Origin of the sequence: Thiothrix unzii (genome assembly GCF_017901175.1) — a bacterium.
GTDB lineage: Bacteria > Pseudomonadota > Gammaproteobacteria > Thiotrichales > Thiotrichaceae > Thiothrix > Thiothrix unzii.
In genome coordinates this window covers 971256-1085789 of the sequence record NZ_CP072793.1, presented here as the reverse complement: position 1 = coordinate 1085789, position 114534 = coordinate 971256, and the positions used below count along the sequence as shown (strand labels likewise).

Here is a 114534-nt window from a genome sequence, read left to right as displayed (position 1 = left end):
ATGACATCATTTACTTTGATTTTTTGTTAAGTTTAGATGTAAATGGGAGACGGCCTTTTTTCCAAAGAAGAATGTTTATTAACAAAAAAAGCGCAAGTGATTCTTTTGAAGTAAAACTTGAAGTTGGAATCACTCAACTCCAAGAAAAAACCGTTGCTAAACTAATTAAAGTCGTATTTGGTCATGATTCCTTTGTGTTCTCTTTTGAAAATAATGGTAAATTTTCACTTATCATTAATGACAACGAGAAGGTTCCAACAGATGAGTTAGTTTATCAATCTGGGGATGGGTTTTTACCTATATTTAATCGAGCCCCCAATAAAAAAGATGAAGATGTATTTTACGGGGCTAGCTCATTTGGCGTATATTGGGAGAATTTTTTAATTGACCGTTATTTCGAAAAAGTGAGAAAATATTTCTGGCATACCACATCAATTTACACCATAAAGGCAGGATTAAGAAAAATAGGCTATTGTAACAGAAGAAATATTTTTAACTTGCTAAAATCAATTTTTAGTGAAAATATAGTTTTTTCTCGGTTATTGAATCAAAATAGAAAAGAAGTATGCGATCTATTCTATGAATTCTCCATAAGAAATAATATTTTTGATATTTTATCCTTAGCTAACCATGAGCTTGAAAGTGTTTTTAGGGGGGTGCGTTATATTAAACCATTAAGGGCGACTGCCGAGAGATAAGTAACTAGCTAGAAGTTTCCACGTATAAGATCCTGCTGGTGTAAACTGGTAGTTTGTCACTTAAGAATGTCCGCACCGATGAAATTTGCCCAGCCGATCCCTGAAGAAATCCGCGTGACCTTGCAGGAAATGTATATGAACCACCCTACATTCCGCTGTCGTCAACGTGCGCAAGCAATTTTGTTGAGTACACGCGGCTTTACCCTTGCGGAACTGTGGTCAATCTTGGATGTACGGCGCGATGCCATCAGTGAGTGGCTCGACCGCTGGGAACATGAAGGGCTGCTGGGACTTTACGACCGTCCCCGCTCTGGTTGCCCCCGGATATACACAGAAGCTGAAGTAGCGTTGTTGAAAACCCTAGTGGACGAAGAGCCACGCCAAATCAAGACGGCTCAAACCAAACTGGCTGATCTAACCCAGAAAGTAGCCAGTACCAGCACCTTGAAACGCCTGTTAAAAAAAAGTTCCACTACCTCTGGAAGCGGATGCGTAACTCATTGAAAGATAAACGTGACCCCGTGGCTTTCAAGCGTGAGCAGGAAATTCAAGCATTACTCCACCAGCAAGCGGCGGCTGGCAAGTTGCTTATTTACTACTTCGATGGTTCAGGTTTTACCACAACTCCTTGCGTCCCTTACGGGTGGCAGAAACGGGGGAAACACGCAGGCTACTCACAGCTCAGAGCAAACGCTTGAATGTCTTGGGTTTTATGAGCCTAGACAACGATAGTTTTTTCCACACGGTGGAAGGGCGCGTTGACTCACAAGCTGCCATCGCCGCCTTTAATGCCTTTGCTGACCGTTATGCCGAAGAATTTGCACAAACAAAAATACCTTGCTTGGTTATTCTGGATAACGCCCCGATACAAACCAGCAAAGCCTTTCTTGGTAAACGTGAAGATTGGATGTTGGCGGGAATTTGCTTACATTTTTTGCCAACCTACAGCCCTGAACTCAATCCTATCGAAATACTCTGGCGAAAAATCAAATATGAATGGTTGCCGCTGGATGCCTATAAAAGCTACAAGGACATGAAGGAACTGGTGTTAGCTATACTGGCTGGCTTTGGCGAAAAATACACGATAACTTTTGGATAATTACTTATTATCGACACCAAGACTTGCAAATTGATGAAATTGATCCATCAGGTTCTAATCTCGCTGTTCTTCTTAAGTCACTCACTGAATATGAAAAAAAGAGCTTTTCTAGATGGACAAAAGAAAACTTTGGTTTTTTTGTTTGGGTGGAAAGCGTTGGCTTGCATTATTCAATTAAAATAGAATCCGAAACAGACAACCAAGAATATAATATTAATGATATGGGCTTTGGATATTCTCAGGTTCTTCCCATAATTGCTTCACTATGGTTGGAAATATTCAAAAGAAATAAAAAAGGCAAATATATAATATTTGTTATTGAGCAGCCAGAACTGCATTTGCATCCTGAATATCAGGCGAAATTATCAATATTATTTTCGAGAATAGTAACTATTGCCAAAGATAAAGGGTTAGGTCTTAGAATAATTTTTGAAACACACAGTAAAACTATGGTGGATACTTTAGGTGACTGTATAGAAGATAAAATTATTGAAAAAGATGATGTTAATATCGTACTTTTCCAGAAAGAAAGTAACCAAGGAACAGTTATAAGCTTTTCTGATTTTGATGAGCAAGGATATTTGAATCACTGGCCTGTTGGTTTTTTTTCTGGGAGACTCTGATGATTTTTTCAGTGAAAAATTGCAGCCCTAGTCAATACGGTGATGAGAGCAATGAATTTCGTGCTTTGTCAAATTTATTGAGGTCGCATGGCGATAGAAATAATTTGGTATTTTTTGATAAGAATACTATAAGAGACATAATTAATAGTCCGATGTTTTGTAAAATTGATCGGTGTATTGCTGTTGATATATTTGATACTATGTCTGAATATCAACAGCTTTTGAATTTATTTGACATTATTGTGGAGATCGATTTTTGTTACTCAGGGTGTAACATCATCAGCCAGGGAGATAAGAGTGTAATTAAATTGGATACCTCGTATTTCAATTTATTCACCAGTGTTAATCCGGTTGTATTTCTGGCTGAAAACTCTTTGGATATAGATGTTTACTTAAAGATGGGAGGATTCTATGTAAAAGAATATGGTATTAATACAAGGATAACTTTTGATGGTCGCAGTGGCGGAGGAAGCCAAGTTAAAAGAATATATGACTCATTGAAAAATAGTGATTTATTTTGTCTTTGTATAGTTGATAACGACAAGAAACATCCATCAGGCTCCGAAGGAAGTACTTCGGCACAATTTTCAATTCATGATCGGGGTTTGAATGGAAAAACATTTGTTAAAATACTAGATGTGCATGAAATCGAATGTCTGTTGCCATTAAATATTATAGAAACTGTTCTGCGAGAAGAAAATTATTCATCTGAGTATATTGATAACTATGACTTGCTTGCTCGCATTGCTCGCAACAATCCTGAACTAAGATTGTTTCTCGACCATAAAAATGGGATTTCCTTAAAGAAAGCAATTGAATTGGATTCAGTGTATGGTCCTTTTTATTTAGATGCATTCAATCACTATAATGGATTTAAAAACAAAGACTGTATATCTGAAAAAGAGTGTTCAGACTGTGGAAATTGTTTAGAAGTCAAAGGATTTGGTGAAAATTTATTAAAAAACTTCGTTAAGCATATTAATGAGGTTAATATTAAAGCATTGAATGTTGATAAGGGGGGTTATCCATATTGGATAGAAATAGGAAAGTTAGTTGCTAATTGGGGGTGTGCGTTTCCAAGTAGAAAAGCACGTTCCTAGTTACATTGCCATTCCCTTTGATCTGAGACTGTAAACTGAACTGTGTAACTGCTATATAACGTGAATCCCAAGAAGGAGCAGTAACATGGAACGCCTCGACCCGAAACTCATGGATGACTTACTCAGCGATTGCAAAACGCCTGCTGATGTCAAAAACCTTTACAGCCAGCTCTTGCAGCGGATGATCAACCGCAGCTTGGAAGCCGAATTGGATGTGCACCTAAACTACGACAAGGGTGAGCGTAGCGAAGCCGGGCAACGGCGCAGCAATACCCGTAACGGCAAAGGCAACAAGACCATCAAAGGCGAATTTGGTGAGTTGCAGGTAGAGACACCGCGTGACCGTGATGGCAGCTTTGAGCCGAAGTTGATACAAAAACGCCAAATACGGTTAGCAGGGATGGAAGAACACATCCTGACGCTGTACGCCAAAGGCATGACCACCCGCGACATCGAAGACACGATCAAACGCCTGTACGGGGTGGACATCTCGCATACGCTGATCGCGGAAGTAACCGAAGCCGTTCAGGGCGAAGCTAAAGCGTGGCAGACGCGAGCACTGGATAATATCTACCCGATTGTCTGGCTCGATGGGATTGTCGTTAAAGTTCAACAAGATAAGCAGGTCATCAATAAATCAGCCCATGTGGTATTGGCGGTCAACTTACGCGGTGAAAAGGACGTGTTGGGCATCTGGTTGGCAGAAAATGAAGGTGCCAAGTTCTGGTTATCGGTCTTGACGGAACTACGCCACCGGGGCGTACAAGACATCTACGTGGCGTGCATGGATGGCTTAAACGGCTTGCCTGAAGCCGTCAACGCGGTCTTCCCCAAAACGCTGACCCAGTTGTGCATGGTACACATGGTTCGCGCCAGCTTGCGCTACGTCACCGCCAAGGATACCAAAGGTGTGGTCGCTGCCCTCAAGCGCATTTACCAGTCCAGCACTGCTGAAGAAGCCGAACACGAACTGGAAGCCCTCGACACCGAATGGGGTAACAAATACAAAGCAGTCGTGCGTCTATGGCGCGGTAACTGGGCGAATGTCATCCCGTTTTTCCAGTTCCAGCCGGAGATCCGCAAAGTGATTTACACCACCAATGCGATTGAATCCCTGAACATGAGTTTGCGCAAGTTTACCCGCAACCGGCGCATCTTTCCCAATGACAGTTCAGCCCTCAAAAGCCTGTATTTGGCGGTACGCGAAGCCTCGCAAAAGTGGTCGGTCATTCACCACTGGAAACCCGCTTTGCAGACTTTTTTACTTATGTTCGGTGAAGAGCGGGTTCCGCTCTCCGCCCTATGAAAAACGTGTTACACAGTTTATTTGACAGACTCTTTGATCTGGATGTCAAGATCCGCGTAGTCGTGGTGGTTCATGTCTACCGCGACGTTATCCACATTATTTCTGCTCGCAAGGCAGACCCCAAAGAACGCACGCAATTTTCAGGTGGCACATGAAAGAACAGTACGATGTTAGCGGCGGCAAACGCGGCGCAGTCATCAAGACCAACAAAGAAAAAATCACCATCCGGCTTGATCCTGACGTGGTTGACTGGTTTCGGAAACAGGTGGAAGGCGGTAGCAATTACCAAAGCTTGATCAACGAAGCATTGAAGGCACAAAAGCGTAGCAGTAAAACCCGAATTCCTAAAGCAGCTATAATAGGTGTGTTACCTGTTTACTAGGAGACAAACATGCCCAAGGTGATCTCATCAGAAGCACAAAATCAGTTCGACACGTTGCTGAAAGATACACAAGGTTTACAAGATCAAAATGCCGCCGCTTGGTATGAAAACTACTGCAAGCGTCATGCAAGCAACCCGCGTACTGCCGATTTGACCGACGAAGATGTGAACAGATTGGTGCATGAGCTGCGTTTAATCCCTTGACCCGTCTACCACTTCACCCTTTAGCCTACCCCTGTTCCAATCAACAACAGGAATGCATTATGCCAAACACCAACATGACCAAAACCCAGTGGGTCGAGCTGTTCCGTGAAACCGGCTTGGACGAGGCGACGATCCGCCAGCATTCCCGCCGCTAAAACGCTTCCGTCCAAAGAACGGGCGAGGATACTGCACCCCGGACTATACTCAAGGTGTACAAACACGATAAAGATAAGAGGTGACATTATGAGCAACGAACTGGTGCAGGTGAAAACCTATCATGTCGAAGGTGACGGCATCACCCTGTATTTCCTTGGGGATGACCCCGCCGCGCCGGAGCTGACGTACAACGATGCGCAAGGCGAACGTAAGTTTTCCGGGAAGGACATTTCCCTGCAAGAAACGCCCACCGGGTTGATGGTTTCTGTGATGATGGAGACGATCCCCGATTTGCGCACTGTAGTCTTGTCACTGGCACTCCCCGCCGCTAACAGGCCAGCCGATATGCGTTCGGTCATGCTGAAAACCTTCGCGGTGCGCACCACCAACCACACTACCATTGCCGGGCCGGACATCATCGAAGGCGCGACCCAAACCTACGAGGTTTTTGTGTTGGACGGGAATGCTTGGTAAGGGTCATGTTGCCTTTACCGTCGCGGGTGACGTTTCAGCCATTGCAGAATAAAAGCCGCAATAGTGTCGGGTTGGTTGAGGTCGAGTTTAGCGAGGTGCGGTGGCAGATCAAGCGTCAGGTCATCGGTTGCCACTGCCAGCACGCTGCTATCGTCAGGGTACAGCAACGGTTTGCCGACACTGGGGCGATGCACTTCAATCTTGGGAATCGTGGTGTGTTTAAAGCCTTCCACCAGCACCAAATCGGCGCAATCGCAGTTGATGAAACGCAGCACATCCGCTAATTCGGGTTCGCGTTGGGTTTTGCATTCCTGCATGATCGCGATGCGTTTGCGCGATGCCAGCAACACCTGATCCGCCCCCGCTTCACGAAAACGGTAGGTATCTTTACCCGGCGTATCCAGCTCAATTTGGTGATGCCCGTGCTTAATCACGGTTATCTGCAAACCCGCCGCTTTCAGGTGTTTGATTAAATGCGTCATTAAGGTAGTTTTACCCGCCCCACTCCATGCGCATAACCCCAAAATCGCCAAATCCGCCGTGCGTTGATCAGTGACTGGCGCATTGACTGGCGTTTGTTCCATCGCCGTTTGCTGCGCCGGAGTATTGATATTGCGGAACATGGTGCGGTAATCGCTGAAATCCACCATCGCCACCCGATGTTGGGCATACCACAAGTCGATTTTACGGTCGCCATTAGCCAGAAACGCCTGCAAACTCGGCAATAAACTTACCGGAATCAGTGCGTGTACCGGCTGTAAACGTTCGCCATCATGCGCCACCGCCAATTCCGCTGACTCACGCTGCAAAGCTTGCCATAAACGCGCGGCGGTATCCGGCGCAATCACTGGCGCATCACACGGCACAATCAGTACATAAGGCGTGGTAGCGTGTTGCATCGCAGCGGCAAAACCTGCCAACGGGCCTTGATAACCACTCAATTCATCGCTGATAACCGGGTGCTGGTATTGCTGGTAACGGGCTTGATTGCGGTTGGCACTGATTAAGATCGCATCAACTTGCGGTCGCAACGCATCCAACAAGTGCTCCACCAACGGACGACCTTGCAATACCAACAAGCCTTTATCCAGCCCGCCCATCCGACTGCCTTGACCACCCGCCAAAATCACACCCGTAATAAGCTTGCCCGTATTCGTCATCATGGTGAATCCGTTCCTAAAAGGGGGTAGTTTCCTTTCCAAGGCGGGCTGTGTAAAGTGGTCATTTGGGATGCGGTGCAGGTGGGGAATGCCAATGCTATAATCAACCTTCAGTTCACAGGCAACCGGGATCAGTATGGAACAAGCCGCACCCGCTCCGCGCATGATCAGGAAGGTGGTATGCATCACCACCAATAAAGACCAACCGTCTGACTACCAGTATTGGGTTACGCGCCCGGTTGCAGAACGCATTGATGCCATTGAAATGCTCCGCCAATCTTATTTGAGTTTCCGTAAAGATGTTCCACCGCGACTTCAAAGAGTTTATCGAGTTACTGAACAATCACGGGGTTGAATACCTGTTGGTTGGCGGCTATGCGCTCGGTATTCACGGCTATCCGCGCTATACCGGCGACATGGATATTTGGGTCAAGCCTGAGCAGGTCAATGCCGAAAAGGTCATGGCGGTGTTGGAGGCGTTTGGCTTCGGCGAACTTGATTTGAGTACCGACGATTTCACCAAGCTGGGTAATGTCATCCAGCTTGGCTACCCGCCCTTGCGCATTGATCTGCTCACCCAACCGGATGGAGTGGATTTCTCCAGCAGTTATTCCCAACGTTTGGATGTGGAATATGGTGGTCTGACTGTTCACGTCATCAGTCTTGAGGATTTCAAGAAAAACAAGGCGGCGAGTGGTAGGCCGAAAGATCTTGAGGATTTGCGTAATCTGACATAATAGACAGCGTGTGTAAGTTGCTGAATACTTTTCCTATCCGTGCCAAAATGCCCGCATCTTTCCTAACCACAAAGCCGGGCTTGTATGGCAGATTTCCCATCCAAAGCAGACATTGAAAAGCTCTATCACGAGAAGGGGCATGATGCGCTGGTGTGGTATGCGTGGCGCAATGCATTGCGGACTGTACCTTTTTTGGGAGGGATGCCAATTGAAAAAGTATGGGGGACGCAAGCAGTAAGGCATGTGTATGCCGTGTGCCGATCGTGTTTGGCCTTGGCGCAATGGGTAGATGCCCCCAATTTGGTGGCTGTTGCTGCTGCTGCCGATATAGTTGCTACCACTACCGCCTATGACAGAGCCAAAACCAAAGGCTCCGTCACCGCTATTACTGCTACAGCCGCCGCGTCCGCAGCCGCTGCTACGGCGGCTACAGCCACTACAGCCATTGCCTATGTCGTCACTGACACTGGAGCCTATGCCAGAGCAGCCTCTGCCACTACCTCCGACCTCTACACATACGCCTATGCCGATACCGATGCCTACACCAGAGCCAGAGTTACCGCTGCCTCAGCTACTTCAGCCATAGCCACCGCTGCCGTTACCGATGCTGCCGACGCCGATTATAAACTACTTTTGCAGCAAAACGGCTTGACCGCTAGCTGGTGGTGCAGCCAGCCGCTTTGGCCTAGAAAATGGTTGGGTATGGGAGGTGGAGAGCCAGCCGAAGTTATGCGATGGCGGCAAACGTTGGATGCTGAATTAAGGCAACTTGACTTAGATTTTCTGGCGGATGACCTAAATGCTTTGTGGGAAAGCAGGCCGCTAGAGCCTCATGCTATGAACTACCTCAAAGAATATTCAGACGCGGAACTCAATGACCCGGCAGCTTTACGCCGCCTGATTCTAGGTGGCGACAAGGAAGCAGAACACATCCACGCAGTCAGGGTATTACTGCTTGGACCGGGCGGTGCAGGTAAAAGTTCTCTGGCAGACCGCTTGCAGGGCAAGCCAGTGGAGCAGGGCAAGAAGCCGACGGTTGGGGTGGATTACCTGAATCACCAACCACTGAATTTATACGGTACTTTTGATTATTTACAGCAGGGCGAAAAGCCACTGGATTTGTACTTGTGGGACTTCGGAGGGCAAACGATATTTCACGGTTTACACAGTGCCTTTTTACATGAAAACTGCGTGTATGTGCTGGTAGTGGATAGCCGCCACGAGCAAGCCCCAGACGAATGGTTACACCAAATCAGGCATTTGGCGGGCAAACAAGCTAAAGTATTGCTGGTCACTAACTGGTATGAAACCTGCGAAACCCATCAGAACGAAGCACGTTTATTACGCGAGTTTCCCGACCTGTTGGACAAGGGCTTTTTCTATTTCTCTTGTCATGATCCAAAAGCATCTGGTTTACAGGATTTTGTCCAAATACTTGAACAGGTGTGCCTTGATAGCCAGCGTATGGTGTTGAAAGAAACGCTAGATGTCAACGAAGCCTTGCAACAACAGTATCAGGATGATGTGTTTCTGGAATCGGTTGATCTGGATGAGATTATCGAACAGGTGACAGGCAGGCCAGATGCGGCGGAAATCCTGACCAATAAATTGGATCAACTTGGCTTTCTGGTGCGTGTTGACAGTGACGATCAGCATTACTGCCTGAAACCCGCTTGGGCAGTCGATCATGCCTATGCAGTGTTGTATTCGCCTTTATTGCGCGAAGCCAAAGGTGTATTGAAGCTGAAAGACTTGCAGCGTGAGTTCAAGGATAAAATCAAAGCGCAACATATCACCTATTTGGTCAAGTTTTTGCAAAAGCGTTCCTTGTGCCGTAAGCTGGAAACGGGAGATGGTTATTTCTTCCCAGATGCTGCTCGTGCTAATGAGCAACCTGAAGCCAGTAAATTGCTGACGGATGATCAAGGTTTGGTGATTCGTTTCGACCTGCCCTACCTGCCGCTTGGTTTCCACGCACGGCTGGTACACAAGCTATTCAATCCACACACTGAAGTCGGTATCCGCCAAACCGATGACATCTGGCGACAAGGTTTTATTTTGCGTACCCGCAATGCCCAAGCCGTGGTGCAATACCTGCTGCGTAAAGGCAGCATCGAAATGGTGTTGGTTGGCGAGTTACGGAATTTCGCAGACTTGCTGGGCGCGTTTATTAGGAGCTTGAAGGATGTGGTAGTCAGCCCCAACGGCATCCGCTTGGAACACATCCAGCCCTTTGTTTCAGGCGAAACGCAACAACTGTTATCGGTGCATTCCGGTGAGGAATTGGTGAAGGTACTGGGGCAAATCAACAGTTACGACCAACTTTTCCAAAAGGTAAGAGAAATGGCAGGCAAAGAAGTACATCACCATCACGGCGATACATTCAACATGGACGGAGGCGATGGATCTAATTTTGCGCCGAAGAGCCAAAACTTCGCTCAAACGACCAATGTCAATAAACCAACTTTCACGGTGACAGCCGACCAACGCCAAATCATCAGTTCCGTGCTGGATGAAATGCTACGCCATAAAGCCAACCTCTCCGACGATGTGCTGGAAGCCGTTTACGATGTGCGCAAAGCGGTCAAAGCCGACGAAAAGCAACCAACAGAGAAAAGCCAATCGGTGTTGGGCAAACTCTGGAGCGGCATCCATGAACTCACCAACGTTGCCAAAGACATGACCGATGTTGGCGGATTCGTTGTTGAACATCAGGCAGCGATAGGGACAGCAGTGACGGCGGCAGCGGCTTTGCTTTCCTAAACTAACGGTGTTGTTGGTAAATATGCTAAAAGTGCAACGTATGCAAAACCCTTCCTACCAGCTCCAAACCCCAACCCAGTTGACCAGCAAACTGGCAACCATTGATGCCGCACAAGCCGACATCCAGCGTTTGCGTGCGCAACAGCCTGACCACTGGCAACCCATCCAGCAAAAGCTCCGCGCCGAATGGACGTATGACAGCAACGCCATCGAAGGCAGCACCCTGACGCTAAGCGAAACCATCTTCTTTTTGCAGGAAGGGCTAACGGTAGAAGGCAAGCCGTTCAAGGACTTTCTCGATGCCCGCAACCATGCCGAAGCCATCGACCTGCTATTTGATGTGGTAGCACAAAAACGCGCCATCAGCGAAGGGCTGATCAAGGAACTCAATGCGCTGTTGCTGGCTGGCGTGCAATCTACCCCTGCACTGAATTCCCAAGGGCAACGGGTACAAAAGCCCGCCACACCGGGGCAGTACAAATCGCAGCCGAATCATGTGTTACAACAGGACGGTTCAATCCATCATTACATCGAGCCGTTACAAGTTCCGCTGGAAATGCAGCAATTATGCGATTGGGTAAACTCAAATCTGAACCAGCTTCATGCGGTCACAGTCGCAGGGATTGCCCATTACAATATGGTGCGGATTCACCCCTTCGACGATGGCAATGGGCGTGGAGCGCGGATATTGATGAACCTGATCCTGCTGATACAAGGCTATACCCCCGTGATTGTGCGCACCACCAAACGGCGGCTTTACCTGCAAGCTCTCGCAGCAGCAGATAGGGGTGACATCGAACCCTTTTTGGATTTCATTGCCGATTCCATGTTGGATACGCAGCGGGTGATTCTGGAAGAGTTGCGTTAGCTTGATCACTATTCCTGTTTCCAACAAGAGACTAATTTCCTTTCCAAGGCGGGCTGTGTAAAGTGGTCATTTGGGATGCGGTGCAGGAGATAAAGTGGTAATGGATACGAGTGCTAACCCCACAACGTTGGTTGACCGTTTCGGGCGGCAAGTGACTTACGTGCGCTTATCGGTAACAGACCGTTGTGATTTGCGCTGCGTGTATTGCATGTCGGAAGACATGACGTTTGTGCCGCGTGAACAATTGCTAACGCTGGAAGAAATGGCACGACTAGGCAAAGCCTTTGTGGAACTTGGCGTTCACAAAATCCGTATTACCGGAGGTGAGCCGCTGGTGCGCCGCAATATTCTCAAGCTGTTCAATGATTTAGGGAAACTTGAAGGCTTGCACGATCTGACTTTAACCACCAACGGCACGCAATTAGCGCGATATGCCAACGATTTAAAAGCGGCGGGTGTGACCCGCATCAATATCAGCCTTGATACACTTGATTCGCAACGTTTCAATACCCTGACACGTTTGGGCGACATTAACAAAGTCTTCGCCGGGATTGATGCGGCGTTAGCGGCGGGCTTTCAGCGGGTGAAACTCAATGCAGTGATTTTAAAGCACCGTAATCACGACGAAGTGTTGGATTTGGTCACGTTTGCCCATCAACGCGGCATGGACATTACCTTTATCGAAGAAATGCCGATGGGAATTATCGGCGATCATGACCGCGCGGAAGCGTATTATTCCAGCGATGAAATCTTGCGTGATTTACGCCAGCAATTCCCTTTGCACGAAATAGCCGATAATACCGGCGGGCCTGCACGCTATTTCCGGCGTGAGGACAATGCGCAGTGCGTGGGGTTTATTTCCCCACACAGCCACAATTTCTGCGACACCTGCAACCGGGTGCGCATCACGGCGGAAGGACGCTTACTGTTGTGTTTAGGACAGGAACACTCAATGGACTTACGCCGTGTGTTGCGAGAAAACCCAAGTGATGACTCAGCAGTACGGGCAGCCTTGCTGGAATCAATGGCTCTCAAACCGCAAGGCCACGAATTTAACTTGCAAGGCCAGCCCGTCATTTTCCGTCATATGAGTGCTACCGGCGGCTAAACCGCTAACCGCCCCTCCATTTGGTGCAGGCTATCCACCACGTTTTCCGCTAGATACCCTTCCAGCATTAAGCGCACAAAAGTTAAATGCTCCGACACGTAACGGCTCTTGCGCGGAGCCGCACCACGGGCAATCGCTTCGGCGTAAAAGCTACCGATGCGTTCAAGTTGCACCGTTTCTTCGAGCCGCGCACTCAACAAATATTGCAGTAAAGCGCATTCTGCCACCGCAATTCCGGTGAGGAAATTCGGGGAACGCCGTTCCGCTTTATCCGCTTGTTCCTGTGCTTTATCGAGCCATTCCTTCATTTCAATGCGGTCTAGCTGTTTAATATTTTCACGCCGCCAGCGTACCATGCGTGCGGTTAACCAGTTGATTAACGGGTAAACTGCCACCTGCCCGGTTTTTTCCAGCGCGAATTCGTGCGCACGTTTATAGGCAGCTTCCATTTCCCGCAAAGCTTGGGTGCGCTTATCGTCGGTCACAATCATCGCTAAACGCTTGTAGTATTTGCCCTCCTCTTCCATGCGTTCAAGGCTTGAACCGAGTTTTTCCAAATGCGCTAACGACAATTTACTGTCTTGCAGCAAGTGCGTAATCAGTTGCTCGCAGGTGGGCGCGTCTTCCAACCAAGCGGGCGGCAATACGGTTTGCGGATGCAACGCACACGCCAGCGCGAACGAAGTTTGCAGATTTACTTTGTCTTCCAACAAGCGCAGCGGGTAATCAGAATCTGGGGATTCAATCGCAACGCGGTAAGCCTCTAATGCCTCCATGTACTTATCCAGCTTGCCGTAAGCCCGACCCAGCGCGTACAACACCAGCGAATGCGTCAGCCAATCAGCAGGAATCGCTTTGTGCAACAACGCCAAACGCTCCTGTAACAACGGGTATTCGTCCGGGTTAGAGGTATCCGCCGCATTGCTCAAATTCTGCAATTCCGCAATTGCCTCGACTTCTGCCACAAATTGCCACTGATCGGTTTGCTGGGCACTGTGTCCGTCACGGTTATTCAACGGGCGCAAACGGTATTCGGGGTCGCCGTAACACTGGTACGCCCCCCACGTATTGGTGTTGGAGTGCAACCGCCATGCTTCACGCCGCGCTTCCACAATCGCCGAGCCAAAAGTTTCCCCGCGTAACAATACGTTGTAACAGGTTTCGGAAAACACTTGCGCAGCAGCATCGTCAATCGCCCAACCTGCCGCCACTACTGCTTTCACCCCCAGTTCAATCAATTGCTTAGCGAAACTCGCCGCTAATTTGCTGCGATTTTGCGTTACCGCATCGTGTATTGCGGGCGGGCTGAAATCCATCTTCGCCAAATGACAGCAATTGATAAACACAAAATCCGGCACGCAGCCCATTTGCGTAATTTCTGCCGCTGTCAAAAACGCGCCATCACCCAACACCATACCGGTGACGAGTTTCCCCGGCGCACCCGGCGGCTCGTATTGATACACCCCATGACCGGCTAAATGCACAATGCGGTAATCTTCTGCCAGCAATGCGGTGACAATTTCAATCGAGGGTTTGCGGATTTTACTGACAACCTGAAAATCCCATTTACCCAGCAAATTGGTAATAGTGTTTGCTTCTTGATACGCCGCATCCAATTGCACAAACCCTGCATCCACGGGCGGATCACCAATGACCAAAGCCATGTCTTTACTGGTACTGCGCACCCGGCGCGGCTGTTCCACCACCAATTGACGCAACATCCCCGAACGCACCGACATGGGCTGCGATTCCGGGCTGCGGCGGTCGTGCAATAACTCCCACGGGTAGGCGGACGTTTCTTCATCCAGCACCAACACCAGATTTTCACCTTGCGGGGCTTGTTCTTTGATTTCGGTGGGCAATAGCAATTCAAACAAGGTTTTGCTCAATTCAGGATCAGCTTTGCTAGTCGCAACGGCTTTATTGATGAACTGATCCACGAACTTACGCTGGGTAGCCTGCAAGCGCATTTCCGCACGCGCCCGGTCGGTTAACGCAGTGTATTTCAAACCCTCGTCATAGGTTTCAATCTGTAACCGTCGCCACCAACTGCCACCGTCACGGTACATCACACGCCGACGATTCCCCGGCAACACCCCCATTAAAGTACTGGCTTTAAAGTCACGACGAAATTCCGGGTAAGTGGTCATGCAGCGTACCAAACGCGCGGCTTCCACCGCCCGGTCTTCGTACAACTCCAGAAAATCCAGACTGCCCAAGCGCACTCTGGCGTTTTGCTCGGTTTTTTCGAGAACCAGATTGGCGCGTCCGAAGGCACGTAAAATCGACGCAATCGAATCCGCCAAACTCACCCCACCCGCCACCGTACCAATCAATAAGCTGGTAACGTGTACCGGGGTAACTTCAGTAACACTTTTAGTTGCCGCATTCCCTAAATGGCTGCGCACCGTCAGCGCGTAATACACCAAAGCATCGGCAACGCTGGCAATCAAATAACTGGGGGTCAATTTACCCACTTCGCCCAAACCCACTACCACCGCGCCACCGGGACGTTTGCCGGGGTTAAGCACCACTTCGGAGGTTTTGAGCTGTCCGGGATACTGCCCCAAACGCATCAGCTCACTGAGTCGCCCACCCAAACATTTATCGAGAACCCGCTCGGTGCTGACAATGCCATCGCCGTCGTAATGCCCGACCACAATCGGGTGCGCTACGTATTCCAAATCGCCGTGCATGACCCGCACTTCAATCTGCGGGCGCACTTCTTCTTGGGTCATTACCGTGTGATAACCCAAGGCAGCCGCTTGTAACTCCGCCTCATCCGGGAATAATTCCGCTTCAATCGTCGGCAACCATTGCTCACCTGCGGCGGTCGTTTGTGGCGGAACCTGATCCAACTGATGACTTTTGCCTTCCGTCAATAAGCTCAATAGTGCCGGGAAATGTTCCGGTTGGGTTGCCAAGCACCCGTGTTCCACCGGCATAAACCATTGCTGCCCGCGCCAATTGACACTGGAATACAGCGTTACCCCGTCGCCCTCCCCCGCCGCTTTAAAGCGAGGTGCTACGTCATCCATCACCACAGCGGAAGGAGTCAACGGAGCTTTGCCATGCACGTACAACACCCGTTGCGTATCCAGCGTTACCGCCCGTAATTGCGCCCGGACTTGTTGTGCTTGCGGTAATAAACGCCGCGCTGCCCAGTTTTCAAAATCGTCGCCTAACAACGTTTGCCAACGCGCTTCCTGCAAATAGCTTTCCGGTAACTGCTCCAGCAAACCTGGCCATGCCGCAAACTGTGCTGCGAAAGCTTTTTCTTCGAGTGCTTTACCGTCGAGCAAATCCAGTAAACGGATTAAACGGTGTTTGCCCATGACCATTTGCACCGCCGCAACACTTCCCTGCAACGGCGTACCCAGCAATACACAACGGCAATCAGCTTCTTCCTGCAAGCGTTTCCACAAACTCGGCAATTCGCTCATGAGCGCGACTAGCACCATGCCGCCAGTGGAATGTGCCAGCAACCGCACGGTCAATTTACGTTGGGCTTGTTGCGCCTCGTCCAGTGCCTGCTTAAGCTTTTCCCCAAAATCACGCGCCGCATCCAGCACCGAACGCCGCCAATCGTAAGTAAAGGTTTCCACCCGATGCGTGCCTGCTAAAGCGTTCAATAACGGGCGGTAAACGTTTAAAACCTCGCCTGCTTGCACGCCCGCCTGGGTAATTTTCAAACTGGTGAACTCGCCCCAGCTCAACTCACCCATGTCCAACCACACTGGACGTTCATTAACCAACAAGCTTGATCCCATGAAACCGGGGACAAAATACACCACATTGGTATTATCAACGGCAGACTGTGCGGAACGCTCAATCGCGGGAGCCCGCACTTGCACGGGTAAATATTGCAATAGCGCGTCCTGCTCCGGGTGAGTCAGGCCATGCAGCACCCGCTCCAACACCTGCGCATCCCGAAAATATCCGAAATGGCTGCTGCTATCGCGCTGATCAGGGTAAAAATATTTGCCGGAAGTGCGTTCCAAACCGCCGTACATACTGAGGGTATTCACCACGAAGTCATTGGGTTCACCCGCAAAACACTCGGCTACCCACGGTTTCAATTGCCCCAACACGCTGGAAACCTTGGCATTGCCCGCAATCACTACCAACGCAGAATCGCGCACCCGCACACCTGGGCGATTCAATAACCGAATCAATGGCGCGGTCGGCATCATTGCGGCTAAACCGGGAACGGCTTGCACACTCTGACGACTCTGCAATACACCCAGCAACGCCAAACGCACGTATTGTGCCGCATCCTGCAAACGTCCGATGCGCGTCACATCCAAGGCATTAAACAGCACCGACAGGGTATTTTCTAATGCCTCGGTAATTAATGCCGTACCACGCGCCGGACAAGCCACCCGCACAAACCGTTCGACCCGAATATTCTTTTCACTCAGCAGTCGCGCACATTCACGCAAATCTTCGGCATCGCTGCGCTGGGTTTCATCCTCAAACCCGCGTAATTCCTTATCACTGAAAATCGTCTGGGTATCGGTATATGCTGCATCAGCCGTTGCTGCACGGCGTTGCAACGTGCCTTGACACAACAATTCCCCAAGCAAACCACCGCGCCCATGCGTTATCAGATGCAAGCGGGCATTCGCAGGTAACTGACGCAATAACTGCACCGCATTACGCACCGGACTCACGCTTAAAGTGGGGTGTTCAAAGGCAAAGACTTGCCCCGCATACGGGGTAAACAGACGTTTTAACCACACGCTGGCATTGTAACCTTCACGGGATTCCCACAACGCACCGAAGCTGCCACGGGTATTAGCGAATGCACCGTGAAGCAATACTAAGGTTGGTTTACTGTTATCGAGTACCGCTTCGCCCTGCACCGCTTGCAGGGTTAACGCGCTGGTATCCGCGCACTGACACAAACCCGGCGCAGACACTTGCCGCTGTTCCAGGGTTTGTAACAGCGTTTCCGTCGTCATACCCTCAGGCAAGCTGATGGTTAGTACCCGCAGGAATTTCGCCGTTTTGAGGGTTTGCCGGGTTAACGCCTGCGCCCGTATCCAACGCTTATAGCCACCCTCAAATTCCAGCTCCAGCAAGGTATCGGGCGTTACCTCGGTAAGCTCGACCTCACTGGCTTTGCTGAAACTGCGTTCTTGGGTATCCAGCATCACCTCTTGGTGATAGCTGATATTGACGATACCCGCGAACTCCCCCGCTAATGGTTGTGGCATGTTTTTCCCTGTCAATTTGCCACTTACTTTAATGATTTCCATGCATTCCTCGGAATTTTTAGGATGATTGAGCGTATGGATTAATTACTGAGCCAGTTTAATCATCTGTTCAACAATAGCTGCTAACGGCGATAAATCAGCGGAAGCCTTTACTGCTGCGGCACGCCAACTGGTAGGAACTGCCTGCCCTGCTTGCCAAGTGCCGGTAGCCAACGCTTCGTAACGGCTTACTGCACGCCCATCCACAGGCGGTGTCCACAAAAAGTCGGGATGTTGATTGGTATACCATTCGCCACCGATGATTTTACCACCCGTATCCATTTCTAAATCGTAGTAGTAATCCACGTCGATCCGCGCATCCGCTTCCGGGGTATCGAGTTCGGTATGATCATTGCCGGTTTCACCCATATAGGTAACGCGCATCACAATCCCCACCACTGTCGCCGCTTTGGGACTGCGATATTTGCGGAAAATATCGTTAGTAAAAGCCGCGCGTGACACCGTAGCTTCAGCTAATACATCAGTTTGATGCAAAGTTTGCGGGTTAAAATAGGTATAACGGTAGCCTAACAACGGTTGGTTCCACACCTGAAAATCGAAACTGGCATCCATCACCATACTGCGTTTGGAAACTCCAATTTGATTCACGATCGCCAAATGCCAAGCTCCGGGGTTGGAATCCACGCATTCTGCGGCGGTAGGTCGCCCGCCTTCACGTCCGGCAACCTCACCCGTTTCTTCATTCCAACTTTCACTGGATAGTGACACCTCAACAGTACCGGGTGCAGGCGTTTCGGGATCTGGGGTATACCATTCGCTAGAGGTAATTTCTTCCGCCAAAAACGGGTTATGCAAGGTTGCTACCCGCCCAATGGTTTCATCAAAAACGGGCTTTTCGGTATTACAACGCCCCCCAATAAAACGGGTACGCGGTGCGGATTTTGCCCACAATAAAGAAGCCAATGCTTTGATTTCACAAGGGTAAAACGTCAAAGTGATATTATCAGGGGTCAACAATTTAATGCTTTTCAAGGGACGCGGCAACATGAACGAAGCAGGAGCCCAGCCGTGGCAAATCCCAAACCAACCGGGTACTTCACCGTGCTTATCAAAATACGGCTTGCCATCCAACCAAGAACGCCGTGTCAAAGTTTCGTTCGCATCACCGACCAAGGCATCGTATTTTTCGGCTGGGGAAAGCTCGTTTACCCAAACTTCGCTGCCACTTTTCAGGATTACTTTAGACGGGTGGTTACGAATGTAATCAAAACCTTCCTGCCAGCCACCGGGCATACAGCCTGCATAACGATTACTCAAACCACCACTAGCGGTTGCCCAGTAATCACCACTCCAGGGTTGCTGTTCCAAACGTGCCGCCTTTAAGCCAGCCGCATCAATGGCTGCTAAGGTTTCGTGGGTAAACTTATCCACTAGGTTACGCGGATTATCGTTAGCGGCATAAGCCGAGCGCGTCGTTTCAGTTTCCCCCATGACCTCAGCGCGTAAATTATCGCGGCCTTGATTCCATGCGGTGCTGCTGGCTTCGGTGGTAGTAGCGGGGCTATTGACCAGCAACGGTTCGCCTTGCTGATCGTATTTGGGGGGGATTTGTTGCATTACTTCAGCAGGATTGCTGTGTAACGCTTGGAGAAATGCATTGATCTTTTGGTTATTAAAGGTATTCATGCTCACATCCTCGCTGCGGTATAGACACCCACTAAATGTAGTCTGAAGATCAAGGCTTTACCAGCTTTCTCGCCATCAAAAAACCGGCTCCGCCTTGATAATTGGTCTATCGCAATCAAAGATGCAGCAATGCGGCACTAAACCTGCAAACTATTTCGCCGCGCTTGAAATTGCCGCCCGCACCCGCAACAATAGCAACCGCGCCGCTTCACGCCGCAAATCCTGCTTAATCGTTGTTTCTTCTTCGGATGAGCCAAGTACGCTCGTACCATCGTAGATCTGGGTGCGTTCCACATGCACTGAACGCGCTTCTGTCGGGTCGGTTACACCTTCACCACTAACCCGAATACTCACATCCAACGCATGATTAAATTCACGCACCTGCCGGGTTGAGGAATACCCCGATACCGTGCGCTTTTCATCGTAACTATTAACGGTAACAGTCAGTTGCGCCGCTTTAGGGTCTTGTTTAATACTGGCTCCGGCACGTTCCAAACCTTGGCGCAAGGCTTGATCGAACTCAGCCGGGGTATTCATTCCCTGCAAATAAACGCCTTGCTGTAAGCTTGGCATCGACGTGTTGCCGCGCAGATGAAACGGTTCCCCGCAACCTGCTAACAACACCAGTATTCCGCAAAACGAAGCGATTTGTTTCATTAGTTTGCCACTATATTAACCAGACGACCTTTGACCACAATGACTTTTTGCACCGTCACGCCGGACAGGAATTTGCACACATTCTCGTTGCTCAACGCCGCTGCTTTGATGTCATCTTCGCTAGTCGCGGCACTGACTTGGATTTTGCCACGAACCTTGCCATTGACCTGCACAATCAATTCCAGCGTATTTTGCACCAATGCCGCGCTGTCGACTTCCGGCCAAGATGCATCGACCACTGCTGCGTTATCACCCAAGGCATTCCACAACGTATGGCAAATGTGCGGAATAATCGGTGCTAACATCAGTACCGCTTTTTCCAACGCCTCATGACGTACCGCCCGGCCTTGCTCGCTTTCATCGGTAAACCGTGCAATGTCGTTCGACAATTCCATATTAGCGGCGATGGCAGTATTAAACGTGTGACGACGCGCCATGTCGTCGGTGACTTTTTGCACGGTTTGATGCACTTTGCGGCGTAACGCTTGTTGCGCATCGTCCAAACTGCCCACGTTTAACGCAACTGTCGCGCCCAAAGCTAGGTGGTCAAACACTTGTTTCCACAAACGACGCAAGAAGCGTTGCGCTCCTTCCACCCCAGAATCCGACCACTCCATGCTTTGATCCGGCGGTGCGGCAAACATTGAGAACAGGCGTAAGGTATCCGCCCCAAACTTCTCAATCATTTCCTGTGGGTCAACCCCGTTATTCTTGGACTTGGACATTTTGGTGACACCACCCGCCTGCACCGACTGTCCGTCTGCCAGCAAGGTAGCACCTACCACACGCCCTTTGTCATCACGCTCAACGCTTACCGCATTCGGCGCGAACCAATCCTGACCGCCGGTTTCTTTGTCGCGGAAAAAGGTTTCAGCCAATACCATGCCCTGGGTCAGCAAGTTATTAAATGGCTCGTCAGATTCCACCATGCCTGCATCACGCATTAATTTGTGGAAAAAGCGCGAATACAACAAGTGCAAAATAGCGTGCTCAATACCACCGATATACTGGTCAACGGGCAACCAATAATTAGCGCGTGAATCCAGCATCGCCTCGTTGCTATCAGGGCAGGTATAACGTGCGTAATACCAGGATGACTCAAAGAACGTGTCAAACGTATCGGTTTCGCGAGTTGCAGGCTTACCGCAGCACGGGCAGGTCGTTTGGTAAAACTCCGGCATCCGCTTAATTGGTGAACCGCCCGTTTCATCAAACGTCACGTCTTCCGGCAATACCACCGGCAAATCTTTTTCAGGGACAGGTACTGCACCACAATCATCGCAGTAAATAATCGGAATCGGGCAACCCCAATAACGTTGGCGGGAAACGCCCCAATCGCGTAACCGGAAGTTAACCCGCCGCCGTCCTTTAGCATTTGCAGTCAAGTGGTTAGCAATGGCTTCAAAAGCTTCGGCTGAAGTAAGGCCGCTAAACTCACCCGAATCAATCAGCACCCCTTTTTCTGTAAAAGCCGCGGCACTTAAATCGACCTCACGCCCGTCAAGCGACGCAATCACCTGCTTCACTGCTAAACCGTAAGCCTGTGCAAACTCCCAGTCGCGCTGATCGTGCGCCGGAACTGCCATCACCGCGCCCGAACCGTAAGACATCAGCACAAAATTCGCCACCATCACCGGCACAGCTTCACCCGTGAGCGGATGAATCGCCATCGCGCCGGTTGCCATGCCTTTCTTTTCCATCGTTGCCATATCAGCTTCGGCAACTTTAACCTGCTTGCAATCGTCAATAAACGCCGCCAAGTCGGGATTGCTCACCGCCGATTGCAACGCCAAAGGGTGCTGTGCCGCCACCGCGACATAAGTAACCCCCATTAAGGTATCAGGGCGGGTCGTAAACACACTCAGTTTACTGTCAGAACCTTGCAAACCGAATTCCAGCTCAACCCCTTCAGAACGCCCAATCCAGTTTTCCTGCATGGTACGCACTTGCTGAGGCCAACCCGGCATATTATTAATTTCTTCTAATAATTCATCGGCATAGGCGGTAATCTTCAGAAACCACTGATCAATTTCGCGCTGCTCAATCAATGCCCCGGAACGCCAGCCGCGCCCGTCAATCACCTGTTCATTCGCCAACACAGTTTGATCCACCGGATCCCAGTTCACCGTGGATTTTTTGCGGTAAACCAAGCCTTTTTCATACAACTGGGTAAAAAACCACTGTTCCCAACGGTAATATTCCGGGGTACAGGTCGCAATTTCACGTGACCAATCAATCCCTAAGCCCATTGATTTAAGCTGGGTGCGCATGTAGTCGATATTTTTATACGTCCAAGCCGCTGGTGCTGTATTGTTTTTAATCGCCGCATTTTCCGCAGGTAAACCAAACGCATCCCAACCCATCGGTTGCAGCACGTTTTTACCGCGCATCCGCTGAAAGCGTGCAATCACATCGCCAATGGTGTAGTTACGCACATGCCCCATGTGCAACACCCCGCTCGGATACGGGAACATCGAAAGGCAGTAATACTTTTCTCTATCAGGGTCTTCCTTGACTTCAAAAGCACGGTTAGCATCCCAAAATTGCTGAACTTGGGGTTCTAACGTTTGCGGGCTGTACTGTTCCTGCATGGCACTACTCATGGACGGGCTACTTCAACTGTCAGGTTATAGAAGCCGCCGATTATAGCCGACAATACCTCGCAATTCTTCTCAATATTCTTGCTTTGAAAATAAGCGTTCTAAGCGGCCTTGCCAACGTTGTAACCGTACCCCACGTTGCTCTGGGCGAATCGCCGCGTAACCGTAAGGTTTATGAGTATGCAACCGTAATAAAACAGGCAATACGTGCGCCCGACGTGCAGTGGGCAATAAAGGGGAGATCATCAGTATTTTCCTCAACATTTCACGAATGCCACAAGCATAACGCTGAGATTTGCAGAAAATGTGTAGAGCCGATGGAAGGTGTGTGGAAAGCAAGGGCGCAATACACGCGCCCTTGTCAATGCGGTTAACGCCCGTGAGGACGAATTTCAGCCGCTACTTTGTCCAATACGCCGTTAATAAATTTGTGTGCTTGTTCCGCACCAAATTTTTTCGCCATATTGATGTACTCGTTAACCACCACTTTGTACGGTGTTTCAGGGTGATACAGCAACTCGCAAGTCGCTACCCGTAACAAAGCGTGTTCAATGGGGTCAACTTGTGCCAATTTACGATCAAGGTGAGGGGAAATCCGGTTTTCCAGTTCCTCACCGCCCTCAATGCTGGCTTTCAACAGCTTGTGGAAAAACGCCGAATCTGACTTGCGGAAATCCGCCGCCAGTTCTGTTTCTTCCTGAAAATACAGGTAAATATCGCGAAAACTATTGCCTGTAATCAGCCATTGATAAACACCCTGCATCGCTAACCGCCGCGCCACACGACGACCGGCGATCAGTTGCTGAGATTCGGTAAGGGGTTTGCGTCCAGCCATTCGTGGTTATTTCCTGATCTTACGCAGCAATGAAACCATTTCAATCGCTGACAAGGCGGCTTCCGCACCTTTATTGCCTGCTTTTGTACCAGCGCGTTCCACTGCCTGCTCAATGGTGTCTGTGGTCAGCACACCGAAAATTACCGGCAATTCATGGCTCATGCCCACGCTTGCCAGCCCTTTGGAAGCTTCACCCGCGACAAAATCAAAATGCGGGGTGCTGCCACGAATCACTGCACCCAAGGCAATAATGGCATCGTAATCGCCATTGGCTGCCATTGCTTGTGCGACTAAAGGTAACTCGTAAGCACCCGGCACACGCACCACATCAATCATTTCCTCTTTCACGCCACCGTGACGCTTTAACGCATCAATCGCGCCCGACAACAGACTCTCGACGATAAAGCTGTTAAAACGCGCAACGACGATGCCGTATTTTGCTTCCTGCGGTGCGAAATCACCTTCGATAATATTGCAGCCCATAGCTATTCCCAATCAATCATGAACATATTCAACAATTTCCAGACCGAAACCCGCGATTCCGTGGAAACGCTTCGGTGCACTCATTACCCGCATCCGGCGCACGCCAATATCGGATAAGATTTGCGCACCAATACCGTAAGTTTTCAGTTCGGCTGGCGAAGAGTGGCTATTGTCTTGTACAACGGGTCGGGATTCAAACCCTTTCAGCTGTTCAAGCACATTTTCTGTCTGCCCCACATTACGCAAAATCACAATGACCCCGCCACCGGCAGCATCAATGTGTTGCATCGCACTGCGCAAAGGCCAGCCACAACCCGGCTCATTCAAGGACAATAAATCACACAATTCATTTTCCAGATGCACCCGTACCAAAACTGCCGCATCCGCTGTAATCTCGCCTTTAATGAGGGCTAAATGCACATCACGCTTGGCACACTCTTGGAATGCCACCAAATGAAACTGCCCGTAATCGGTTTGCACATCGCGCTCGAACACACGCTCGACGGTTTTTTCGTTCTGCACCCGGTAACGGATTAAATCTTCAATCGACCCCATTTTCAGGCCGTGCTTTTCCGCAAACAGCTCCAGATCAGGGCGACGCGCCATCGTGCCATCTTCATTGAGGATTTCCACAATGGTAGCAGCAGGTTCAAAACCGGCTAAACGCGCCAGATCACAACCCGCTTCGGTATGTCCGGCACGGGTCAACACCCCGCCAGGTTGCGCCATCAATGGAAAAATGTGTCCGGGTTGCTCAATATCTTGCGGTTGTGCATTGGGTGCAACCGCAGTACGCACGGTATGCGCCCGGTCATACGCTGAAATACCGGTCGTTACACCTTCCGCCGCTTCAATGGAAATGGTGAAATTGGTGCGGTGTTCTTCATCGGTCGCAGAAATCATCAACGGTAAATTCAACTGCTTACAACGTTCGCGCGTTAAGGTTAAGCACACCAGACCGCGCCCTTCCTTAACCATGAAGTTAATGTCTTCCGGGCGCGTAAGCGATGCCACCATCAACAAATCGCCTTCGTTTTCGCGGTCTTCATCGTCAACAATAACGACCATTTTGCCAGCGGCGAGGTCTTCGAGGATTTCTTCTGTGGTGTTGAATTGCATAGGGTTCCTGACTGTGGTCGCGGGTGAAAAGCGCGTGATTGTACGTGAAAACACAAATCCTGACTAACACTACCTACAACTGCACCCCAATTGTCACCCCAGTACGCGGAAATCCGGGAAAAGGCAAGCCACCGAAACTGTCGGAGCTATTCCGCGCATTGTTACGTTGCACTTGGCGCGATTGACAGATGCGAAAGCCATCTTCCCAACCCAGTTTGTAATCGGCTTGATTCGCTTGGTTCAAGTCTTTGACATACACAAAGCGGCTATCGCCCCCTGCGGATAAACCACTTTGGCAGCCATCCGCGTAACCTTGAGCAAATGTGGGTGAGGAATTATCCACGCCTGCCATTTCACGCTGTAATTGCTCAGCAGGCGGCACACTTGCGCACCCGATTAAACCACTGCTTAATGCCAGTGTGACCACAATATAGCGACATAATTTCATGGTAAATGCTCCTTGGCAATAACACCGTTACACAAATTTACCACGAAACCGCAGCAGCGGTAGCAAGAACAACAGCAACATCACGCTGATGATCAACCAGTTACCCACTTTGACATACGGGGTAGCACCGCTCAACGGCATAGCGTAACCCGATAACACCCCAACTTGGTATTGCGGTAGAGAATTCAACACCCGGCCTTTTTCATTAATAATGGCAGTCACACCATTATTGGTAGCACGTAATAAAAAGCGTCCGGTCTCTAAAGCACGCATCCGCGCGATTTCGGCGTGCTGTTGCGGCTCAATCGACCCGGTAAACCAACCGTCATTACTCACATTCACCAGCATGGTAGCTTCGGGCAAGCCTTCGATCATTTCTTCGGCATAAGCATCTTCGTAACACACCGACATACGCATCGGTTGTCCGGCAACTGTCAAGGTATGCCCGCCCTTCCAAGGCGTTACATTGTCGTAAGGTAACTTAACGATATTTTCCAAAAAGCGCAGATAATCCAGCAGCGGAATGTATTCACTAAAAGGCACTAAATGCCGTTTTGCATAAACACCATCAGCGGTTTTCAGTGAGGTTTCCACGTCGTTTTTACCACCTACCGCCATGATTGCGTTGTAGACCGACTCTTTTTCCGCATCGTGGAAAAAACCACCAACCAGCAATTCTGCTTCCGCTTCTTTAGCCCAAGCTTGCAGCGGCAACATCACATCATCTTTGGAAAAGTGGAAAAAATCAGCCAGCGCAGTTTCAGGCCAAATCACCAAATGCGATTGCACCACATCGGGGTATTTATCCTGATCCATCAAATTCAAATACGCCTGGACATTTTCATTGCGAAACGCCGGATCCCACTTGGTCAATTGATCAACATTGCCTTGCAACATACTCACATACAGCGGCTCACCAGCAGATTGCGTCCAATTCACGAAGCCTAAGCCATAACCACCCGCCGTTGTTACCACCGCCAATACTGCCGCCAGCACCCGTTCGCGCAAGGTTCCCAGAGCCAACACCAAGACAATGCCTGCACCCAGTGCGACTAACCAGCTTAACCCCAGCACCCCGGTAATCGGCGCGTAATGTGCCAACCACGTATCAATTTGCGTCGTACCCAGTTGTAACCAAGGGAAACCCGTCAATACCCAACCGCGAAACCATTCGGTTAACACCCAAGCCGCCGGGAAAACCCCTAATAAACGCCAAACCACCGGCAAATGATGGGAATACGAAGTCAGCCACCCGAATAACAACAGTGGCAAGCTCACAAACAACACAAATAGCAGCACCATCAAAGCCGCAATAACGCTATTTGCACCACCAAAGAAATGGATACTCACGTAAATCCAGTGTGCGCCACCGGCAAACAAACCAATGCCAAACACCCAGGCCAAGCGCAAACGTTGCCCGCGTGGTATGTTTTTGAGGTTGAGCCAAAACAGCACCGCAGGGGCAAACCACGCAAAAGCACGCAGTTCAAACGGCGCAAACGCCAATACCATTGACGCACCTGCCAGCAAAGCCAGCAGGTAATCTACTTTTTTCAGGGAATCACGGAATGACAGCATTGAAATACATCCAGCCAACAAAACTGCCGCGCATTATAACGCAGGCGTTGCCGCCAATGATGAACTTTCGGTGTGAGGTAACACTTCCAGCGATAAAATACGCCGGTTATCGCTGCGTAAAACGCGGAATAACCAACCTTCGAGCACTAATTCATCGCCTTGACGCGGAATTTTACCCAATTTATTGATAACGATACCGGCAATGGTATCAAACTCATCGGTATCAAAATTCGTGCCTACGATGTCGTTAAACTCATCAATCGGCGTGGTAGCTTCCACAATGAAACGCCCATCGTCTTGAGCAACGACTTGAGTGGTTTCGTCTTCTTCATCGTCGTGCTCATCGTCGATTTCGCCGACAATTTGCTCAAGCACATCTTCAAACGTCACCAGCCCTGAAATCCCCGAATATTCATCAATCACCACCGCCATGTGATTGCGGCTATTGCGGAATTCAGTCAATAAGCGGCTTAAACGCTGGCTTTCAGGAATAATTAATGCGGGACGAATAATATCATCAATCTTAAACTCAGCTTCTCGCCCAATGTATTTGAGTAAATCTTTTGCGAGCAAAATGCCGACCAAATCATCACGATCCTCATCCACCACCGGGTAACGGGAATGCTCCGTCGCCGCAATGCGTTGCAGGATTTTGCTGAAATCGTCTTCGTGGTAAATAAAATTGATTTGAGAGCGCGGAACCATAATGTCGCGCACTTGCAACGCACCAAATTCCAACACGCCCTGTAACATCCCGACCGTTTCCCCCGGAAGGAGATTTTTCTCATTAGCCCGTTGCAGGTCTTCCATCAGGTCTTCCCGGCTTTGGGAAGTGAGGTCGAGAGTCTGGATTAACCATTGTTTCCATCGCGGTCGAGGTCGCGAGTCACCTATGTCACTTTTCATTGTTCCTCTAAAATCAATTGGTAAGGATCAGGAAAACCCAGCGTCGCGAGAATGCGTGTTTCCAACGCTTCCATCGTTTCGGCTTCGTCGTCCGTTATATGGTCATAACCTTGCAAATGCAACAAGCCATGCACCAGTAAATGCGCCCAGTGCTGGGTAGCGGTTTTGCGTTGTTCCGCCGCTTCGCGCTCCACCACCGGCAAACAAATCGCCAAATCACCTAAGTATTCGGTTTCATCGTCTTCCAGCGGGATTGGCGGCGCGTCGTAAGGAAACGACAATACATTGGTCGGGTAATCTTTGCCGCGAAAATCACGGTTTAATTGCTGGCTTTCCGCCTCCGCAACAATCCGCAACACCACACCCGCCTCACCGTCTTCCTGCCATGCCGCTTGCGCCCATTGCAATAAATCCGCCTCCGCAGGCAGGGTCAAATAATCTTCAGGATTCTGAATATCGAGTTGCAGCCCCATGACTCTCGTATGCCTCCACAATTTTTTGCACCAGCTTGTGGCGCACCACATCGCGTCCGGTGAAATAGTTGAAACTGATACCGTCAACGGCTTCCAAAATCTCAATGGCGTGTTTCAGCCCCGATTTTTGATGGTGCGGTAAATCAATCTGGGTAATGTCGCCGGTAATCACTGCTGAAGAACCAAACCCCAAGCGCGTCAGGAACATTTTCATTTGTTCAGCGGTGGTGTTTTGCGCTTCATCCAGCAAAATAAACGCATCATTGAGAGTGCGCCCGCGCATATAAGCCAACGGCGCGACTTCAATCACGCTGCGCTCAATCAGCTTATTGACCTTTTCAAGACCCAGCATTTCGTACAAAGCGTCATACATGGGGCGCAAATACGGGTCAATTTTCTGGCTCAAATCACCGGGCAAAAACCCCAGCCGTTCCCCCGCTTCCACCGCAGGACGCACCAACACCAAACGCCGCACTTCATCGCGTTCTAAGGCTTCCACTGCACACGCCACCGCCAGCCAGGTTTTCCCCGTACCCGCAGGGCCAATGCCAAAGGTGACATCGTGACGACGAATATTCTGGATGTACTGACTTTGCGCCAAACCTTTGGGCTTGATGTAACCGCGTTTGGTACGGATGCGCACATCATCACTGCTATTCGCCGCGACTTTATCGAGGTTGGCTTCTTGCAAAAACAAATGCAGGCTTTCCGGGCTAAGCACCGTATGCGCGGTTTCGCGGTAAAGATCGTGCAGGAGATTGATGCTCAACTGAGCCGACACGGGAGTGCCAGTGACTTGAAACAGGTTGCCCCGATTATTGATTTCCACACCTAAACGATTTTCTAGCTGACGCAAATGCTGATCAAACTGACCGCACAGGTTCATTAAACGTTCGGTATCCGCAGGTTCGAGTTCAAACTGGACGGTGTGCCTGTCACTTTCCGGCGCAGCTCTATTGTTAGTATTCAAGGAAACGGAAGATTCCGTAAATTAGTCAGGCTTTTGAGTATAGACGGGGCGTGGAGTGGGTTCAACGTAATTGTCATGGATTTCGCAGCGCGTTAATGCTGGAGTTCAAAAGCATTCCTTTACTTCAAAATTTGGACTATTATCTTTTGTACCTGCATAACGTAGCACTAAAGGTAATGCCATGCACTCCATCGCCATTCGGGAGCTGCGGAATAATCCCGCCAGCCTGACCCATTCGCTCGAACAAAATGAGTACGTCTTCATCACCAAACACGGCAAACCCATTGGTGTCGCTGTCCCACTGACTGATGAAAACCTTTGCATTGGCCTGACCAAAGCCACCGCCTTACAAGCATGGCGCAACGGCGACATCTCGCTGGGTAAAATGGCTGAGTTACTAAAAATGGATAAACGGGATTTACGCCACCTGTTATCCATCATGAACCTGCCCATGATTGACTATCCCGCTGACGAAGTATCGGCGGAAATTGACTTTTTGCTGCAAGATGCCACTGCATGAAAGGGCTGATTGTCGCTGACAGTTCCCCCTTGATCACATTGCTGAATATTGGGCGATTCACCTTGTTGGAAAAACTGTTTACCCACATTATCGTCCCCAATAAAGTTGCGGAAGAAGTGGGACGCGGTGAAGCCAATGATTCCATTTGGTTTGCCCTGCAAGCATCCGGTTTTATCCGCCCCGCTCCGTTGCAAACTGACCCACGTTTGGCCGTCCTGCTGTTGCAGATTGATCCCGGTGAATCGGAAGCGATCCTGCTCGCCGACCAACTCAAGTTACCCCTGCTGATTGATGAAAAGGCAGGACGCAAGATGGCAACATTAATGGGGTTAAAAATTACTGGATTGGTGGGAATTTTGGGTGCGCTTCAACAGAAAGGGGAAATCTCAACCACGCAACTGCCAGACATTCTGCAAGATTTAGAGCGGGTGGAATTTCGCCTGAGTACTGATTTGAAACGCCGATTGTTGGAACAGACAACGCATGGTGAATAGGCGTTATACCCGCATCACCGGCTTACCCGCCAACAGCAACGCCATTGCCAGCATTTCATCCCACAACCGCTGCGGATGGCGCGACACATCTTGCCCGACACCTTTGCTGTGCTGATCCAATAACGCCGCGTGATGAAATAGTAACTGCCAATCCGCCCGCGCCATGCGCCGCAAAGCGTTTTGAAATAAACCTTGGCGGGTTTTCGGCATTCGCATCAACAAGCCCTGAATCGACTGGTTATTGCTCACCAACTGGCAACCGTCGTAAAGCTGACGCAACAAATCTGCCAATGCCCACACCAGTAACGGCGTTGCGGTTTCTTCTTCCTGCAACACCTGCATGATGTGGCACAAGCGGCGGGCATCCTGCGCTAAAATCGCTTCCGCCAGATCAAACACGCTGAAACGTGAGTTATCCGCCACCACGCTCATAATATTTTGCGCCGTCACCGGGCGATTGCCGAACAGCAGCGATAATTTACCAATCTCTTGTACCGCTGCGAGTAAATTACCCTCAACCCGCTCGGTCAGGTAACGCACCGCGTCGTTATCCGGCTGTAAACCGACTTCGCGCATCCGTCGTGCCACCCACGCCAAGGTTTGCGCTGGGGATAAATCCCACACTTGCACCAATACCCCGACTTGTTCGAGCTTTTTGACCCAAGCAGCATTCTTGCAGGTTTTATCCAAACGCCCGGACTGGATCAGTAAGATTTTATCGCTGGGAATATAATCAAGGTAATGCTGCAACGCCTTCGTGCCGGACTGCCCCGCCTTGCAGGTTGGCATTCGGACATCGAGCATTTTTTTATCAGAAAACAGCGATAACGACCCGGCTGCGTCGTACAACACGCCCCAGTCAAATTGCGCATCAACGCTAAAAACATCGCGCTCGCTAAAACCGCGTTCGCTGGCAGCTTTACGCACTGCCGCCGCCGCTTCCATGACTTGTAACGGCTCGTCACCAGCAATCAGATAAACGGAAGCGAGTGTATGACGAAGGTGTTCTTCAATTTGTTCTACGCGGACTTGCATACCAAGAATCAATCAAAAGAAAGCGAAAATGTAACATAATCGGGTTTTTTAAGCTGTTTTTGTTTAGAATCGGCGGCAATTTTCCTGACAATGTGCGCTCCATGAAAACAGCAATGATTTTAACCACGCTACTGACGAGCGGACTCACCGCCAGTAACACTCTGATGGCAAACCCGGCGACGACTGCAACAGCGGATAGCACTTGTTACGCGCAAGTATTGGTTCCGGGGGTATTTCAGACGGCTGAAGAAAAAGTCGTGACTTTTGAGGGCAGCCCACTTTATCAAACCACACCCGTACAACTGGGTTACGGCGAACGTAAAATCAAAGTCGCGGACGCTTACGTGGAATACGAAATCATTCCGGCGGTGTTCGATGAAGTCACCGAAACCGTCGAAATCGAACGTGAACGCACCGAAGTCGAAACGTTTCCCGCGACTTACCGCACCGAAACCAAGCGCATTAAAACCAAGGAAGCCAGCGTGCAGTGGAACCCTGCCTGCGCCCCCGTCGTTAGCGACGATGCCAGCAACATTCCGCCCGCGTGTTTGCTCGAAACTCCGGCCGAATACCAAGAAGTCACCCGTGAACTGATTGCCACCCCAGCGCGTACCGTTAAGCGCGTGATTCCGGGTAAAACCCAAACCGTAACCCGCAAAGTGTTGGTCGAACCTGCCAAAGTCGTGCGCAAAGAAATACCCGCTGTTTACGCAAGCATCCCGTTAGGCCGGGTGGAACAAGCCGCAAAACTCGTTACCACGCCGCAACCCGAACAAAGCCAGCAAGTCCCGGTATTGCGCAAAGTGCAAGCCGAACGCTTCATCAAAATGCCGGTATTGTGCGAAACCGAAGCTGACTCCGTATTGATCAGCCGTTTACAGCAACGCCTGCAACAACTGGGTTACGACACCGGCAAAGCCAGTGGCGCAATCGACACGGCTACCCGCACCGCGCTTACCCATTTCCAACAAGACAATCGCTTGGCATCGGGTGCTATCACCCTCGAAACCTTGCGAAAATTAGGGCTGCCCTAGAGACCCTAGGACATTTCCTGCTAGACTGTGACCCATACAAAAACGATGCAGAAACAAAGGAGTAATCATGTCAGAACAAACCGGAATCCTGATCGGTAAAGGTGAAACACTGGTTCATCTCAGCCCGCGCTTTGCCAACCGCCACGGTCTGATTGCCGGTGCGACGGGGACAGGTAAAACCATTTCGCTGCAAGTGCTGGCGGAAGGTTTTTCACGCATGGGCGTGCCCGTATTCATGGCGGACATCAAAGGCGATTTAACCGGCATTAGCAAACCCGGTGCGGCACATCCCAAAGTGGATGAGCGCGTGGAAAAAATTGGCATTACGGATTTCCGTTTTGAAGGCTGCCCCACCGTTATTTGGGATTTGGCAGGTGAACGCGGGCATCCAATTCGTGCCACGGTTTCCGACATGGGGCCGCTGTTACTGGCTCGTTTGCTCGATTTGAACGACACCCAAGAAGGCGTGTTAAACATTGCATTCAAATTTGCCGACGACCAAGGCATGTTGCTGCTGGATATGAAGGATTTACGCGCCATCCTCCAGTACATGAGTACCAACAGCAAAGAGTTTCAAGGGGCTTACGGCAATGTCAGTTCCGCCTCGATTGGAGCGATTCAGCGACAATTGCTGGTATTAGAACAGCAAGGCGCGGAAAACTTCTTCGGCGAACCAGCACTCGATTTGTGGGACTTTATGCGCACGGGCGCGGGCGGTTACGGTAACGTCAATATCCTCGCTGCTGATAAACTCATCAATACCCCGCGTTTATACGCCACGTTCTTGTTGTGGTTACTATCGGAACTATTTGAAAATCTGCCCGAAGTCGGCGATATGGATAAACCGCGTCTGGTGTTTTTCTTCGACGAAGCCCACTTGCTGTTTAATGGCGCACCCAAAGCCTTGGTCGAAAAAGTCGAACAGGTAGTGAAGTTAATCCGTTCCAAAGGTGTCGGCATTTATTTCATTACCCAGACTCCGCTGGATGTGCCTGAGTCCGTCTTGGGGCAGCTCGGCAATCGCATTCAACACGCCTTACGCGCCTTTACCCCACGTGACCAAAAGGCGGTGCGTACCGCTGCTGAAACCTTCCGCCAAAATCCCAAGCTGGATGTGGCTGAAACCATTATGGAAATGGGCGTTGGTGAAGCCTTGGTTTCCGTGTTGGAAGACAAAGGCACGCCGAGCATTGTGCAACGCACTTTGATTCGCCCGCCGCAATCACGCATCGGGCCTGTCACTGATAGCGAACGTGCGGAACTGTTGCGCACCAGCCCTTTCAGCGGACGTTACGACAATAGCCTCGACCGCGAATCCGCTTACGAACTGCTGCAAAAACGCACTGAACAAGCCACTGCCGAAGCTGCCACTGAAGAAGCCGCCGCCGCAGAACGTAAAACCGTGCGTCGTTACGAAACCAGCAGCAAACGTGAAGCCGACGAAGGCAGCTTCATGGGCGACATTGCCGAAGGTTTATTGAAGAATGCAGTCAAAGCCGCCACCTCCAGTGCAGGACGACGTATCGGCACGCAAATTGTGCGCGGTCTTCTCGGCTCCTTGTTCAAGGGACGTTAAGTCAATCAGGACTAAATTCACGCTTTTCGCACCGAATTGCTGCATATCGCCGCAGTTCGGTGTAGAATCAGGTGATTTTATGGGTATCTGCGACGAAAGGGCGGATTGCTAATGGCGACTATCCTCTTGCTAAACGGGCCAAACCTTAACCTCTTGGGAAAGCGTGAACCCGGACACTACGGTAGCCTAAGCCTGCCACAAATCGAGTCAAACCTTACTGCACTCGCAACAGAACGGGGGCAAACCCTGCTTTGTTACCAGAACAACACGGAAGGGGCTTTGGTTGACCGCATTCATTTGGCAATGGATGAAGGTGTCGAATTCATTATCATCAATCCCGGTGCTTATACACACACCAGCATTGCATTGCGAGATGCGCTGCTAGGCGTTGCTATACCCTTTATTGAAATCCATTTATCCAACGTGCACCGCCGCGAATCTTTCCGCCACCATTCGTATCTTTCCGATATTGCTGAAGGCGTGATTCTAGGCTTAGGAGCCGTAGGTTATGAACTTGCACTGTATGCCGCTATACAGAAAACCTCAACAAACATGACAAAGGCGTTACCCCATGATGGACGTGCGTAAAATACAAAAACTCATCCAGTTACTCGAAGGCAGCGATGTTGCCGAAATCGAAATCAAAGAAGGCGAAGATTCCGTGCGCATTAGCCGCCTGAATTCCGGCATGATGACCAATGCCGCGCCACAGCACTTCTACACACCACCACCTGTTGGTCACGCCGCACCTGTTGCCGCCGCACCAGCAGCAGAAGTTCACACTGCCGCCGCCGCACCGTCAGGCCACGTGGTCGAATCGCCAATGGTTGGCACGTTTTACCGCGCCTCTTCGCCAACCGCTAAACCCTTTGCTGAAGTCGGGCAAAGCGTCAAAGTTGGCGACACCCTGTGCATTATCGAAGCAATGAAAATGCTCAACCAGATTCAATCCGATGTATCCGGTGTCATCAAAGCCATTTTGGTTGAGAACGAACAACCTGTCGAATTCGGGCAGCCGCTGTTCATCGTTGAATAACGTTTGTGATTAAGTAACACCGTTGAGGTGAGAATATGTTGAAGAAAGTACTGATCGCAAACCGGGGCGAAATTGCCCTGCGTATCTTGCGTGGTTGCCGTGAACTCGGCATTAAAACGGTCGCAGTGCATTCCACCGCTGACCGTGACCTCAAGCACGTGCGTCTTGCCGACGAATCCGTGTGCATTGGCCCGCCACGTTCCACTGATAGTTACCTGAACATCCCTGCGATTATCAGCGCGGCGGAAGTCACGGGTGCGGATGCGATTCACCCCGGCTATGGCTTTTTGTCTGAAAACGCCGATTTTGCCGAGCGCGTCGAATCCAGCGGTTTCATTTTCATTGGCCCGCGTGCTGACACCATTCGCCTAATGGGTGACAAGATTTCAGCGAAAGACGCGATGATTGCCGCTGGCGTTCCGTGCGTTCCGGGTTCTGAAGGCGGTACGCCCGAAGACCCCGAAGAAATCCTCAAAATGGGAACGCGCATTGGCTACCCGTTAATCGTCAAAGCAACCGGCGGTGGCGGCGGTCGTGGGATGCGCGTGGTGCATTCTGCCGACGAACTGGTAGCAGCCGTTACCCTCACCCGTGCCGAAGCCAAAGCCGCGTTTGGTAACGACGTGGTGTTCATGGAAAAATTCCTGCAACGCCCGCGTCATATCGAACTGCAAGTGCTGGCAGATTCTCACGGCAATGCGATTCACCTGTGCGAACGCGATTGCTCGATGCAACGCCGTAACCAAAAAGTGGTGGAAGAAGCCCCTGCCCCGTTCATTACCGAAGAGCAACGCGCCCGCATTGGCAACCGTGTTGCCGAAGCCTGCCGTAAAATCGGCTACCGTGGCGCGGGTACGTTTGAGTTCCTCTACGAAGACGGCGAATTCTATTTCATCGAAATGAATACCCGTTTGCAAGTCGAACACCCTGTCACTGAACTGATTACTGGCGTAGATTTGGTGAAACAGCAATTGCTGATTGCCTCCGGTGAAGTGCTGGCGTTGCGTCAGGAAGACATCAAGGTGAACGGTCACGCGATTGAATGCCGTATCAATGCCGAAGACCCGCAAACGTTTGCGCCATCACCGGGCAAAATTACCCGTTACCATGTACCGGGTGGCTTGGGTGTGCGCGTGGATTCGCACATTTACGCCGATTACAGTGTGCCGCCCTACTACGATTCCATGATCGGCAAGCTGATTGTCCACGGGCAAGACCGCGAAACCGCGATCAACCGGATGCACGGCGCACTTAGTGAAATGGTCATCGAAGGCATTAAAACCAATATCCCGCTGCAAACCCGCATTATGGAAGACCCCGCGTTCCGTGCTGGTGGTGCTGATATTCACTACCTCGAAAAAATGTTGGGAATGCATAAATAATGAGCTGGCAGCAATTGGTTTGTCATACCACTTCCAAACATCAGGAAGTGGTCGTGGATACGATGGAAGCCGTGGGAGCGGTTTCCATTACTTGGCAGGATGCGGAAGATGACCCCATCCTCGAACCACGCCCCGGCGAAATGCGCTTGTGGAATAATCTGGTAGTCACTGCATTGTATGAGGAAGATACCGACCTCAACGCCTTGCAGTTACTGCTGGAAACACGTAAAGCCGACTGGCAAATCGAATCCGTGCTGTATGAAATTGTCGAAGATCAGCCGTGGGAACGTGCTTGGATGGATAGTTTCCAGCCTATGTGCTTCGGTAAACGTTTGTGGATTTACCCCAGTTGGTTTGAAATCCCCGACGATGACAGCGTAAAACTGTTGCTTGACCCCGGCTTGGCGTTTGGTACAGGCACGCATCCAACCACCGCGCTGTGCCTTGAGTGGCTGGATGGACAAGACGTGACAGGACAGGAAGTGCTGGATTACGGTTGCGGCTCTGGCGTGCTTGCCATTGCCGCACTCAAACTCGGCGCGAAACACGCAGTGGGCACGGACATTGACCCGCAAGCACTGCTGGCGACTCAAGACAATGCTGAACGAAACAGCGTTGACCCCGCACTGTTACACACCTGTTACCCAGAAAAACTACCCAAACAAACCTACGATGTGGTCATGGCTAACATTTTAGCAGGGCCGTTGGTCGAGTTAGCACCTGCGTTACTGTCGGCAATGCACCCCGGTAGTAAGCTAGTGTTGTCCGGCATTTTGGCGGAACAGGCTGAATCTATTGAAAATGCTTATAAACCTGCATTAGATGACTTTAGCATCGTTCAAAAAGACGATTGGATCAGGGTAACTGGAATCTACCGTTAATCTCTATTTTTTGCCCATACAAGGACTTCGCTGATATTTTGCGCCCATTCGAGTATGAAATTCGTCGTTAGACGGACTAGAATAAGGCGACAACCCCTAATGGCACGGAGTCATGTATACACAGTGCAACCACTGCAAAGCGATTTTTCGCGTCACCATGAAAGAGTTAACAGCCGCTCAAGGCTTACTCCGCTGTGGTGAGTGCGATACCATTTTTGATGCAATGAAAAGCTTAAGCACGACCTTGCCCGAAGAACGGCGTTTCGCCCCAATGGGTAATGCCGCGCTGACCGATGTAGCAGAAGTAGCTGCCTCGAACAAATTATCGACAGCCGGATTTGAAAAAGGTTTTTTCAGCAAAAAAGAAGCGCAAGCAGCAACCAATAAGCCGACCTTTCAGGCCAATACGCAACATTACCCACGGCGGGTGTTTACCTCGCGCCTGTTATTAACCATTGGTATTACCTCGCTGGTATTACTGTTGTTATTGCAACTGACCTACAGCAGCCGTAATTGGTTAGCCCAGTATCCGTTAACAGCCAATCTGACACGCCAACTGTGCTTGTCATTAGGGTGTGAGATCCGCTTACCACGTGACTTGCAGAAGATTAACTTATTGAGTCGTAATGTGTATTCGCATCCCAACACACCGGGCGTGCTGACCATTAGCTTGTCTATTCAAAACGAAGCGGTGTTTGCCCAACCTTACCCGTTGGTAGAAATCAGCTTCTTGGATAAGGACAATAATGTGGTGGCATTACGACGCTTCACCCCCGGTGAATACATAAAAAACTTTCAGGACGAACCCATCCAACCGGGTGTTCCCAGTGAATTATTACTCAACATATCGGATCCCGGTAGTGAAGCAGTGCGTTTTCAATTTCGCTTTATGTGAATATTAAAGGAAATGATGCGCTTATTATAAATTTCGGCTACAATTCGCCGCGCAAATTTCGCGGCCATTATCGCCTTACTCAACCGCAAGGTGTAACCGTCCGAAACGACACATAAGCCTTGCCCAATCAGCTTGTTGGAGACAAAAATGGCAACTGACAATGTAACCTATATGACACGGAAGTCAGCGTTACCAGTTGACGGGATTGAACCTTATATCCCGGAACCCGGTGAAGAATATATGAACGAAAAGCAATTACAGCATTTTCGTAGCATCCTTGTTGCATGGAAGAAATCCCTGATGGAAGAAGTTGACCGCACGGTTGACCATATGAAGGAAGACGCAACTAACTTTTCAGACCCCGCCGACCGCGCCACACAGGAAGAAGAATTCGCATTGGAACTACGGGCGCGTGACCGCGAACGTAAACTGATCCGCAAAATTGAAAAAACCATCGCACGTTTGGATGAAGACGATTACGGCTACTGCGATGCCTGCGGCATTGAAATCGGCTTACAACGTTTAGAAGTCCGCCCTACTGCCGAACTGTGCATCGACTGTAAAACCACGCAAGAAATCAAAGAAAAGCAAATGGCTTACTAAGCCTTGCTCACTATTGGTAGATTCGCACCCTCACCCACCGGGTCATTGCATTTTGGCTCGTTACTTGCCGCTGCTGCCAGTTACTTGGCGGCACGTCAAGCCGGGGGGCGTTGGCTGTTACGCATTGAAGACCTCGACAAACCCCGCGAACAACCCGGCGCAACCGCAGACATTATTCGCACCCTTGGCGAATTTGGATTTTGCTGGGATGGCGAGATTCTCTATCAAAGCCAGCGCACCGCTGCTTACCAACAAGCACTCAGCGCATTAGCATCACACACCTACCCTTGCACCTGCTCACGTAAAGACCTGCAACAACACGCCCACGTCGGTGAATTTGGGCTTATTTACCCTGATACCTGCCGGGATCAAACCCACACGGATGCACCCCACGCTATGCGCTTGCGCACGGATGATGAAACAGTGTGTTTTACCGATTTGATACGTGGTCACTATTGCCAACGCTTGCACAAGGAAGTCGGGGACTTTGTGGTGCGGCGTGCCGATGGTTTGTTTGCCTATCAATTAGCGGTCGTAGTCGATGATGCGTTTCAAGGGGTAAATCAAATCGTGCGCGGTGCAGACTTACTCGACAACACCCCGCGTCAATGCTGGTTGCAACACTTACTCGGCTACCCTCAGCCCAGTTACGCCCATATTCCGTTAGCCGTTAGTGAAAACGGGCAAAAACTGAGTAAACAAAATCTCGCACCAGCCTTGGACACCCATAAACGTTTAGAAACACTGGTATCAGCTCTGCACTTCTTGGGTCAAACCTGCCCAGAAGCTGATGCATTTGGTAGCTTGAATGCATTTTGGGATTTCGCGATTCAGCAGTGGGATATGAGCAAAGTACCGCGTGTGCAGGCTTTATCTTACACAAATTGATGCGGTGCGCTGTTCGTTAAGGTCTTTTATGGTATTGTTCTCTAACGAAACACGAACAGGTCACTCATCATGGGGCAGACATCCTACGCAACCTTAAATACCAACTCGCTGCCATCACAAGCAGTTAACGACAGTCGAGCCTTCATTGGACGTTTAAAACCCGATGCTGGGATTGCGGAACCCTTGTACCTCCAACTGCAACGCCAGATTATTCAAATGATCGAAGCGGGTGAATTAAACGACGGTGATAGCCTGCCTTCAGAACGCGTGTTGGCAGAAGCGTTAAAACTAAGCCGCACCACCGTGCGTCGTTGCTACGATGAGTTACGCGAGCAAGATTACATCAGCACCCACGGGCGTGCCGGTGTCATGGTTAAAGCCCCGCCACGAATTAACCCGGAACTAGGCAAACTCAAAGGTTTCACCGAAGAAATGCGTGAAATCGGGGTCGAACCATCCACGCAATTGCTGGAACGGCGTATCGTTTCTGATCGCACCATTGCCTCTGTTTTTAACCGCCCGTCTACCGCACGCTTTTTAAAACTGGTGCGCTTACGCCTTGGTGATGGAATCCCCATGACGCGGGAAGTGGCTTGGTACGACCTGACCATTGCACCTGCTTTGGCGGAATGGGATATTGAGGGTTCTGCATACCAGTTTTTACAACAACGCTGCAGCATCGCACTCGATCATGGGGAACAAACCATAGAAGCCGCGATGAGCAACGAGGATGAAATGGCTGTTTTTGGTTTCCTAGAACCTAGCCCCTGCTTGTTGCTGAAACGGAAAACTTACGCCACTAACGGGCAAATGGTTGAATACGTGGAAGGGACATTCCGTGGGGATGCGTATACGTATCGGATTACGTTGAAGATGCAACCTTAACCGCAGCACTCGTAATACCAAAAACCTGCTGTAATGCCGATACAATTTCACGCCATACAGTAGTAACCACCGCCAGATCAGTACTTGAAGGAAATGCTAAAAAATCATGGATCATACCTTTAGCACAGTATGATCGGGCATTAACACCCGCCACTTGCATCATAAGTGCATACACCTCAGCCTCATCACGCAATGGGTCAAATTCTGCTGTAATAATCAACGCGGGTGGCAATGCAGCAAAGGTCTTGGCATAAAGCGGTGAAATATCACTCCTGCAACGCTGCGATCGGTCTGGCACATAACAATCCCAAAATCGCCGCATCACTGCACTTGTCAGAATCCCTCCTTGAGCATTTTCCTGATACGAAACACGGGTAAAATCAGCATCTAATGAGGGGTACAGCAAAAGCTGGAATAAAGGCTTATTTCTCGAATTTTGTAACTGATGCGTCATACAGGCCGCTAAATTCCCGCCAGCACTATCCCCTCCAACCGCCATCCTGCCCCTGTCCAAACCCAAATCAGACGCTGCGGTTTCCAACCATTGCACAACGGTCAAACCATCGTCCAAAGCACACGGAAAAGGATATTCAGGTGCAAGCCGATAGTCGATGGACACTACTGCGCAACCCACACGATTTGCCAAAGAACGGCATAGCCATTCTGCACTATCCAAGCCCCCCATGACCCACCCACCTCCATGAAACCAAACTAGCATGGGTAAATTCGGTTGCAGGCTCGGTTTGTATAACCTGATTGCCAACGTACCAGCTTTAGTGGGTATGTGATGATCCTCTACACAACAGACAAACGGCAAGTTCTCAGATGCCGGACAACACGCACGCTGAAACCGACGCAAAGCCTCCAGATTCTCACTGGCAAGATCATGTAATCCGAATTGCTCCATCATGCTTTTGGTATTCCCCATAACCTCAAGCATCAGCGGGTGAATATCACGATTACGCTGACAATCCCCCATAAACTGCCCAACTTGCTGCCAGGTTGGCAAAATCTGCAACACCCCTTGCTGGGATGCAATCATAGCCCCACAAGCATTGGCAAAGCGTAATGCTTTAACTAATGGATAATCGTTCAGCAAAGCATAAGCCAGTCCTGTGGCAAACGCATCCCCTGCTCCTGTTGGGTCAACAGGCTCAATTGTCCAAGCAGGTTCGTGCATTGCTTCCTGCCCACGCTGTAATGCCACACAACCACGTTCCGCCAACGTCACCACCAGCAACTCCCCTTTCCATGCTAACACCGGTAACAAGCGCAACCACTGGGCAAGTGAGAGTGTGTCCACATCAGTAATACCAAAACAAGCTGCTGCTTCTGTTTCGTTGAGTACCAATATATCCGTCAGGGAAAGCAGCACCGTTTCAGGTTCACGCCAAGGCGAGGGATTCAGCAAGGTTTTGATGCCGCGTTGCCGCGCTTGCTTAAATGCTTCCACAATCGGTGCATCAGGAATTTCAAACTGGGCGCACACCAAGCGGCAATCTTGCAAGGTATTACTGGCAGTCTGAACGTGACCAATACTCAGTTGGGCGTTCGCCCCCGGATAGATGGTAATGATATTGTCACCAGCGGCTGTTACCAAACCAACACCAAAACCGGAAGGGATGGAAGTGCGCACAACGCCTTGTATCTCAAGACCTTCAGACCGCAGCAAGGTCATCAATGCATCACCCGGCGTGTCGTTGCCGACCGCAATCAGCGGGTAAGTCCGTAAGCCCAGACGATGCATCCCGACAGCCAGATTCAACCCCTTGCCGCCATGCTCCGTCCACAAAGCTTCAGCTTGCAATGACTCCCCTGCTTTCGGCAACTGTTTAACCACAAGACTATTGGCATTCACATAACTGCCCAGCACAAACACATCCACCATACTATTTGCTACTCCCTCCATAACCCAGACAGCGCAATTTTAGTTGAATTTGAACATCACCCGGCGATTTTTTTATGGCTTCGTGTTGGAGGAAAAGGGTTTCTAGCGATATTTTTCTATTTGCAAATTCCAATATTGGTACTATATTGGAATTATAGCAAAGTTATGCGTGGGAGTTATGAAAGGAATCGAAGATGAAAATCATTGAAGTGCTAGCTGTTGCCATTCGGATTTTGGGAGTTCTATTACTCATTCGTATGCTGGAAAGTCTACCTTATTGGCTTCAAGCATTGGCGATCATTAGCCCAGACAGACCAGTACCCGAAAGTGACACCTACATTACGTACATCCAGTATGCCATATTCACGGCGATGGCATTGATTGCGTTTCTGATGCTCAAGTTTCCCACCTTATTAGCGAGATCTTTGGTGGGAAATCTGCGCTCTGATTCCCCCTTACTGGAAGAAAAGGGGCAGGCTATCCAGATAGCCGGGATTGCCATTATTGGTATTTACATCCTGACATGGACGATTCCTGACCTTTTTCACAACGCTTTGATATTTTGGGCAATAAGCAACCATCTGGAGATCTCAGGCAATTCATGGGAAATCAAGATCAATATTGCCATTACGCTCATTGAGATAGGCATCGGTTTTTATTGTGCGTTGGGTGCGCAAGGCATTAGCACGATCATTAGTAAGCTTCGCTCATAGAGCATAACAATTCAAATCACGAGGCGACTTGCCTAAATTTTGATATTTACCAAAATACATAATTGGTACTATATTGGCATCTTCATTTACGAGAAGGAGTATAGCCATGAAATCACTAACCACCATCAGCATGACACTAGCACTAACATTAGCTTGCCTGAGCATACCCGCCAGTGCCGAACCCGCAGCAGACGGCATCTTTTACATCAAAGCCAAACACAGTAACAAGTGTGTCCATCAGCACGGACATATCAACAACAATGGCGGCAACGTCACCCAATGGGATTGCGTTAATCAGGGCAATACCAAACTGGAACGCATACCAACTGGCAGTGGCTATTTCCTACTGCGTTTCAAACACAGCGGCAAATGCCTCACTGTCGAAAATGACAGCCTAGATCGTGGAGCCAATATCATACAGTGGGATTGTAATTACGATGGTCCACGCAACCAGACTTGGCACGCAATCAAAGCCAGCAACAGCCCGACTGATCCTTATGTGCAAATACAATCCACCATTGGGTACTGTTTACACCAACACGGGGCGACTAACGGCAACGGCGACAATATAACCCAGTGGGATTGTGTCAATGAGCCAAACGTATTGTGGAAATTTACCCCGGCTCCAAATTGATTAGCAACCCAACAGGCAGGGATGCGGTGAAAGACTACCGCATCCTGTCATTAAATATAGATGCAAGAGGGGGAGTCTCTATGTCCATTCCATTCCGTTTAACCAGTCTTTTTATCTTGTTACCATCAATAGTCATGGCAGCGGATTACCCTCCGCTACCCACGGGCTGGGCTAGTGAAAACACGCCCCTACTCGTGCCTGCACAAACAATGATAGGTTCTGAGGTCATAGTTATGGAAGGGGCACAAACATTAGGACGCATGACACAAACCATCGTAGAAATTCGCGCTTGGATGGAAAAATCCCAAGACGTTACTGACGAATTGGACAAATCCGTCGAAACACTGGAAAAAGACATGGCAACCGTCAAGGAAGCCATTGCCCGTTTACAGCAACAACAACCCGGCGGTAATCCAGCCCCTGCCCCGCCCGCCAACAACGATGCGCGTCTGGAAGCCCTCGAAGCCCGTATTGCCAAACTGGAGGCCAATCACAATACCGTGCAAGCCCCGTTCAAGGTGATTGATGCCGCAGGAAAAACCCTGATGACCGTTAATTCTGACAAAGGCATTTCAAGCCTGCGCTTGGGCGAACCGGGCAACGCCATGGCTGCATTGTTGATCGACGGCGAGTCTGCCCGTGTTATTGCTGCGAATAAAAGCAATATTGGCTACCTCAATGCGGATGCCAATATCAGCCAGACCGTTTTAAGCAGTAATGGTGTCCGTACCGCCATTGGCTCTCCCGAAGAAGGTGTCAATGGCATGGTCATCAGTAATGCTGACAACAGACAACCCTTGGGCGAAATGGCTTTGCGCCCCGGCAAGAAATTTGCCCTGCGCTTGTATGACGAAGCAGGCAAAGTGGTGGTTTCCGCAGGCACAAACCCCACCACCAGCGGTTCCGGTACAGTGATGGCAGCCAACACTCAAGGCGAAAACGTTGCTTTTGTTGGCACATCCAGCGACGGTCAAACAGGTGTTGTCAGTGTCGCAAAAGGTGGAAAGGACACCGCTGCGCTTATCTCCGAGCCGCGCATGATCGTGTTGTACAACGATGCCGGTGAGGCGATTACCACACTGGCCAAAAGTCAGGAGGGTACGGGTGAAGGTGGCAATATCACCATCCGCCAACCCGATGGGGAAGGTATTTTCTCTGCTGGTTACAATGCCGAAGCAGGCGGTGGCGATGCTTGCGTGTATCGTGCCAAAAAACAAAACATGTTCTGCCTCGGTATTGGTGTACCCGGCATGGGCGCGATAGGACGCTAAAGCATGAATACCCACCCTATTGTGCTTACGTTCCCGCTGTTGCTCATCGCCAGCAATGTCAGTGTTGCAGCCACCACACCGACCATTCCGCTATGCCCCGGTTTGCACATTGTCACTGCCATCAACCAAAGCAGCGGCGACTATGAATCCATCAAGCGCATTACCAGTGTCGATGACAGCGGCGTTACCCTGCATTACTCCAGCGAACACGAGGTCGATGACCCCTTCAGCGACAAGCCACCGGAATTGGTTGCCACCAACGTCACCCGCCGTATCCTGCACGCAGACCAGCAAAAAGCCCCTTACTACCTAGCAATTTTCAGTCCGATTCTGCCAGAAACCGTGCCGAATAGCACCGCCATCAGCCTGACCGACGACAACTACACACGCCTGAAAACCACGGGTAAAGCAGACGTTTCCATCGTTACCACGCTCAACTTCAGTACAACCCCGGAAAATGTGCTTGACCCTGACTCGCCCTATCGCTGGTGGTTTGCGCCTTCGGTGTATGCGCTGGAATTGCCCGAGAAAACCCCTGTCCCATTTCCGGTATTGTTGAATGGCAAACCGGTGGAATTGCCTGCATTACACATCAAGGGTTTGTTTGGTGAGGAAAAAGCCGAGTTTTTTGTGCTGGATGACCCACACAACCCGCTAATACTGAAATTTCGTTTAGGTTTTGGCGCGGATGAAGCCTTGAGAGCCAAGTTTGCCGACGACCCGGTGATGACCAAAATGCTGGAAGAAATCGCCGCAACATCGCCCGCACCGTCAGAACGGGATAGTTTGCAGGTGACACAGATTACGTTTGACTGCCACAACAGCGATGATTTGCCGATAGCGACCAATACGGGCAAACCACTGGAAATATCTGGCGAATTTGATACTGATACCGAACCTTTCCCTACAGGTGGCGGCGGCGCGAACAGTGGCAGCGGTATGGACGCGGGTACTGGCAATAGTGGCGGTGGCACAGGTACGGGTTCAATGAGCAACGGCGCGGGTAGCCTGAGCCTTGGTCAAGGTGCTGGCGGCAATGGCGCAGGAAGTGGCAACAAAGCCGCCGAACTGGAAAAAGCCCTGCAAAAAGGCGATAAAGTCGACATCTATGACATCTTTTTCAGCTTCAACAGTGCCACATTACGCCCGGAATCGGATGAAACCCTAACCACTATCGCCGACCTGCTCAACAAACACCCCGACTGGAAACTCGCCATCGGTGGGCATACGGATAGCATTGCCAGCGACAGTTTTAACCTTGACCTTTCCAACCAACGTGCGGTGGCGGTGAAAACTGCTTTGGTGGAACGCTTCAAAATTGCGGATAGCCGTTTGAGTACCCAAGGCTATGGCGAAGCCAGTCCGCGTGACACCAATGATACCCTTGAAGGCCGCGCCCGTAACCGGCGGGTGGAACTCAGGAAACAATAACTGTTAAACACAAGGAGCAAACCATGAAACAGCGTCGTTTAGTATTTTTACTCTGTGCTTGCGCACTGCTGGCAGCTTGTGGTGAAAAACAAGCCACCGACAAACCCGCTCCCGTCACCAGCACTGCCAGCAAAGCCCCTTCACTTTGCACATTGATCAGTGCCGCCGATATTCAGGCCACTTTCGGTCAGACAGTAACTGCCACCACTAACACCCCGGAAATGTGTGACTACGAAAATGCACGATTCTCTGTACGGCTGATGTTGATCGACTACCACGATGTCGATGCCGCCAAGCAAGGTTTCAAAACGTTGTTTGCAGGCAAAAACAGCATTGCCAATTTGGGTGACGAAGCCAACAGCTTCCGGCGAGGGCGTGAAATCGACAAGGTTTCTATGCGCGAAGGTCAGCGGGTCTTGAGCATCAGCAAAATGGGGGGTGAATACCTTGAAGATGGCCTGCAAAAGCTCGAAACACTGCTCCGCCAAGCCCACAGCCAATTACCATGAGGAAACGAAAGATGAAACACCCTGGACTTGTTATCGCCCTGAACTTGTTCGCCTTATCGCCAGCCTTTGCACTGGATGCCGCCTGCGAACCCATTGTCAAAGCCAGTGAAACCAAAATAGCCCAACCCACATGGCATTCCGTGATAGAAGTTGACGGCATGAAACTGGAAGCCATGAAAGTCGATGGGCAATTTTTCATGGCAACAGATGGTAAATGGCAAAAAGCCCCAATGGACATGGACACCGCCGAGAAAATCACCATCGGCATGATGAAGGATGGCACCATCCAATTATCAAACTGCAAGGAAGACGAGGCAGAAAACGTTGATGGCGTGGAAATGACTGTATTGAGTTATCACAGCGACATGAAAGACATGGGTTCGGGTACAGCCAAGCTGTACATTGGCAAGGCAGATGGCTTGCCTTACAAATTCTTGTCTGACAGTGTGGGTGAGCAACACACGCAAACCGTCCGTTACCAAAACATTAGCATCCCAACCCTGTAACGCCCCAACCTAGGAGACTCATCATGAAAATCAACCTAAGCGCAACCACCCTACTCACCATCTGCTGCATGATAGCATTTCCCGCTTATGCCAATAACGCAGCGACTTGCGAGATTTACGCCAAAGATGCCGTTGGTGACAACAACCTTGCTACTCGCTTAGGTTGCGGCTTTGCGAACAGTAACGCCCGTTGGCAATCCAACTATAATAATCACTACGGCTGGTGCTTAAGCACGTCATCGGCTGCATTGGTTTCTGAATCAGCGGCGCGTGATGCCGATATGCGCCCTTGTCAGGTAAAAGCTACTCAATGCGAAACTTATGCGGAGCAAGCAGTGAGACAATTTAACCGTAACAAACAGCTAGGCTGTGGTTTCAGCCTTGCAACTCAACCCACAGGCCGTTGGATGGATAATCACCGTGGTCATTACGATTGGTGCATGAAAGCCAAGCCCGAATGGTTAACCAGCGAAGCTAAAGCCCGTACTGATGGCTTAACCCGTTGCATCAGTCAGTAAACACGCGCACGAGGAGTTGCCCCATGACCATCAAGACCATAACAGGCTTTGCAATTCACGCCACACTATTGGGAACGCTACTGGTAGTATCCAGTGCCAGTTATGCCAGCCCAGTCAACCTTCCGAGTTGGATCAATGGAGAGATGAACTGCAAAATTGATGGTCGCCCTGCCAAAATGCAGTGGCGAGTGGAAACTCGCTACGAAACCACATGCGACACTTTTGGGAGAAATTGTTCACAAGCAGCTTATGCAGTGAGCATAGGCAGCTTTAGCGATAATGGGGGGCCTTGGGTTCCCCTCGAAAGTCGCGGCACGGGCAATGGCGGCAATACCTTTTTTATCCGCTACCTAGGGGAACAACCCAACAACTGGGAGTTGAGTTTTATCCCCGCTAAAGAAATTGCTCAAGGTCATAGTGTTTGGCGTGCTGGCACTTATAACGTGCGTTATGACCTAGAATGCTGGAAAGGTGATAAACCGCTACATGAACGCTGTAACGATTATGCCTCCCACGCTGTTCAACAGTACCAAAATGCACAACGTCTGTTTTGTGCTATTCAACCGGATGCTCGCTGGCAAGACAATCACACCGCCCATCAAACTTGGTGTATGAAATCCAAGGGAAATCCGGCATGGCTTGATGCAGAAAATGCAGCCCGGAGTGATATTATCGCCCAATGCCGTAACAGCAATACACATAGGATAATACGTCACGAAGTGCCACGGTAAACGCCTACACCGGATACCCAGCCAGTCGGTTAATCGCCTGCGCCAGCTCAATATCTTTATCGGTCAAGCCATCCGCATCGTGGGTGGTGAGACTGATGGCAACGGTTTTATAAACGTTGCACCACTCCGGGTGGTGATTCATACGCTCAGCAACCAAAGCCACTTGCGTCATAAAGCCGAATGCTTCCACGAAGTCCACAAACGTTAACACCCGATGCAACTTGTTTTCGCGCAATACCCAACCCGGCAAAGCTTCCAACGCCGCAGCGAGTGCATCCTCAGTTAACTTTTCAAACATGCGATACTCCTAATAAAACAACTGCATGAGCGGCAATGCCTTCTTTGCGCCCTGCGAAACCGAGTTTTTCCGTGGTGGTGGCTTTGACGCTGATTTGATCAATAGCACATTCTAAATCTGCTGCAATGGATTCGCGCATCGCCACAATGTGCGGAGCCATTTTCGGAGCTTGCGCCACAATTGTGCTGTCGAGATTACCAATCACATAACCCCGTGCTTTCACCAAACCGTACACATGGCGCAATAAAATACGGCTGTCGATATTGGCATAGTCGGCAGCGGTATCGGGGAAATGTTGCCCAATATCACCCAACGCCAACGCCCCCAACAGCGCGTCACAAATCGCGTGCAGCAAGACATCACCGTCCGAATGCGCCTTAAAAGCGTGCGTGTGCGCAATTTTCACACCACCCAACACCACATGATCACCCGCCGTAAACGCATGAACATCGTAACCGTGACCGATACGCATCATGCCCGCTTACCCAGTATTTTTGCCGCCATAAACGCACCCGCGTACAAACACGTGCTAAACACCAACAGCGCGTAACCGTACACCCGCTCTTGCGGGTCAAGCACCACCCAAATACCCAACATAAAATACAGTAACGACACCAGCACCGCATACACATGGGTTTGCGCCACACCTGCGATAATGCCACGCACCAATAACGCTAGGGGCAATAACAACACGCCGATTTCCAACCATAGCGGCACGTGTTGCACGCTGGCTAACCAGAGGTTCCACACCACGATTAAACCCATCAATCCCAGCAAACCCACCAAGGTCAAATTACGCCACAGTGCGAGTCTATTCATAGTTTGTGCGCCAATTGTGCCAAGCGTTTACCCAGAGCAAAGCACAACCGCTTTTCTTCATCGGTCAACGGGCGTGCGCTATCACTGCCGGAAACGTGGGTCGGGCCATAAGGTGTGCCGCCGCTTTGGGTACTGATTAAATCGGCCTCGGCATAAGGCAGCCCTGTAATCAACATCCCGTGATGTAACAGCGGCAACATCATCGACAGCAAGGTGCTTTCCTGCCCACCGTGCAAACTGGAAGTAGAGGTAAACACACCCGCTGGTTTGCCCACTAACGAACCTGAGAGCCACAGGCTACTGGTCTTTTCCAGAAAATATTTCAACGGAGCTGCCATATTGCCAAACCGCCCCGGACTGCCCAACGCCAGCGCGTCGCACGCTTTCAGGTCATCCAAACTCACGTAAGGTGCGCCCTGCGCCGGAACACTGTCTGCCACAGCTTCACAGACTTCCGAAATTTCCGGGACAGTGCGCAATACCGCTTCGCAGCCCGCCACGCTTTCAACGCCACGTGCAACATGTTGCGCCATACCAACGGTTGCACCGTGACGGCTGTAATACAAAATCAAAACGTTTTTCATAGAATATCCAGCACTTTTTCAGGGGGACGACCAATCACAGCTTTGCCATTTGCCAACACGATCGGACGCTCAATCAAACGCGGGTTTGCCACCATTGCCGCAATCAATTGTTCGCGGCTCAAGGTTTCATCAGCAAGGTTTAACGCGGTGTATTCTTCTTCACCTTGGCGCATTAACTCACGCGGTTCTAATTTCAGCAATGCCAATAAATCCGTCAAAGCTGCTTCATCCGGTGGGGTTTCGAGGTATTTCACCACTTGCGGCACAATGCCTTCCTGCTCCAATAACGCCAATGCCTGACGCGATTTAGAACAACGGGGATTGTGGTAAAGCGTTACCGCATCACTCATGCATTGCACTCCTGAAGGTCAAGAAAAACTCAGCCAACGCCAGATCAGCGGGGCGGGTGATTTTGATATTGCGGGCATCGCCTTCGACCAGTAACGGTTGTAAACCTGCCCACTCCAAGGCCGAAGCTTCGTCGGTAATGGTTGCACCTTGCGCCAACGCCGTCGCTAAGGCAGTGCGTAATACGCCTAAACGTGCCATTTGTGGGGTAAGTGCGTGCCATAAACCGTCGCGGTCTTCGGTACGTGCCACCCGCAAACTGTGTGGCTGGGCACGTTTCATGGTATCACGCACCGGTACGGCTAACAGCGCACCGGCATCAACACATTGTTCACGCACCGCCAGCAGGCGTTCCAAATCCGCACGCTGCAAACACGGACGCGCCGCATCATGCACCAAAACCCACGCATCCGCTGTCACTTGCAAAGTATCAACCAAATAATCCAGCGCGTTTAATACCGAATCAGCACGTTCACGCCCGCCAGGAGCGGTATGAACAGCACCCTGCCCACTGAGCGAAGTCGCAGTGAGTTCCGCCCAATACGGGTCGCCATCGGTAATCGCCACCACCACTCCCGCTAGGCTGGGGTGTCCGGTAAAGCACGCCAAGGCATGTTCAATAACGCTGCGGCCTGCCAACGGTAAATACTGTTTGGGGCGATCAGCCTGCATTCGCGCCCCCACTCCAGCAGCCGGAATCACCACCCACACCACATCATTCAACATGCGGTTTTTCCGGGATTGGTGGCGGTAATGGCGAAGGTGATTGCGCGTCTGATTTCAGGATCACCTGATAAAAGGTTTCGCCACGTTTAACCATCCCCAATTCGCTGCGGGCGTGGCCTTCGATAGTACTGGTGTCTTTGGTCAAACCGACAATATCCGCTTGTAACTTGCGGTTAATTTCAGCTTGCTCATCATTTTCGGTATTTTGCTTGTCGATTTGCGCTTCCCATCGCCAAATATCGGGGTAACTGCCCGCGCCAACCCAAAGGCGCACAAACAGCCCGAAAAGCAACAAACTCAAAATCAACAAGAGTGTGCGTGTCATCGTCATAATAGGTATTTCAGCAAAAAATAGGGCGGAAACAAGTCCGCCCTAGAGGATAGCAAAAGTTGCTTGCCGTGTATCAGGCAAGTTGCTTGAAGGCTGATTTTCCGGCGTAAATGCCGTTGCTACCCAACTGTTCTGCAATACGCAGCAATTGGTTGTATTTCGCAATCCGGTCAGAGCGCGACAATGAACCGGTCTTGATCTGGCAAGCATTGGTTGCTACCGCCAAATCTGCAATGGTCGCGTCTTCGGTTTCGCCCGAACGGTGTGAAACCACAGCGGTGTAACCCGCTTTATGCGCCATACCAATCGCTTCCAGCGTTTCAGTTAAAGTGCCGATTTGGTTAACTTTGATCAGGATGGAATTCGCAATACCCTTGTCGATCCCTTCTTGCAGGATTTTGGTATTGGTTACAAACAAGTCATCGCCCACCAACTGCACCCGGTTGCCCAGTACTTTAGTCAAATGCGCCCAACCTGCCCAGTCACCTTCCGCCATCGCATCTTCGATAGTCAGAATCGGGTATTGGTTAACCCAATTTTCGAGGTAAGCCGTGAACTGTTCTGCACTGAAGCTCTTGCCTTCGGATTCCAGCACATACTTGCCGTCTTTGTAGAACTCAGAACTGGCAACGTCCAGACCCAACCAGATGTCTTGACCCACTTTGAAACCGGTCTTATCAATCGCTTCCAGAATGACTTCAATCGCTTGTTCGTTAGAAGACAAATCCGGGGCAAAACCACCTTCGTCACCCACTGCGGTGTTCAAACCACGCTTTTTCAGCACGGATTTGAGGCTGTGGAACACTTCCGCGCCGTAACGAATCGCTTCTGCCATGCTCGGTGCAGTCACTGGCAAAATCATGAATTCCTGCATATCCACACTGTTGTCAGCGTGTGCGCCACCGTTGATGATATTCATCATTGGCACCGGCAGTTTGTAGGAATCCGCTTTACCGAGGTATTGATACAACGGCAAGCCTTGTTCGTTAGCAGCCGCGTGTGCCGTAGCCATTGAAACTGCCAGCAGCGCATTTGCACCCAAACGGGCTTTATTGTCAGTGCCATCCAGTGCAATCATGGTGCGGTCAATACCACCTTGATCAGTAACATCCATGCCTGCAATGGCTTTAGCGATTTCGCCATTGACATTAGCAACGGCAGTTTGCACGCCTTTGCCCAAATAACGTGCACCGCCATCGCGCAATTCAATCGCTTCACGCGAACCAGTGGATGCACCGGATGGCACTGCTGCACGCCCCATTGCGCCGCTTGCCAAGATAACATCCGCTTCAACGGTCGGGTTGCCACGTGAATCTACGATTTCACGGGCTTTTACGGCTTTGATTTCAGACATGATTCAACTTCCCAATAAAACTATAAAGTATTCTCTAGCAATTTTTGTGCCTTGACCACGCGATCCAGCGCGACCAAAGTCTCCAACAATGCTTCCATCCGATCCATTGGCCACGAGTTTGGCCCATCGCTTAATGCATTCGCGGGATCAGGATGCGATTCCATAAACAAGCCTGCAATGCCTACAGCGACTGCGGCACGCGCCAACACCGGCACATGCTCACGTTGCCCACCGGAACAACTGCCCTGCCCGCCCGGTAATTGCACCGAATGGGTGGCATCAAACACCACCGGACACTGGGTATCGCGCATAATCGCTAAACTGCGCATATCAGACACTAAATTATTGTAACCAAAAGCATAACCGCGTTCGCACACCATGATTTGCTGGTTGCCGGTAGCACGGGCTTTTTCAACCACATTGCCCATATCCCACGGCGCGAGGAACTGCCCTTTTTTAATATTCACCGGCTTACCGGTACGCGCTACGTTCTGGATAAAATTGGTTTGACGGCACAAAAACGCAGGCGTTTGCAGCACATCCACCACGCTGGCGACTTCATCCAACGGGGTATCTTCATGCACATCGGTCAAAATCGGCACGCCAATATCGTTTTTCACTTTTTCCAGAATGCGCAATCCGGCTTCCAAACCAACGCCACGGGCACTGTTATGTGAGGAACGGTTAGCCTTGTCAAAAGACGATTTGTAAATGAACGGAATCCCCAAGCGGGTGGTGATTTCTTTCAGTTTACTCGCGGTTTCCAGTGCCAACTGTTCAGTTTCAATCGCACACGGCCCGCAAATCAGGAAAAACGGCTGCTCAAGACCAACCTCAAATCCACACAGTTTCATGCACGCTTACCTTTGTTTTCGTGGAAATCGCGTCCGGCACGCACGAACCCGCTAAACAACGGATGCCCTTGGCGTGGACGCGAGGTAAATTCAGGATGGAACTGGCACGCCAAGAACCAAGGATGATCTTTCAGCTCAACCATTTCCACCAAGTTACCGTCGATGGATGTGCCGGACAAAATCAAACCACTTTGGCTCAAAGCATCACGGTAATGGTTGTTAAATTCGTAACGGTGACGGTGACGCTCGACAATTTGCTCCGCACCATAGGTTGCCCGCGCTAAGGAACCGGCCTGCAATACGCAGGGTTGCCCGCCTAAACGCATGGTTCCGCCCAGATCTGAGTCTTGGGAACGGCGTTCAATCGTGCCGTCTTCCGCCTGCCATTCGGTAATCAAACCAATCACCGGGTTCGGGGTATCGTGTGCGAATTCCGTGCTGTGTGCGGCATCCAAACCTGCGCAATGGCGGGCAAACTCAATGACCGCAACCTGCATCCCTAAGCAAATGCCAAGGTAAGGCACTTTGTTTTCACGGGCGTATTGAACCGCACGAATCTTGCCTTCAACGCCGCGCTTACCGAAACCGCCGGGTACTAAAATCGCATCCACATCCGCCAAGATGTGCAACTCATCTTCTGCTTCGAGCTTTTCGGAGTCAATGTAACGGATTTTCACTTTGGTATGGGTTTGGATACCGGCGTGAGTCAGGGCTTCGTTCAACGATTTGTACGATTCGGTTAAATCGACGTACTTACCCACCATTGCCACGGTAATTTCCGCTTCGGGGAATTCCATCGCGCTGACTACGTTCTTCCAGTCGCTTAAATCAGCTTCCGGCAAATCGTGCAAACCAAACTTTTCCGCAACGATGCGGTCGAGTTTTTGCGCGTGCAGCCACAATGGGATTTTGTAAATATTGTCGACATCCAGCGCGGAAATGACCGCCCGTTCTTCCACATTGGTGAACAGGGAAATCTTGCGGCGTTCATTTTCCGGCAACGGGCGTTCACTGCGGCACAGCAAAATATCCGGCTGGATCCCGATAGAACGTAATTCCTTCACCGAGTGTTGGGTCGGTTTGGTTTTCAGCTCACCCGCAGCGGCAACATAAGGCAATAGCGTCAAGTGGACAAACAACGCATTGTTTTTGCCCTCTTCCACCGCCATTTGCCGGATGGCTTCCATGAATGGCATGGCTTCAATATCGCCGACTGTGCCGCCGACTTCCACCATTGCAATGTCCGCATCACCTGCACCAGCGCGTACCGACCGCTTGATTTCGTCGGTAATGTGCGGAATGACCTGCACCGTTGCACCCAAATATTCGCCACGGCGTTCTTTGCCGATGACGGTTTGGTAAATGCGTCCGGTCGTGAAGTTATTGAGTTTACTGGCTTTAAAACCAACGAAACGCTCGTAGTGTCCTAAATCGAGGTCGGTTTCCGCACCATCTTCAGTGACGAATACTTCGCCATGCTGGAAAGGGCTCATCGTACCGGGGTCAACGTTGATGTAAGGGTCAAGCTTCATCATCGTGACTTTAAGACCACGCGCTTCAAGAATTGCGCCTAACGACGCTGCGGCAATGCCTTTCCCCAAAGAGGAAACCACGCCGCCAGTGATAAAGATATATCGTGCCATAGCCGAAAATTACGCACCTGTGTGTGTCACATTATGCGGGCGGACTTTATCACAGAAAGTCGCCATCCGGTATCCCGCGATAGAATGATCATGGCATAACACCGTGGACAACTGACTGACAGTCACTTACAATCCTTATAAACAACTGACCAACAGTCATTTATATGCAAAACCGCGCCACCAATCCCGAAGATAAGGAATTACGCCGTGAGGCGATCCTTGATGCCGCTGTCAAACTCTGGCTTGCCCAACCCGAACGTATGGCAAATATGGCGGAGATTGCCACCGCTGCGGGGCTGGCTAAAGGCACGGTATATTTGTATTTCCGCAGTAAAGAAGAGCTGTTTCTGGCGATTCACGAACGTCATGTCAGCGAATTTTTCAATCGGGTCATTGCCCGCGCCCAACACCAAAACCCCATGTTAATGGACGACATGCTGGAGCTTAATCACCAGTTTTTGCTGGATACCCCTGCATTTTTACCGTTGGCGGCATTGTGCCACGGCATGATGGAACGGCACATTCCCTTGGAAGTGGGTTATGCGTTTGAAGCACGCACTTACCAACGCCTTGATTTGGCAGTCGCAGCGTTACAGCGGCATTTCCCCAATGTTACCCAAGCGTTAATGCTGCAAAGTTACGCGCTGATTTTAGGTTTATGGCAATTGCTGCGCCCTACCCCGCTGAAAGCCTTGATGAAAGAACGTGCTTTGTTGTGCGCTTGCACCGATGATTATTTATTCATGCTCGATACTGCCTTACAAGCCTTATGGCGTGGGGCATTGCTACCGGAGGCTTTATGACACCTGTTGGATTACGCTGGCTGGCTGGCGGTTTACTGTTGGCATTAACCGCCTGTCAGCAATCAGAAACCCCGTCCGCACCGATTCGCCCCGCACAAGTGTGGGAAGTCAATGATCAAAACACCACCTCCACCTTAAGTTATTCCGGCGAAATCAAAGCGCAAGTGGAAGCCGATTTAGCCTTTCGGGTAGCAGGTAAACTAACCCAACGCCACGTGGATATTGGTGAAAAAGTAACACAAGGTCAATTACTCGCCAGCCTTGACACCACCGACTTGCAATTGAATCGCCAAGCAGCACTTGCCAGCGTGCAAGCGGCGCGTTCCGAAGTCGATACTGCCAAAGGCGAGTGGGAACGCAACCGCGCCTTATTTGAAAAAAACTTTATCAGCAAGGCCGCGCTGGATACTTACAATAATCGCCTCAATGCCGCTAAAGCCAACCTTAGTGCGGCGCAAGTGCAATTGGATTTGGCACAAAATCAAGCCGGATACACCGAATTACACGCCGATCAAGCCGGGGTCATTACCGCCGCTATGGTAGAAACCGGGCAAGTCGTGGCAGCGGGTCAAGCAGTATTGCATCTGGCTTACGAAGGTGAGCGCGAAGTGCAGATTCGTCTGGGGGAAAACACCGCTAAAAACCTGAGCGTCGGCACATTGGTTTCGGTGAGTTTATGGGCGCAACCTGCGCAGGTATTTCAAGGTAAAGTGCGTGAAATTGCTCCGGCGGTGGATGCTACTCGCAGCTTTTTAGTCAAAATCAGCTTACTGAATCCACCGGAAAATGTAGCGTTAGGGGTGACGGCTGACGTGCGTTTACCGCAAACACACGCAGATAATGCACATTGGTTGCCCGCCTCGGCGTTATTCCAAGAAGCGAAGCAACCGGCAGTGTGGGTGGTAGACGCTAATCATCAGGTAAAAACCCAAGCTGTTGAGGTAATGGCTTACCAAGAAAATGGCATTACCGTTAGCGGCCTAAGCAAGGGTATGCAGGTAATTGCCGCTGGCGTACACCAATTAAGCACAGGGCAAACCATTAATCCCATCCCCTACGATGGCAAGGCCAGCCCATGAACAGCTTCAACTTATCCGCATGGGCATTGCGCCACCGTAACTTCGTGCTGTACCTGATGCTTCTCACCTTGGGTTTAGGGATTTTTGGTTACGTCAAACTGGGGCAATCCGAAGACCCGCCGTTTACCTTTAAAGTGATGCTGATTCAAGCCTATTGGCCGGGGGCAACCGCACAAGCATTGGAGTCGCAAGTCACCGAACGCATTGAAAAAGTGCTGATGGAAACCCAATACGTTGACATTGTGCGCAGTTTTTCACGCCCCGGCGAAGCCAATATTTTCGTGATTGCCAAAGACAATGCGCCGTCTGAAGCAATGGCGGGAATGTTTTACGATATTCGCAAACGGGTGACGGATATGGAGCACACCTTACCGCAAGGGGTGCAAGGGCCATTTTTTAACGACGAATTCGGCGAAACTTACGGCAATATTTTCGCACTGACCGGCGATGGTTTCGACTTTGCGCAATTGCGGGATGCGGCAGATAACATCCGTAAGGAATTGCTGCGCGTCACCGATGTGGCAAAAATATTAAGCATCGGCGAACAACACGAGCGCGTTTACATTGAGCTATCCAACAGCAAATTAGCCACGCTGGGTTTCAGTATTCAGCAAGTGATTGACAGCTTGCAGGGGCAAAACGCGATTGCCGCCGTGGGTGCGTATAACACCGCCAGCGACCGGATTTATGTACGCCCTGAAGGTGTGTTTAACAACCTTGATGATATTCGTGCGTTACCGATTAATGTCGGCGGACGCACCTTGCGCCTGAGCGAAGCGGCGCAGGTAAAACGCGGATTTGAAGACCCGGCGTATTCGACGTTCCGGTTTCAGGGGCAACCTGCTTTAGGTTTGGGCGTATCCATGCGTAAAGGTGGCGACATTATCGCGCTGGGTAAATCGCTGGACGAAGCCTTGGTGCGCATAGAAAGCCAACTCCCCGTCGGCATGAGTTTGCAGCGCGTTAATGATCAGCCGGTTGCGGTAAAACGTTCCATTGGCGAATTCCTGCAAGTGGTGTTGGAAGCGGTCATTATTGTGTTGGCGGTAAGCTTTATCAGCCTTGGGATGCGTGCCGGAACCGTGGTCGCGCTGTCGATTCCGCTGGTGTTGGCAGGTACATTTTTTGCGATGCACTTATTCGGGATCGGCTTGCACAAAATCTCCTTGGGGTCACTGATTCTGGCACTGGGTTTGCTGGTGGATGATGCGATTATCGCGGTCGAAATGATGGCGGTAAAAATGGAAGAAGGCTGGGATCGGGTAAAAGCCGCCAGCTTTGCTTACAGCACTACCGCGATTCCGATGCTTACCGGCACATTGGTGACGGCTGCGGGATTTTTACCGATTGCTACCGCGCAATCGTCGGTGGGGGAATTTACCCGCTCGATTTTTCAGGTGGTCACGATTGCGTTAGTGATTTCGTGGTTTGCAGCGGTGGTAGTGATTCCGTATTTGGGGTTTAAGTTGCTGAAAGTCACTCACACGCACGCCCCCAAACCTTCCCGCCTGCATCAGTGGGGTGAGACGTTTTTGCGGCATTTCCGGCAGTTGATCCAGCGATGCGTTAACTACCCGCTGACGGTAATTTTACTGACGGTATTAATGTTTGCCGGGTCGTTGTTTTTGTTTCAGTTTGTGCAAAAGCAATTCTTCCCCAATGCCACCCGTTTGGAATTGATTGTTGATTTGAAATTGCCGGAAGGCTCCTCATTAGCCGCCACCCAAACCGAAGTCACCCGCCTCGAAACTTACTTAAACACCCAACAAGCGCACATTGCCAATTTCGTAGCGTATGTGGGTAATGGTTCGCCGCGCTTTTATTTACCGCTGGATCAGCAATTACCCAACCCCAGTTTTGCGCAATTGGTGATTACTACCAACAGCATTGAAGATCGTGAAACCTTACGGGAAAAGTTAATCACTTTGTTGGATCAAAGCGGGCAATTCACCCATGCGCGTGGGCGGGTGATTCGTTTGGAAAATGGCCCGCCGGTAGGTTATCCGGTGCAGTTTCGGGTGTCGGGTGATGATTTGTGGCAATTGCGCGAATGGGGTGAAAAAGTCGCACAAATCATGCGAGCCAACCCGCATTTAGTCAATGTACATCTGGACTGGAACGAGCGCAGCAAAGCGATTCGCCTGCAAATCGACACCGCTAAAGCGATTAGCCTTGGTGTGACGCAAACCACGCTGGCGCAATTGCTGCAAAGCACCTTGCAAGGCACAGCAATTGGTGAGTTTCGTGAGCAAGATCAAACCATTCCGATTCTATTACGCGGGGCGGAAGAGGAGCGCAATGCACTGTCGCAACTAGCAGGGTTAAATGTCACCACTTCCAGCGGCAAAACCGTGCCGTTATCGCAATTGAGCAAGATTGAGTATGTGCAGGAAGACGGGGTGCTATGGCATCGCAACCGGGTAAGAACCATCACGGTACGCGGCGATATTTACGGCAAAATCCAAGCCCCAACCGTTACCGCCGAAGTAGAAGCACAGTTGCAAACCCTGCGCGAACAATTACCTTTGGGTTATCGCTTAGAAACCGGCGGCGCGGTGGAAGAAAGCGCGAAAGGTAATGAATCCATCGGTGCAGGTTTTCCGCTGTTTATTGTGGTGGTGCTGACGCTGTTGATGATTCAATTGCAGAGTTTTCAGCGTGTCATTATGGTGGTATTAACCGCGCCGTTTGGCCTGATTGGGGTTGTGCTGTTTTTATTGCTGTTTGATCGCCCGTTTGGGTTCGTCGCCATGCTGGGAACGATTGCCTTGTCGGGGATGATTATGCGCAATTCGGTCATTTTAGTGGATCAAATCGAGCGCAATTTGAGCGACGGTCAAACCTTCAATGACGCAGTAGTGGAAGCGGCGGTGCGGCGGTTTCGTCCGATTATGCTCACCGCGTTGGCAGCAATTTTAGCGATGATTCCCTTGTCAAAAAGCGTATTTTTCGGGCCAATGGCGGTAGCGATTATGGGCGGTTTGCTGGTGGCAACGGTGTTGACCTTGTTATTTTTACCGGCACTTTATACGGTGTGGTTTCGCAAGGCGCACATTAACAATCTGTCACTTCCAAAATCCGTGCAGTAGTTTATGCTGCTAGGCTATGAACATACTAATCGTTGAAGATGACCGCCAAACTGCCAGTTTTATCCAAAAAGGCTTAGTGGAAGCGGGTTATGTCGTGGATCACGCGGCTAATGGCGAGGACGGTTTGCACCTCGCGCTCACCGGGAATTACGACGCGCTGATCGTGGATCGGATGTTACCGAAACGCGATGGTTTGTCATTGATTCAGCATTTGCGCTCAACCGGAATGCAAACCCCGGTGCTGATTTTAAGTGCGCTGGGCGAAGTGGATAATCGTGTCGACGGTTTACGTGCGGGCGGCGATGATTATTTGGTAAAACCCTATGCCTTCAGCGAATTACTGGCGCGGTTACAAGCCTTATTGCGACGGGTGCAACCACAGCAAGAGCAAACCCTGCTGAAAGTCCGTGACTTGGAAATGGACTTGCTGAAACGCCGCGTTACCCGCGCTGGCACGGTGATTAGCTTGCAACCACGTGAATTCAATTTACTCGAATATTTCATGCGCCACGCGGGACAAGTCGTGACCCGCACCATGTTGCTGGAAAAAGTCTGGGACTACCATTTCGACCCGCAAACCAATGTGATTGATGTTCACGTCAGCCGCTTGCGCAGTAAAGTGGATAAGGATTTTGACGTGCCGCTGTTGCACACGATTCGTGGTGCGGGCTATTTATTGCACGACCCCAGCGTGTAAACCGGTATGATTCAAAAACTGTTTCGCACCACCATTTTTCGCATGTCACTGGTTTACGCGCTGCTGTTTAGCGCGGTTTCTGCGGGTGCGTTGGGGGTTATTTATTGGATGGCGGAATCACAAATCCGTGAGCAAACCGATACCCGTTTACAGCTTGAAACCAATGCGTTATTGCGCAGTTACCGCATCGCTGCTGTCGAGGGTTTAATCCAGATTATTCATGTCAAAAACGGTGATGATGATTCGCGCTATCTGGTTTCCAAACTGGTGCATCGCCAGCAGCAGGATTTAACCCGCGATATTGAATTTGACCGCCTGAATAACGATTACACCCAAGCGTTTGCGACTTTGCCGCTGGGGACGATTACCGGCAATTTGCAGCAAAAGCAGCCTACCCGTTTGCTATTAACCTTGCTGCCCGGTGGCTATCAATTGCTGGTGGCGATTGATCTCCGGGAACAACACGCTTTACTCAATCGCTTATTAATCACGGTATTAAGTGCCAGTGGTTTGATTTTCGCGCTGGCGATTATCGGTGGTAGTTTCATGGGGCATAACGTGTTGCACCGCATGAATGCGATTGGTAAAACCGCCAATGAAATCGTCAGCGGCAACCTTGCACAGCGCATTCCCGTTACCCGCCGTGAAGATGAATTTGACCGCCTCAGCCACGTATTAAACGCCATGCTGGAGCGTATTCAACACCTGATGCAAGGAATGCGTGAAGTCACTGATAATCTAGCACACGATTTACGCAACCCGTTAAACCGCATTCGCAACCGGCTCGAAGCCAGCCAGTATGAGCCTGAAACCAACACCAATTACCCGTTGCTGATTCAGGACACGATTCAGGAGGTCGATGAATTAATCCGTACTTTCAACGCGCTATTGAGCATTGCACAAATCGAATCAGGGGTGCAGCGCGACGATTGGTCTAGTGTTGATCTTTCCGAACTCACGGCGGAATTGGCTGACCTTTACAGCGCGGTTGCCGAAGAACAAAACCTGACACTCCAGCACACCGCCAGCGCGGGCTTAACAACGCATGGCAACCGTCAATTACTGGCGCAAGCCATCACCAATTTGCTCGACAATGCGGTGAAATACACCCCCGCTGCTGGCACGATTAGCTTGAGTGCGCAACGGGTCGGCGACAACATCGAAGTGTGCGTCGCCGACAATGGCCCCGGCATCCCCGCTGATCAGCACGACGCGGTATTGCAACGTTTCACCCGACTCGATAATGCCCGCAGCACACCGGGCAATGGTTTGGGGTTAAGCCTTGTGAAAGCAGTCGCCGATTTACACGGAGCGCAAATGCACTTGGCGGATAATCACCCCGGTTTACGGGCGGGGTTGCGGTTTAAGCGGGTGGGGTGAGTTTTCAGCACTACTGATCAAACGTATAACTGCTCAATAACATCACGGCTAAATCCTGTGCCGGAGTAAAGTTGGTTTTTTCCAGCACAAACGTCTTAGCATCGCGCTTTTTCCAGCCCGTGCCGCACACACTGAGCTTTTCATTCGGGTTATTCTTTTGCACTGTGAGGCGGAATTTACCGATAGAGCCTTTCCAGTTCGCGCCAGTGGTGAGGATGTAATCAATGTATCGAGGAGAAACAATTTTACCTTTGTCCGGGACGTTGTTTTTGTCGATCCAGCGCACTAAATCCGGCTCGATGCAGTAACGTTTGATTTTATTGGCGCGTTCTTCCTCTTGGAACCACAACATCGCCTCTCCGCCTATCGCGGGCTTGTATTCATGGGTGACTTTCAGGGTTTGATTCGCGGGGAAGGTTTGCATCCAGTGATGGGTAATTTTTACATTGCCCTCTTTTTTCTTCACTTCCGTCTCAAACTTTTTGGTCTTGCCTTCCACTTTCACAGAAAAACCCATCGGATTAGTGGAATGCGTGTCTAGCCCCAAATCCATATCAGGGTTTTCAGGAAACTCTGGCACGGGGAGCGCCACCCGTGTTTCCACCGCTTTATCACTGGTGTTGCGGAACACGTAAGACACGCGGATTTTATCGGTACTGACAAATAAATCCTCTTGCTCCATCGCAATCACATCGGTTTTGCCAATCACGATACCGCCAGCACCTAATGATGCAACGGAATCATTAGCGGCAACATTACCGACCACGAACAGGCTCAGGGCGAACCCCATACTCCATCGACTTAACACGTTCATACGATTTCCCTCACGGTTTTTATTAAAGCTAACTGAATCATAGCACGCTAACACTTACCTATTGTCGGACAAGGCTTGCACTTTGTCGGTTCCCTGCCAGAATACAACCAGATTATAAAAATAAATGATCGTGAATAGGGTGTCATAATAAAACTGCGAGAGAGTCCTATGTCTATTGCCAAACCTGCTCGTTTGAGCGCACTCACACTGGCTATTATTGCGGCGGTTACGATGCAAACAGCGACAGCTAATATGCCGACTAACCCCAATGCAAAACCTGTTACCGCTGCGGCACGCTCTGCGGATACTGATCAGTTAATCATCCGATTCCGTGACAATGCTAACGCCACCGACGTGGATAAAGTGTTAAAACGGATGCGTAGCGAACAACGCGAGACCTTCGCTTACACCAAAACTACCGCCAATAAAGCGGATGTGTTTCGCTTTAACAAACGCAAAAACAAAGCCGACTGGGACAAGCTTTCAGGCTGGCTAAAACAAATGCCAGAGGTTGAATACGTCGAGCCGGATTACGTGTTAACCACAATGGCGGAGGCGACCCCTGCCCTGCCAAATGACGCTTATTTGAGCTATCAATGGCCGTTGCTGGACGCACTGAGTGGCATTCGTGCAGATCAGGCATGGGGTTACACCACTGGCGCGGGCAGCGTGGTAGCGGTCATTGATACCGGAGTATTACCGCATCAAGATTTATTGCCGAATTTGTTACCGGGGTACGACATGATTGGCGATACGTTCGTGGCAAACGATGGCGATGGGCGCGATGCCGACGCAACCGACCCCGGCGATTACGTGTTAGCCAACGAATGTGGCAATACCAGCAATATCAACAGCAGTTGGCACGGTACGCACGTTACCGGCACGATTGCGGCGGCGGGCAATAACGCCGAAGGCATTGCAGGCGTGGCTTATAATGCCAAAGCTTTACCCGTCAGAGCCTTGGGTAAATGCGGTGGCTACACCTCGGACATTGCCGCTGCGGTCATTTGGGCAGCGGGTGGCAGTGTTTCCGGTGCGCCTTTAAACCCAAATCCGGCGCGGGTCATCAACCTCAGTTTAGGCGGTGCATCCAGTTGCGGAACCACGATGCAAAATGCGATTAATACCGCACGCAGCAAAAATGCGGTGGTTGTAGTAGCCGCTGGTAACAGCAATACCGATGCCAGCCAATCCTCACCCGCCAACTGTAGCGGCGTAATTACCGTTGCTGCCACCGGCAAAGACGGCGGTAAAGCCTATTATTCCAACTACGGCAATGTGGTGGATTTAGCCGCGCCCGGTGGTTCAATGAATACCGGCACTGCCAATGGCATTTTGTCAACGCTCAACACCGGCACGCAACTAGCCGCCGCCGACACTTACAGCTATTACCAAGGAACCAGCATGGCAACGCCGCACGTCGCGGGTGTTGCCGCCTTGATGTTGGCTGCCAATCCGGCACTAACCCCGGATCAAGTCGAAAGCGCACTCAAAGCCAGCGCACGCAGTTTCCCGCAAACCTGCAACGGTTGCGGCGCGGGTTTACTGGATGCAAATGCAGCAGTCCAAGCTGCCTTAGGCACACAACAACCGCCACCGCCTCCAGCACCTACCGACCCTTACGCAGTATTAAAAGACACGTTGGTGAAACAACGCGACCTGTGGAGAGCGCAAAACATCGTCAATTACAGCTACGTATTGGAACAAAAAACCGGCACATCCACCGCGTTACGCTGGAAACTCACCGTGAAAGCTGGCGTGGTGGTGGCAGGGATTAACCTTGCGAATAACCGCACGTTGTCATCACGCGATTTAAAAGCACAGGGTAAAACTATCGAGCAGGTGTTTAGTAGCATTGAAGCCGCAATTACCAATAAATACGCGGTCATTAATGCGAGTTACGAAGCGAGTTTGGGGTATCCGACCAGTGCGTTTTTGGACAAAAGCACGTCGACTAATCGCGATGACGTGAGCTTGAAAGCATCAGGAGTTACAAAACTGTAAGCTCTAAGAAACCCCACCTAACCTCCCCTTATCAGGGGAGGGACAAAGAGAGGGGCAAACACTCTACGTAGTGGCTTGATTCATGTTAGCATCTGTCCAAATAGAAGGAGATTTCCTGATGGAATGGTCAGAAGTTATTGATAACCCTTTGCTGCAAAATCTGCCGTTCAAGATAGAGCTGAACAAGTTTGGCAAACTGTTGATGAGTCCTGCCTCCAATAGCCACGGCAGATTTCAGGGGAGGATTGCGGGTGCGTTGTGGCAACGCCAACCAGAAGGCGAAGTCATCACCGAATGCTCGATTCAAACCTCAGAAGGTGTAAAAGTGGCGGATGTGGCTTGGGCTTCGGCTGCGTTTATCGCCGAATTTGGTTACGCCACGCCTTACCTCAAAGCACCCGAACTGTGTGTTGAAATCGTGTCGCCGTCCAATTCCAAGCAGGAAATCGCTGAAAAAGTGGAACTTTATCTGGCGAAAGGTGCACAAGAAGTCTGGGTGGTGTACGAAGACAAACGCATGGAAACGTTCAGCCATACGGGGCAGATTGAACAAAGCAAATTCGCGCCTGACATCAAATCCAAAATTTTCCGTTAAAAAGCCCCCCTCTCCGACCCTTCCCTTATCAGGGAAGAGAGAAAGAGAGGTACTATTCTTGTTCCTCCCCTGACAAGGGGAGGCTAGAAGGGGTTTCTTTATTCCATTTCAACCACTAAATCCCCCTGCTCGACCAGTTCTCCGGCATGCAGGTGGATTGCGCGGATTTTACCTGCGACTGGCGCGGTAATCGTGGTTTCCATTTTCATGGCTTCGATAACGAACAGTGGGGTGTTTTGCTCCACTTCGTCGCCAGCTTTAGCCATAATCGCGGACAATTTACCCTGCAATGATGTGCCGATTTCCTTGTCGCCCACCGCTTTACGGTTGGTGGCACGAGTCGGTTTCACTGCGAGATCACGGATTTGCACGGTACGAATCTGACCATTGAAGTCAAACGTTACTGTACACATACCGTTTTCATCCGCTGGGGAGCGGTACAGCAGCTTAATAATCAGCACTTTACCTTTGCCCAACTCGACCAAAACTTCTTCATTAAGCTTGAGGCCGTAGAAGAATGCCGGTGTTGGTAAATGGCTCAGGTTGCCGTATTCCTGCTGATGCTTGTAGAAATCACGGAATACTGCCGGGTACATTTTGAACGACAGGAAATCAAGGAAGGTTTGCTCAGGGTCGAATTCTTGCTGGAATGCAGCAAATTCGACATCCAAGTCCACGGGCTTAATGTGATCGTTCGGACGACCCGGATACGGTTGCTCACCCTTGAGGATAATGTCGCTCAATGGTTTCGGGAAGCCACCCGGCACTTGTCCCAGACCGCCTTTGAACAGGTCAATCACGGAATCGGGAAATGCCAGCGTTGTGCCACGCTCCATCACGTCGGCTTCGCTCAAACCGTTGGAAGTCATGTAAATCGCCATATCGCCCACGACTTTGGACGATGGGGTAACTTTCACAATGTCGCCAAACATGCGGTTGACCACTGCGTAGTTTTCTTTCACTTCCTCGAACTTGTGCTCTAACCCTAACGCAATCGCTTGCGGACGCAGGTTGGAATATTGCCCACCCGGAATTTCGTGATTGTACACTTCCGCCGTGCCTGCTTTTAAGCCGGACTCGAACGGGTAGTACATTTCGCGCACGTCTTCCCAGTAGTTTGCGTAAGCATTCAACGACTTCAGGTTAAACGGCTGTTCACGCGGCTGGCCTTCCATCGCGGCAATCAACGAGTTCATATTGACCTGTGAAGTCAAACCCGACATGGAACTCATGCAAGCATCCACCACATCCACCCCGGCTTCAATCGCTTTGAGCAATGTCGCGGACTGAATCGACGCGGTATCGTGGGTGTGCAAGTGAATCGGAATATTCACGGTTTCTTTCAAAGCACTAATCAGCGTAGTCGCGGCATACGGTTTCAACACGCCCGCCATGTCTTTGACCGCCAGCATGTGCGCTCCGGCATCTTCCAATTGCTTGGCAAGATCAAGGTAATATTGCAGGCTGAACTTGTTGGACGGGTCGGTATTCAGCACATTACCGGTGTAGCAAATCGTGCCTTCCGCAATCCCACCGGTGCGCTCGCGTACCACTTGAATGGATTTGCGCATCCCTTCGATCCAGTTGAGGGAGTCGAAAATGCGGAATACGTCGATACCGTTTTCCCACGATTTCTCGATGAAAGCCTCAATCAGGTTGTCGGGGTAAGCGGTGTAACCCACGGCATTCGAGCCACGGAACAACATCTGGAACAAAATATTCGGAATCGCTTCACGCAACAGTTTCAAACGTTCCCACGGGCATTCGTGCAAGAAGCGCATTGAAACGTCGAAAGTTGCCCCGCCCCACAGTTCCAGCGAGAATAATTGCGGATGGTTTTTAGCCAAACCTTCGGCAATTTTCAGCATGTCCTCGGTACGCACCCGCGTTGCTAACAACGATTGGTGGGCATCGCGCATCGTGGTATCGGTGTAGAAAATGTTCGGCTGTTGCTTCACCCATTGACAGAATTTATCCGCACCCATTTCGGTCAACAGATTTTTTGTGCCTTTCGGGTAATCGCCTACGATGTCAAATTCAGGAACCAGCGGTTTGCGGAAGTGCTTATGCGGGTCAACGTATTTCACGTCCGGGTTGCCATTGACCGTCACATTGCCAATGAATTTGAGGGTTTTCGTACCCCGGTCAAAGCGCAACGGGGTGTGGAACAGCTCTGGATGATTGTCGATAAAGGTGACAGAACATTGTCCGCTGGTGAACACCGGATGTTCCAATACGTTTTCGAGGAAGCCGATATTGGTTTTAACCCCACGGATACGGAATTCCTGCAAACCGCGCAAATTACGGCGAATCGCGCCATCCAAAGTGCGCCCCCACGCGGTCACTTTTACCAGCATGGAATCGAAAAACGGGGAAATTTTTGCCCCCGGATACGCTGCACCCGCATCCAAACGGATACCGAAACCGCCGGTACTGCGATACGCAATGATCGTACCGTAGTCAGGCTTGAAGCCGTTTTCCGGGTCTTCGGTGGTAATCCGACATTGCACCGCGTAACCGTTGCACTGAATCGAATCCTGATCCGGGATATTAATATCACTCAGCGTCGCCCCGCCAGCAATCAAAATCTGGCTGCGTACAATGTCGATCCCGGTGATTTCTTCGGTAATGGTGTGTTCCACCTGCACCCGTGGATTCACTTCAATAAAGTAAATACGCTCGTCTTTATCGACCAAGAATTCGACCGTACCGGCGCACGAATAATCCACGTGACGGGTAATTGCCAGCGCGTATTTGTACAGATTTTCGCGGGTTTCGTCTTTCAAACCGGTGCTGGGCGCGACTTCCACCACTTTCTGGAAACGCCGTTGCACGGAGCAATCGCGCTCGTACAAATGCACCAAATTGCCGTGGGTATCACCCAAAATCTGGATTTCAATGTGCTTCGGTGAGTCGATGTATTTTTCAAGGAAAACCGTGGCATCGCCGAACGCTTTGAGGGCTTCGTTACGCGCATCGTTATACGCACTTTCCAACTGCGATGGCTCACGCAATACCCGCATCCCACGACCGCCACCACCGGAAGCTGCTTTCATCATTAACGGGTAGCCAATGCGATCCGCTTCACGGCGGGCGATTTCGAGACTATCCAGCGGCTCTTTGCTGTCTTCGATAATCGGCAAACCGGCAGCAATCGCGTTTTCTTTCGCTGCGACTTTATCGCCTAAACGCTGCATTGCCTCAGGTGTGGGGCCGACGAAGATAATACCTTCTTCGCGGCAACGACGTGCCAGTGTCACATTTTCTGACAAGAAGCCGTAACCGGGGTGAATCGCATCCGCATGGGTGCGTTTCGCGACGGCAATAATGCCTTCAATATCCAAGTAGGGCTTAAGTGGCTCGTCGTCTTTACCGATCTGATACGCTTCGTCCGCCTTGTAACGGTGCGGTGAAAAGCGATCTTCATAGGTGTAGATCGAAACGGTACACAGCTTGAGTTCTGCTGCCGCACGCAAGATACGGATTGCAATTTCGCCACGGTTGGCGACCAGAAGCTTTTTGATTTGCCGGGTCATTGGATTGCCTTTAATGAGGGTGAATCAGGGTTGATACCGACTGTGAGCGGTTGTATTGCCTACAATAGCAACACATTTATTATGGTTGCTAGTTTGCGTGAGTCAGCGGCTGCTGTAAAGCCATAGCCGTGTATTACGACAGGATTACAATGCCAAGCCCATGCGTTCCCAACGCACTTGATTGCCTTTGACGGATAACCATACTACTTTCGCCTGTGCAATCACGCCATCCAATGGCACTGCACCAAAAAAGCGCGAATCATTACTGGCAGTGCGATTGTCGCCCATCATAAATACCTGCCCCGTCGGAATCTGTAAATCAGTTTGCGGTAACGCCGCATTAGGTTGTTCCCAAACCACTTGCCAAGTCGCTTTACCGTCGGTTTCGGTCACTTGCACCCCCTTAGCTTGCGGGGTTTGTCCGGCACTGAGCGATTTACCGTTGATATAAATTGCCATGCCTTCAATGCGCAAATGCTCACCCGGCAAACCAATCACGCGCTTAATGAAATAATGACTGCGGGTATTCGGGTGCGCAAAAATCACCAAATCGCCACGCTTCAACGTTTTGCCGCAACCTGGGCAGTTATAGCGTTTATCTGCAAACAACATATCGCCGGTCATTACCGTGGGTTCCATACTGCCGGATGGTACGCGGAAAGTTTCCACCCAATGATCGCGGGCGTAAGCATTCAATGCCGGTACTGCCACCACAGCGCAGGCAATAAACACCAGCAGATACACTCCGCTGCGTTGCCAAGGCTGCAAAACGTAATCCGGCTGCCGCCGTGCTATACGAAAAGCATCAATCGCGCCATACAACCACCCGCTACCAGCCAACAGCAAATACCCTGCCCCACTCGCCAATAACCATTGACCCGGCACGTATAGCGCAATCATTGCAACCACCACTATCGGTAACAGCGACAGGCACAAAAAGAACCAAATGGCTTTGTTAACTTCACCGTTATAAAGCTGTCCGTAACCGGGCAACAGCAACGACAGCAGCAGCGCGAGCCAAGGTTTACGGCGTTTGACAGGGTGTTCCATAGTAGTGCTATTTGATGGCGATGGGGTGTTATACCAAAAATAGTGCGGTTACGCTGTGAAACCTGAGATACTCGATAAAACAAAACCACGATCATGAACCAATGCATGAGCTGCCACACGCAGTTCCGTGCCGACTAGGGACTACACCATGTTAAGAAAATTGTCATCAGGACTCATCGGCTTGTTGCTATTAGCCGCGCCACTCGCCCACGCATTTGAACCCACCACCCAAAAAGTCACGGACAACGTATACGCCATCATCGGCGAACTCGACCAACGCAGTGCCGACAATCAAGGCTTGAACAACACCACCGGCTTTATTATCACCGCTGACGGAGTAGTATTGGTTGGTTCTGGTGCAACCGCAGGCAGCGCGAAAATGCTCGAAGCCGCCGTCAAAAGCGTTACCGACAAACCCATCAAGCAAGTGATCAATATCGGCGTGCAAGACCATCACTGGATGGGCAATAGCCATTTCCTTGCGCAAAAAATTCCGGTTAGTGCCTTAGCCAAAACCGTAGCCAGCCAGCACGAACAAGAACCCATGAACCGGATGCGTCTTTCCAGCGCGATTGGTGGCAAGCCTGAAGACCTGAAGGTGGAATACGCCAGCGAAACCTTTGAGGGCGACGAAAAAACCCTAACCATCGGTGGCGTGGAAATGTCGTTGCGTTACCTCGGTGATGCGCATTTCCCCGGCGATGCGGTGTTGTGGTTGCCCAAGGAAAAGCTGGTATTCACAAGTGATATGGTGTTCAACGAGCGGATGCTGGGCGTATTGCCGGAGATTTCCAAAGTAAAAGACTGGCAGGCAACTTTCAAGAAAATGGCAGAACTCAAACCCGAACACGTCATTGCAGGGCATGGCGCACCCAGCGATTTGGCTACCGCACAGAAAAATACCGGCGATTACCTTGATTGGCTGGTAACGGAAGTCGGTAAATCGCTAGAGGAGATGGAAGATTTGGGTGATGCGGTTAAACGTTTGTCAGCCGATGATAAATTCAGCTTCCTCAAATTGTCCAAAGACTTGCATGGGCGCAATGTGCATCAGACTTATCTGCAACTTGAGGCCGAATAAACCATAAGTGATTCTTAGAGATTAAATAGATTTATCAGCCCGCATTGACTATAATTCAAGCGTCCCTAGCTCTTACGAGAGGATTTGTTGGACATTGTGAAGTGGCTCGTCATGGTTGCTTTTACAGTCTTTAGGCGTGATCATTCATCACGCCTTTTTTATGCGCCCCCCGCCGTGCTGTTATACAATCGCGTTTTTGCTGACGATGACGCTGTTGATTTTATGATACGCATTACTGAATTGCGCCTCCCACTGGAACATTCTGCTGACGCTTTACCTGCGGCAATTGCGCAACGCTTGGGCGTTACCCTTGATGAAGTGTTAGCTTTCACTATTTTCAAACGCGGCTACGATGCCCGCAAACGTGACGCAATTGTGCTGGTATACACCATCGACGTAACTATCGCAGCGGAAGCGGCAGTGTTAGCGCGGTTTAGCACCGATCAACACATTAACCCCAGCCCCGACACCCGTTATCAACCCGTCGCGCAAGCCCCTGAAAACCTTGAACAACGCCCGGTCATTGTCGGCTTTGGCCCATGCGGGATTATGGCGGGGTTATTGCTGGCACAAATGGGGTTTCGCCCGTTGATTTTAGAGCGCGGCAAAAAAGTACGGGAACGCACCAAAGACACTTGGGGTTTATGGCGTAAAAGCGAGTTAAACCCCGAATCCAATGTGCAATTTGGTGAAGGCGGCGCGGGGACATTTTCCGACGGCAAGCTTTACAGCCAAATCAAAGACCCCAAACACTACGGGCGCAAAGTCTTAACTGAATTTGTGAAAGCCGGTGCGCCGGAAGAAATCCTTTATCTGAGCAAACCGCACATTGGCACGTTCCGCTTGGTGAAGATGGTGGAAAACATTCGCCACCAGATCGAGCAATTGGGCGGAGAAATTCGTTTTCAGCAGCAAGTCACCGACCTTGTGATTGAAGCAGGTCAAGTGCGCGGTTTGGTATTAGCCAGTGGCGAACAAATCCGTACCGATCACGTCATTATGGCGTTGGGACACAGTGCGCGGGACACCTTCACCATGCTGCATCAACGCGGTGTTTTTATGGAAGCGAAACCGTTTTCGCTGGGTTTCCGTATTGAACACCCACAACGCCTGATTGACCAAGCACGCTTTGGCAAACACGCGGGTAATGAAAAACTCGGCGCGGCAGATTACAAACTGGTGCATCACGCCAATAACGGGCGGGCGGTGTACAGCTTTTGTATGTGCCCCGGCGGGCAAGTAGTGGCAGCAACCTCAGAAATCGGGCGCGTCGTCACTAACGGCATGAGCCAGTATTCACGTGCCGAACGCAACGCCAATGCGGGTATTGTGGTCGGTGTTACCCCCGAAGATTTTCCCGGCGGCCCGTTAGCGGGATTGGAATTTCAACGCCAATGGGAGTCACGCGCCTACGAATTAGGCGGCTGCAATTACCACGCACCGGGACAACTGGTCGGCGATTTCATCAAAGGCCAAGCGTCAACCCAACTCGGTACGGTTGAGCCATCTTACCAACCGGGCGTGCAGTTAACCGACCTTGCAACGAGTTTACCCGACTACGCGATTGGTGCGATTCGTGAAGCTTTGCCTGCGTTTGAACGCCAAATCAAAGGCTTTTCGCTGTATGACGCAGTGTTGACCGGGGTAGAAACCCGTACTTCGTCGCCACTGCGCATGACACGCGGGCAGGATTTGCAAAGCGTCAATGTCAAAGGGCTTTATCCGGCGGGCGAAGGCGCGGGCTACGCGGGCGGCATATTATCGGCGGGCGTGGATGGTATTAAGGTGGCGGAAGCGGTAGCAACGGCGATGGTTGCGGCTTCCCGTTAATGCGGGCTGCGATCCAACGCAACATCCTTGACCTGAATCAATGTCCCCCACCTCGCCATGCCCTACCCTTGCGCAACGCTTGAATTCAAAGGGTATGAAATGGCTTACACTGAACCTTATACTGCTGATTGGGATGCGTTGCCGAACGTGGCGATGCCGTTTATGAACACCGTGCACAGCGAGGAATTGGCATTGGTTTCGCGCTTACTAACAGACCTCGAAACTGCCGCCGCACCCGTCACCATTGATGCACAAGTCGCCGCATGGGTGGAACACACCAAAGCGCATTTTGCCCGTGAAGAACTGTTGATGCATCAATACGATTTCTTCGCCACGCCGTGCCATCAGGGTGAACACGAAACGGCGTTGCTGCAATTGCTGGGGGTGCAACAGCAATGGTTGCGCGAGCGCGATACCGCGATGTTGCAGGATTACATTCAGTATTGGCGCGAATGGTTGCAACAGCACATCAGCTCGATGGATTTTGTGACGGCGAATTTCCTCAATCAGTTAAATGTGGAAGTCGAGCTGACATAGGGTCTACGGGTTTTTTGCATGGGTAACAGGCTTCTGATAGAGTCGGATCATGCGTAAACACATCATCCTGTTTCTGATTTTGCTCATGACCGCCCTGCCCGTCTGGTCGGCGGCGAGTGTGTGCCATCATGTGGCAACGCCCCCGATGAAAATGCAGATGACTGATCACCACTGCTGCCTCGATAAGCAACAGACAGCCGCTCATTCGACGGCTGCCGATGCCTGCCATTGTGACCAACTCCAACACGCGCAATTTATTTTGAGCTTGCCCGAAGTGCTGGTTACAGCACCCGGCAATCGTTTTATCCCACCCGTTTTGACGTTTCAGCCCTTGCCGGAACGTGCTGATGTACTCTACCGCCCACCCATCGTCTGAGCTTGTTCGCGTTATCTCACTTAAAGCTTAACCTTTGAATTAACGGAAGATTTCTCTATGAACAAGCATTTCTATTTTGGCGAAGTGGTGGATGGCTATGCCGTCCGTGTATTGAACGAACGTGAAGCTCGCGCGGGTGCGGGGCTGTTATTTGTGTTTGCGATTTTGTCGTTTTTGTATGCGTACCGCACGATGGATTTTCGTTATACCAGCATTTTCATCACGTTTTTTATGGTGGACTTTTTTATTCGGGTATTGGTAAATCCCAAATACGCACCGAGTCTGATTGTGGGGCGTTTCTTTGTGGCGCGGCAAAAACCCGAATACGTGGGTGCGGCACAAAAACGGTTTGCTTGGAGCATTGGCTTGGTGTTGTCGGTCATTATGTTCTGGCTGGTCGTGGTGTTGGAAATGATGACACCAATCAAAATCTACATTTGCACTGCCTGTCTGATTTTGTTGTTTAGCGAAACCGCTTTTGGGATTTGCATTGGCTGCGTGCTGTACAACCTGATCCATAAAACACCACCGACACTCTGCCCCGGCGGGGTGTGCGAAGTGCGCCAAAAAGAAGAGATTCAGCGCATTAATCCCATTCAGGCAACCATTGCGGTGTTAGCTTTGGGCGTGGCTGGCTTTTTTCTTTACGGGGCAATTCATGCTTAATGCTGTAATGCGCTATCGCCTGACCGACTAAATCACCCACAAAAAAGGAGTGCCGCAGCACTCCTTTTTCTCAGACGCAGTTTACGCCTTACTTCTCATCATCCGTATCCAACCCACCGTGAAACTCCAGCCACATCACGTTGATGATACCGAAAGAACACGCCAGCAATACGCCGAGCAACCAAGCAAAATACCACATGGTAAAATCTCCTTAATAGACTGAGTGATCATTGTCACGGATGAATTTAACGGTAATTTTGCCCCACATCTGTTTGTAGCACCACACGGTGTAAAACAGGATCAATGGCACAAAAATCACTGCTGACCAGAACATAATCGCCAGCGTCAAATGACTGGAAGCCGAATCCCAAATCGTCAAACTGTGGTTCGGGTTCAAGCTAGAAGGCATAACGAATGGGAACAACGACACACCCGCCGTCATAATCACCCCAATCAAGCACAAGGAGCTGTGAATAAAGCTCAGCACCGCACGGTCTTTCCCCGCCAAAATCAACACGCCCAGCGCACCAACAAAGCCTGCCAACGGTGCAGCAATTGCCAACGGATAAATACTGTAATTCGCCAACCACGCGCCTGCCATTGGCACAACGGTTTTCGCCAGCGGATTCGGCAAGGAATCATGCGGTGGTGCTTGGGTAATCACATAGCCATCAATCCCCGCCCACAACCAAATGCCCGCCAGCCCGAAGGTCACAATCACCCCAGCCGCCGTCCATTGCGCCGCTTTACGTGAACGTGCATACACCGCCTCATCCGTGCGCAACATCAAATACGTCGCGCCCTGCATGGTAAACATCAGCAAACTCACCAAGCCCACCAACACCGCAAACGGGTGGAACAGCTTAAAGAATGAACCGTAAGTCGAAATCCGTAGGAACTCATCAAACGCAAACGGCACGCCCAGCAACAAATTGCCAAACGCCACGCCAATCACCAACGGCGGCACAACACCTGCCACAACCAGCCCCCAATCCCACGTATTGCGCCAGCGCGTATCCTCAATCTTGGAACGGTAGTCAAACCCCACCGGACGGAAAAACAGCGAGAATAAGGTCAGCACCAACGCCCAATAAAACGTCGAAAATGACGCGCCAAAGGTAATCGGCCAAGCCGCAAAAATCGCACCCGCTGCCAGAATCAACCACACCTGATTGCCATCCCAGTGCGGCGCAATCGCATTAATCGCTACGCGGCGTTCCTCGTCAGTTTTACCGACAATGCGTAACAACGCGCCCACGCCCATATCGAAGCCATCAGTCAAGGCAAAGCCAATAAACAGCACACCGACCAACAACCACCAGATCAACTTAAACGTTTCGTAATCAAAAATCATGGTTTGCTCCTTAGACCTGATCGTTCATTTTGTCAGCATAAACTGTACCCGCGTGACCGCCACCGTGCTTCTCAAAGTGATAGCGTCCGGTATGCAGGCTGCTAGGCCCTTGTTTCGCAAACTTGATCATCAAGTACATTTCAACCACCAACAATACGGTGTAGAAGAACACAAACCCGGCAATTGACCCGATCAAATCCCACTCGGTCAAAGTCGATGTCCCAAGGAAGGTCGGTAGCACTTCACCGATTGCCCAAGGCTGACGACCGAATTCCGCCACAAACCAACCGGATTCAATCGCAATCCAAGGCAACGGCAACCCCAGCACCGCCAAACGCATCAACCAACGCTTGTCATATGCAGTCTTTTTCGCGGTGTAATAAAACGCCAACGCAAAAATAAACAACATCGCCACACCCGATGCCACCATGACACGGAATGCCCAGAATAACGGTGCAACTTGCGGCACGGTATCTTTCGCAGCCATTTGAATCTGCGCTTCGGTCGCATCCACCACATTCGGCGTATAACGCTTCAGCAACAAACCGTAACCCAAATCAGCCCGCAAACGCTCGAAACTTTCCTTATCCACGTCGCTGGCAGTGCCTGCACGCATTTTCAAAAAGACTTCATACGCCAAAATGCCGTTGCGGATGCGGTGAGTATTTTCTTCAACCAGATCATTGATGCCTTTAACCTCACCCGTCAGCGAGCGGGTTGCAATCAAACCCAGCGCGTAAGGAATTTTAACGGCAAACTCGTTTTCACCCTTTTCCTGATTAGGCCACGCAATCACATTAAAACCTGCTGGCGCGGGTTCGGTGTGCCATTCCGCTTCAATCGCCGCGAGTTTCATTTTCTGTACGTCACCGGCTTCATAACCGCTTTCGTCACCCAGCAAGATAACCGACAAAATTGAAGCCATACCAAAGCCCGCCGCCACTGCAAACGAACGTTTCGCAAACCCAAGATCACGCCCTTTGAGGATGTACCATGCACTGATCGACAGCACGAACATTGCGCCCGTCACATAACCCGCCGCCACGGTGTGAATGAACTTCACCTGCGCGACCGGATTCAGCAACACGGCTGCAAAATCCACCATTTCCATGCGCATGGTTTCATAACTGAATTCCGCACCGACAGGGTTTTGCATCCAGCCATTCGCAATCAAAATCCACAACGCGGAAAGGTTCGTACCAATCGCCATCAGCCAAGTGACCGACAAATGCTGCACTTTGCTTAAACGATCCCAACCGAAGAAGAATAAGCCGACGAAGGTCGATTCGAGGAAAAAAGCCATCAAGCCTTCAATAGCGAGCGGTGCGCCGAACACATCACCCACATAATGTGAGTAATACGCCCAGTTCGTGCCGAACTGAAATTCCATCGTCAAACCGGTGGTGACACCGAGCGCGAAGTTAATACCAAACAGTTTGCCCCAAAATTTCACCATATCCTTGTAGATTTGCTTGCCGGTCATCACATAGACCGACTCCATAATCGCCAGCATGAAAGTCATGCCTAACGTCAGGGGTACAAACAGGAAATGGTAAAGGGCGGTCACAGCAAATTGCAGCCGTGACAGATCGACGACTTCATCAGTTATCATACGTTACCTACCTCTCTAGCACATGAAAAAACTCAGCACGCCCACATGGCAAATCTCGTGCCATTTATATTTGTTAGGTGAACGTACTCTGAATCGCAATGCAACAACATTGATAAATGTCAAAATAACGTAGAAATACCTGAGTTATATAGTGTACTATTTGTAGGGTTAATTAGATTGCGCCAGCAGCTTCAAGCGTTGCCAATCCATGACGCGAATGGACTGCTTTTGTTCCCTCAAAATGCCATCCCGTTTCCAAGAGGCGAACAAGCGGCTCACTGTCTCTATCGTCAACCCTAAAAATTGAGCAATTTCGGAACGTGACAACACCAACGGAACCCACCCATTAGCGGAAGCGGCATTGCACCAATCCACTAAAAAGGATGCGAGGCGTTCTGGGGAACGTTTTGCCCCCAACTCCAACAAACGTTCGTCAGCGTGTTGCAACTCTTTAATGCAACGCACCATGATCAAACGTTCCACTTCGGCTTTGTGTTCGCCTAAATCTTGTAAGCCAGCAACAGGAATCCGGCACACATCAATCTCGCCCACTGCCGCCGCGCTGTGGTTATAATATTCCGCCACTAAACCATCAAAACCGAAAATTTCCCCGGCTCTAACAATGCGGATAATTTGCGATTTACCTATTAAGGTGGTTTTAGCCAATTTGACGTAGCCGTGCATCAGCACGTAAATAGCGGTAGCTGCCGACGCTGTTTCATAAACGGTTGAACCCGCCATAAAATTCAAACTTTCGGCATCAAGATTTTGTAAGGCATCCTCGATCGGACGACCTAATTCTGTAAAAATCCCTAGTTGACAAATGGGGCAACGGGATTTTCCCCCTTGGGATTTCTTAGTGTTCATTTTGCAGCATCCTTATGCAGTACCCATGCACTATTACGGATTACCGCTCAAGATTCATTGCGTTTTATCAATTATGCAATAGGATGTCGTTTCACCCTATAGGAGTTCGGCCGTTGCTTTCACAACCTCACCACCACCAAAACCCATTTCCCTTTTTTGCGGTGGATGCCGCGTTTTCTGAGGAACAGTGCGCAACGCTTGAGCAACTCTTTTTGCAAGACAGCACTTGGCAACATCGGGATGGTGCGTTTTACCGCTGTTCATTGCGCGAAGTGACCGACGAGATTCCTGCAACGTTTCATCACGAAATACTCGCTCGAATGCGTGAGATTACCGGGCTGCCACTCGTGGAACGTTTTATGGTCACAGCGCAACGGATGCAGCCCGGACACGTCATTGGCATCCACAGCGACCGCCCGCTGTTGGGCTACGAAATTGCGCGATTGGTGCTGCAACTCAATAAAAACTGGCAAGCGGAACACGGTGGTGTGCTGGAATTATTTGCCTCACCAGAGGGCGAAGCGACATTCAAGGTCAACCCTGAATACAACAAAGCTTTTGGCTTTTTACTGCACGCCGCGTCTTATCACGGTGTCACCGAAGTAACTCAGCCGCGCCAAACTGTGGTCTTCAATTTCTGGCATGTCGCTAATACGCCCGAACTTGAAGCACACATTAAAGCCTTGTTTGCCAACCTGCATTTCTCGGAATTACCCGCAGCACTCGACCCGATTGCCGCCGCTGCCGAAGCAAGTTTGCCGGAAGAAGTAACCTATCGGGCAGGTACGGCGGCGGTTGCGCTGCAACGCTGGGGCTATGACGCGGCAACGGTTGTGAATGGATACCAGTACAGTGCGGGACTGGATAGCAACGATACGCACGATGCCGAAACCTATGCAGCCGTGCGATTAGCGGACTGGATGGCGTATTTGTATCGGGATTCGTTTAATCTGGCTCGCTGGAAAATCTTACGCGACGAACTGGCGGGAATGGAAAGGTTTACACGCTTGCTACCGACTTGGCAGCTTTGTTTGCCGGAATGGGGTTAGTTGTCACAAGACTCAATCACGGCTGATTCGTAACCTCGATTCCTGATTAGCCAAGTATGTAGTTTCAACAGGCAAAAGAAAACCCCGATTCAAGGGTTAAACATGCCCACTCCCACTTTATGCTTAGGTCGTATTACACGGAAGGATACGCTACAATTCCCTGAAATCGTTGGCATCCAGTCGGGTATATGCGACCTAATGTCGTCTTGAACGGCGACATTAGGTCGCCTAATAGTAGTTAGTTTGAAAAACGAGGAAAAAAATGACGGACAAATTCTCAAAAGCCGCAAAAGATCTGACTGACTCAGAGAGGAAAAAAGCTTTAGAGAGCGTACTTGATAATGCGAATGAAACTGAAGCAGGGATTATTCGACAAATTCTAGGAGAGGACGGTAAGCCATTGACAGAAAAACAAAAGAAAGTTTATGAAAAGTATATAGAGCCAGCATTGGTTGAGAAATGTGGTGCACTAGGTTGCACACGATTCTCTCTCGCAGGTGAAACCTACTGTGCAACTTGTGCCATTGATTACGGCGAATAATTTTCATTCTTAGTTCTAACCCGGCGCTCAAGCCGACCCGCATACTGCGGGCGGCTTACCTTGTTCGTTAAAAAACAACTGTAACTTTTCCAGTGTGAAGTCAAACCAAAAGTTTAGGGTTTATCCACTAAACCCAATTCTCCAGCCTCAACCCAACAACCCGCTGAAACTCATCGGTGTTATTAGTCACTACCGTCAAGCCATTGGCTAACGCTGTCGCGGCAATTTGCAGATCATAAGCCCCAATGGGTGTACCTTTTCGCTTGAGATCGGCACGAATCCGTGCAGCTTGTTTGGCATCTTCAGGGGTAAAGTCGAGGATAGTCATCGGGCGCAGGAATTTTTCCAACGCCGCCAAGTTGCGTTTGTGAGCCTGACTGTTTTCAACGCCATAATACAATTCAAACACCGTAACGGCTGAAATGAACACTTGCGCTGGTTTCAATGCCGTGAAGCGCAGCAACACTTCTGGCGGTTTTTCCTTGATGAGATAAATACAGATATTGGTATCCAGCAGGTACTTCATTACCACTCTCGCTCTTGCACGGCAGGCTGTTCGCGCCCTTGCGCCATGAAATCGTCTGAAAACTGTTCGATGGCGAGCAGCCAATCGTCCCAAGATTGCTTTAGCGGTTCAAGGATAATGCGATTGCCCTCGCGGGAAATTCTGACTTCAGTACCTGACAGCCGAAAAGCTTTGGGTAAACGAATGGCTTGCGAACGCCCATTCTGAAAGATTTTTGCTGTTTGCATCACGCGCTCCTCTCATCAAAAAGTATATACCAAAAATATAGACTTTTTGCCGCATGAACTCAAGCATTACCCACAAAAGAAAACCCCGACCAGCGGGGCTTTCTTCTTATCTTTCTCCCTTCACCCCTTGCGGGGGAAGGGTCGGGGATGGGGGGAAGTAATCCGCAGGATTACATCATGCCGCCCATACCACCCATGCCGCCCATATCAGGCATTGCAGGCGCGTCTTTCTTCGGCAGTTCAGCGACCATTGCTTCGGTAGTGATGATCAGGCCAGAAACAGATGCCGCGTTTTGCAATGCAGTACGGGTAACTTTGGTTGGGTCAAGGATACCCATGGCAATCATGTCGCCGTACTCGGAAGTACGTGCGTTGTAACCGTAGTTACCTTCGCCCGCTTTCACCGCGTTCAGCACCACAGATGGCTCATCACCTGCGTTAGAGCAGATTTGGCGCAGTGGCTCTTCCATCGCACGCATGGCGATTTGGATGCCCACGTCTTGCTCGTGGTTTTCGCCTTTCAAGCCAGCAATGCCTTGCAGGGCGCGAACCAGTGCAACACCACCGCCAGGAACCACGCCTTCTTCAACCGCAGCGCGGGTAGCGTGCAGCGCGTCTTCTACGCGGGCTTTCTTTTCTTTCATTTCGACTTCAGTTGCCGCGCCGACTTTGATAACTGCAACGCCGCCTGCCAATTTGGCAACGCGCTCTTGCAGTTTTTCACGGTCGTAGTCAGATGAAGTGGTTTCGATTTGTGAACGCACTTGGTCAACACGCGCCTTAATGTCGTCAGGTGAACCCGCGCCATCAATAATGGTGGTGTTGTCTTTGCTGACGTTGATGCGCTTGGCTTGACCCAGATCGTCCAGCGTGACTTTATCCAAAGCCAAACCGACTTCTTCAGAAATCACAGTGCCGCCAGTCAGGATAGCGATGTCTTGCAACATGGCTTTACGACGGTCGCCGAAGCCCGGTGCTTTAACCGCAGCCACTTTCACGATACCACGGATGTTGTTTACCACCAATGTCGCCAGTGCTTCGCCTTCGATGTCTTCCGCGATGATCATCAGTGGCTTGCCTGCTTTAGCCGCGCCTTCGAGGGCTGGCAGCAATTCACGGATGTTGGAAATTTTCTTGTCGTACAACAGTACGAACGGGCTTTCCAGTTCAGCCGACATGCTTTGTTGGTTGTTCACAAAGTACGGGGACAGGTAGCCACGGTCGAATTGCATCCCTTCAACCACGTCCAGTTCGTTGTCCAGACCGGAGCCTTCTTCAACGGTGATAACGCCTTCCTTGCCTACTTTGTCCATTGCCGTGGCAATGATATTGCCGATAGCGTCGTCAGAGTTGGCAGAAATGCTACCGACTTGGGCGATGGCGTTGGTGTCTGCGCAAGGCTTGGACATGTTGTGCAGTTGCTCAACCGCAGCGATAACCGCTTTGTCGATACCGCGTTTCAGATCCATTGGGTTCATGCCCGCTGTAACCGCTTTCATGCCTTCACGCACGATAGCTTGTGCCAGAACGGTTGCAGTGGTAGTACCGTCACCTGCCGCGTCAGAAGTCTTAGAAGAAACTTCTTTAACCAGCTGTGCGCCCATGTTCTCGAATTTGTCTTCCAGTTCGATTTCTTTGGCAACGGAAACGCCGTCTTTGGTCACAGTCGGTGCGCCGAAAGATTTTTCCAGCACAACGTTACGGCCTTTAGGACCCAGTGTAACTTTTACAGCGTTAGCCAGAACATTAATGCCGCGAACCATGCGAACGCGAGCGTCATCACCAAAACGTACTTCTTTAGCACTCATTTCATAATCCTCTTAAAATTTAGCCTTCGATAATCGCCAGCAGATCTTCTTCGCGCATGATCAAGACTTCTTGACCATCCATTTTTACTGCTGTACCGGCGTATTTACCAAACAGAACTTTGTCACCGACTTTTACTTGCAGCGCGATACGCTCATTGTCATCGCCAACTTTGCCAGGGCCTACCGCGAGGACTTCGCCACGATCAGGCTTTTCAGTAGCATTGTCAGGGATGATGATGCCGCTGGCAGTTTTGCGCTCTTCTTCCATACGGCGTACTACAACGCGGTCATGTAATGGACGGATATTCATGGTCAGTATTCTCCTCAAACCAATAGGATTAGGACATTAGGGTTGTTGTTAGCACTCTAGGCTAGTGAGTGCTAATAATAGGGGCGGGCAAAGTAAAGTCAAGGGCGGTCAGACGAAATTTTTTCGGCGTGTTCGTGGCGGCTGACAACTTCACCCTCAATATCACGCGGATGCTGTGTAGAACGGGTAGTCGTCGTTTGCTGAAAACCGCCGCGCACCACCAAACCGCGCTTGAGCACGAATTTCAGTAGCAGGTAACGTGTCGGCGGCAATACTAATAGCAACCCTAAAGCATCGGTAAAAAATCCCGGAATCAGAAACAAAATGCCACCCAAAGCGATAAAGCTTCCTTCTAATAAGGCTTGAGCGGGCATCTCACCGGCATTTATATTGCGTTGCGCACGCATCAAGGTGGAAAACCCCAAGCGACGCAACAGCGTAATCCCCAACACGGTGCTGGCAATTAGCAGTAAGAAGGTGGGGAATGCCCCCAATGCACCACCGATTTCAATCAATAACCAAATTTCAATCAATGGGATAAGGAGCAACAGAACGGCAAAAACAGGCATGACAATTCCAACGGCGAATACGGTTAAACACTATATCCGCCCAACTTCCTGCTTTTCAAGGCAACACCAGAAAATTACGGTTTAAGCCGGTCACGCAACCGCTTGCAGACGTTGCTCTTGTTGCTGGCATAACTGCATCAATGGCACGGGTCGCCCACAGTAATAGCCTTGAGCAAAATCCACCCCGATTTGCCGTAAGTGCTGCAAGGTTTCCGCATCTTCGACCAACTCAGCGATGGTCAGCAAATTCATTACCTGCCCGACTTCGTGTACCGCTTTGACCATTGCCGCGTCCACGGGGTTGGAAACTAGGTTGTGCACAAAGTTGCCGTCAATTTTCAGGTAGCTCAGTGGCAATTCCCGCAAATAATTAAGGGATGAGAAACCGCTCCCGAAATCGTCCAGCACCAAATGACATCCTAAACTGTGCAAGGCGTTCATAATGCGTTTCGAGTGTACAAAGTTACTGATCGCCACGGATTCGGAAATCTCGAAGCAAATCATGCCGGGGTTAACCCCTGTGCGTTTGATTTGCTGCTCGACATACGCAAAACACTCAGGATCTTGCACCGTATGCGATGACAGATTAATCATCAAGCGCGTTTGCTCGCCTGCTTGATCGGCAGCAGATGAGCAACACTTCGCTAAAGTTTCTAATGACTTACGAATAATCCAACGATCAATGCCCACCATTAAATCCAAACGATCAGCCATCGGTAAGAAACTACCCGGATTCAACAGCACTTGGCGGAAAGGCAGACGCAACAACACTTCGTATTGACGTATATTATCGGTACGCTTTTCACTCAGCGGCGCAATCGGCTGGATAAACAGCATAAAACGGTCTTCACGAATCGCGTCTTTGAGTAATTTACCCCAATCGGTAACACGCTGATTAGAAACCGCCTCGGTTTCAGCCTCGCCAGCATGAACAAATACCTGATTACGCCCCAACGCTTTAGCCGTATAACAAGCACGGTCTGCATCGGCAAATAATTGTTTAATTTGGATATGGGATGCGGGCATGAACTCTAATAAGCCAATACTTGCACCGATTGAAAACACCCGGCCTTCCCAACTAAAACGGAAATTACGCAATTCCGTCAGGATGGTTTCCATGATACTGCGCCCTTTATCTTGGCTACAGCCTTCCAGAAACACCGCAAATTCATCACCACCAATCCGCGCCACTTTATCCGAAGTCCGCACCGAATGGCGGAATATTTGCGCGACTTGCTTTAACAACTCATCACCGGCTAAATGCCCACACGTATCATTGATAATCTTAAAGTTATCCAAATCTACACTGGCTAAAACATGAGTGCGCAACAAACTCGAAGTATCGTGTGCCAGTTGCTCCACGTATTGCTCAAAACTGGAACGATTCATTAAATCGGTTAACGCATCGCGTGATGCCTGACGGTATAAACGATTAATAACCTTACGGTCAGCGGTGACATCACGGAAAATAAACACCACTGCTTTACAGTCATCTAAAATGCAGGTGGTATGTAACTCCACGAATTTCGCATCACCTACGCGCGGGTGCAATTTCACCTGTCCAAACTGTAAAGGATGCCCCGGATGTACCCGATGTGCTTCAAAAGCACGCCGCATCACCGGATTCCCTTGTAAATCCTCTAAACGCAGCACTTTTTCCACGGGTTCACCCATGATTTTATCGCGCTGCCACAACGTTAACTTTTCCGCACTGGCATTCATGTAGGTCACTTTACCCTGCGGATTAACCACCACTACGCCACCTGCGAGCGCGTCCAATACCCACTCGGTATTAACCTGTTCAACCGCAGCCGCAGGATTGGGTACAAATGCCTCTGCATCATTAACACGCACGGCCTTTCGCTCATGACGCGCCAACCACAATAACGATAATGCTTGCAGTGCCGCCATCGACAACAACACATAAGGTAACGATGCCATCAATAATGAGGACACATCAGTGGATTCAGCGACTGAATCGCGCAGCTCACGATTAACCAACCACCACAGTAAGGAAGCGATTAACACGAACAACGATAGGACTGGAATGACAAAACGCATCAAATCCCCCTGCACAAGGCAAGTCTGTTTTTATGATTAAATATTGCCCTTTATTATAGGGAATTATTCGATCAAAAGCTACGCCGCCCGTCTGATGCCGAATTTCTTACAGACCAAAGGTAAAGCTACATTAGCTCTCACTTTGCGTAAGCGCAATCAAGCATTACCGCCGTTTGCTTACTAAAAATGGCTTTTTGATTTAGCCTCATTTGAAAAGCGATTCTGAAATAACCTCAATCACTGTATTTTTGTTAAAAAGTTTTTACAGATAACTTGACAATTAGTTAATGTGAAATAGAATACACGCAACGTTTTATCTTTTAACCAAATCATAAAGGACAGGTATTGTTCATGGCTATCCCAGATATTTCCCATTTCAGCGTTGCCGAACTCGAAGCTCTTAAAGGCAGTATTGATAGTGTCATTGGCGGTCGTCGTCAAACTGAACTCGAAAGCCTGTATGCTACTTTTGAAGAAATGGCAGAAGCAGCAGGTTTTACATTAGAAGAAGTGATGCAAGCACGTGTTACTAAAAAACGTGTTGTACAACCTAAATACCGCAATCCAAATAATCCAATGCAAGTATGGAGCGGTCGCGGCCGTAAGCCATCTTGGGTTGAAGCTTATACCTCAACAGGTGGCGAATTATCTGATTGCTTGATCTAAACGATCATTGCTTTAAAAAAGCCTGAACTATTTCAGGCTTTTTTTATGCCTGTCGATCAGCTCGTGCTTGAATACAACCCATACATCCTGCCGCAACCATCGCTTTAAGATTAACGCTACCTTACTGAAACTGTTGCAAAAAAACCACCACTGTTGTAACCAGCACAGCAACACACGGCTTTTTTCCCAGCTTCAGTGCAGTTCATCGAAAAAAAAGACCTAAGGTGAGAAATGATGCGAAGATATTTTGCCGATCACTCACATTTAATCTACTATTACTCCAACTCAGACGAATCATTCGGGGCAAATGCTTTAGTTGCCAAGTGTTGGTTGGTCTTAATGATGTACTTTAGAATGGAATGAAGAATGAGAAAACTGTTCTGCTTTCTGCTTTTGCTTGCCACCACACAAGTCCATGCAGAGCTGCTACGGGCAGACCAAGCCTTTCAATTCAAGGCTGAAGCAATATCCCCTACTACCATAAAAGCGACGTGGGAAATTGCTGAAGGTCATTACCTTAGCCGTGACAAATTTAAGTTTGAGACAGACAGTACCGACCTCAAATTAGCGACACCCACGTTTCCGGCTGGCGAGAGCAAGGATGATCCCACCACTCAAGCCAAGCATGAAATTTACCGCAACAAAGTTGAGGTAGAGATTCCTGTTGAACGTGGGCAAACCCTCTCGCAGGCTATCCAACTTGCCCTGAAAGTAAAATACCAAGGCTGTTCTGATACCGGGATGTGCTTCCCGCCTTCCCGTGGAATTGCACAACTGGAACTCGCTGCCGCCACCGACGCGGCGCCTGCACCGACTACTGCTGTTGCAGCACCACCTGCACCTGCACCCACCCCAGCACCTGTTGCGGAAGTTACTGCGCCTGAACCTGCGGTAGCAGAGGCAACACCGCCAACAACGACCAGTAAACTTCCAGATATATTCAAAGGTGCTGATAAGCAAGCCGCCAATAAACCGATGCCTGTGGATAAAGCTTTCGCTTTTGACATCGCTGCTATCGACAAAGGCACGCTGAAAGCCACGTGGGTTATCCAGCCCAACCATCACCTTTACCGCCCTAAAATCACGTTTAGCCTTAAAGAACCACAAGAAGGCGTAACGTTGGGCAAACCGGTGTTTCCTGCGGGCAAACAAACGCAAGACGAATACTTCGGCATGATCGAAGTTTACGGTGAAGACATTGAAGTCAAAATCCCGGTTGAAGCCACTGATGGCGTAGAAAAAATAGTCGTCACTACACAGTATCAAGGCTGTGCTGACAACACTGGAGTTTGTTATCCACCTGTCAAGAAAACCAATGAGTTAACATTGGCTGGATTGCCAGAAGCACGACCCATTGCGAATAACACGCCGGTTAGTGCTGATGTTGCCCTTAATGAACAGGATGCCTTAGCGCAAAAACTGGAAGGTAGCAGTTTCCTGCAAAAGATTTTGGTGATGTTTATCGCGGGCTTGTTACTGGCATTTACGCCGTGCATTTTCCCGATGATTCCCATTTTATCCGGGATTATTGCGGGCTACGGTAATACCACCTCGCGTAAAGCATTTTTCCTGTCGTTAACCTATGTATTAGCAGGTGCATTTGCCTATGCGGTCATTGGTTTCGTGTTTGGTTTCTTCGGGCAAAATCTGCAAACAGTTTTACAAAACCCTGTTGCTATCGGGTTTATGAGCGTGCTCTTTGTGCTGTTGGCACTGTCAATGTTTGGTTTTTACGATTTGCAATTGCCTAACAGCATTCAAAGCCGTTTAAGCGAAATCAGCAATAAACAAGAAAGTGGTAGCTTCATTGGTGCGGCTATCATGGGTTTTCTCTCGACCTTAATTGTCGGACCTTGTGCAGGCCCCGTGATTGCAGGCGCGTTGACTTATATTGCACAGAGTAAAGACGCAGTATTAGGGGCTTCCGCGCTGTTCTCAATGGGTATTGGTATCGGTGTGCCTCTGCTATTGATTGGCACGTCCGCAGGGCATTTATTGCCGCGTGCGGGTGCATGGATGGATACGGTTAAAGCCGTTTTCGGGATTATCATGCTGGGCATTGCGATTTACATGCTGAGCCGGATTGTACCGATTGAAATCACGATGGCTCTTACTGGTATTTTGCTGGTGTCTTCCGGCGTTTATATGGGTGCGTTGGAAAGAACCAACGAAGAAGCAGGTGGCTGGGGACGCTTCTGGAAAAGCACGGGCATGATCCAGTTATTCTACGGTGGATTGATCCTCTTCGGTTTATCGGCTGGCAGCCAAAGTCTGTTACAACCGCTGAAAGGCGTTTTTGGTAGCACCGTTATTGCCAGCAGTGATGCAGCCGTTTCTAGCGGTTTACAATTCCAAGCAATCAAAGGTTCTGAGGGCTTGAAAGCAGCATTAGCCGCCGCAAAAGCAGCAAACCGCCCGGTTATGTTGGATTTCACCGCTGATTTCTGTGTCACTTGCGCCAAAATGGAAAGAACCACCTTTAAATCGGCGGATGTTGCCGGTGCTTTAGGTAACGCTTTGCTGCTAAAAGCTGATGTCACAAAACAGGATGATGCTGACGTTGCTTTGCAGAAACAGTTTGATGTTATTGGCCCGCCTGCTTTCATTTTCTTTAATAGTCATGGCGAGGAAATGCGTTCCTTACGCTTAATTGGCGAAGTAAATGCTGAACGCCTAACCAAGCACGCCAAACAATTCATGCAGCAAGCCACCGCTCCTTGAGTTTGCTCCGCCTCATTGATTCTGACGACGTGTAGATTTCATCTGCACGTCTGTCGGGATAAGCCTTCCTCTCACACTTTTCGAGCACGAATCAGCATAAATTCAGCTATATTTTCTATACTACAGGCACACCAAAAAACCGATACACGAAACAAGAGAGCAAATCCATGCGTGATACCAACGAGTATGGCATTGAGCAAGAAGATGATTCATTTATTATCGAAAAAGTAACCACATCTTCATCATCCGCCGATCACCCAAAACGTACTAAACCGCACATTATTCGGCGCAATGTTGAGGATTACTTGGAACGCAAGGCGTTAGAACGACGCTTGAAAGATGTTTTTGACGACCGTTTTTAAGACCCTCATCCCAACCCCTCTCCCCGCCAAGCGGTAGAGGGGCGGTTAAGGGGGTTTAAACGCCTTCAGGCAACGCTAATGCCGCACGCAAGTCCGCCAAATACGCTTGTTCCGCATCGTTGGCAACGTCAATGACAGCAGCAGACACGAGGTAGATTTCGGTAGCGATTGCCACATTACCATCAGCCAGTGCCGCAATACTTGCAGCATCCAGTGGTTTGGTAAGTTCGGTCAAGATCATATCATTAACATCACCATCCAAGGCTAACTCGGACAGTTTTTGCCGAATCGCTGTCATTTCTGCGGAATCCACATGACCATCAGCTTTCGCAGCCGCAATCATTGCTTTTAATAAAATAGCCGGATCAGTTTGCGCTTCGGTGACTGCCTCCGAAGTATCTGACGCAGCGTTTGGTGTTTCCCATTGACGGTACATTTGATAGGCCAAACCACCCAATGCCGCGAGACTGCCCACTTTAACTGCCGCACCCGTGACGCGCCGTCCGGTTTGCGTACCTAACAACAAGGCCAGTGTACCCGCTGCTGCCGCGCCGGTTTTCATGCCCGACAACATAGAGTCACGTTTCTCGCCTTCTGCGGGAATACCCAATTTTTGCTCAGCCAACACCTGCCCTTTTTGGGCAATGTCTTTACCTGATTGCAGTAATTGATCCAGTAAATTTTTCATATCCATCATGCTTTCCTTTATTTTCTAGAGGACGAAACATCACTGTAGCACAGCTTGCGCAGGCGATACGGAATCCTGCATAACTTCACGGATAAACTCCCGCGTCACCTTACGACCCTTGGTTAAACTTGCAGCATCTAAACGGTTTAACATCGTCACTAAGGTTTTAATATCATGCGGGTAATGGCGTTGAATGTATTTCATCACATGAGTGGGCAATTCAAAACCACGTTGGTGCGCCCGCCACGCCATCGCCTGCATACACTGTTCTTCGCTCATCACATGCACCCGGTAATCCGGCCCCCACAGTAAGCGCGAAGAAAAATCAGGAAGTGCACACACCATTTCGCGGGGGCTGGTACGTGCCGCAAACAACAATGGCTGATTATTCGCACGACACGCATTAATCAAATGCACCAAAGCTTCTTCCCAGTCGCGCTGCCCAATCACCGCATCCAATTCGTCGATGACGACCAAATGCTTATTTTCCAAACCCGCGAGCATCCGCAAACCGTATTGCGCACAAGTTTTCAGCGGAAAATACGCCGCCATTAAACCAGCTTGGTAATAATTTTCACAACACGCCTGCAACAAATGTGACTTACCCGCCAAGGTATCGCCCCACAAAAAAATCTGCGGGAAATGCTGTTCAAAGCCACGTTTTAAAATACCCAGCAATTCAGCATTTTCAGGGGTAACGAAAAACGAGCTGAAACGATGCCCGTCACGAATGCCCACATTCAGCGTTAACTGCTGCTGCATCATGGAGTTTTCTCCCCATCAGTTACACTATCTGCAACTGGCAGATTGTCATCCAGTAATGATTCCTCTATGCCATAAATCTGGCTTTGTTTATAAGTATCATGCACATGGCGCAAAATCACCGCCAACACCGCTGCCACTGGCAATGCCAATAAAATCCCCATAAAACCAAATAATTGCCCGCCCGCTAACACCGCAAAAATCACCGCCACCGGATGCAAACCAATGCGCTCACCCACCAGTAACGGGGTTAACAGCGTGCCTTCAATCACTTGCGCAACCCCGAACACCGCGAATACCCAAAACAACATAAAAATATCGTGAGGCATCTGAAACAACACCGCAATTCCGGCAATACTTACACCCACAATTAAGCCCAAATACGGCACAAAACTCACCAAGCCAGCGATTAAACCAATCAACAGCGCGAATTCCAAGCCAATCAGACTCAAGCCAATCGCATAAATAACCGACAATGCCAGCATCACCGACAATTGCCCGCGTAAGAAAGCCCCTAAAACCTCATCAGATTCACGCGCCAATCGCGCCACTAACGGTTCTATTGAACGCGGCAATAAATCATCAATGTAACGCACTAAATGATCCCAATCACGCAACAAATAAAACGTAATAATCGGAATCAACGCTAAATTAGCCACCCAACCCAACACTACAAACCCGGAATGTGAAATCGTTTGCACCGCATTACGGATAAAGCCGCCGGTTTCCTTCCAGTGAGAAGTAATCACGCCCTTAATGCGCTCCACTTCCAAAACACTGGGATCAACCCCAAAACGTTCCTGTAAATACGGCGCGAGCACATTCACACCCCACTCCAAATACTGGGGAATTTTATCGAACAAGCGTTGCGTTTGGGTTTCCAAAATCGGTACTAAAAACAAGAAAAACAGCACTAAAGCCAAGCAAATCGTCAAGAAAACCACCGTCACCGACGCGGTACGTGACAATTTCCACGACTCCAGCCGATCTACCAACGGGTCGCCCAAATAGGCCAGCAACGCCCCCGCCAAAAATGGCATTAAAATAGGAGCCAACACGTATAGCAAAACGACTGACAATAAACCAATCGCCAACCAAAACCACCGACTACTGCTCCAGATCATTTCTTACCCCTTGGCGAAGGCATAACGCCCCCATAAAATCATGTAAGCAATACCACTTAACAACGTGGTTGCCGCCACACCCCATTGCAAACCTATCGTTAACCACAACGGCAACGGGTATAAAGCAACGTGCAACAACGTCGTTGCCAACAAGAAAATCTGCAAGCCGGTATTGAGCTTGCTGATCATTAACGGACGAATTTCGAGCTTACCACGCAACCAACGGCACGCCATTGCACCCAGCACAATCACCACATCACGCCCAATCACCAAACTGACCAGCCACCAAGGTAAATTGCCCTGTAATCCAAACACGATGAACACTGCCATCACAAACAATTTATCCGCAACCGGATCAAGGAATGCCCCTAAGCGCGTGAACCAACCGTAACGACGTGCTAAAAAACCGTCCAAGGCATCTGACAAGCCCGCTAAAACGAGTAACATTAGAGCCAAAGGATACTCACCACGCCACAATAACCAACAAATCGGCGCGATTGACACAATACGGATCATGGTAATGATATTTGGAATTTGTTCCCGCACGGCTACCCTACGTTAAATACAAAGAAGGCTCCCTAATGGAGCCTTCATAATACCGGATTATAGATCAAATACCGATTTTTCCGATTATCACAGCCTTATTGCTGCTGAACCGGAATCAGGGTAATTTCAACACGGCGGTTTTGGGTGCGCCCATAATCACTGCCATTGTCTGCGACTGGACGGCTTTCACCGTAACCCACCGCCTGCATACGCTGCGCTACGACACCAGTACCTGCTAAATAACCACGCACACTGTTGGCACGCTGTTGTGACAATTGCAGGTTGAAGGCATCGCTACCCACATTATCTGTATGCCCCGCAATTTGAATGCGCGTATCAGCAAACTGATTCAAGGTATTTCCCAGATTATTCAACACTGGGTAAAATTGCGGCTCAATCGTGGATTGACCGGTGGCAAAAGTAATCGCATCAGGCATCGTCAACACAATATTGTCATTGCGACGTTGCACATCAACCCCAGAACCTTGCAAGCTTTGGCGTAACGCCGCTTCCTGCTGATCCATGTAATTGCCAATCGCCAAACCCGCTAAACCACCGATGACCGCTCCCCCTAAGGCACGTTTATCATCTTTATCGCCCGTGGTTTTACCCAATACCGCACCGGCAACACCACCAATCAACGCGCCTTGTTCAGCACGTGTCATTTCACCGTTCACGCCACAACCCGCCAGCAAAGTCGCGCTTAACGCCGCGATAACTGCATGACGCAGGGATAATTTCATCATTGTTAACCTCATTTAATCGTTGTTATAAAAGATATATTAAGTTGTCTTGTCGACAATAAACTGCTTAACAAGCAGCGCATCGGCATCCATTACGTCAAAGCGTTGCGGTAAATCTTCCAGTGTTTCCATACCTACTGGACGCACCGGATCACGCCCCAAAGCTTCACGAATCGAGTCTTCAAATTTTGCAGGTAAGGCCGTTTCCAATACCAGCATGGGTACGCCGGGTTCACGCAACTCCAACGCCACTTTCAAGCCATCAGCGGTATGAGTGTCGATCATTACCCCGTAAGTTTCCCAAGTTTCACGAATCGTCTGCATCCGTTTTTGGTGTGAACTCACCCCGGACTGGAAACCAAAGCGAGGAACATCAGCGAACACGCCATCCGCATTCAAATCAAACGCCCCGCCATTATCCACCGTATTCCACAAAGCACGTACTTTATCGCCATCACGCCCCATTAAATCGAACACAAAGCGTTCAAAGTTCGATGCTTTAGAAATATCCATCGACGGACTACTGGTGTGATACGTATTGGCTGAACCACGTGGACGGTAAACACCCGTGCGGAAAAACTCATCCAATACATCGTTTTCGTTAGTCGCCACCACCAAGTGCTTAATCGGCAAGCCCATCATGCGAGCAATATGCCCGGCACACACATTACCGAAATTGCCCGATGGCACGGCAAAGCTTACTTGCTGACTATTATCGCTAGTGGCTGCAAAATAACCTTTGAAATAGTACACAATCTGCGCCGCAACCCGCGCCCAGTTGATCGAGTTAACCGCACCGATTTTGTGTTGAGCTTTAAATGCATGATCGTTAGACACCGCTTTCACAATGTCTTGGCAATCATCAAATACGCCATTCACCGCAATATTGAAAATATTCGGGTCTTGCAAACTGAACATCTGCGCGGTCTGGAAGCGGCTCATTTTACCGTGCGGCGACAGCATGAACACATTCACGCCGTGCTTGCCACGCATCGCATATTCCGCTGATGACCCCGTATCACCGGAAGTCGCCCCCAAAATATTGATGCCCTGCCCCGCTTTTGCCAGCACGTATTCAAACAAATTACCCAGCAATTGCATCGCCATGTCTTTAAACGCAATCGTCGGGCCATTCGACAAGCACAACAGGTGCAAATCCGGCTCTAAAGTATGCAGTGGGGTAATATCTTCCGGGTTTTCGCCGTCGCGGACATTGCAATACACCGCCGCCGTGTAAGTTTTGTCGATAATCGCTTTTAAATCAGCCGCCGGAATATCCGTGGCAAAACGTGACAATACCGCAAACGCCAGTTCACGATAATTCATCCCGCGCATCTGAAGCAGCTCATCCGCCGTCAATTGCGGATAAGTTTCCGGCAAATACAAACCGCCGTCTGGCGCAAGCCCCCCCAGCAGGATTTCGCTAAACTGTTGTGCAGGCGACTGCCCACGAGTCGAAATGTATTTCATGTTTTAACCCAAATTCTCCACACGAATGCGCGTCACGCTGCTGCAAATACTATCTAATGCTTCAATCGCAGCAATCGCCTCATCCATATTGCCTTCGCGAACCCGCTGCGTCAGCATAATGATATTGACCTTGTTTTCGCCACTTTGCGGCTCTTTCTGGATAAAGGCTTCGATACTGATTTGCCGCTCACCCAAAATGCGCGTTACATCCGCCAACACACCGGGGCGGTCTAAAGCACACATCCGCAAGTAAAACGCTGTTTCCACTTCCGCAATCGGTAAAATCGCAGTATCGGTCAAGGTAGACGGCTGGAATGCCAAGTGCGGCACGCGATTTTCCGGGTCAGAAGTCAGTGCGCGGGTAATATCCACCAAATCTGCAATAACCGCCGACGCGGTAGGTTCTGCACCCGCGCCTGCACCGTAGTACAAGGTTGCCCCCACTGCATCGCCTTTCACCAGCACTGCATTCATAACCCCATCCACATTGGCAATTAAACGCCGTTCTGGAATCAAGGTCGGGTGTACCCGCTGTTCAATACCTGCTGCCGTGCGCCGTGCAATTCCCAACAACTTGATGCGATAGCCCAATTCGGTAGCGTATTTCACATCGTCTGAAGTAATCCGCGAAATGCCTTCGGTGTAAGTCTGTTTAAACTGCAACGGAATCCCGAACGCAATCGACGATAAAATCGTCAGCTTATGCCCGGCATCAACCCCTTCAATATCAAAGGTTGGGTCAGCTTCGGCATAACCCAATGCCTGTGCTTCGGCTAATACATCACCAAAGCTACGGCCTTTGTCGCGCATTTCGGTCAGAATAAAGTTGCTCGTGCCGTTAATAATGCCAGCCAACCATTCAATCCGGTTTGCTGCCAGACCTTCACGCACAGCCTTAATGACCGGAATCCCACCAGCTACTGCCGCCTCAAAGGCCACCATGACACCTTGCTGCTGTGCTGCTGCAAAAATCTCATTACCGTGCATCGCAATTAGAGCTTTATTCGCCGTTACCACGTGTTTGCCGCTACGGATAGCGTGCAACACCAAATCACGAGCAACGGTGTAACCACCAATCAATTCCACCACGATTTGAATATCGGGGTCATTGACCACATCAAAGGCATTTTCTGTCAAACGCACATCACCCAGACCTAATTCTGCCGCACGGCTTAGGTCAAGATTTGCTGCATAATCAATCACAATACCACGACCCGCACGCCGCGCAATTTCTTCCGCGTTACGTTTCAAAACGGTTGCAGTACCGCCACCGACAGTACCCAGCCCTAGCAGGCCAACCTTGACAGGTTCCATGCTCACTCCTTTAAACCTTGATCTTTACGGAACATTTGTTTGATATTGCGGATCGCCTGACGGGTACGGTGCTCGTTTTCGATCAAGCTGAAACGCACGTGATCATCGCCGTATTCACCGAAACCAATCCCCGGTGATACCGCCACTTTGGCATCTGCCAATAATTTTTTAGCGAATTCAAGCGAACCCATCGCTGCGTATTCCTGCGGGATTTTCGCCCATAAGAACATGCTGGCCTTCGGGCGTTCAACCACCCACCCGGCAGCATTTAAGCCATCACATAATACATTACGACGGCTTTCGTACATGCTGCGGATTTCTTCGACGCAATCCTGCGAGCCATCCAAGGCGGCAATTGCAGCAATCTGAATCGGCGCGAACATCCCGTAGTCCAAGTACGATTTAATCCGCTCCAACGCTTTCACCAAGGTCGGATTACCGCACATAAAGCCGACGCGCCAGCCCGGCATATTATAGGTCTTGGACATGGAATAGAATTCCACCGCGATGTCTTTTGCCCCCGGCACTTGCAAAATTGACGGTGCTTTATAGCCGTCAAAGCAAATTTCGCCGTAAGCAATGTCGTGGATAACCCAAACGTCATGCTCTTTGGCAATCGCAATCACTCGCTCAAAGAAATCCAGTTCCACGCATTGCCCTGTCGGGTTGCCGGGGAAATTGATAATGAGCATTTTTGGCTTAGGCCAGGAATTTTTAATCGCTGCTTCTAATTCAGCGAAAAAATCTTTGCCTTCAACCAAGGGTACATGACGAATATCGGCATCAGCAATAATGCTACCGTAGGGGTGAATGGGGTACGCCGGGTTAGGAACCAACACCGTATCCCCTCGACTCAAGGTAGCCAACGCAAGGTGTGCCAACCCTTCTTTCGAGCCAATGGTCACAATCGCTTCGGTTTCCGGGTCAATATCCACATCAAAGCGACGTTTGTACCAATTGCTGATCGCCTTGCGCAAACGCGGAATCCCGCGTGACATGGAATAACGGTGGGTATCACCACGTTGTACCGCCTCCACCATCTTATCAACAATGTGTTTAGGGGTCGGCTGGTCTGGATTACCCATCCCGAAGTCGATAATATCCTCACCCTTGGCACGCGCCTCCCGTTTGAGTGCGTCAGTGATTTTGAAAACATAGGTTGGGAGGCGGTTTATTCTTTGGAAATCGTCCTGCACGGTTTTTCTGCGTCCTAGAAGAAAACAACCCATCATCGGGGCCTTAAGCCAGCCACATTACAATTCACCATGCAGACTGTCAATTACAGAACAGGCACAAGGGACAGGAAATGAAATTCAGTGAAGCATCCAGCACCACCACTTACCGTATTACCGCCTATGATGAAAGTTCAATCAGCGTTAATCAGGGTAAATTGACCCGCAGTTTTATCATTACCCCGGATAAGCTGATTACCACATGGGAACCGCAGCATATCGCAGCCATGACTCCCGCAGATTTGGAGCCGTTATTCGCAGGCGGGGCGGAAGTTATTTTGATTGGAAGCGGTGCAACGCAGGCGTTTCCACCAGCGGCAGTGTGGCAGGCATTAGTACAACACGGCATCGGTTTTGAGATCATGCGTACCGATGCCGCCTGTCGTACTTACAATGTATTGTCGTCAGAAGCACGCCGCATTGTTGCAGCGTTCTTTATTTAACTGAAACCCAACAAGCTTTCGCCGGATAACCCCTTGTTTTCAAGGATACGGCGCAGGCGTTTTAGTGCGTCCATTTGGATTTGACGCACGCGCTCACGGGTTAACCCCAAGGCTTCGCCGACCTGTTCCAACGTGGCACGCTCATGACCATGCAAACCAAAGCGGCGCACAATCACTTCCTGCTGTTTGAACTCCAACTGTTCCAGCCAGCTATCCACGGACTGGGTAATGTCTTCATCTTCCAGCTTACCGGCGGGATCATCATCGTGGTCATTGCTAACGAAATCAACCAATAAGCTATCACCGTCTTTGCCGACCGGAATATCCAGTGAGGTAATACGCTCGTTAAAATCCAGCAACTTACGCAGAGCTTCAATGGGCTTATCCATTGCCACTGCCATTTCCTGCAATGACGGTTCATAACCCAGTTTCTGAGTCATTTCACGCATCTTACGCAAGTAAGCATTCAACTCTTTATTCACATGGATCGGCAAACGGATGGTACGGGTTTGATTCATTAACGCCCGTTCAATGTTTTGACGAATCCACCAAGTGGCATACGTGGAAAAACGGAAACCGCGCTCAGGGTCAAACTTTTCCACCGCGTGAATCAGACCGAGATTTCCTTCCTCAATCAAATCCGGTAGCGGCAAACCACGCCCCATGTAACGGCGGGCGATTTTGACAACCAAACGCAAATTGCAGGTAATCATCTTCTTACGCCCTAGCTCATCACCCTGACGAGCCAGCCGACCGTAACGGACTTCCTCTTCTGGGGTCAACAAGGACGAAAACTCGATTTCACGCAAATACATCTGCGTGGCATCCATCTCATGGGAGCTGACGGTAAACGTTGCGCTAGTGGCGACAACATCACTGCTGTCATCATCCAGTATCGTTTCCTCATCAGTTTCTAGGGCGCACAGATCATCGTCTTCGGTGGTATCAAACGCGACAAAAGGTTCCGCTTTGTCGTGTATTTGAGTCTGTGGTCTTGGCATCTTTTAGACTCCTTTGTTGTAACGGGATCAAGCAGGTGTCAGCATCACCTTTGCAACTTACATCCCCAAATCGACACTCGTTCATTATTCTGCGTGCACGTTAGCATAAAAGCACGTCAGCGGAAAGACCTTAACCTAAACTTAACAAGAAACTTAAGTACCTGATTACTAGACACTCAAAAACAGCTTGGCTTAACCGCCGTAACGCTGTCTCAAGGTTTGCATATACGCTTTACGCTCGGCTTCACCCAGCGTTGACCACACTTCGCGTAACTTTTTTTGTTCAGCACTGGGAAGCGTCTTCACCCAACGATGCCAAGCTTTGATTTTGGCGCGTTTTGCAGGCGGCATTTCCTTATAACGCTTGAGTTGATGAGAAACTTGCGCTTGACGCCGGGGCGGGAAGCTGTTTCCAATCGGCATAACGTTGCTTAATACGCGCCCGCTCTTCTGGTGACTTAGCTGCCCAGCGGCGTAAACTTTGTTGTTTGTTTTCTGGAAACGCCGACCATTGCGCCGCAAACGGCTTGAGTACCGCCTGCTCATTTGCACTTAACGCTTCCCACTTCACCGTTTCAGCCATCGCTTGCCCGCTCATCACTAAAACTGCCGTTCCTACCAACGGATACCAGTAGGAACTTGTATAGCTGGATCTCATTCCGAACTCTCCACGGTATTTTCTGCCAGCCGATAAATCGGGTCTTCACCAGCAAACTCAATCAATTCGCTGGCTTCCTCCCAGTAACTTCCATATTCATCCCACCACGACAACATTTCCGTAATATCCTCGGCGGAGTCATCGGCAGACACAGGTGCAAACCACACCAGTAGCAACCACAATAAACCAACCGCCCAGCGAACTCCTGTTCTTTTCATCGGCGCACCTCATGCATGGAGATCAGCCGTATTCGGCTTCCATCCATTCATACATTTCCAAATTTTCGAGAAAATCCATTTCCTCATTGGACATCAAAACCTCCATGACATTCACTTCCGGCGCGGCATCCATCGCCACTTCCGGCACAGCATGATCGAGATTTGAGGCCGTTACTGGTGCTTCTGACGTGAGGGAGTCAGTTGCATTCGGTAGAACCCATAGGGTTGCTGCTAGTGTGACAACAGCAGCGGTGGCAAAGCTGGGGGAAAACGACCACCCAGAAAGAAAATCCGATAAACGGTGACGTGGTTCCAATGCCTGTAAACGCGCACGGTATAACCGCTCACGCATGACCGCATCCAACTGATCCACGCTGCTATCCAGCCCCTGTTTAACGGCCTCAACCAACGCCTGCTCTGTTAATTTTTTCATCATTGATAATCTCCCAGTTTTTCCCGTAAACTGTGGATGGCGCGAGAGTAATGCGTTTTCACACTCCCCTCGGAACAGTTCATTATTTTTGCCGTTTGAGCAATATCATAGCCTTCCCACGCACGTAACAATAACGCTTGTTGCTGACGTAAGGGCAACTGCCCCACCGCCACTTGGAGCGTACCACTCATTTCTTCGTGCAACACGTGCGTTTCCGGCTCAAGGTGTAACGTTTGCGCCACTTGATCCTCGGGTTTCAGACCACTTTCTTCCTCCTCATCACTGAGAAAAAAGAAAACCCGCCAACGATTGCGTACTTTTTGCCGACGATGCCAATCGTTAATCCGACTATGCAAAATGGCATGGAACAACGCACCCCATTCCACTTCGGGATGGGCTGAGTATTTCTGCACCAACTTAAACATTGCGTCCTGCACAATATCTAACGACTCCTCTTCATCTTGAGTCGCTAAACGCGCAATCACGAATGCACGACGTTCCACTCCCCGCAGGAAGTTGTTCATCTTCGCAGCCGTCGCCAGATCCCGCTCCCTTTGCGTATTTCGTCCCAACTGCCCACTGTGGTCAGTTATTAATGCCGCCGTTTTAATCATAGTGTCGCCAAGTTAACCCGGCAGATACCGAGTAACTTCCTCCTCACAACGTTTCAATCATTTAGAAGTTGACATATACGCCCCATTTAGGTGTAGTTCTGTGAAATAGTTCCGTTTTTGTCCGAAAAACATGCAGGAGTACCGAGAATGCGCTGGAGATCAGGCCGACAAAGCAACAACGTGGAAGACTACCGGGGCAGCAACCGCAGTGGCGGCGGACCTGGTGGATTTCGCATTGGTTTGATAGGTACAGCGGCTATTGTGCTGATTGGCTGGTACATGGGAGCCAACCCGCTGCAATTAATCGGTTTAGTCGGCGGTGCAAATACCCTACTCGGCGGCATCGGCGGCTCTGAAACCACCTCCACAACGCCGCAAGGCGGTGCGTTGAGTGACGATGGCGGCAAATTTGTATCGGTGGTTTTAGGCACAACCGAAGACGTATGGAACCCGCTGTTTCAACAAATGGGCAAGCGTTACCAAGAGCCGAAGCTAGCGTTATTTGAGGGGGAAATTGATTCAGCGTGCGGTTTCTCGACGGCAGCCTCCGGGCCATTTTACTGCCCCGGCGACAACAAGGTTTACATTGATTTAAGCTTTTTCCGCGAACTCAAAGCACTGGGCGCATCCGGTGAATTCGCGCAAGCTTACGTGTTAGGGCACGAAGTCGGGCATCACGTCCAAAATTTACTCGGCATTACCGATGAAGTCTCGCGCTTGCAAGCCCGCATGAGTCAACGTGACGGTAACGCCTTGTCAGTCGCGCTGGAATTGCAGGCCGATTGTTACGCAGGGGTGTGGGCGCACCACGCCAATCAAACCAGCGTTCAACTCGACAGCAACGACATTGAAGATGCGGTCAAAGCCGCAGCCTCCATCGGTGATGACCGCTTGCAGGGCATGTCTGGCAAGCGGGTTAACCCGGACTCATTTACCCACGGCTCATCACGCCAACGCATGGAATGGTTCCAGCGCGGCGTACAAAGCGGTGATATGCGTCAATGCGACACATTCAAAAACAGTTAACGGTATTCCACCAAATCAGCTAACGGCTGGCGCAAACGCGGGGTTTGTTCGCCAGCACGGTAGCCGAATGTTACCGCAGCCACCACGCCGTATTGCTGCGGATCAATCGCCAATAACGCTTCCACCGCTGACTTGGAAAAGCCTTCAATCGGGCAGGAATCAATCCCCAAACTAGCCGCGCCCGTCATCATATTCGCCAGTGCGAGGTAACATTGCTTGGAACTCCACGCAAATGTATTCATGTACGGCTGAATTTCATGCGCATTGTGTGCGGCATAACGCTCCAGATACGCTTGCTGTGCGTCCGCTGGTAAACCGCGCCGCCCGAAAATGTGCTGTACGTAATCCGTGCCCGGCTCAACGGCTGCGATTTTCGCCAAAATCAGAGACTGTAAACTGAACTGTGTAACTGCTATATAACGTGAATCCCAAGAAGGAGCAGTAACATGGAACGCCTCGACCCGAAACTCATGGATGACTTACTCAGCGATTGCAAAACGCCTGCTGATGTCAAAAACCTTTACAGCCAGCTCTTGCAGCGGATGATCAACCGCAGCTTGGAAGCCGAATTGGATGTGCACCTAAACTACGACAAGGGTGAGCGTAGCGAAGCCGGGCAACGGCGCAGCAATACCCGTAACGGCAAAGGCAACAAGACCATCAAAGGCGAATTTGGTGAGTTGCAGGTAGAGACACCGCGTGACCGTGATGGCAGCTTTGAGCCGAAGTTGATACAAAAACGCCAAATACGGTTAGCAGGGATGGAAGAACACATCCTGACGCTGTACGCCAAAGGCATGACCACCCGCGACATCGAAGACACGATCAAACGCCTGTACGGGGTGGACATCTCGCATACGCTGATCGCGGAAGTAACCGAAGCCGTTCAGGGCGAAGCTAAAGCGTGGCAGACGCGAGCACTGGATAATATCTACCCGATTGTCTGGCTCGATGGGATTGTCGTTAAAGTTCAACAAGATAAGCAGGTCATCAATAAATCAGCCCATGTGGTATTGGCGGTCAACTTACGCGGTGAAAAGGACGTGTTGGGCATCTGGTTGGCAGAAAATGAAGGTGCCAAGTTCTGGTTATCGGTCTTGACGGAACTACGCCACCGGGGCGTACAAGACATCTACGTGGCGTGCATGGATGGCTTAAACGGCTTGCCTGAAGCCGTCAACGCGGTCTTCCCCAAAACGCTGACCCAGTTGTGCATGGTACACATGGTTCGCGCCAGCTTGCGCTACGTCACCGCCAAGGATACCAAAGGTGTGGTCGCTGCCCTCAAGCGCATTTACCAGTCCAGCACTGCTGAAGAAGCCGAACACGAACTGGAAGCCCTCGACACCGAATGGGGTAACAAATACAAAGCAGTCGTGCGTCTATGGCGCGGTAACTGGGCGAATGTCATCCCGTTTTTCCAGTTCCAGCCGGAGATCCGCAAAGTGATTTACACCACCAATGCGATTGAATCCCTGAACATGAGTTTGCGCAAGTTTACCCGCAACCGGCGCATCTTTCCCAATGACAGTTCAGCCCTCAAAAGCCTGTATTTGGCGGTACGCGAAGCCTCGCAAAAGTGGTCGGTCATTCACCACTGGAAACCCGCTTTGCAGACTTTTTTACTTATGTTCGGTGAAGAGCGGGTTCCGCTCTCCGCCCTATGAAAAACGTGTTACACAGTTTATTTGACAGACTCCAAAATCACCACCACATGGCTGCTTTCAGTAATTTGTGGCTGATTCCAGCACGCCTCACGCAACTTTTCACGCAACTCCGGGGTTTGTACGACCACAAAATGCCAATGCTCCATCCCAAAAGACGAGGGTGATAAACGTCCAACCTCCAGAATTTGCTGGAAATCTTCCGCAGCAATCGTCCGTTGCGGGTCAAACTTTTTACAGGCATGGCGAAAATTCATCGCTTGCAGAAACGCTGTCATGGTTAAAACTCCTTAACTTAAATTAGACCGACAAATACGCTACAGTATAGCCACCCTAAAAAACAAGGAAATAGCGACAATGATAACGGACATATTCAAAGGTTTTGGTTACGTTTTTAGCGGCTTTTCACTCATCACCCAGCGCGGAATACGCCCATTTGTGGTTGTGCCATTGCTAATCAATATCCTGTTATTTGCTGGCGGCGTATGGCTGGCGAAAAGCCAATTGGATTACTGGATGACACGGTTATTACCCGACTGGCTATCTTGGTTGGAATGGTTGCTGTGGCCGATCTTCGCACTATTGATTTTCTTCGTGGTGTTTTACGCCTTTTCGATACTGGCTAACTTGATTGCCGCACCGTTCAATGCGGTGTTAGCCGAACGGGTAGAAGCGCGTCTTAATGGCTTACCCATTCCGGCTTTTGAAGGCTATAAAAGCATACCTCGGTTGCTGGCACGCACTTTCAAAAGTGAATTCAGTAAACTGTGGTACATGGCGAAATGGTTTCTGCTGGTGTTGATACTGACCTTGATTCCGGGCATTAACTTGATTGCGCCGCTGGCTTGGACATTGTTTGGCGCGTGGATGTTAACCATCGAATACGCCGATTACCCAATGGGCAACCACAACTTGTTTTTCAACGACGAATTGCCACTGCTGAAACGCCATCGCAATACTGCTTTAGGTTTTGGCTGGCTGTTATCGCTGATGACCGCGATTCCAGGGCTTAACTTCCTCGTCATGCCAGTAGGTGTTGCGGGCGCAACTGCTCTGTGGGTCGATCGTCTTTCCAAATCCTAACAAAATCCGCACGAAAAAAAAGCGGGGCAAGCCCCGCTTTTCTCCTCCTCCGTCAATACGATTGCTTAGAACTTAACGCTGTAAGCAATACCAACAGCATTCTGTTCCATATTCAAATTAGCTTCGCCACCGCCTTGCTGTGTCGGATGAATAGAGTTACTACCATTAACACCTTTGTCAAAAGCATGAGTGTAGGCAGCCGTCAAACTAGCTTTATTATTTAACTTCCACTCACCACCCAACGTTACATGGTCTTCAACCGTAGCAGGTGCTAATACGTTAAACAATGTTTGACTGGATTGAAGTGGGTTCTTAGCATGATTGTAACCGGCTAATACCGCAAAATTAGGCTTGACCTGATGTTTAACACCAATCTTGTAAACGGTTTGATCTTTCCAACCAAAGCCGGAACCATTATCAGATCCTAACAAACCGCCCGCTGTATTTGTATTAGCCATTGCCTTAACTTTTGAATATTCAATTTTCTGAATATCAGTTGCGATCAATGTTTTAGGTGTTGCCTGCCATGCAATACCAACTGTCGTTGCTGCTGGCATATCTAAATCACCCTGTTCAGCAAATAACCCCTTGTATTTATCCAGTTTACCCATATTAGTTTTGCTACGATAAGCTACACCAGCCGTTACGGTAGGAGATAATTTACCCTGCCAACCAATAGTTGCACCAACCCCTGTTGATGCATCATTACCCCTGTCTGTAACATCATTTGGACTACTACTTGCTTGTTGTAGGCTCCCTACTGGAGCTGTGAAATTTTGTAAACCATTAGCACTGAAACGCTGGTAAGCTAAATTCAAAGAAACACCAACGCTATTATTTTCGTTGATTTTAGTTGACCAAGTAGGAGCAACAACTAACTGTTCAAGATTGATTCCTGGCTTATTAACACCTGTTGCATCGAATAAAGGAATAGCTTTATCGTAGCTGGAATTCATACCACCATTGCCATAAACAACAACACCAACACTGTGTTTATCGCTCAACTGACGCTTATAACCACCTTCAGGAATAAGGAACATATCTTTCCCATTACCATCGTATGAGCCATCGGCAGTCATCCCACCACCCATATTATTACCGGAAATAGTTGCGCCGCGATCTGGCATGAAAACTTCTGCTCCAATATCCCAACCTGCATCAACATTGGACAAGCTTGCTGGGTTTGTACCAGCATTCATGGTGTTTTCAGACGTTGCAACTGCTGCACCGCCCATTGCTTTTTGAGTGATGCCCAAACCAATTGGAGCCATACCATTGGTAGCAAACGCTGATTGAGAGCTAATTGCTAATAAGACAGATGCAACCAGCAAACTTTTGTTAAATGTAAAACGCATGAAACTCCTCCAGAAATAACGCAATCGTGTTGTAAGTTTGTAAAACTTTGTTGCGAAATAGTGACAGAAGGGTATTAAGCTGTCAAATAGTGATTATTAGGGAAATCAAGTACTTATTAAAATATAAACATATTATAATATTAGTATGTTTAAGTATTTTTAAGTAATTGTGCTTCGACTTTATACAAATCGGCTTCGGTATCCACCCCTAATCCCGGAATTTCTGCTGCAATATCAACGTGAATACGATAACCGTTCGATAATGCGCGTAATTGTTCGAGTTTTTCTAAACGTTCCGGCATCGACATTGCCAACCTAGTAAATACCCTAAGAAAACCTACCCGATAAGCGTACATTCCAATGTGGCGAAGTGCGTAATCAGCCACTGCTATTCCCGCATCGCGCTGAAAAGGAACTGGTGCGCGGCTAAAATATAATGCCATGCCACGTTCATCACGCACCACTTTCACCACATTCGGGTCAAATAATTCGTCAATCTCGGTAATAGGCGTGGCTAAGGTAGCAATACTGGCTTGCGGGTTGTGCGCCATATTCGCGGCTAATTGGTATAAATTAGCGACAGGCGTAAGCGGTTCATCCCCTTGTAAATTGACCACGACCGTATCGTCTGTCCAGCCCTGTTGTTGCACCACTTCAGCCAAACGGTCGCTGCCGGTTTCGTGTGTAGTAGCAGTCATCGCCACCTGCGCCCCAAACCCTTCGCATACCGCTTGGATGCGCTCATCGTCGGTTGCCACCAATACGCTGCTAAACCCCGCAACCAACGCACGTTCGTGAACGTGTTGGATCAGCGGTTTACCCGCCAGCAAGCGCAATGGCTTGCCCGGTAAGCGTGTAGACGCATAACGCGCCGGAATCACCAATACGGTATTCATTCAGCCAGTTGCTCCACTTCTTCTTGCGTCAAAGGGCGGGCTTCTTCTTCGAGCATTACCGGAATATTGTCACGAATTGGGTATGCCAAACGCGCAGATTTTGAGATCAGCTCCTGTTTGGCCTTATCGTAAATCAGCGGGCCTTTGGTCACAGGGCACGCGAGAATTTCCAGCAATTTCTTATCCATGAGGGACTCCTTGTAAACGTGAAAGCACGGCTTGCGCAAAACCATCGGCTAAAACGGCTTCAACAGGCAAATACCATGCGTTAGGAATAGCGTATTCGCGGCATTTTACCGCATCTTTTTCGGTGATAAGCACCGGTAAATCATCGTCAAACTGCAATTCTTCCCCAGTAAACGCATGATGATCCGGGTAGGGATGCAGCGTAACCAGCAAGCCAGCGGCTTCCAGCATCAGCTTAAAACGTTGCGGATTACCGATACCAGTCACGGCGTGAACCTGCTGCCCTGCCAACGCGCTCAGGGGTTGGGTAATATTGCCGGTCAAAGCCACGAGGGTTTCACCGCGCATCTGCATGGTTGTACCATTAACCACCACGAAATCGCAGCTTTGCAGGCGCGTCACCGGTTCACGTAACGGACCTGCGGGTAAACACCAGCCATTTCCCCATTGGCGTTGCCCATCGACGACACAAATTTCGAGGGTGCGCCCCATGCGGTAATGCTGTAAACCGTCGTCGGCAATCACAATATTGCATCCGTGTTGCTGCAATAAGGTGCTAATCGCACGGTTGCGCTCATGATCAACCACCAGCGGCACACTAGTACGCTGCATAATCAGCAATGGCTCGTCGCCCAGCCCAGCGGCTTGACGTTGATAGCCGCGACTCACCACCCCCGGTTGATACCCCGCCTGACGCAATAGCTCAACCAGCCAAATCACTAACGGGGTTTTACCCGTCCCGCCAGCGGTCAGGTTGCCCACCACAATGACTGGCACGGGATGCTGGATTTGCTGACGTTGTTGCTGCCAGCGATTCAGCGCGTTGAGCAGGCAATAAAGCGCGGTTAACGGTAATAACAGGTATTTAGCCAGCCACCGTTGACCGTACCAAACCTCCAGCAGCCATTGCTCAAACTGGCGTTTCATCACGGAACTGCATGGCGTGCAAACGTGCGTATTGACCGCCCAAAGCCAATAATTCGGCGTGTTGCCCCGACTCAATAATGGCACCGTCGTGCATTACCAAAATACGGTCTGCGTTTTCAATGGTAGAAAGCCGATGGGCAATAATGAAGGTGGTGCGGTTTGCAAGTAAGCGTTCCAGCGCGGCCTGAATATGACGTTCGGATTCGGTATCGAGTGCGGAAGTTGCTTCATCCAAGATCAAAACGGGCGCGGGGGATAAAATAGCACGGGCAATCGACAGCCGTTGGCGTTGCCCGCCGGATAAAGTCACGCCGTTATCGCCAATCAGCGTATCAAAACCTTGCGGCAATTTCTCGATAAATTCCAGCGCGTAAGCGGCTTCAGCAGCAGCTTTAATCGCATCGTCAGGCATTCCGCGCATATCGCCATAAGCAATATTATTACGCACACTGTCATTAAACAGCACGATGTCTTGCCCCACGTAAGCGATTTGCGCCCGCAAATTCGCCAGTTGCAACTCGGCTAACGGCACATCATCCAGCGTAATTACCCCGCTACTGACATCGTGGAAGCGCGGTAATAAATTAACCAGCGTGGTTTTACCACTACCCGATTTCCCCACCAAGGCAATTTTTTCGCCCGGTTTAACGTCGACAGTAATATTGCGTAATACAGCTTTATCGGTTCCCGGATACACGAAATTAATGTCCTGCAAACGCACTGCACCTTGGCAATGGCTTAAAGTGCGCGTGCCGTTATCGGGTTCTGGCGGGCTGTCCAATAAGCCGAAAATGCCTTCGCCCGCTGCAATCGCGGTTTGTAATTGCAGGTTCAATTGCGTCAGGTTACGGATTGGCGTTAACAATAAAATCATCGACATAATAAAAGACATGAACGTGCCTGGAGAGAGCGTTTCGAGGGTCGATTCGCGCGTCGCAAGGTACACCATCGCCGCTAATGCCAACGCCACCATGAACTGTACCACGGGCGTACTGAGTAATTCCGTCACCATGCGCTTCATTTGCAATGCCATATTTTGCACATTGGCTTCATGAAAACGCTGGGATTCGTAAGCTTGCCCGTTAAAAATACGCATGATTTTGTAGCCACGAATCATCTCGTGGGAAATTTGAGTCACATCCCCTACCGAATCCTGTACTTTATGGCTCAAACGCCGCATCCGCCGCGTCACATACACCACAATCAATGCAATGAACGGCACGACAAACATCATGCCCAGGGTCAATTGCCAGCTTTGGTAAAACATTAACCCCAACAGCCCCAACACCGTCACGGAATCTTGCACCAACGAAGTCACCCCACGAATGCTCGCGTTTGCCACCTGATCGGTGTAATAACTGACGTAAGCCAGCAATTTACCGGATGGAGTGGTTTCAAAAAAGGGAATGGGTAAACGCAGCATATGGCTGAAAATCTGATCGCGCAGAACTTGGGTGACTTTGCGCCCGACCAGCCCCATGTAATAGCCGGATAAAAACATCGCGGCTCCGCGTAACAAAAAGATACCCAAAATACCCAGTGGCAACCACTGGATCACTGAAGCATCTTTTTGCAGAATGGCTTTATCCAGCAATGGCCCCAGAATCCACGCAAATAACGGCTGGGTTATCGCCCCTGCGACTAAACCCACCACCGCCAACAGCAAATAAGGCCAATATTTCAGCGAATAACCAAGCAGCCGTCGATAAACCGACCAGCCGGTAGTCTGGGGTGTTGTCATCCTAATCCTAAGGTTTACGGGCAGACTCAGTAGTCGCCATCGAAAAATTCGTCAAACCCAGTCGTCCCGCGATGTCCATCGCAGTCACAACGGCTTGGTAATTGACACTCGCATCCGCTGAAATAACCAGCGGTGGCACGTTTTGCATTCCATCCAAAGTCTGGCTCATCGCCTGAAATAAGGTTTCTGGTTTGCTATTCAGCACTTCGCGCCCGTTGATATAGTACCGCCCTTGCCCGTCAATCAACAGATCCAATTTTTCCTCGGTTGACGCAGCCGCAACGTTACTAGCGGTCGGTAATTCAATTTTCAACTCGGCATTTTTATCAAACGTGGTCGTCACCATGAAAAAAATCAACAACATAAACACCACGTCAATCAACGATGTTAAATCGACGGTGCTTTCACGGCGTTCACGGGTGCGGAATTTCATGCGGCATTCCCCCCGCGTGCTGGCGGTACAGGCCGTGCGGCGGCGGCAGCTTGAGCAGCGGCACTTGCCGCAGGCGGACGCGCAGCAGCACTAGGCGGTTGCGGGGTTTTACGGTTGGAATTGGTAATTTCGATTAAACGCAGGGCTTCGCGCTCCATCGTGGTTACATAACCATCGACCCGCGCCTTAAAATAACGCTCAAACACCAGCGTCACAATCGCAATCAACAAACCCGCCACGGTAGTAATCAAGGCTTCGGAAATGCCGCCTGCGAGTTGTTGCGGGTTGCCCACCCCTGCGGTATTAATCGCGCTGAACACCCCGATCATCCCCAACACGGTTCCCAACAAACCCATCATCGGTGAAATAGTAATGACCGTACTCAACGCAGGCAGGTAACGCTCCAGCTCTTGTACGGCGTGCCGCCCGGCTTCCTCAACGTTTTCTTTCATAATGTGGCGCGGTAATTCACGGCTATCCAGCCCCGTTGCCAAGACTCGCCCCATCAAGGAACTGCTGCGTAATTCATCAATTTGTGCATCCAGCAAGCGCGGACTGCTGGCAAGTTTACGGGCGCGTTCCATGTCTTCAGCAGGAACGACTTTGCCAACGCGCAACGACATAAAACGCTCAATAATAATGGCGACCGCAATGATCGAACTCAAGATCAGCGGAAACATCATAATGCCGCCGGATTGAATTAACTCAAACATACCTATTCATGCCTCATTTTTATAAGATTTAGCCCACTTGGTGTATGATAAGCGATTTACGCTAACGAATAAATGCAAACAATAATAACAAAGTACCTTAATCATGATACCTCGAACGACCAACCTTAACCTCACCCAAACCGTTGCCCCAACACGCTTTCAATGGCTATTGGGGGAAGATGATTGCATTCAACCCGCTTGTAATCAAGCTGTAACAAAGCCCCACTATATTCGTGCGACATTAGCATTACAGCATAACCGGAAGTGCCACACCATGCAGGAAGATAACCCGCCATTTGATTTGGCTAACCCACAATACTATATCAATCGTGAACTCAGTCTATTGGCTTTCAACTGCCGTGTCCTTGAGTTAGCCCAAGATGCCAGCTTGTCCTTGCTGGAGCGTTTGAAATTTTTGTGCATTTCCAGCTCCAACCTTGACGAGTTTTTCGAGGTGCGCGTTGCCAGCCTCAAACAGCAATTGAGTCTGGAACTGACCTCCATCGGCGCGGATGCGTTATCCCCCACGGCGGCTTTGCAGCGCATCCATGAAGTCACCCACGATTTGGTGGATCGTCAATACAAGCTCTTGAACGAAACCCTGATTCCCGCATTGAAACAAGAGCGCATCCACTTTGTCAGGCGCACCCATTGGGATGCTACCCAACGTGCTTGGCTGTCGGATTACTTCGACCGCGAATTGATGCCACTGCTCAGCCCGCTGGGGCTTGACCCGGCACATCCGTTCCCGAATGTGATTAACAAAAGCCTCAATTTCATTGTCAGCCTCAACGGTACGGATGCATTCGGGCGTGAAATTGACACCGCGATTGTGCAAGCACCACGCACGTTACCACGCATTATCCGCCTGCCAACGGCGATGGCTCCCAGTGAAAACAGTTTTGTGTTTTTGTCATCCATTTTACACGCCTTCATTGACCGCTTATTCCCGGAAATGATGGTGCTGGGGTGCTACCAATTCCGCCTGACCCGCAACAGTAATATGTATGTCGATGAGGAAGAAATCGACGATCTGTTACAAGCGATGCAAGGCGGCTTACCGCAACGTAATCACGGCGCGGTGGTGCGCTTGGAAGTGTCGGATCATTGCCCGCAAGACAATATCGACTACCTGCTGGAGCAATTCCAACTCAGCGCGGCGGATGTTTACAACGTTAATGGCCCGGTAAATCTGAATCGGTTAATGGCTATTTGTGATTTGGCGGATCGCCCGGATTTGCGTTTCCCGCCGTTTCGTCCTGCGCCTTCGTTGGTAGAACATCACCCGGATTTGTTTGCGCGGATTCGCCAAGGCGATGTATTGCTGCATCACCCTTACCAAAGCTTCCAATCAGTGGTCGATTTTATTGCACAAGCCGCCAAAGACCCGGAAGTCCTCGCGATTAAAATGACCTTGTACCGCACCGGTAAGCAATCCATTTTAGTGGAACACCTCGCGCGGGCAGCGCGTGCTGGCAAAGAAGTTACCGTGGTGATGGAATTGCGAGCACGATTTGATGAGGAAGCCAATATCGGCCTCACCAGTCAGTTGCAACACGCCGGAGCGCACGTGGTTTACGGGGTGGTAGGTTACAAAACGCACGCCAAACTGTGTCTGGTGGTGCGTCGCGAAGCCGGTCGCTTACACCGTTACGCGCACCTCGGCACGGGCAATTACCACGCTGGAACTGCACGGCTTTACACCGATTTCGGGTTATTCACGGCTAATGCGGCGATTACCGAAGACTTGCATAAAATCTTCCACATGCTCACCGGGTTGGGGCGCATCCACGATCTCAAGCATTTGCTGGCTTCACCGTTTACCTTGCACACCGCTGTGATTGCCAAAATTCAGCGTGAAATCGAACACGCCCGCGAAGGGAAAGCAGCCCTGATTCAGGCACGCATGAATTCTTTGATTGAACCGCAAGTCATTGAAGCACTGTATCAAGCCTCACAAGCGGGGGTGCAAGTGAATCTGATTGTGCGCGGCATTTGTTGCTTACGCCCCGGCATTCCCGGTGTGTCGACCAATATTCATATGCGTTCGGTGATGGGACGGTTTTTGGAACATCCGCGCGTGTTCCATTTCCTGAATGACGGTGATGAGGAATTATACTGTTCCAGTGCGGACTGGATGCCACGCAATTTCTTCCGGCGGGTAGAAGTCGCGTTTCCGATTTTGGATAAAAAACTGCGCCAGCGCATTATGCATGAAGCATTTGAATTGTACTTACAGGACAACACTCAAGCGTGGGAATTGCAGGCGGATGGGGCGTATATACGGCGCGAACCTGCACCAGATGAAGTAGCCTCAACAGCGCAACAACAATTGTTGCAACTGCTGAGTCCCAGCCACCTTTAACGCTTGTAAAGGTGTGGGGCGCGAGCGCGGTTAGTATTTAAGCCCGCTCGCCCCGGTTTTCCTGTCCCAAACGGCGACAAAAACACCGAGGAAACGCGCCCCCCGGCCTTACTCGAACGCCCACCACTCGCACCCGCTGCCAATGCAGGCAGTGCCACAGTTTCGCCACTTAAACGGTTATAAACGGTTAATACCCGGCGCACGTAGTGCTGGGTTTCATTGTAGGGCGGAATGCCTTGGTATTTATCAACCGCACCCTCACCCGCGTTATAAGCCGCAATTGCTTTGTACAAATCGCCATCGTAACGCTTCATCAACCAGCTCAAATAACGTGTGCCGCCATTGATATTTTGATTGCTGTTAAACGCATCCGACACCCCAAAGCGTGCCGCCGTTGCCGGAATCAATTGCATCAAACCTTGCGCACCTTTGGGAGAAACCGCCGTGCTGTTGTAACAGGACTCCACCGCAATCACGGCTTTCACCATCGCCGCATTAACCCCGTATTTATTGGAATAGGTAGTAATAGATTCCAAGTGCGGCGTGGCTTTGCGCTCAAGTCCATCGGCATTCATGCTGACGCAAACTTGTGCCTCAGCTACTGGCATCAAACCGATGCTGAACAATATAAGTAAAAAACCTATCACTGA

General features: G+C 50.1%; 120 protein-coding genes (2 of these 120 running past the window's edge). 57 read left to right on the top strand and 63 right to left on the bottom strand.

Going from position 1 to position 114534, the window contains the following annotated elements; all coding sequences use genetic code 11:
• From J9260_RS05600 to J9260_RS05555, 10 genes are all read left to right on the top strand, one after another.
• Window positions 1-698, top strand: the 3' portion of a protein-coding gene (locus J9260_RS05600) for an AAA family ATPase (RefSeq protein WP_210220043.1). Its footprint begins 244 nt before the window's first position; only the last 698 of its 942 coding nucleotides appear in the window; its start codon lies off the left edge, out of view; its stop codon occupies window positions 696-698.
• A gap of 78 nt (window positions 699-776) precedes the next feature.
• On the top strand, window positions 777-1202 hold the full coding sequence (locus J9260_RS05595; RefSeq protein WP_210217478.1) for a helix-turn-helix domain-containing protein: 426 nt from the start codon (window positions 777-779) through the stop codon (window positions 1200-1202).
• Between the two features lie 139 nt (window positions 1203-1341).
• A complete protein-coding gene (locus tag J9260_RS05590) occupies window positions 1342-1797 on the top strand; it encodes a transposase (RefSeq protein WP_210217479.1) in 456 nt (151 codons plus the stop codon).
• A gap of 23 nt (window positions 1798-1820) precedes the next feature.
• Window positions 1821-2420, top strand: coding sequence for an AAA family ATPase (locus tag J9260_RS05585; protein ID WP_210220042.1), 600 nt, complete (start codon window positions 1821-1823; stop codon window positions 2418-2420).
• Window positions 2420-3520, top strand: a complete 1101-nt coding sequence (locus tag J9260_RS05580; protein ID WP_210220041.1) for a hypothetical protein — start codon at window positions 2420-2422, stop codon at window positions 3518-3520. The genes J9260_RS05585 and J9260_RS05580 overlap by 1 nt, the downstream gene beginning before the upstream one ends.
• A gap of 85 nt (window positions 3521-3605) precedes the next feature.
• Window positions 3606-4826, top strand: a complete 1221-nt coding sequence (locus J9260_RS05575) for an IS256 family transposase (protein WP_210217517.1) — start codon at window positions 3606-3608, stop codon at window positions 4824-4826.
• Complete coding sequence (locus tag J9260_RS05570) at window positions 4823-4981, top strand: BrnT family toxin (protein WP_210220040.1); 159 nt, start codon at window positions 4823-4825, stop codon at window positions 4979-4981. The genes J9260_RS05575 and J9260_RS05570 overlap by 4 nt, the downstream gene beginning before the upstream one ends.
• On the top strand, window positions 4978-5208 hold the full coding sequence (locus J9260_RS05565) for a BrnA antitoxin family protein (protein WP_210220039.1): 231 nt from the start codon (window positions 4978-4980) through the stop codon (window positions 5206-5208). The genes J9260_RS05570 and J9260_RS05565 overlap by 4 nt, the downstream gene beginning before the upstream one ends.
• Before the next feature lie 9 nt (window positions 5209-5217).
• Window positions 5218-5412 (top strand): hypothetical protein, encoded by a 195-nt coding sequence (locus J9260_RS05560; protein WP_210220038.1) that lies wholly within the window; start codon window positions 5218-5220, stop codon window positions 5410-5412.
• Between the two features lie 243 nt (window positions 5413-5655).
• Window positions 5656-6042, top strand: coding sequence for a hypothetical protein (locus tag J9260_RS05555; protein WP_210220037.1), 387 nt, complete (start codon window positions 5656-5658; stop codon window positions 6040-6042).
• Window positions 6043-6056: 14 nt separating this feature from the next.
• Here J9260_RS05555 and mobA read toward each other — a convergent pair whose 3' ends face one another.
• The gene (mobA, locus tag J9260_RS05550) at window positions 6057-7205 is read right to left on the bottom strand and encodes a molybdenum cofactor guanylyltransferase MobA (protein ID WP_246499652.1); all 1149 of its coding nucleotides are present in this window, start codon (window positions 7203-7205) and stop codon (window positions 6057-6059) included.
• 296 nt (window positions 7206-7501) lie between these two features.
• Between mobA and J9260_RS05545 the strand changes: the two genes are divergently transcribed.
• From J9260_RS05545 to moaA, 4 genes are all read left to right on the top strand, one after another.
• Window positions 7502-7939, top strand: coding sequence for a nucleotidyltransferase (locus J9260_RS05545; protein WP_093068666.1), 438 nt, complete (start codon window positions 7502-7504; stop codon window positions 7937-7939).
• A gap of 84 nt (window positions 7940-8023) precedes the next feature.
• The gene (locus J9260_RS05540) at window positions 8024-10702 is read left to right on the top strand and encodes a COR domain-containing protein (protein WP_246499650.1); all 2679 of its coding nucleotides are present in this window, start codon (window positions 8024-8026) and stop codon (window positions 10700-10702) included.
• 40 nt (window positions 10703-10742) lie between these two features.
• Window positions 10743-11570, top strand: coding sequence for a Fic family protein (locus J9260_RS05535; protein ID WP_210220036.1), 828 nt, complete (start codon window positions 10743-10745; stop codon window positions 11568-11570).
• Between the two features lie 100 nt (window positions 11571-11670).
• Complete coding sequence (gene moaA / locus J9260_RS05530) at window positions 11671-12678, top strand: GTP 3',8-cyclase MoaA (RefSeq protein ID WP_210220035.1); 1008 nt, start codon at window positions 11671-11673, stop codon at window positions 12676-12678.
• Here moaA and J9260_RS05525 read toward each other — a convergent pair.
• The 13 genes from J9260_RS05525 to J9260_RS05465 all read right to left on the bottom strand — a co-directional run bounded on the left by J9260_RS05525 (window position 12675) and on the right by J9260_RS05465 (window position 29568).
• Window positions 12675-17897: a DUF7379 domain-containing protein gene (locus J9260_RS05525; RefSeq protein WP_210220034.1), complete on the bottom strand. Its 5223-nt coding sequence runs from the start codon at window positions 17895-17897 to the stop codon at window positions 12675-12677. The two genes, moaA and J9260_RS05525, sit on opposite strands and share 4 nt — an antisense overlap.
• 84 nt (window positions 17898-17981) lie before the next feature.
• Window positions 17982-19583, bottom strand: coding sequence for a hypothetical protein (locus J9260_RS05520; RefSeq protein WP_210220033.1), 1602 nt, complete (start codon window positions 19581-19583; stop codon window positions 17982-17984).
• Between the two features lie 150 nt (window positions 19584-19733).
• Window positions 19734-20240 carry an LPS-assembly lipoprotein LptE gene (locus J9260_RS05515; RefSeq protein WP_210220032.1) on the bottom strand — a complete coding sequence of 169 codons (507 nt, stop codon included), beginning with the start codon at window positions 20238-20240 and terminating at the stop codon, window positions 19734-19736.
• Window positions 20240-22831, bottom strand: coding sequence for a leucine--tRNA ligase (leuS, locus tag J9260_RS05510; protein WP_210220725.1), 2592 nt, complete (start codon window positions 22829-22831; stop codon window positions 20240-20242). Before leuS ends, J9260_RS05515 begins: the two co-directional genes overlap by 1 nt.
• Before the next feature lie 81 nt (window positions 22832-22912).
• Window positions 22913-23086: a hypothetical protein gene (locus J9260_RS05505; protein ID WP_210220031.1), complete on the bottom strand. Its 174-nt coding sequence runs from the start codon at window positions 23084-23086 to the stop codon at window positions 22913-22915.
• A 124-nt stretch (window positions 23087-23210) separates the two neighbouring features.
• A complete protein-coding gene (gene nusB, locus J9260_RS05500) occupies window positions 23211-23675 on the bottom strand; it encodes a transcription antitermination factor NusB (protein ID WP_210220030.1) in 465 nt (154 codons plus the stop codon).
• Window positions 23676-23681: 6 nt separating this feature from the next.
• Window positions 23682-24158 (bottom strand): 6,7-dimethyl-8-ribityllumazine synthase, encoded by a 477-nt coding sequence (gene ribH / locus J9260_RS05495; RefSeq protein ID WP_210220029.1) that lies wholly within the window; start codon window positions 24156-24158, stop codon window positions 23682-23684.
• Between the two features lie 12 nt (window positions 24159-24170).
• Window positions 24171-25277: a bifunctional 3,4-dihydroxy-2-butanone-4-phosphate synthase/GTP cyclohydrolase II gene (gene ribBA / locus J9260_RS05490; RefSeq protein ID WP_210220028.1), complete on the bottom strand. Its 1107-nt coding sequence runs from the start codon at window positions 25275-25277 to the stop codon at window positions 24171-24173.
• Window positions 25278-25350: 73 nt separating this feature from the next.
• Complete coding sequence (locus J9260_RS05485; RefSeq protein WP_210220027.1) at window positions 25351-25725, bottom strand: hypothetical protein; 375 nt, start codon at window positions 25723-25725, stop codon at window positions 25351-25353.
• Between the two features lie 27 nt (window positions 25726-25752).
• Entirely contained in the window at window positions 25753-27303 is a 1551-nt protein-coding gene (gene lnt / locus J9260_RS05480; protein WP_210220026.1) for an apolipoprotein N-acyltransferase, read from the bottom strand.
• Between the two features lie 33 nt (window positions 27304-27336).
• Entirely contained in the window at window positions 27337-28209 is an 873-nt protein-coding gene (locus tag J9260_RS05475) for a CorC family transporter (protein ID WP_210220025.1), read from the bottom strand.
• Window positions 28206-28682, bottom strand: coding sequence for an rRNA maturation RNase YbeY (ybeY, locus tag J9260_RS05470; RefSeq protein WP_210220024.1), 477 nt, complete (start codon window positions 28680-28682; stop codon window positions 28206-28208). Before ybeY ends, J9260_RS05475 begins: the two co-directional genes overlap by 4 nt.
• The gene (locus tag J9260_RS05465) at window positions 28651-29568 is read right to left on the bottom strand and encodes a PhoH family protein (protein ID WP_210220724.1); all 918 of its coding nucleotides are present in this window, start codon (window positions 29566-29568) and stop codon (window positions 28651-28653) included. The genes ybeY and J9260_RS05465 overlap by 32 nt, the downstream gene beginning before the upstream one ends.
• 265 nt (window positions 29569-29833) lie before the next feature.
• Between J9260_RS05465 and J9260_RS05460 the strand changes: the two genes are divergently transcribed.
• Both J9260_RS05460 and J9260_RS05455 read left to right on the top strand, forming a co-directional pair.
• Entirely contained in the window at window positions 29834-30172 is a 339-nt protein-coding gene (locus tag J9260_RS05460) for a UPF0175 family protein (protein WP_210220023.1), read from the top strand.
• Window positions 30169-30666, top strand: a complete 498-nt coding sequence (locus tag J9260_RS05455) for a PIN domain-containing protein (protein WP_210220022.1) — start codon at window positions 30169-30171, stop codon at window positions 30664-30666. Before J9260_RS05460 ends, J9260_RS05455 begins: the two co-directional genes overlap by 4 nt.
• A gap of 3 nt (window positions 30667-30669) precedes the next feature.
• Here J9260_RS05455 and holA read toward each other — a convergent pair whose 3' ends face one another.
• Window positions 30670-31701 (bottom strand): DNA polymerase III subunit delta, encoded by a 1032-nt coding sequence (gene holA / locus J9260_RS05450; RefSeq protein ID WP_210220021.1) that lies wholly within the window; start codon window positions 31699-31701, stop codon window positions 30670-30672.
• 101 nt (window positions 31702-31802) lie between these two features.
• Between holA and J9260_RS05445 the strand changes: the two genes are divergently transcribed.
• From J9260_RS05445 to J9260_RS05400, 10 genes are all read left to right on the top strand, one after another.
• Window positions 31803-32735, top strand: a complete 933-nt coding sequence (locus J9260_RS05445) for a peptidoglycan-binding domain-containing protein (protein ID WP_210220020.1) — start codon at window positions 31803-31805, stop codon at window positions 32733-32735.
• Between the two features lie 67 nt (window positions 32736-32802).
• Window positions 32803-34311, top strand: coding sequence for a helicase HerA-like domain-containing protein (locus J9260_RS05440; protein WP_210220019.1), 1509 nt, complete (start codon window positions 32803-32805; stop codon window positions 34309-34311).
• A 111-nt stretch (window positions 34312-34422) separates the two neighbouring features.
• Window positions 34423-34899, top strand: coding sequence for a type II 3-dehydroquinate dehydratase (gene aroQ, locus J9260_RS05435; RefSeq protein ID WP_210220018.1), 477 nt, complete (start codon window positions 34423-34425; stop codon window positions 34897-34899).
• Window positions 34883-35347: an acetyl-CoA carboxylase biotin carboxyl carrier protein gene (accB, locus tag J9260_RS05430; protein WP_246499648.1), complete on the top strand. Its 465-nt coding sequence runs from the start codon at window positions 34883-34885 to the stop codon at window positions 35345-35347. Before aroQ ends, accB begins: the two co-directional genes overlap by 17 nt.
• Window positions 35348-35382: 35 nt before the next feature.
• Window positions 35383-36729, top strand: coding sequence for an acetyl-CoA carboxylase biotin carboxylase subunit (gene accC / locus J9260_RS05425; RefSeq protein ID WP_210220017.1), 1347 nt, complete (start codon window positions 35383-35385; stop codon window positions 36727-36729).
• Window positions 36729-37610: a 50S ribosomal protein L11 methyltransferase gene (gene prmA / locus J9260_RS05420; RefSeq protein WP_210220016.1), complete on the top strand. Its 882-nt coding sequence runs from the start codon at window positions 36729-36731 to the stop codon at window positions 37608-37610. The genes accC and prmA overlap by 1 nt, the downstream gene beginning before the upstream one ends.
• A gap of 112 nt (window positions 37611-37722) precedes the next feature.
• A complete protein-coding gene (locus J9260_RS05415) occupies window positions 37723-38505 on the top strand; it encodes a zinc-ribbon and DUF3426 domain-containing protein (protein WP_210220722.1) in 783 nt (260 codons plus the stop codon).
• A gap of 147 nt (window positions 38506-38652) precedes the next feature.
• The gene (gene dksA, locus J9260_RS05410) at window positions 38653-39108 is read left to right on the top strand and encodes an RNA polymerase-binding protein DksA (protein ID WP_210220015.1); all 456 of its coding nucleotides are present in this window, start codon (window positions 38653-38655) and stop codon (window positions 39106-39108) included.
• Window positions 39109-39111: 3 nt separating this feature from the next.
• Entirely contained in the window at window positions 39112-39996 is an 885-nt protein-coding gene (gene gluQRS / locus J9260_RS05405; protein WP_210220014.1) for a tRNA glutamyl-Q(34) synthetase GluQRS, read from the top strand.
• Between the two features lie 69 nt (window positions 39997-40065).
• Entirely contained in the window at window positions 40066-40881 is an 816-nt protein-coding gene (locus J9260_RS05400) for a GntR family transcriptional regulator (RefSeq protein WP_210220013.1), read from the top strand.
• Here the strand turns inward: J9260_RS05400 and J9260_RS05395 are convergent.
• Window positions 40859-42769, bottom strand: a complete 1911-nt coding sequence (locus J9260_RS05395) for a PfkB family carbohydrate kinase (RefSeq protein WP_210220012.1) — start codon at window positions 42767-42769, stop codon at window positions 40859-40861. The two genes, J9260_RS05400 and J9260_RS05395, sit on opposite strands and share 23 nt — an antisense overlap.
• A gap of 194 nt (window positions 42770-42963) precedes the next feature.
• On the opposite strand from J9260_RS05395, the gene J9260_RS05390 reads away from it, so the two are divergent.
• The 8 genes from J9260_RS05390 (at window position 42964) to J9260_RS05355 (ending at window position 49082) form a co-directional block, all read left to right on the top strand.
• On the top strand, window positions 42964-43482 hold the full coding sequence (locus J9260_RS05390) for a hypothetical protein (RefSeq protein ID WP_210220011.1): 519 nt from the start codon (window positions 42964-42966) through the stop codon (window positions 43480-43482).
• Between the two features lie 106 nt (window positions 43483-43588).
• Window positions 43589-44116: an RICIN domain-containing protein gene (locus J9260_RS05385; protein WP_210220010.1), complete on the top strand. Its 528-nt coding sequence runs from the start codon at window positions 43589-43591 to the stop codon at window positions 44114-44116.
• Between the two features lie 233 nt (window positions 44117-44349).
• Window positions 44350-45387: a hypothetical protein gene (locus J9260_RS05380; protein ID WP_210220009.1), complete on the top strand. Its 1038-nt coding sequence runs from the start codon at window positions 44350-44352 to the stop codon at window positions 45385-45387.
• 3 nt (window positions 45388-45390) lie between these two features.
• The gene (locus J9260_RS05375) at window positions 45391-46818 is read left to right on the top strand and encodes an OmpA family protein (RefSeq protein WP_210220008.1); all 1428 of its coding nucleotides are present in this window, start codon (window positions 45391-45393) and stop codon (window positions 46816-46818) included.
• A gap of 23 nt (window positions 46819-46841) precedes the next feature.
• Window positions 46842-47327, top strand: coding sequence for a hypothetical protein (locus J9260_RS05370; RefSeq protein ID WP_210220007.1), 486 nt, complete (start codon window positions 46842-46844; stop codon window positions 47325-47327).
• Window positions 47328-47338: 11 nt separating this feature from the next.
• Window positions 47339-47833 carry a hypothetical protein gene (locus J9260_RS05365; protein WP_210220006.1) on the top strand — a complete coding sequence of 165 codons (495 nt, stop codon included), beginning with the start codon at window positions 47339-47341 and terminating at the stop codon, window positions 47831-47833.
• 23 nt (window positions 47834-47856) lie between these two features.
• Window positions 47857-48351 (top strand): hypothetical protein, encoded by a 495-nt coding sequence (locus J9260_RS05360; RefSeq protein WP_210220005.1) that lies wholly within the window; start codon window positions 47857-47859, stop codon window positions 48349-48351.
• Window positions 48352-48374: 23 nt separating this feature from the next.
• Window positions 48375-49082 carry a DUF6006 family protein gene (locus J9260_RS05355; RefSeq protein WP_210220004.1) on the top strand — a complete coding sequence of 236 codons (708 nt, stop codon included), beginning with the start codon at window positions 48375-48377 and terminating at the stop codon, window positions 49080-49082.
• Window positions 49083-49086: 4 nt separating this feature from the next.
• Here the strand turns inward: J9260_RS05355 and J9260_RS05350 are convergent, their stop codons facing one another.
• The 10 genes from J9260_RS05350 to pyrG all read right to left on the bottom strand — a co-directional run bounded on the left by J9260_RS05350 (window position 49087) and on the right by pyrG (window position 56039).
• The gene (locus J9260_RS05350; RefSeq protein ID WP_210220003.1) at window positions 49087-49380 is read right to left on the bottom strand and encodes a 4a-hydroxytetrahydrobiopterin dehydratase; all 294 of its coding nucleotides are present in this window, start codon (window positions 49378-49380) and stop codon (window positions 49087-49089) included.
• Window positions 49373-49852 carry a 2-C-methyl-D-erythritol 2,4-cyclodiphosphate synthase gene (gene ispF / locus J9260_RS05345; RefSeq protein WP_210220721.1) on the bottom strand — a complete coding sequence of 160 codons (480 nt, stop codon included), beginning with the start codon at window positions 49850-49852 and terminating at the stop codon, window positions 49373-49375. The genes J9260_RS05350 and ispF overlap by 8 nt, the downstream gene beginning before the upstream one ends.
• A complete protein-coding gene (locus tag J9260_RS05340; RefSeq protein ID WP_210220002.1) occupies window positions 49852-50199 on the bottom strand; it encodes a DUF2069 domain-containing protein in 348 nt (115 codons plus the stop codon). Before J9260_RS05340 ends, ispF begins: the two co-directional genes overlap by 1 nt.
• Entirely contained in the window at window positions 50196-50783 is a 588-nt protein-coding gene (gene wrbA / locus J9260_RS05335; RefSeq protein WP_210220001.1) for an NAD(P)H:quinone oxidoreductase, read from the bottom strand. Before wrbA ends, J9260_RS05340 begins: the two co-directional genes overlap by 4 nt.
• Window positions 50780-51133: an arsenate reductase (glutaredoxin) gene (gene arsC, locus J9260_RS05330; protein ID WP_210220000.1), complete on the bottom strand. Its 354-nt coding sequence runs from the start codon at window positions 51131-51133 to the stop codon at window positions 50780-50782. The genes wrbA and arsC overlap by 4 nt, the downstream gene beginning before the upstream one ends.
• On the bottom strand, window positions 51126-51857 hold the full coding sequence (gene ispD, locus J9260_RS05325; RefSeq protein WP_210219999.1) for a 2-C-methyl-D-erythritol 4-phosphate cytidylyltransferase: 732 nt from the start codon (window positions 51855-51857) through the stop codon (window positions 51126-51128). Before ispD ends, arsC begins: the two co-directional genes overlap by 8 nt.
• Entirely contained in the window at window positions 51847-52182 is a 336-nt protein-coding gene (locus J9260_RS05320) for an FtsB family cell division protein (RefSeq protein ID WP_246499644.1), read from the bottom strand. The genes ispD and J9260_RS05320 overlap by 11 nt, the downstream gene beginning before the upstream one ends.
• Window positions 52183-52261: 79 nt before the next feature.
• Entirely contained in the window at window positions 52262-53542 is a 1281-nt protein-coding gene (gene eno / locus J9260_RS05315; RefSeq protein ID WP_210219997.1) for a phosphopyruvate hydratase, read from the bottom strand.
• A 20-nt stretch (window positions 53543-53562) separates the two neighbouring features.
• On the bottom strand, window positions 53563-54396 hold the full coding sequence (kdsA, locus tag J9260_RS05310) for a 3-deoxy-8-phosphooctulonate synthase (protein ID WP_210219996.1): 834 nt from the start codon (window positions 54394-54396) through the stop codon (window positions 53563-53565).
• Window positions 54393-56039 (bottom strand): CTP synthase, encoded by a 1647-nt coding sequence (pyrG, locus tag J9260_RS05305; protein WP_210219995.1) that lies wholly within the window; start codon window positions 56037-56039, stop codon window positions 54393-54395. Before pyrG ends, kdsA begins: the two co-directional genes overlap by 4 nt.
• Before the next feature lie 164 nt (window positions 56040-56203).
• Here pyrG and J9260_RS05300 point away from each other — a divergent pair, with 164 nt between their 5' ends.
• Genes J9260_RS05300 through J9260_RS05280 form a run of 5 tightly spaced genes read left to right on the top strand, consistent with a single transcriptional unit; the run spans window position 56204 to window position 63087 of the window.
• Complete coding sequence (locus J9260_RS05300; protein ID WP_210219994.1) at window positions 56204-56842, top strand: TetR/AcrR family transcriptional regulator; 639 nt, start codon at window positions 56204-56206, stop codon at window positions 56840-56842.
• Window positions 56839-57921, top strand: coding sequence for an efflux RND transporter periplasmic adaptor subunit (locus J9260_RS05295; protein ID WP_210219993.1), 1083 nt, complete (start codon window positions 56839-56841; stop codon window positions 57919-57921). Before J9260_RS05300 ends, J9260_RS05295 begins: the two co-directional genes overlap by 4 nt.
• Window positions 57918-61010: an efflux RND transporter permease subunit gene (locus J9260_RS05290; protein WP_210219992.1), complete on the top strand. Its 3093-nt coding sequence runs from the start codon at window positions 57918-57920 to the stop codon at window positions 61008-61010. Before J9260_RS05295 ends, J9260_RS05290 begins: the two co-directional genes overlap by 4 nt.
• Window positions 61011-61026: 16 nt before the next feature.
• Window positions 61027-61707: a winged helix-turn-helix domain-containing protein gene (locus tag J9260_RS05285; RefSeq protein WP_210219991.1), complete on the top strand. Its 681-nt coding sequence runs from the start codon at window positions 61027-61029 to the stop codon at window positions 61705-61707.
• 6 nt (window positions 61708-61713) lie between these two features.
• Window positions 61714-63087: a sensor histidine kinase gene (locus tag J9260_RS05280; protein WP_210219990.1), complete on the top strand. Its 1374-nt coding sequence runs from the start codon at window positions 61714-61716 to the stop codon at window positions 63085-63087.
• A gap of 10 nt (window positions 63088-63097) precedes the next feature.
• Here J9260_RS05280 and J9260_RS05275 read toward each other — a convergent pair whose 3' ends face one another.
• Entirely contained in the window at window positions 63098-63901 is an 804-nt protein-coding gene (locus tag J9260_RS05275; protein ID WP_210219989.1) for a DUF4424 family protein, read from the bottom strand.
• A 168-nt stretch (window positions 63902-64069) separates the two neighbouring features.
• Between J9260_RS05275 and J9260_RS05270 the strand changes: the two genes are divergently transcribed.
• Together J9260_RS05270 and J9260_RS05265 are read left to right on the top strand one after the other, a co-directional pair.
• Complete coding sequence (locus tag J9260_RS05270) at window positions 64070-65905, top strand: S8 family serine peptidase (protein WP_210219988.1); 1836 nt, start codon at window positions 64070-64072, stop codon at window positions 65903-65905.
• 118 nt (window positions 65906-66023) lie between these two features.
• Entirely contained in the window at window positions 66024-66500 is a 477-nt protein-coding gene (locus J9260_RS05265) for a Uma2 family endonuclease (protein WP_210219987.1), read from the top strand.
• 98 nt (window positions 66501-66598) lie between these two features.
• Here J9260_RS05265 and J9260_RS05260 read toward each other — a convergent pair whose 3' ends face one another.
• Both J9260_RS05260 and lepB read right to left on the bottom strand, forming a co-directional pair.
• Window positions 66599-70036: a pyruvate carboxylase gene (locus tag J9260_RS05260; RefSeq protein WP_210219986.1), complete on the bottom strand. Its 3438-nt coding sequence runs from the start codon at window positions 70034-70036 to the stop codon at window positions 66599-66601.
• A gap of 144 nt (window positions 70037-70180) precedes the next feature.
• Window positions 70181-71086: a signal peptidase I gene (gene lepB / locus J9260_RS05255; protein WP_210219985.1), complete on the bottom strand. Its 906-nt coding sequence runs from the start codon at window positions 71084-71086 to the stop codon at window positions 70181-70183.
• A gap of 148 nt (window positions 71087-71234) precedes the next feature.
• Between lepB and J9260_RS05250 the strand changes: the two genes are divergently transcribed.
• The 5 genes from J9260_RS05250 to J9260_RS05230 all read left to right on the top strand — a co-directional run bounded on the left by J9260_RS05250 (window position 71235) and on the right by J9260_RS05230 (window position 75576).
• Window positions 71235-72167 carry an MBL fold metallo-hydrolase gene (locus tag J9260_RS05250; RefSeq protein WP_210219984.1) on the top strand — a complete coding sequence of 311 codons (933 nt, stop codon included), beginning with the start codon at window positions 71235-71237 and terminating at the stop codon, window positions 72165-72167.
• A 222-nt stretch (window positions 72168-72389) separates the two neighbouring features.
• Entirely contained in the window at window positions 72390-73997 is a 1608-nt protein-coding gene (locus J9260_RS05245; RefSeq protein ID WP_210219983.1) for an NAD(P)/FAD-dependent oxidoreductase, read from the top strand.
• A 99-nt stretch (window positions 73998-74096) separates the two neighbouring features.
• Entirely contained in the window at window positions 74097-74534 is a 438-nt protein-coding gene (locus J9260_RS05240) for a bacteriohemerythrin (RefSeq protein WP_210219982.1), read from the top strand.
• 49 nt (window positions 74535-74583) lie between these two features.
• A complete protein-coding gene (locus tag J9260_RS05235) occupies window positions 74584-74910 on the top strand; it encodes a hypothetical protein (protein ID WP_210219981.1) in 327 nt (108 codons plus the stop codon).
• Between the two features lie 57 nt (window positions 74911-74967).
• Window positions 74968-75576, top strand: a complete 609-nt coding sequence (locus tag J9260_RS05230; RefSeq protein ID WP_210219980.1) for a DUF4395 domain-containing protein — start codon at window positions 74968-74970, stop codon at window positions 75574-75576.
• 88 nt (window positions 75577-75664) lie between these two features.
• Here the strand turns inward: J9260_RS05230 and cydX are convergent, their stop codons facing one another.
• The 4 genes from cydX to J9260_RS05210 form a co-directional block, all read right to left on the bottom strand.
• On the bottom strand, window positions 75665-75775 hold the full coding sequence (cydX, locus tag J9260_RS05225) for a cytochrome bd-I oxidase subunit CydX (protein ID WP_093066620.1): 111 nt from the start codon (window positions 75773-75775) through the stop codon (window positions 75665-75667).
• A 12-nt stretch (window positions 75776-75787) separates the two neighbouring features.
• Entirely contained in the window at window positions 75788-76930 is a 1143-nt protein-coding gene (gene cydB, locus J9260_RS05220; RefSeq protein WP_343231191.1) for a cytochrome d ubiquinol oxidase subunit II, read from the bottom strand.
• Between the two features lie 10 nt (window positions 76931-76940).
• The gene (locus J9260_RS05215) at window positions 76941-78542 is read right to left on the bottom strand and encodes a cytochrome ubiquinol oxidase subunit I (RefSeq protein WP_210219979.1); all 1602 of its coding nucleotides are present in this window, start codon (window positions 78540-78542) and stop codon (window positions 76941-76943) included.
• A gap of 168 nt (window positions 78543-78710) precedes the next feature.
• Window positions 78711-79409, bottom strand: coding sequence for a Crp/Fnr family transcriptional regulator (locus J9260_RS05210; protein WP_210219978.1), 699 nt, complete (start codon window positions 79407-79409; stop codon window positions 78711-78713).
• Between the two features lie 113 nt (window positions 79410-79522).
• Here J9260_RS05210 and J9260_RS05205 point away from each other — a divergent pair, with 113 nt between their 5' ends.
• From J9260_RS05205 to J9260_RS18875, 3 genes are all read left to right on the top strand, one after another.
• Complete coding sequence (locus J9260_RS05205; protein ID WP_210219977.1) at window positions 79523-80458, top strand: 2OG-Fe(II) oxygenase; 936 nt, start codon at window positions 79523-79525, stop codon at window positions 80456-80458.
• Window positions 80459-80720: 262 nt separating this feature from the next.
• Window positions 80721-80999: a hypothetical protein gene (locus J9260_RS05200; RefSeq protein ID WP_210219976.1), complete on the top strand. Its 279-nt coding sequence runs from the start codon at window positions 80721-80723 to the stop codon at window positions 80997-80999.
• Window positions 80996-81070 carry a DUF1010 domain-containing protein gene (locus J9260_RS18875; RefSeq protein ID WP_425520115.1) on the top strand — a complete coding sequence of 25 codons (75 nt, stop codon included), beginning with the start codon at window positions 80996-80998 and terminating at the stop codon, window positions 81068-81070. Before J9260_RS05200 ends, J9260_RS18875 begins: the two co-directional genes overlap by 4 nt.
• Before the next feature lie 56 nt (window positions 81071-81126).
• Here J9260_RS18875 and vapC read toward each other — a convergent pair whose 3' ends face one another.
• From vapC to J9260_RS05170, 6 genes are all read right to left on the bottom strand, one after another.
• The gene (gene vapC, locus J9260_RS05195; protein WP_210219975.1) at window positions 81127-81525 is read right to left on the bottom strand and encodes a type II toxin-antitoxin system tRNA(fMet)-specific endonuclease VapC; all 399 of its coding nucleotides are present in this window, start codon (window positions 81523-81525) and stop codon (window positions 81127-81129) included.
• Window positions 81525-81752: a type II toxin-antitoxin system antitoxin VapB gene (vapB, locus tag J9260_RS05190; protein ID WP_210219974.1), complete on the bottom strand. Its 228-nt coding sequence runs from the start codon at window positions 81750-81752 to the stop codon at window positions 81525-81527. The genes vapC and vapB overlap by 1 nt, the downstream gene beginning before the upstream one ends.
• A gap of 170 nt (window positions 81753-81922) precedes the next feature.
• The gene (groL, locus tag J9260_RS05185) at window positions 81923-83560 is read right to left on the bottom strand and encodes a chaperonin GroEL (protein ID WP_210219973.1); all 1638 of its coding nucleotides are present in this window, start codon (window positions 83558-83560) and stop codon (window positions 81923-81925) included.
• A 19-nt stretch (window positions 83561-83579) separates the two neighbouring features.
• Window positions 83580-83870: a co-chaperone GroES gene (groES, locus tag J9260_RS05180; protein WP_093069816.1), complete on the bottom strand. Its 291-nt coding sequence runs from the start codon at window positions 83868-83870 to the stop codon at window positions 83580-83582.
• Window positions 83871-83968: 98 nt separating this feature from the next.
• Window positions 83969-84439 carry an FxsA family protein gene (locus J9260_RS05175; RefSeq protein ID WP_210219972.1) on the bottom strand — a complete coding sequence of 157 codons (471 nt, stop codon included), beginning with the start codon at window positions 84437-84439 and terminating at the stop codon, window positions 83969-83971.
• 90 nt (window positions 84440-84529) lie between these two features.
• Window positions 84530-86500, bottom strand: a complete 1971-nt coding sequence (locus tag J9260_RS05170; protein ID WP_246499642.1) for a putative bifunctional diguanylate cyclase/phosphodiesterase — start codon at window positions 86498-86500, stop codon at window positions 84530-84532.
• A gap of 351 nt (window positions 86501-86851) precedes the next feature.
• On the opposite strand from J9260_RS05170, the gene J9260_RS05165 reads away from it, so the two are divergent.
• The 3 genes from J9260_RS05165 to J9260_RS05155 all read left to right on the top strand — a co-directional run bounded on the left by J9260_RS05165 (window position 86852) and on the right by J9260_RS05155 (window position 90249).
• The gene (locus tag J9260_RS05165; protein WP_210219971.1) at window positions 86852-87166 is read left to right on the top strand and encodes an H-NS histone family protein; all 315 of its coding nucleotides are present in this window, start codon (window positions 86852-86854) and stop codon (window positions 87164-87166) included.
• Between the two features lie 366 nt (window positions 87167-87532).
• Window positions 87533-89887, top strand: a complete 2355-nt coding sequence (locus tag J9260_RS05160) for a protein-disulfide reductase DsbD (RefSeq protein ID WP_210219970.1) — start codon at window positions 87533-87535, stop codon at window positions 89885-89887.
• Window positions 89888-90054: 167 nt separating this feature from the next.
• Complete coding sequence (locus tag J9260_RS05155) at window positions 90055-90249, top strand: PA3496 family putative envelope integrity protein (protein WP_210219969.1); 195 nt, start codon at window positions 90055-90057, stop codon at window positions 90247-90249.
• 55 nt (window positions 90250-90304) lie between these two features.
• Here the strand turns inward: J9260_RS05155 and J9260_RS05150 are convergent, their stop codons facing one another.
• The 8 genes from J9260_RS05150 to alaC all read right to left on the bottom strand — a co-directional run bounded on the left by J9260_RS05150 (window position 90305) and on the right by alaC (window position 98092).
• Complete coding sequence (locus tag J9260_RS05150) at window positions 90305-90943, bottom strand: tellurite resistance TerB family protein (RefSeq protein ID WP_210219968.1); 639 nt, start codon at window positions 90941-90943, stop codon at window positions 90305-90307.
• Window positions 90944-90976: 33 nt separating this feature from the next.
• Window positions 90977-91702, bottom strand: coding sequence for a DnaA regulatory inactivator Hda (gene hda / locus J9260_RS05145; RefSeq protein WP_210219967.1), 726 nt, complete (start codon window positions 91700-91702; stop codon window positions 90977-90979).
• Window positions 91699-92823, bottom strand: coding sequence for an AI-2E family transporter (locus J9260_RS05140; protein WP_210219966.1), 1125 nt, complete (start codon window positions 92821-92823; stop codon window positions 91699-91701). The genes hda and J9260_RS05140 overlap by 4 nt, the downstream gene beginning before the upstream one ends.
• 3 nt (window positions 92824-92826) lie before the next feature.
• On the bottom strand, window positions 92827-93369 hold the full coding sequence (locus tag J9260_RS05135; protein WP_210219965.1) for a CDP-alcohol phosphatidyltransferase family protein: 543 nt from the start codon (window positions 93367-93369) through the stop codon (window positions 92827-92829).
• Between the two features lie 95 nt (window positions 93370-93464).
• Window positions 93465-94115, bottom strand: a complete 651-nt coding sequence (locus J9260_RS18790) for a YiaD family glycine zipper/OmpA-like lipoprotein (RefSeq protein ID WP_281419453.1) — start codon at window positions 94113-94115, stop codon at window positions 93465-93467.
• Window positions 94116-94151: 36 nt separating this feature from the next.
• Window positions 94152-95582, bottom strand: coding sequence for a threonine synthase (gene thrC / locus J9260_RS05125; protein ID WP_210219964.1), 1431 nt, complete (start codon window positions 95580-95582; stop codon window positions 94152-94154).
• A 3-nt stretch (window positions 95583-95585) separates the two neighbouring features.
• The gene (locus tag J9260_RS05120) at window positions 95586-96896 is read right to left on the bottom strand and encodes a homoserine dehydrogenase (RefSeq protein ID WP_210219963.1); all 1311 of its coding nucleotides are present in this window, start codon (window positions 96894-96896) and stop codon (window positions 95586-95588) included.
• Between the two features lie 2 nt (window positions 96897-96898).
• Window positions 96899-98092, bottom strand: coding sequence for an alanine transaminase (gene alaC / locus J9260_RS05115; RefSeq protein WP_210219962.1), 1194 nt, complete (start codon window positions 98090-98092; stop codon window positions 96899-96901).
• A 110-nt stretch (window positions 98093-98202) separates the two neighbouring features.
• Between alaC and J9260_RS05110 the strand changes: the two genes are divergently transcribed.
• Window positions 98203-98571: an Mth938-like domain-containing protein gene (locus J9260_RS05110; RefSeq protein WP_210219961.1), complete on the top strand. Its 369-nt coding sequence runs from the start codon at window positions 98203-98205 to the stop codon at window positions 98569-98571.
• Here the strand turns inward: J9260_RS05110 and rpoS are convergent.
• From rpoS to J9260_RS05080, 6 genes are all read right to left on the bottom strand, one after another.
• Window positions 98568-99572 carry an RNA polymerase sigma factor RpoS gene (rpoS, locus tag J9260_RS05105; RefSeq protein ID WP_210219960.1) on the bottom strand — a complete coding sequence of 335 codons (1005 nt, stop codon included), beginning with the start codon at window positions 99570-99572 and terminating at the stop codon, window positions 98568-98570. The genes J9260_RS05110 and rpoS overlap by 4 nt on opposite strands.
• 192 nt (window positions 99573-99764) lie before the next feature.
• On the bottom strand, window positions 99765-99923 hold the full coding sequence (locus tag J9260_RS18785) for a hypothetical protein (protein ID WP_281419452.1): 159 nt from the start codon (window positions 99921-99923) through the stop codon (window positions 99765-99767).
• A 4-nt stretch (window positions 99924-99927) separates the two neighbouring features.
• Window positions 99928-100230 carry a DUF3106 domain-containing protein gene (locus J9260_RS18780; protein ID WP_210219958.1) on the bottom strand — a complete coding sequence of 101 codons (303 nt, stop codon included), beginning with the start codon at window positions 100228-100230 and terminating at the stop codon, window positions 99928-99930.
• Complete coding sequence (locus tag J9260_RS05090; protein WP_210219957.1) at window positions 100227-100448, bottom strand: hypothetical protein; 222 nt, start codon at window positions 100446-100448, stop codon at window positions 100227-100229. Before J9260_RS05090 ends, J9260_RS18780 begins: the two co-directional genes overlap by 4 nt.
• A gap of 22 nt (window positions 100449-100470) precedes the next feature.
• Window positions 100471-100884, bottom strand: coding sequence for a hypothetical protein (locus tag J9260_RS05085; protein WP_210219956.1), 414 nt, complete (start codon window positions 100882-100884; stop codon window positions 100471-100473).
• Complete coding sequence (locus J9260_RS05080) at window positions 100881-101495, bottom strand: RNA polymerase sigma factor (protein WP_210219955.1); 615 nt, start codon at window positions 101493-101495, stop codon at window positions 100881-100883. The genes J9260_RS05085 and J9260_RS05080 overlap by 4 nt, the downstream gene beginning before the upstream one ends.
• A 147-nt stretch (window positions 101496-101642) precedes the next feature.
• On the opposite strand from J9260_RS05080, the gene ypfJ reads away from it, so the two are divergent.
• Window positions 101643-102521 carry a KPN_02809 family neutral zinc metallopeptidase gene (ypfJ, locus tag J9260_RS05075; protein WP_210219954.1) on the top strand — a complete coding sequence of 293 codons (879 nt, stop codon included), beginning with the start codon at window positions 101643-101645 and terminating at the stop codon, window positions 102519-102521.
• On the opposite strand, the gene J9260_RS05070 is transcribed toward ypfJ, so the two are convergent.
• On the bottom strand, window positions 102518-102901 hold the full coding sequence (locus J9260_RS05070; protein ID WP_246499640.1) for a nitroreductase family protein: 384 nt from the start codon (window positions 102899-102901) through the stop codon (window positions 102518-102520). The genes ypfJ and J9260_RS05070 overlap by 4 nt on opposite strands.
• A gap of 66 nt (window positions 102902-102967) precedes the next feature.
• Between J9260_RS05070 and J9260_RS05065 the strand changes: the two genes are divergently transcribed.
• The gene (locus J9260_RS05065) at window positions 102968-104188 is read left to right on the top strand and encodes an IS256 family transposase (protein ID WP_210217517.1); all 1221 of its coding nucleotides are present in this window, start codon (window positions 102968-102970) and stop codon (window positions 104186-104188) included.
• 17 nt (window positions 104189-104205) lie between these two features.
• Here J9260_RS05065 and J9260_RS05060 read toward each other — a convergent pair whose 3' ends face one another.
• Window positions 104206-104463, bottom strand: a complete 258-nt coding sequence (locus J9260_RS05060; RefSeq protein ID WP_246499639.1) for a nitroreductase family protein — start codon at window positions 104461-104463, stop codon at window positions 104206-104208.
• A 79-nt stretch (window positions 104464-104542) separates the two neighbouring features.
• On the opposite strand from J9260_RS05060, the gene cysZ reads away from it, so the two are divergent.
• Entirely contained in the window at window positions 104543-105268 is a 726-nt protein-coding gene (gene cysZ, locus J9260_RS05055) for a sulfate transporter CysZ (protein WP_210219953.1), read from the top strand.
• Between the two features lie 65 nt (window positions 105269-105333).
• On the opposite strand, the gene J9260_RS05050 is transcribed toward cysZ, so the two are convergent.
• From J9260_RS05050 to J9260_RS05020, 7 genes are all read right to left on the bottom strand, one after another.
• Window positions 105334-106623: an OmpP1/FadL family transporter gene (locus J9260_RS05050; RefSeq protein ID WP_210219952.1), complete on the bottom strand. Its 1290-nt coding sequence runs from the start codon at window positions 106621-106623 to the stop codon at window positions 105334-105336.
• Window positions 106624-106772: 149 nt separating this feature from the next.
• On the bottom strand, window positions 106773-107519 hold the full coding sequence (kdsB, locus tag J9260_RS05045) for a 3-deoxy-manno-octulosonate cytidylyltransferase (protein ID WP_210219951.1): 747 nt from the start codon (window positions 107517-107519) through the stop codon (window positions 106773-106775).
• Window positions 107516-107707, bottom strand: coding sequence for a Trm112 family protein (locus J9260_RS05040; protein ID WP_210219950.1), 192 nt, complete (start codon window positions 107705-107707; stop codon window positions 107516-107518). Before J9260_RS05040 ends, kdsB begins: the two co-directional genes overlap by 4 nt.
• Window positions 107700-108632 (bottom strand): tetraacyldisaccharide 4'-kinase, encoded by a 933-nt coding sequence (lpxK, locus tag J9260_RS05035; protein ID WP_210219949.1) that lies wholly within the window; start codon window positions 108630-108632, stop codon window positions 107700-107702. Before lpxK ends, J9260_RS05040 begins: the two co-directional genes overlap by 8 nt.
• Window positions 108616-110373: a lipid A export permease/ATP-binding protein MsbA gene (msbA, locus tag J9260_RS05030; RefSeq protein ID WP_210219948.1), complete on the bottom strand. Its 1758-nt coding sequence runs from the start codon at window positions 110371-110373 to the stop codon at window positions 108616-108618. The genes lpxK and msbA overlap by 17 nt, the downstream gene beginning before the upstream one ends.
• A 7-nt stretch (window positions 110374-110380) precedes the next feature.
• Window positions 110381-110806 carry an ExbD/TolR family protein gene (locus tag J9260_RS05025; RefSeq protein ID WP_210219947.1) on the bottom strand — a complete coding sequence of 142 codons (426 nt, stop codon included), beginning with the start codon at window positions 110804-110806 and terminating at the stop codon, window positions 110381-110383.
• A complete protein-coding gene (locus J9260_RS05020) occupies window positions 110803-111519 on the bottom strand; it encodes a MotA/TolQ/ExbB proton channel family protein (RefSeq protein ID WP_210219946.1) in 717 nt (238 codons plus the stop codon). Before J9260_RS05020 ends, J9260_RS05025 begins: the two co-directional genes overlap by 4 nt.
• 274 nt (window positions 111520-111793) lie before the next feature.
• Between J9260_RS05020 and ppk1 the strand changes: the two genes are divergently transcribed.
• The gene (gene ppk1 / locus J9260_RS05015; protein WP_210220716.1) at window positions 111794-113884 is read left to right on the top strand and encodes a polyphosphate kinase 1; all 2091 of its coding nucleotides are present in this window, start codon (window positions 111794-111796) and stop codon (window positions 113882-113884) included.
• Here the strand turns inward: ppk1 and J9260_RS05010 are convergent.
• A protein-coding gene (locus J9260_RS05010) for a lytic transglycosylase domain-containing protein (protein WP_246499638.1) crosses the window boundary here: on the bottom strand, window positions 113881-114534 show its 3' portion. The gene runs 9 nt beyond the window's last position; 654 of the gene's 663 nt are visible here — the last part of the coding sequence; its start codon lies off the right edge, out of view; its stop codon occupies window positions 113881-113883. The genes ppk1 and J9260_RS05010 overlap by 4 nt on opposite strands.

What these genes read in the sequence shown, in the direction of transcription:
- J9260_RS05595 (WP_210217478.1), top strand. Translation starts at nt 777, where the DNA reads ATGAAATTTGCCCAGCCGATCCCTGAAGAAATCCGCGTGACCTTGCAG.
- J9260_RS05580 (WP_210220041.1), top strand. Translation starts at nt 2,420, where the DNA reads ATGATTTTTTCAGTGAAAAATTGCAGCCCTAGTCAATACGGTGATGAG.
- J9260_RS05575 (WP_210217517.1), top strand. Translation starts at nt 3,606, where the DNA reads ATGGAACGCCTCGACCCGAAACTCATGGATGACTTACTCAGCGATTGC.
- J9260_RS05570 (WP_210220040.1), top strand. Translation starts at nt 4,823, where the DNA reads ATGAAAAACGTGTTACACAGTTTATTTGACAGACTCTTTGATCTGGAT.
- J9260_RS05565 (WP_210220039.1), top strand. Translation starts at nt 4,978, where the DNA reads ATGAAAGAACAGTACGATGTTAGCGGCGGCAAACGCGGCGCAGTCATC.
- J9260_RS05560 (WP_210220038.1), top strand. Translation starts at nt 5,218, where the DNA reads ATGCCCAAGGTGATCTCATCAGAAGCACAAAATCAGTTCGACACGTTG.
- J9260_RS05555 (WP_210220037.1), top strand. Translation starts at nt 5,656, where the DNA reads ATGAGCAACGAACTGGTGCAGGTGAAAACCTATCATGTCGAAGGTGAC.
- mobA (WP_246499652.1), bottom strand. Translation starts at nt 7,205, where the DNA reads ATGATGACGAATACGGGCAAGCTTATTACGGGTGTGATTTTGGCGGGT.
- J9260_RS05545 (WP_093068666.1), top strand. Translation starts at nt 7,502, where the DNA reads ATGTTCCACCGCGACTTCAAAGAGTTTATCGAGTTACTGAACAATCAC.
- J9260_RS05540 (WP_246499650.1), top strand. Translation starts at nt 8,024, where the DNA reads ATGGCAGATTTCCCATCCAAAGCAGACATTGAAAAGCTCTATCACGAG.
- J9260_RS05535 (WP_210220036.1), top strand. Translation starts at nt 10,743, where the DNA reads ATGCAAAACCCTTCCTACCAGCTCCAAACCCCAACCCAGTTGACCAGC.
- moaA (WP_210220035.1), top strand. Translation starts at nt 11,671, where the DNA reads ATGGATACGAGTGCTAACCCCACAACGTTGGTTGACCGTTTCGGGCGG.
- J9260_RS05525 (WP_210220034.1), bottom strand. Translation starts at nt 17,897, where the DNA reads ATGCCACAACCATTAGCGGGGGAGTTCGCGGGTATCGTCAATATCAGC.
- J9260_RS05520 (WP_210220033.1), bottom strand. Translation starts at nt 19,583, where the DNA reads ATGAATACCTTTAATAACCAAAAGATCAATGCATTTCTCCAAGCGTTA.
- J9260_RS05515 (WP_210220032.1), bottom strand. Translation starts at nt 20,240, where the DNA reads ATGAAACAAATCGCTTCGTTTTGCGGAATACTGGTGTTGTTAGCAGGT.
- leuS (WP_210220725.1), bottom strand. Translation starts at nt 22,831, where the DNA reads ATGCAGGAACAGTACAGCCCGCAAACGTTAGAACCCCAAGTTCAGCAA.
- J9260_RS05505 (WP_210220031.1), bottom strand. Translation starts at nt 23,086, where the DNA reads ATGATCTCCCCTTTATTGCCCACTGCACGTCGGGCGCACGTATTGCCT.
- nusB (WP_210220030.1), bottom strand. Translation starts at nt 23,675, where the DNA reads ATGGCTGGACGCAAACCCCTTACCGAATCTCAGCAACTGATCGCCGGT.
- ribH (WP_210220029.1), bottom strand. Translation starts at nt 24,158, where the DNA reads ATGGGCTGCAATATTATCGAAGGTGATTTCGCACCGCAGGAAGCAAAA.
- ribBA (WP_210220028.1), bottom strand. Translation starts at nt 25,277, where the DNA reads ATGCAATTCAACACCACAGAAGAAATCCTCGAAGACCTCGCCGCTGGC.
- J9260_RS05485 (WP_210220027.1), bottom strand. Translation starts at nt 25,725, where the DNA reads ATGAAATTATGTCGCTATATTGTGGTCACACTGGCATTAAGCAGTGGT.
- lnt (WP_210220026.1), bottom strand. Translation starts at nt 27,303, where the DNA reads ATGCTGTCATTCCGTGATTCCCTGAAAAAAGTAGATTACCTGCTGGCT.
- J9260_RS05475 (WP_210220025.1), bottom strand. Translation starts at nt 28,209, where the DNA reads ATGAAAAGTGACATAGGTGACTCGCGACCTCGACCGCGATGGAAACAA.
- ybeY (WP_210220024.1), bottom strand. Translation starts at nt 28,682, where the DNA reads ATGGGGCTGCAACTCGATATTCAGAATCCTGAAGATTATTTGACCCTG.
- J9260_RS05465 (WP_210220724.1), bottom strand. Translation starts at nt 29,568, where the DNA reads ATGAACCTGTGCGGTCAGTTTGATCAGCATTTGCGTCAGCTAGAAAAT.
- J9260_RS05460 (WP_210220023.1), top strand. Translation starts at nt 29,834, where the DNA reads ATGCACTCCATCGCCATTCGGGAGCTGCGGAATAATCCCGCCAGCCTG.
- J9260_RS05455 (WP_210220022.1), top strand. Translation starts at nt 30,169, where the DNA reads ATGAAAGGGCTGATTGTCGCTGACAGTTCCCCCTTGATCACATTGCTG.
- holA (WP_210220021.1), bottom strand. Translation starts at nt 31,701, where the DNA reads ATGCAAGTCCGCGTAGAACAAATTGAAGAACACCTTCGTCATACACTC.
- J9260_RS05445 (WP_210220020.1), top strand. Translation starts at nt 31,803, where the DNA reads ATGAAAACAGCAATGATTTTAACCACGCTACTGACGAGCGGACTCACC.
- J9260_RS05440 (WP_210220019.1), top strand. Translation starts at nt 32,803, where the DNA reads ATGTCAGAACAAACCGGAATCCTGATCGGTAAAGGTGAAACACTGGTT.
- aroQ (WP_210220018.1), top strand. Translation starts at nt 34,423, where the DNA reads ATGGCGACTATCCTCTTGCTAAACGGGCCAAACCTTAACCTCTTGGGA.
- accB (WP_246499648.1), top strand. Translation starts at nt 34,883, where the DNA reads ATGATGGACGTGCGTAAAATACAAAAACTCATCCAGTTACTCGAAGGC.
- accC (WP_210220017.1), top strand. Translation starts at nt 35,383, where the DNA reads ATGTTGAAGAAAGTACTGATCGCAAACCGGGGCGAAATTGCCCTGCGT.
- prmA (WP_210220016.1), top strand. Translation starts at nt 36,729, where the DNA reads ATGAGCTGGCAGCAATTGGTTTGTCATACCACTTCCAAACATCAGGAA.
- J9260_RS05415 (WP_210220722.1), top strand. Translation starts at nt 37,723, where the DNA reads ATGTATACACAGTGCAACCACTGCAAAGCGATTTTTCGCGTCACCATG.
- dksA (WP_210220015.1), top strand. Translation starts at nt 38,653, where the DNA reads ATGGCAACTGACAATGTAACCTATATGACACGGAAGTCAGCGTTACCA.
- J9260_RS05400 (WP_210220013.1), top strand. Translation starts at nt 40,066, where the DNA reads ATGGGGCAGACATCCTACGCAACCTTAAATACCAACTCGCTGCCATCA.
- J9260_RS05395 (WP_210220012.1), bottom strand. Translation starts at nt 42,769, where the DNA reads ATGGTGGATGTGTTTGTGCTGGGCAGTTATGTGAATGCCAATAGTCTT.
- J9260_RS05390 (WP_210220011.1), top strand. Translation starts at nt 42,964, where the DNA reads ATGAAAATCATTGAAGTGCTAGCTGTTGCCATTCGGATTTTGGGAGTT.
- J9260_RS05385 (WP_210220010.1), top strand. Translation starts at nt 43,589, where the DNA reads ATGAAATCACTAACCACCATCAGCATGACACTAGCACTAACATTAGCT.
- J9260_RS05380 (WP_210220009.1), top strand. Translation starts at nt 44,350, where the DNA reads ATGGAAGGGGCACAAACATTAGGACGCATGACACAAACCATCGTAGAA.
- J9260_RS05375 (WP_210220008.1), top strand. Translation starts at nt 45,391, where the DNA reads ATGAATACCCACCCTATTGTGCTTACGTTCCCGCTGTTGCTCATCGCC.
- J9260_RS05370 (WP_210220007.1), top strand. Translation starts at nt 46,842, where the DNA reads ATGAAACAGCGTCGTTTAGTATTTTTACTCTGTGCTTGCGCACTGCTG.
- J9260_RS05365 (WP_210220006.1), top strand. Translation starts at nt 47,339, where the DNA reads ATGAAACACCCTGGACTTGTTATCGCCCTGAACTTGTTCGCCTTATCG.
- J9260_RS05360 (WP_210220005.1), top strand. Translation starts at nt 47,857, where the DNA reads ATGAAAATCAACCTAAGCGCAACCACCCTACTCACCATCTGCTGCATG.
- J9260_RS05355 (WP_210220004.1), top strand. Translation starts at nt 48,375, where the DNA reads ATGACCATCAAGACCATAACAGGCTTTGCAATTCACGCCACACTATTG.
- J9260_RS05350 (WP_210220003.1), bottom strand. Translation starts at nt 49,380, where the DNA reads ATGTTTGAAAAGTTAACTGAGGATGCACTCGCTGCGGCGTTGGAAGCT.
- ispF (WP_210220721.1), bottom strand. Translation starts at nt 49,852, where the DNA reads ATGCGTATCGGTCACGGTTACGATGTTCATGCGTTTACGGCGGGTGAT.
- J9260_RS05340 (WP_210220002.1), bottom strand. Translation starts at nt 50,199, where the DNA reads ATGAATAGACTCGCACTGTGGCGTAATTTGACCTTGGTGGGTTTGCTG.
- wrbA (WP_210220001.1), bottom strand. Translation starts at nt 50,783, where the DNA reads ATGAAAAACGTTTTGATTTTGTATTACAGCCGTCACGGTGCAACCGTT.
- arsC (WP_210220000.1), bottom strand. Translation starts at nt 51,133, where the DNA reads ATGAGTGATGCGGTAACGCTTTACCACAATCCCCGTTGTTCTAAATCG.
- ispD (WP_210219999.1), bottom strand. Translation starts at nt 51,857, where the DNA reads ATGTTGAATGATGTGGTGTGGGTGGTGATTCCGGCTGCTGGAGTGGGG.
- J9260_RS05320 (WP_246499644.1), bottom strand. Translation starts at nt 52,182, where the DNA reads ATGACACGCACACTCTTGTTGATTTTGAGTTTGTTGCTTTTCGGGCTG.
- eno (WP_210219997.1), bottom strand. Translation starts at nt 53,542, where the DNA reads ATGTCTGAAATCAAAGCCGTAAAAGCCCGTGAAATCGTAGATTCACGT.
- kdsA (WP_210219996.1), bottom strand. Translation starts at nt 54,396, where the DNA reads ATGAAACTGTGTGGATTTGAGGTTGGTCTTGAGCAGCCGTTTTTCCTG.
- pyrG (WP_210219995.1), bottom strand. Translation starts at nt 56,039, where the DNA reads ATGGCACGATATATCTTTATCACTGGCGGCGTGGTTTCCTCTTTGGGG.
- J9260_RS05300 (WP_210219994.1), top strand. Translation starts at nt 56,204, where the DNA reads ATGCAAAACCGCGCCACCAATCCCGAAGATAAGGAATTACGCCGTGAG.
- J9260_RS05295 (WP_210219993.1), top strand. Translation starts at nt 56,839, where the DNA reads ATGACACCTGTTGGATTACGCTGGCTGGCTGGCGGTTTACTGTTGGCA.
- J9260_RS05290 (WP_210219992.1), top strand. Translation starts at nt 57,918, where the DNA reads ATGAACAGCTTCAACTTATCCGCATGGGCATTGCGCCACCGTAACTTC.
- J9260_RS05285 (WP_210219991.1), top strand. Translation starts at nt 61,027, where the DNA reads ATGAACATACTAATCGTTGAAGATGACCGCCAAACTGCCAGTTTTATC.
- J9260_RS05280 (WP_210219990.1), top strand. Translation starts at nt 61,714, where the DNA reads ATGATTCAAAAACTGTTTCGCACCACCATTTTTCGCATGTCACTGGTT.
- J9260_RS05275 (WP_210219989.1), bottom strand. Translation starts at nt 63,901, where the DNA reads ATGAACGTGTTAAGTCGATGGAGTATGGGGTTCGCCCTGAGCCTGTTC.
- J9260_RS05270 (WP_210219988.1), top strand. Translation starts at nt 64,070, where the DNA reads ATGTCTATTGCCAAACCTGCTCGTTTGAGCGCACTCACACTGGCTATT.
- J9260_RS05265 (WP_210219987.1), top strand. Translation starts at nt 66,024, where the DNA reads ATGGAATGGTCAGAAGTTATTGATAACCCTTTGCTGCAAAATCTGCCG.
- J9260_RS05260 (WP_210219986.1), bottom strand. Translation starts at nt 70,036, where the DNA reads ATGACCCGGCAAATCAAAAAGCTTCTGGTCGCCAACCGTGGCGAAATT.
- lepB (WP_210219985.1), bottom strand. Translation starts at nt 71,086, where the DNA reads ATGGAACACCCTGTCAAACGCCGTAAACCTTGGCTCGCGCTGCTGCTG.
- J9260_RS05250 (WP_210219984.1), top strand. Translation starts at nt 71,235, where the DNA reads ATGTTAAGAAAATTGTCATCAGGACTCATCGGCTTGTTGCTATTAGCC.
- J9260_RS05245 (WP_210219983.1), top strand. Translation starts at nt 72,390, where the DNA reads ATGATACGCATTACTGAATTGCGCCTCCCACTGGAACATTCTGCTGAC.
- J9260_RS05240 (WP_210219982.1), top strand. Translation starts at nt 74,097, where the DNA reads ATGGCTTACACTGAACCTTATACTGCTGATTGGGATGCGTTGCCGAAC.
- J9260_RS05235 (WP_210219981.1), top strand. Translation starts at nt 74,584, where the DNA reads ATGCGTAAACACATCATCCTGTTTCTGATTTTGCTCATGACCGCCCTG.
- J9260_RS05230 (WP_210219980.1), top strand. Translation starts at nt 74,968, where the DNA reads ATGAACAAGCATTTCTATTTTGGCGAAGTGGTGGATGGCTATGCCGTC.
- cydX (WP_093066620.1), bottom strand. Translation starts at nt 75,775, where the DNA reads ATGTGGTATTTTGCTTGGTTGCTCGGCGTATTGCTGGCGTGTTCTTTC.
- cydB (WP_343231191.1), bottom strand. Translation starts at nt 76,930, where the DNA reads ATGATTTTTGATTACGAAACGTTTAAGTTGATCTGGTGGTTGTTGGTC.
- J9260_RS05215 (WP_210219979.1), bottom strand. Translation starts at nt 78,542, where the DNA reads ATGATAACTGATGAAGTCGTCGATCTGTCACGGCTGCAATTTGCTGTG.
- J9260_RS05210 (WP_210219978.1), bottom strand. Translation starts at nt 79,409, where the DNA reads ATGAACACTAAGAAATCCCAAGGGGGAAAATCCCGTTGCCCCATTTGT.
- J9260_RS05200 (WP_210219976.1), top strand. Translation starts at nt 80,721, where the DNA reads ATGACGGACAAATTCTCAAAAGCCGCAAAAGATCTGACTGACTCAGAG.
- vapC (WP_210219975.1), bottom strand. Translation starts at nt 81,525, where the DNA reads ATGAAGTACCTGCTGGATACCAATATCTGTATTTATCTCATCAAGGAA.
- vapB (WP_210219974.1), bottom strand. Translation starts at nt 81,752, where the DNA reads ATGCAAACAGCAAAAATCTTTCAGAATGGGCGTTCGCAAGCCATTCGT.
- groL (WP_210219973.1), bottom strand. Translation starts at nt 83,560, where the DNA reads ATGAGTGCTAAAGAAGTACGTTTTGGTGATGACGCTCGCGTTCGCATG.
- groES (WP_093069816.1), bottom strand. Translation starts at nt 83,870, where the DNA reads ATGAATATCCGTCCATTACATGACCGCGTTGTAGTACGCCGTATGGAA.
- J9260_RS05175 (WP_210219972.1), bottom strand. Translation starts at nt 84,439, where the DNA reads ATGCCTGTTTTTGCCGTTCTGTTGCTCCTTATCCCATTGATTGAAATT.
- J9260_RS05170 (WP_246499642.1), bottom strand. Translation starts at nt 86,500, where the DNA reads ATGCGTTTTGTCATTCCAGTCCTATCGTTGTTCGTGTTAATCGCTTCC.
- J9260_RS05165 (WP_210219971.1), top strand. Translation starts at nt 86,852, where the DNA reads ATGGCTATCCCAGATATTTCCCATTTCAGCGTTGCCGAACTCGAAGCT.
- J9260_RS05160 (WP_210219970.1), top strand. Translation starts at nt 87,533, where the DNA reads ATGAGAAAACTGTTCTGCTTTCTGCTTTTGCTTGCCACCACACAAGTC.
- J9260_RS05155 (WP_210219969.1), top strand. Translation starts at nt 90,055, where the DNA reads ATGCGTGATACCAACGAGTATGGCATTGAGCAAGAAGATGATTCATTT.
- J9260_RS05150 (WP_210219968.1), bottom strand. Translation starts at nt 90,943, where the DNA reads ATGGATATGAAAAATTTACTGGATCAATTACTGCAATCAGGTAAAGAC.
- hda (WP_210219967.1), bottom strand. Translation starts at nt 91,702, where the DNA reads ATGATGCAGCAGCAGTTAACGCTGAATGTGGGCATTCGTGACGGGCAT.
- J9260_RS05140 (WP_210219966.1), bottom strand. Translation starts at nt 92,823, where the DNA reads ATGATCTGGAGCAGTAGTCGGTGGTTTTGGTTGGCGATTGGTTTATTG.
- J9260_RS18790 (WP_281419453.1), bottom strand. Translation starts at nt 94,115, where the DNA reads ATGATGAAATTATCCCTGCGTCATGCAGTTATCGCGGCGTTAAGCGCG.
- thrC (WP_210219964.1), bottom strand. Translation starts at nt 95,582, where the DNA reads ATGAAATACATTTCGACTCGTGGGCAGTCGCCTGCACAACAGTTTAGC.
- J9260_RS05120 (WP_210219963.1), bottom strand. Translation starts at nt 96,896, where the DNA reads ATGGAACCTGTCAAGGTTGGCCTGCTAGGGCTGGGTACTGTCGGTGGC.
- J9260_RS05110 (WP_210219961.1), top strand. Translation starts at nt 98,203, where the DNA reads ATGAAATTCAGTGAAGCATCCAGCACCACCACTTACCGTATTACCGCC.
- rpoS (WP_210219960.1), bottom strand. Translation starts at nt 99,572, where the DNA reads ATGCCAAGACCACAGACTCAAATACACGACAAAGCGGAACCTTTTGTC.
- J9260_RS18785 (WP_281419452.1), bottom strand. Translation starts at nt 99,923, where the DNA reads ATGCCGCCTGCAAAACGCGCCAAAATCAAAGCTTGGCATCGTTGGGTG.
- J9260_RS18780 (WP_210219958.1), bottom strand. Translation starts at nt 100,230, where the DNA reads ATGAGATCCAGCTATACAAGTTCCTACTGGTATCCGTTGGTAGGAACG.
- J9260_RS05090 (WP_210219957.1), bottom strand. Translation starts at nt 100,448, where the DNA reads ATGAAAAGAACAGGAGTTCGCTGGGCGGTTGGTTTATTGTGGTTGCTA.
- J9260_RS05085 (WP_210219956.1), bottom strand. Translation starts at nt 100,884, where the DNA reads ATGATGAAAAAATTAACAGAGCAGGCGTTGGTTGAGGCCGTTAAACAG.
- J9260_RS05080 (WP_210219955.1), bottom strand. Translation starts at nt 101,495, where the DNA reads ATGATTAAAACGGCGGCATTAATAACTGACCACAGTGGGCAGTTGGGA.
- ypfJ (WP_210219954.1), top strand. Translation starts at nt 101,643, where the DNA reads ATGCGCTGGAGATCAGGCCGACAAAGCAACAACGTGGAAGACTACCGG.
- J9260_RS05065 (WP_210217517.1), top strand. Translation starts at nt 102,968, where the DNA reads ATGGAACGCCTCGACCCGAAACTCATGGATGACTTACTCAGCGATTGC.
- J9260_RS05060 (WP_246499639.1), bottom strand. Translation starts at nt 104,463, where the DNA reads ATGACAGCGTTTCTGCAAGCGATGAATTTTCGCCATGCCTGTAAAAAG.
- cysZ (WP_210219953.1), top strand. Translation starts at nt 104,543, where the DNA reads ATGATAACGGACATATTCAAAGGTTTTGGTTACGTTTTTAGCGGCTTT.
- J9260_RS05050 (WP_210219952.1), bottom strand. Translation starts at nt 106,623, where the DNA reads ATGCGTTTTACATTTAACAAAAGTTTGCTGGTTGCATCTGTCTTATTA.
- kdsB (WP_210219951.1), bottom strand. Translation starts at nt 107,519, where the DNA reads ATGAATACCGTATTGGTGATTCCGGCGCGTTATGCGTCTACACGCTTA.
- J9260_RS05040 (WP_210219950.1), bottom strand. Translation starts at nt 107,707, where the DNA reads ATGGATAAGAAATTGCTGGAAATTCTCGCGTGCCCTGTGACCAAAGGC.
- lpxK (WP_210219949.1), bottom strand. Translation starts at nt 108,632, where the DNA reads ATGAAACGCCAGTTTGAGCAATGGCTGCTGGAGGTTTGGTACGGTCAA.
- msbA (WP_210219948.1), bottom strand. Translation starts at nt 110,373, where the DNA reads ATGACAACACCCCAGACTACCGGCTGGTCGGTTTATCGACGGCTGCTT.
- J9260_RS05025 (WP_210219947.1), bottom strand. Translation starts at nt 110,806, where the DNA reads ATGAAATTCCGCACCCGTGAACGCCGTGAAAGCACCGTCGATTTAACA.
- J9260_RS05020 (WP_210219946.1), bottom strand. Translation starts at nt 111,519, where the DNA reads ATGTTTGAGTTAATTCAATCCGGCGGCATTATGATGTTTCCGCTGATC.
- ppk1 (WP_210220716.1), top strand. Translation starts at nt 111,794, where the DNA reads ATGCAGGAAGATAACCCGCCATTTGATTTGGCTAACCCACAATACTAT.